Genomic DNA, 114403 nt, shown 5'->3' with positions numbered 1-114403 from the left:
GGTCCGGTCGACCGGTTCCCGGGTCCCCCCGCGCATCCGCTCCCGGCGTTCGGGACGGCCGGCGGCTGGGCCGCGGCCGTTCCGCCGTCGCCTGCCGCCCCGATCCGGCAGCGATCCTCCTGGAGGCCGTCCCGTGCAGACCCGTACCCTCAGCGGCACGGCGGCGGCCGTGCCGCCGCTGACCGTCCCGCCGCACCATCCGGGGGCGGCGGACGGCACGCCGAACGGTGACTCCGCCGGCTCCGCCGCCGCGGCCGAGGACTCCGAACCCCCGCCGGGCGAGGCCCCGCCCGGCGACGCGCCGCCCGGCGGCACCGCGCCGGAGAGCCCGGCCGGACCCGAGGGCATCCGGCCCGGCGACCCCGCCGTCCCGGACGCCGTCCCGGACGCCGGGCCCCCGCCCCGTCTCGCCCGGCAGGCGGAGGGCGCCGCCCGTTCCGGCTCCTCCTCCGACCTCTCCGGCCCCTCCTCCGACCTCTTCCGCCAGTATCTGCGCGAGATCGGCCGGATCCCGCTCCTCTCGGCCGCCGAGGAGGTCGAACTCGCGACCCGCGTGGAGGCCGGCCTCTTCGCCGAGGACAAGCTGAGCCGGTTCCCCGACCTCGACTCCCGGCTGGCCGGCGAACTGGACCAGCTCGTGGTGCTCGGCCGGATGGCGAAACGCCGGCTGATCGAGGCCAATCTGCGGCTCGTCGTCTCCGTCGCCAAACGCTACGTCGGGCGCGGGCTGACCATGCTCGACCTCGTCCAGGAGGGCAACCTCGGCCTCATCCGCGCCGTCGAGAAGTTCGACTACGCCCGCGGGTACAAGTTCTCCACCTACGCCACCTGGTGGATACGGCAGGCCATGTCGCGGGCGCTCGCCGACCAGGCGCGCACCATCCGGGTCCCCGTCCACGTCGTCGAGCTGATCAACCGCGTCATCCGGATCCAGCGCCGGGTCCTCCAGGAGCGCGGTTACGAGCCGTCGGCCGAAGAGATCGCCGCCCATCTCGGCCTCACCCCGGAGCGCGTGGACGAGGTGCTCCGCCTCGCCCAGGAGCCGGTCTCCCTGCACGCGCCGGTCGGCGAGGAGGACGACGTGGCCTTCGGCGACCTCATCGAGGACGGCGACGCCGCGTCCCCCGTCGAGTCCGCCGCCTTCCTGCTGCTCCGTGAACACCTCGACCACGTGCTCTCCACCCTCGGCGAACGGGAGCGCAGGGTCGTCCAGTTGCGCTACGGACTGGTGGACGGCCGGCCGCGCACGCTCGAGGAGATCGGGCAGATCTTCGGCGTGACCCGGGAGCGCATCCGGCAGATCGAGTCCAAGACCCTCGGCAGACTCCGCGAGCACAACTTCGCCGACCAGCTCCGCGGCTACCTCGACTGAGCCCCGGCAGCCCGCCCGCCCGGCCGGCCTGCCGCGCCGCGCCGCCTCCCCCGCGGCCCCCCGCCCGGCGCCGGTGGTCAACGACTCCGCAACAACCCGCCGCCGCCCTTGGCCCGCGGGCAGCGGTGGTGTGGGGTGAGGTCATGAGACGCGGAAACACCCCTGCTTGCGCCCTCGTGGCCGGCGCCGTCCTGATATCGCTCGTGGCCTGCGGTGGGGGGACCGCCGAGCCGGCGCGCCCGTCGGGGGGTTCCTCCGGCGGCGCGGGGGAGAAGGGGGACCCGGTGGCCACTCCCACCGCCTCCCGCCCGCCCGCCGAGGGCAAGGGCTCCGAGGACCCGGACGACATCAACGGCGACGGCCACCGCGACCTGCTCATCCCGGTGGGCGGCGAGGGGCCAGGGGAGCGGACACCGCGCCGGCTGGCCGTCGTCTTCGGCTCGGCCGAGGGCCCGGACCCCGCCACGCGGACCGTCCACGACCGCGCGAGCCTGGTGCCGCCCCCGGCGGAACCGGAGCGGGCGCCCCTGAACGAGATCGGCCCGGCCCAGGTCACCACCGCCGACCTGGACGGCGACGGCTACCCCGACTTCGTCACCCGGTACGGCGAGCCCCTGACGTGGGAGGAGGCACAGCGGGACACCGGCGGCCACGCCCAGCGCTCCGCCCTTGCGGTGAGCTGGGGCGGACCGGCGGGGCCGGCCGGTCCGCGCGACGGCACCCCGCCGACCACCGTCCGCCCGGCGGGGAACGCGGGCGCCGGCGGTCTCGACGCGGCGGTGCGCGGCGACTTCGACGGCGACGGCCACCACGACCTCGCGGCGCTGCGGCAGGACGGCACGGCGGTGGTCCTCCTCTACGGCCCCTTCTCCCGCTCCGGCGTCCCGGCGCGCACCGACACCCGTCCGGGCACCCGGGACGCGCGCCGGCTGATCGCGGACGACATCGACCCCACGGGCAAGCCCCGCGCCACCGGTCTGCTGGTGCACCGGGGCAGTGACGGCGAGCAGACCGGCGGTCTCTTCTACGCGGCGCGCCGGGGCAGCGGCCCGGCCGCCTCCGGCAGGGAAGTGCGCAAGGGCAACGCGGTGGCCTTCGGCGACTTCGACGGGGACGGCCTCCGCGATCTGGCCATCGGCGACGACGGCAGCCGCAACGACGAGCCCGGTTACCGCACCGAGGCACCCGAGGTGCACGCCTCCCTCGGGGTCTACCCCGGCACCGGCAGCCCTCCGCGCACCGTGAAACTCCCGGAGACCCGGAAACCGTACGGGCCGGGCGGCTACAGCGCGGCCGACCCGGACGGCGACGGCCGGGACGCGCTGCTGGTCGCCACCGACGACGGGGCCCTGCTGATCGACCTGCCCGACGGCGAGGGCGGCGGGGACGGCGGCGACGAGCGGCGCACGGAGGTGCTGCGCCTCGGCCCCGCCCGGGTGCCGGGTGAGCCGGCCGCGAAGGGCGGCAAGGACGGCAAGAGCGGCAAGGCCGGGAAGAGCCGCAAGGTGCCGGCCGGGCAGCGGGCGGCACGCCCGTACGGTGCCGCCGACTTCGACGGCGACGGCCGGGACGAACTCGTCCTGAACTGGGCGGCCCACAGCCTCTTCCGCTTCTACGGCGAGGACCCCACGCACTGGTGGATCACTCGGGGGACCGGCCCCGGGAACATGACGGCCTTCACGACCACGCCGTTCCTGGACGGCGACGGCGGGTGAGGAAACCGGGGCCGGATCGGACGGCCGGGACGGGGCAGGCGGGAGGGGCAATCCGGACCGGGGCAGGCGGAGCCGCGCACGGCGCCCGCCCGCGCCCCCGGAACCCGGCCCGGACCCCGTCCCGCCCTCAGTCCACCTCCGCGACCGCCTCCGCGAACTGCGCCGCGTACAGCCGCGCGTAGGCGCCGCCCGCCGCCAGCAGGCTCTCGTGCGTGCCCTGTTCGACGATCGCACCCGACTCCATGACGAGGATGACGTCGGCGTCGCGGATCGTGGACAGCCGGTGCGCGATGACGAAGCTGGTCCGCCCCGCGCTGAGCCCCGCCATGGCGTGCTGGATCAGCACCTCGGTGCGGGTGTCGACGGAGCTCGTCGCCTCGTCCAGCACCAGGATCACCGGATCGGAGAGGAACGCCCGTGCGATGGTCAGGAGCTGCTTCTCGCCCGCGCTGACGCCCGTGCCGTCGTCGTCGATCACGGTGTCGTAGCCGTCGGGCAGCGTGCGGACGAAGCGGTCCGCGTGCGCGGCCCGCGCCGCCTCCTCGATCCGCTCCCGGCTCACCGCCCCCGGATCGGCCGCCCCGTAGGCGATGTTCTCCGCGATGGTGCCGCCGAACAGCCAGGTGTCCTGGAGGACCATGCCGATCCGTGAGCGCAGCTCCTCGCGCGGCAGCGCGGCGATGTCCGTGCCGTCCAGGGTGATCCGGCCGCCCGTCACCTCGTAGAAGCGCATCAGCAGATTGACCAGGGTGGTTTTGCCGGCACCGGTCGGGCCGACGATCGCCACGGTCTGGCCGGGCTCCACGGCCACCGACAGATCCTCGATGAGCGGCTTCTCCGGCTGGTAGCGGAACGAGACGTGCTCCAGGGCGACCCGGCCGCCGCGGCCCGCGGGCCGCCCGGGACCCGCTGGGGACGAGGACGGGGACGAGGAGGGGGACGGCGACGGCCCGTCCGGCCGCTGCTCCTCCTCGTCCAGCAGCCCGAAGACGCGTTCGGCCGAGGCGACCCCGGACTGCAGCAGATTGGCCATGCTCGCCACCTGCGTCAGCGGCTGGCTGAACTGCCGCGAGTACTGGATGAACGCCTGCACGTCGCCGAGCGACAGCGCGCCCGACGCCACCCGCAGCCCGCCGACGACCGCCACCAGCACATAGCTCAGATTGCCGATGAACATCATCGCGGGCTGGATGATCCCGCTGATGAACTGCGCCCGGAACCCGGAGCGGTACAGCGCCTCGTTCTGCTCGCGGAACGCCTCCGCCGACTCCCGCTGCCGCCCGAAGACCTTCACCAGGGCGTGCCCGGTGTACATCTCCTCGATGTGCGCGTTGAGCTGCCCGGTCGTCTTCCACTGCGCCACGAACTGCGGCTGGGCCCGCTTGCCGACGGCCGTCGCGACCACCACGGACACCGGCACGGTGACCAGCGCGACCAGCGCCAGCAGGGGCGACACCCAGAACATCATCACCAGCACCCCGACCACCGTCAGCAGCGAGTTGAGGAGCTGGCTCATGGTCTGCTGGAGCGTCTGCGCGATGTTGTCGATGTCGTTGGTGGCCCGGCTCAGCACCTCGCCGCGCGGCTGCCGGTCGAAGTACGCCAGCGGCAGCCGGGACAGCTTCGCCCGCACGTCCTCCCGCAGCCGGTAGACCGTGCGGTTGATGGCGAGGGCGGCCAGCCGGCCCTGGACGAGCATGAAGAGACCGGCGGCCCCGTAGATCGCCAGGGCGGTCAGCAGGACGGCGCCCACCGCGCCGAAGTCGATGCCCTGCCCGGGGGTGAAGTCCATCGCGGAGAGCATGTCGGCGATGTTGTCGTCGCCCGCGCGGCGCGCGCTCTCCACCACCTCGTCCTTGGCGGCGCCCTCCGGGGTCTGCCGGCCGACGACCCCGGCGAACACCAGGTCGGTGGCCCGGCCCAGCCAGAGCGGCCCGATCACGGAGAGCGTGATGGAGACCGCGCTCATCGCCAGCACGCCGTACAGCACCGCCCGGTCGGGGCGCAGCCGGCCGAGCAGCCGCCGTCCGGAGCCCTTGAAGTCCATGGAGCGCTCGACCGGTCCGCCCATCATCCGCCCGGCCGGGCCGGGCAGCGGCGCGGGGGAGCGGCGGGCCGGGGTCTGCTGCGCGGTCACGCCGCGGCCTCCTCTTCGGTGAGCTGGGAGAGCACGATCTCCCGGTAGGTGGCGTTGCCGGCCATGAGTTCGCGGTGCGTGCCGGTGCCGGCGACGCGGCCCTCGTCGAGGACGACGATGCGGTCGGCGTCGCGGATGGTGCTCACGCGCTGCGCGACGATCAGCACCGTCGCCTCGGCCGTCTCCCGGGCCAGGGCGGCCCGCAGCGCCGCGTCCGTGGCGTAGTCGAGGGCGGAGAAGGAGTCGTCGAAGAGGTAGATCTCCGGGCGCCGCACCAGGGCGCGGGCGATGGCCAGCCGCTGCCGCTGCCCGCCGGAGACGTTGGAGCCGCCCTGCGCGATCGGCGCGTCCAGGCCCGAGCCGGTCCCGCCCTCCGCCGCCTCGGTGCCCAGCCGTTCGACGAACTCCCGTGCCTGGGCGACCTCCAGGGCGTGCCACAGCTCCTCGTCGGTCGCCTCCGGATTGCCGTAGCGGAGGTTGGAGGCCACCGTGCCGGAGAAGAGATACGGCCTCTGCGGCACCAGCCCGACCGTCTCGGCCAGCAGCGCCGGGTCCAGCCGCCCGACGTTCACGCCGCCGACCAGGACCTCGCCCTCGGTGGTGTCGATCAGCCGGGGTATGAGGTGCAGCAGCGTGCTCTTGCCGCTGCCGGTGGAGCCGATCACGGCCGTCGTCTCCCCGGGCCGGGCGGTCAGGGTGACGTCCCGCAGCACCGCGTCCTCGGCGCCGGGGTAGCTGAAGCCCGCGCCGCGCAGCTCCAGCGTGCCGTGCCGGCTCAGGACGCGCACCGGGTCGGCGGGCGGGACGACGCCCGGCTCGGTGTTCAGCACCTCCTGGATGCGCTCGGCGCAGACCTCGGCGCGCGGCACCATCATGAACATGAAGGTGGCCATCATCACCGACATCAGGATCTGCATCAGATAGGAGAGGAAGGCGGTCAGCGCACCGATCTGCATGCCGCCGCTGTCGATCCGGTGGGCGCCGAACCACAGCACGGCCACTCCGGCGACGTTCACCACCGTCATCACCAGCGGGAACATCAGGGCGAGCAGCCGGCCCGTGCTCAGCGAGACGTCGGTCAGCTCGGCGTTGGCCCGTTCGAAGCGCAGCCGCTCGTAGTCGTCCTTGACGAAGGCGCGGATGACGCGGATACCGGTGATCTGCTCCCGCAGCACCCGGTTGACGGTGTCCAGTCGCTCCTGCACCAGACGGAACAGCGGGCGCAGCAGCCGCACGACCGCGGTCACCGCGACGCCCAGGACGGGCACCACGGCCACCAGCAGAGCGGACAGCGGCACGTCCTGGCCGAGCGCCATCACGATGCCACCGACGCCCATGATGGGCGCGGCGACCATCAGCGTGAACGACATCAGCACCAGCATCTGCACCTGCTGGACGTCGTTGGTGGTCCGGGTGATCAGCGAGGGCGCCCCGAAGTGGCCGACCTCGCGCGCGGAGAAGCTCTGCACCCGGTCGAACACGGCGGCCCGGACGTCCCGGCCGACGGCCATGGCGGTCCGGGCGGCGAAGAACACCGCGCCGATGGTGCACACGGCCTGGACCAGGGTGACCGCGAGCATGACGCCGCCGGTGCGCAGGATGTGCCCGGTGTCGCCCTTCACCACGCCGTTGTCGATGATGTCCGCGTTGAGCGCGGGCAGGTAGAGGGCCGCGAGCGTCTGGACGAACTGCAGCAGGACGATCAGCAGGACGGCTCGCCGGTACGGGGCGAGCCGGGAACGCACAAGTCGGAACAGCACGAGAGATCTCTCATCGGCGCGGGCGGGGGCGGAGTCGGTCGGGGGCGGGCCGGAACGGGGGGACAGGCGGGGGCGGAGGAGCGGAGAGCCGGACGGAAGTGGGTGCGTGGACGAAGGCCGGCCGCAGGCACACGCGGCCCGTGGCAGCCGATCGAAAACGCGTCGCAATCCTCCGTCATCCGGCCGCCGCGTGCGCTCGAATTTCGGCAAAGCCGGGCCGCTTACGCGCACGGCGGACACAGGCAACCATCCAGTGGCCCGGAACCGTCTTCCCCTGTGAGGCCCGCACCGGAGGAGGCATGCACTGAGCTGATTCTCCCTGTGACCCCGGACAGCCGGGAGACGGGGACGCCGGGTCCCCGGGAGAGCCTCCGCACCGTGTCCTGGCCGAGCCGGCCTCACACAGCGGCCGCCGCGCATCCGTCATGCCCGGCAAGCAGGTCCTCCATGGCGGAGCGCATGGTCTCGTCCTGGGTGAAGCCGCGCCAGCCGCCGCTGCTGCGGAACCGCTGATCACGGGACAGCGCATCGCCCAGAAGCCGGACCGCGGACCGGTCGGCACGGCGGGTCCGGGCCAGGTGGCGCACGGCGGGGAGCATGACCGGGTGGTACGAGCCCTCCGCCAGATCCCGCAGGACCGCCGTCAGCACCGGGACGGTGGTGTCGGTGTCGCCCGTGACGGCCCACAGGGCGTGAGCCGCCTCGACGCGTGTGCGGGGATGGCTGTCGGCGGTCAGCGTCCGGAGCCGGTCCGCGCAGCGGGCGGCGCGCGGGCCCAGGTCGGCGAGCAAGGACAGATCGGGGCGCCTGATGCCCGCCCCGGCGGCCGCCCCTCCGAGCGCTGCCACGGCCGGTCCGGCCTCGCCGCCGACCTTCCAATGAGCCCAGGCGCCAACGCCGGCGAAAGCCCCGCCGGCCCTCGACCGGGTCAGCAGCAGTTCTTGTGCCCGTTCCGACGCGACTCCGATCCCCGCCAGCGCCCGTGCGGCCGGGGCCCAGGTCCTGTCGTCCTCCAGAAGGCCGAGCAGCTGCGGAACCGCCGCCTCCGCGGCCGGGCCCCAGTCCGCGAGCACCTGGCAGAGTCCCCCCAGCACGTGATCGTCCGTGGCCGTTTCCAACTGTGCGACGATCGCCGGCACCAACGCTTCGGCATGGTCCGTCAGCGGGCCGAGGACCTCATGGAGCCCCGGGAGGACGGCGTAATGCCGGCCGGCGGTCACGGGATAGCCGCTGGAACCCCACGCGAAGCCCGGCCGCGCGCCGGCCATCGCCTCGATCAGGCCCGGTACGCAACGCGGATCGTTCATCCGGGCCAGCGCCCACAGCGCGCCCTCCGCGACGGTCTCCCCTTTCCGTGTGGCACGGGCGGCCGTGTCACCGAGCAGGGCGGCGGCCTCGTCGGCATGGGCCGCGGCGGCCGGGCCGAGGCAGGCCAGCAACTCGACCGCGCGGAACCGGACCTCGGGAGCGGGATCGTCCAGCCGTGCGCGGAGAGCGGGAAGAAGCGCGGCGGCCGGCGAACGCCACTCCGCGAGCAACCCGGCCGCCTGGCTCAGCGCGCCGATCCGCTGGTCTGCGTCGGGATGGTCCCGGAGCAGGCCGAGAGCAAAGGCGGGGGACGGTCCGGTGAACAGTGCCGCCGTCCAGTGGTGGACACCCCTGACGTCGGTTCCGACGGCGCTGGTGTGCCGCCACACCTCGACACTCGGGTCGCGGACCGCTTCCAGCAGAAGGCCCATCCGTCGGAGCGGCAGGTCTCGGTCGCCCGGGGCGAGCGCGTGCACGGCCGCGAGGCGCGTCTGCGCCTGCGGTGCGTCGAGTAGCCCGCGGAGAACCTCCCGGGCCTCGGTGGCCCACGGGCCGGACGGCTCGCGCCGCGCCGCCCGGCCGAGGGCGAGGACCAGGTCGAGGCGGGCCGGCTGATCGGTCTCCGTCCGCAGACACCGCAGAAGCACCGGCAGCACGAGTTCACCGGGACTGTCGCAGACCCCCAGGACGTCAGCCGTGTCCCGCCGGATGTCCGCGGCGGGATCGGTCAGCAGGGGGAGCACGTCCGGCAGGGTCCGCTCCCATGCCGGCTGCCAGCCGGGGTCCAGGAACCTCTCGGCGACCCGGCCGGCCTCGGACGCCAGACTCGACACCAGTTCCAGCGCCGCGCGACGCCCCGGGAGCAGAGCGTTCGGGCTCGCCGCCAGGCGCACCAGAAAGGGCAGCGCGGCCGTGGCCGCCGGGCAGATCCAGCCGCCCTGGTGGAAAAGGTGGTTGAGCAGCTCGGCTGCCGCGCTGTGGACGTCCTCCCGGTCCGGTCCCGCGCACCGGCGCAGCAGGACGGGCACGTCCTCGGCGGACCCGTAGTGGTGCTCCAGCGCGGCCCAGTCGACCTCGTCCAACCCCTGCCACATGTGCGCGACCGTATCGCCCGGCGCCCTGGCGACGAGATCGTGGTCTCACGGGGACGGCGGGACGCACCGTCACCCCGCACCGGAGCCCGGGCTCCCAAGCCGGAACAGCCGGACAAGAGGCAGGGAAGAAGAAGGCCACCGGGAGCACCCCGGAGACCGGGACCGCGCACCGCGCCGGTGCCGCGAACGGCCTCAGTACGCGGGCCCGGGCGTGGACGGCGGCCCCGACGGGCCGAAGGCTCCGGGGTACGTCTGTTCCCGCACCGCCGTGTACTGCTGCCGCACGGCCTGGCCGACGGCCAGCTCGTCGCCCGGGTCGAGCACTTCGGCCGCGGCGCCCTGCCAGCGCGGCGGCTCCTGCGGCGACAGCGCGCCCTGCGCCACGCCCAGCGCCCACGCCGCCTGCCGGGCCGCGCCCAGCGCCGCGTAGTCCGCCGGCTGCGGTATGACGACCTGCGCGCCGAGCAGCGCCGGGGCCGTCGCCTGCACGGCCGGGAGTCCGGCGGCGGAGCCGAGCAGGAACACCCGCCGCACCGGGACGCCCCGTCCGCGCAGCACGTCCAGCGCGTCGGAGATCCCGCAGAGCATCCCCTCGAACGCGGCGCGCGCCAGATGCTCCGGCTTCATGCTTTCCCGGCGCAGCCCGGACAGCGTGCCCGCGGTGTGCGGAAGATACGGCGTGCGCTCGCCCTCCAGATACGGCAGCAGCACCAGTCCGTGCGAGCCGGGCGTCGACTTGAGCGCCAGCTGCGACAGCCCTTCGGGGTCGGTGCCCAGCAGCTCGGCGGTGCCGCGCAGGACGCGGGCGGCGTTCGAGACGTGCACCACGGGGAGATGCATCCCCGTCGCGTCGGCGAAGGAGGTGATCGTGCCCGACGGGTCCACCAGCGCCTCGTGGTGGACGGCGAAGATCGACCCGGACGCGCCGAGCGACACCACCGCGTCTCCCGGGCCGACGCCCAGACCGAACGACGCGGCCATCGTCTCGCCCGTCCCGGCGGAGATCAGCAGCCCTTCGGGGGTGTAGCCGGCGGCCTCGGCCGGGCCCAGGACGTCCGGCAGTTCGACCTGCCGTCGGAGCGCCAGTTCGACGAGATCGGAGCGGTAGGCGCCGGTGGCCGCGGACCAGTAGCCGGTGCCGGAGGCGCCGCCCCGGTCGGTCGTCTTGCGCGGCGGCCGCCCCAGCAGCTGCCAGACCAGCCAGTCGTGCGGCTGGAGGATCGCGGCGGTCCGCTCGGCGGACTCCGGTTCGTTCCGCGCCAGCCAGCGCAGCTTCGCCACCGGCTGCGCCGCCTCCGGTACGGAGCCGACGGCCTCCGCCCACGCGGCGCGGCCGCCGAGCGCGTCCACCAGGTCGGCGGCCGCGGCCTGCGCGCGCTTGTCGTTGCCGAGCAGGGCCGGCCGGACGAGTTCGCCGGAGGCGTCCAGCGTGAGCAGGGTGTGCTGCTGGGCGGAGACCCCGATGGCCTGGACGCCTTCGAGTACGCCGCCGGCCGCCGCCTCACCCAGCGACACCAGCCAGGCCTGGGGATCGATCTCGGTCCGCTTCCCGCCCGCCCCGGCGTATCCGTCGCTGGGGTGCGGCGCGTACCCCTGTCTGATGACGGCACCGGTGCCGCTGTCGCAGACGACGATACGCGTGTAGTCGGACGAACTGTCCAATCCGGCAACGATCCCCATGGCTCCAGATGATGCCCTACCGCTCCGACGGCCACCTGTCGGCGCCACGGGACCCCGTCGGCCCCGGGCCACGGTCCGGCCCGCACCCATCACGCGCGGCGGCACGGGGCGGCGGACGGGAAGGCGGCACCGCCCGCGGCGCGGGCCGGGAGAGCGGGAGTACCGGAGAACGGGAAACGGGCGAACGAGGAGGAAGGGCCGGGCAACGGAAAGGCCGCCACCGCGCGAGGCGGAACACCCCGCCCCGCGCGGCAGCGGCCACCCCGGCGAGGGGTCAGGTGCCCCAGCCGTCCTCCACCGCCGAAGCCGCCGTCCCGCCGCGCTGCTCGCGCAGCGCGCGCACCCGCTCCGAGACCGGGCCCGGCAGGCGGTCGCCGAACTTGCTGTCGACCGTGACCGCCGCCTTGGAGGCGGCCTGGCGGCCGCTCTGGGCGGCGGACTCGGCCGCGTTGCGGACCGCCGGGTTCTGCGCCGCCTGCCGCACCATCTTGCGCAGCTGCTCGTAGCGCTCCCGACCGGCCCGGGAGCCGAGGACGTAACCGACGGCCAGTCCGGTCATGAACGTGAGCCGGTACCGCATGGCTTCCACCTTCCTTCGATGCGTACTGGGCGCCTGCCCCGGCCGCCGGGCGCTGATGCGAATACGGATTTCGGAGCACGCCCTGCCATGCGCTAATGTATTGCTCGCAGCGAGGGAACGCCCCCGGTGAGAACCGGCCGGGCGGTACCGAGCGGAGCAGTCCCCTGTAGCTCAATTGGCAGAGCAGCCGGCTGTTAACCGGCAGGTTACTGGTTCGAGTCCAGTCGGGGGAGCACAGTACGAGGGCCCCGGTTCGGGGCCCTTTTTCTTGCACCGTACGAGGGCCCCGGTTCGGGGCCCTTTTTCTTGCACCGTACGAGGGCGGGAACCGCTGCCCGGCGTAGATCGTCCTCACAGGCAGCCCAGCGCAGCCCGTACGGGCGGCAGATCGTATGAACGGCTATGCTGCGGCAGACGGCGCGCACAGATGTGCGCGACGCGCCGTGAGGGGCGGTAGCTCAGCCGGTTAGAGCAGCGGACTCATAATCCGTCGGTCGTGGGTTCGAGTCCCACCCGCCCCACTCGGCGAACCGGGGAGCCCCGCTCCCGCCCGGTTCCCGGTCCCGGGAGGGTCTCCTCCGGCGGCCGTGCCGTCGGCATCTGCTGGATGACTCTTGCGGTCGCTCTCGGCCCAGTGGGCGCAGTCCTCCCAGGCGTGGGACGTGAAGCCCGTCGACTCCCCGACTCCATCACCGAGGCGGGGGTCGGCAAGGCGCGGAATCGTACTCTGACCGACCCCGACGCGGAACGTGCGGAGAAGGCCTTCGAGCGGGGCCGGGCCCTTGGGTCCCCCGGGGTGTGCGGTGACCGACTTGGTGTGATGCGCCATCGTTGTACCGCTCCGGCAGCCCCAGGGGCGGGCGCCTCTTCTGCGCCCCCAGCCCCGCATGTTGGTGATGTATCTTGGCTATGTACATTATGGACTCCGGATGGCGGTGGTTGGTATGTCCGTTACGCAGATCGATCTTGATGATGAGGCGCTGGCCGAGGCCATGCGGCTCATGGGCGTCTCGACGAAGAAGGAGACCGTCAACGGGGCACTGCGGGACTATGTGGCGCGCATCAAGAGGCTCGAGGCCGCCGAGAAGCTGGCCGCGCGGGGTCAGCGGGGCGAGTTCGAGGCCGCGGCTGCGGCGCATGCCGCCGCGAAGCGCGCCCGTCGGGCAGCCTTCGAGTGATCACGTACCTCCTCGACACGTCAGCCCTGTGGCACCTCTTCCGTACGCCGGGGGCGTTGCGGCCCTGGGAAGGGCACATCGCCGCCGGCGTGTTCCACATCTGCGAGCCCACGAGGGCGGAGTTCCTCTACTCGGCCACAAGTCCGGCCCAGCGCGATGATCTGGCGGAAGAACTGGATGATCTCTGCCGGTTCTCGCCGGTTCCCAAGAACGCGTGGCGCTGGGTCGACGCCGCGCAATACAAGCTCACCCAACGGGGACAACACCGCTCCGCCGGGGCCATTGACCTTCTTGTGTGCGCGACCGCGGCCCATTACGGCCACACAGTGCTCCACGTGGACAACGACTTCGCCACGGTGGCGGCGGTTCTCAAGGAAGTGGAGCAGCGGGACGTACGCGCCTGAGCGCGCCTGTGTGGCGAGCGTATGGCGGCGGGCAGGCTCTCCCGCCGAACGGTCGTCGGCGATCCGGGCCGCTGGGACGGGGAGACCGGTGAACACGGGCGCCGGACGGCGCGCGGTGCTCAACCGGCCTTCGGCGCACCCGGGTTGGGGGTGTGGATCACCGCCCCATAGGATCCGGCGATGATCAGAAGAACATGGCCGGCGGCCGTGGTGTGCGGGGTGCTCGCCGCCCTGGCCGCCGGGCTCGTCCCGGCCGGTGCGGCGGCGGACGAACCAGCGGAGAAAGAAGCCCCCAAGGTCGAGCTGGTGCTCGACGTCAGCGGCTCCATGCGGACCCGTGACATCGACGGCCGGTCCCGTATGGCGGCGGCGAAAGAGGCGTTCGGCGAGGTGCTCGACGCGGTACCGGACGAGGTGCGGCTCGGCATCCGCACCCTCGGCGCCAACTATCCCGGCGACGACCGGCGCACCGGCTGCAAGGACACCGAGCAGCTCTACCCCGTCGGCCCGCTCGACCGGACCGAGGCGAAGACCGCGGTGGCCACGCTGGCGCCCACCGGCTGGACGCCGATCGGGCCCGCGCTGCTGAAGGCGGCCGACGACCTGGAGGGCGGTGACGCCAGCCGCCGGATCGTGCTCATCACCGACGGCGAGGACACCTGCGCCCCGCTCGACCCCTGCGAGGTCGCCCGCGAGCTCGCGGCCAAGGGCGTCGGCCTCACCATCGACACCCTCGGCCTGGTCCCCGACGCCAAGACCCGCCGGCAGCTCGTCTGCATAGCCGAGGCCACCGGCGGTACGTACACCTCCGTCCAGCACACGGAGGAGCTGTCCGGCCGGGTGAAGCAACTCGTGGACCGGGCGGCCGCCCCCGTCGTCACGCCCGTGCCGGCGGAGGGCGCGGACGCGTGCGCCAAGGCCCCCACGCTCGAACCCGGCCTCTACACCGACCGCGAGGAGTTCGGCGAGCACCGCTGGTACCGGGTGGAGGTGCCGGCCGGCCACGAGCTGCGCGCCTCGGTGAGCCTCGGTGCCGACCGGGCGGTCGACAACGACTACGGCGTGCTGCTGCGCGCCGAGACCGTGCACGGCAGGGAGATCGTCCGGGGCTCGGACGCGGGCGACGGTCGCACGGACGTCATCTCGGCCGGGCTGCGCTACCCCACGACCATCCCGGACGAGGAGGAGGCGGACACGGACGTCAAGCCGGCGAGCGAGACCGTCTGCCTGCGGGTCAGCAACTCCTTCTCCGCGCCGGCCTCGGTGCCGGCCACGCCGGGCCTCCCCCTCGAACTGACCGTCGACCTCGTGGACGCCCCGGACGAGGCGGCCGACCCGGCCGCCTTCGGCCTCGGCCGCGGCCTGTGGCTGCTGGGCGTGCTCGCGCTCACCGGTCTGGCCGCCGGTCTGCTGTGGGGCCTGGTCGCACGCCGCCGTACGGACTCCGGGAGGACCAGCTGATGCGGAGCACAGGAGCGCTGAGAACCGTGCGGGCCCTGACCGGTGCCGTACTGGCCGGAGCCGCCCTGCTCGCCGCGGCGGGGACGGCCGCGGCCGACGGCCCGTCCGCGAGCCCCGGCGCCGGCGGGGAGGACGGGGCGCCGGCCGCGGCGGGCACCACCTTCCGGCTGGCGACGGAGATCCGGCAGGGCGAGCGGGCCGCGGCCGAGGGATCGGCGGGTGACTACTTCTACTGGGTCTTCCCCGCCGACGCCGGGCAGCGGGTCACCGTGACGGCCACCGTGAAACTGCCCGAGTCCGCCGGACGGCAGGGTGCGTCCCGCTGGCGGATCGACGTCCACGACGGGCTCCGCCGCCGCCAGGCGTGCGTCCACGGCAGCCAGACCAGGTCGGTTCCGGCGGACGCCTCCTCGGTGGAACTGGCCTGCACCCTGCGGACCGTGCGGGCGTGGGCGGAACCCTGGAGCGACGCACCCCTGCCGGGCAGCTACTACGTCCGGCTGACGGTCGTCGATCTGCCGCAGCGGGACCTCGGACTGCCGGTGCGGGCGGAGATCGAGGCCGCCTCGGCCGACGCGGGCGGTGCGCACGCCGTGGACGGCACGCTCTCCGCCCCGCTCGTCCCGCTGACCGTCGCCGGTCCGCGGAACGAGGGCGGGGACGGGGACGCCTCGGAGGAGGAGCAGGGAGAACAGGGGGAGCGGGAGCGGGACGACACGGTCGCCGCCGGCGCGCCCGAGGACGGCTGGTCCTCCGGCTGGTGGACCGACCGCTGGCTCTGGACCGCCGCCGGTGGCCTGCTCGCGGCGTTCACCACCGCGGCCGGGTACTCCCTGGCCCGCGGCCCCGGCCGACGGCCGGGCACCCCGGCCTGACACCCGGTCCGGCCCGTACGGCGGGGGCGGCGGCGATGCCGCCGGCCGGTGCCGTACGGGCCGCGGGGGCGTGGCCCGCGCCGTCGTGGGCACTCGTGCGGGCGAGCGAGACGGGCGGGGCGGGGCAGCGCCCCGGCCGCGGTCGGACGAGCGGAGCGGACGGTGATGCGGGCATGAGCGGGACGAACGGAAGAGCGGGGAAGGCCGGCAAGGCCGGGCGCGGGCGGCGCGGGCGGGAGGAGGCGCTGGTCCGGGCCCTGCTGGAGGAGGAGGGGCGGACGTACGCCGAGGAGGCCGGCGTGCGGCTGAAGGACTCGCCCCAGCCGCTCTACCAGTTGCTGGTCCTGTCCCACCTGCTCTCGGCGCGGATCCGCGCGGATGTCGCGGTGGCCGCGGCCCGCGCGCTGTTCGACGACGGCCTGCGGACCCCGCGCCGGATGGCTGACGCGAGCTGGCAGGAGCGGGTGGACGCGCTGGGCAGGGGCCACTACCGGCGCTATGACGAGCGGACGGCCACCCAGCTCGGCGACGGCGCCGGTCTGCTGCTGGAGAAGTACCGCGGGGACCTGCGGCGGATGCGCGAGGAGGCGCGGCGGCGGGCGGACGGCGAGGGGGCGGAGGAGACGGCCGCCGAGCGGGAGCTGCTGCAGGAGGCTCCCGGCATCGGCCCGGCCGGGGCCGACATCTTCCTCCGCGAGGTGCAGGGCGTCTGGCCGGAGGTCCGGCCCCGTATCGACGGCAAGGCGCTGGACGGGGCGGCGCGCATCGGGCTGCCGGACTCGCCCGGGGCGCTCGCCCGGCTCGTCGACGAGGAGGACCTGCCGGGGCTCGCGGCCGGCCTGGTCCGCGTCGCGCTCCGCACGGACGCGGCCGAGCGGGTGCGGGAGGCCGCCGGGGTGTGATTCCCGCCACGAACCGGGCGTCGCGGGCAAACCGGGGCGGTCCGCCCGAATGTTACTTTCAGTTACGGGGGCCCGGGGTGGCGGGGCAGATGCAAGCCCTTCGCCCCGGCTCCGGTGGCGACCGGCCGTCACCGGCCGGCTGCGGACCGGTGGCCGTCACCGGTCGGTTGCGGCGGCCCGCGCCCGCCCGTGGAGGAGCCGGAGAACCGCGGAAGAACCGGCCGGGGCGCGACCGCTCCGGAGCCCCGGCCCTCCGGCGGACCGGGGAAACCGGTCCGGGCGCGGACGGCCCGGCGCGCGGGAGCGGCCGGCCCGGGGGGTGACGATGCGAGAACCGGCCCCGGGCCGCGGAGGCGGGCCGGGGCCGGTTCCGGTCGGGGAAGGGCCGGTCGGGCCGGCGGTGGCCGGGGCGCGGTCAGGCACCCAGCCGGCCACCGGTCAGCCGGGCGAGCGGGCCGCGCCTGCGCGCGGCACGCCGGCGCGAGACGAGCACACTCGCACCGGCCACCGCGGCGGCACCGGCGCCGGCCGCTCCGGCCGCGATCGCCTTGCGGGCCTTGACGGCGAGCCAGGCGGTACCGGCCACGGCCGCGGCCTTCTTGGGCACCCCGGCCATGACCTGCCCGGTGGCCTGGGCCTTCTCGGAGGTCATCTGCGCGGTCTTCGTGGCCAGGCCGCCGACCGCGGTCTTCGCCGCGGCGGCCTTCGCGGCAGCGGCCTTGGCGGCGGGGGAGTCGGCCATCTTCACCATGCCGTTGGCGCCGGAGCGGGCCTTCTCGCCCGTCTTGTCGGTCGCCCGCCCGGCGTTGTCCCGGGCGGCCTTGCCCGCCTTCTCCGTGCTCGTCGCGGCGGTCCGCGCACCGTTCGCGGCGTTCGTGGCCTGCGTCCCCGCCTTCTCCGTCGTGGTCGCCGCGGCGGACTTGGCGCCTCCCGCCCGTCCGTCGGCGTTCGCCTTCTTGCCGTTCTGGTTGGATACGTCCTTGTTCTCAGCCATGGCCTCCGCCTTACCGCTACTCAGAGCGACAAACGCACCGTCGTCACGAGACCTCCGCGGCCGGGTGTCATGAGATCCGGGAAGAAGGGCAGGAGTCCGGGTGTGTAGTACGAATGGGCCGGGGTAGACGCCCCTTCACCCCCGGATGGAACGAGCACGACGAGCATGGAGGCCACTATGGACACCACGGCAAGCACGGTTTCGATGGCGGTCTCGGAGATCGAGAACGAACTCGGCGCCGCGGCGACCGTGGGAGAGCTGCCCTGGATCGAGGACCCGACCAAGGTCGCGCCCCAGGACGCCCGGGAGCTGTCCAGGCTCTTCTTCGACCGGCTCGCCGAGCTGGAAGAGGGAACCCACGAGTACCAGTACGCGCGCAACTCGCTCATCGAGCTGAACCTCTCGCTGGTCCGGTTCGCGGCCCGCCGCTTCCGCAACCGCTCGGACGAGATGGAGGACATCGTCCAGGTCGGCACCATCGGACTGATCAAGGCGATCGACCGGTTCGACCTGAGCCGCGAGGTGGAGTTCACCACCTTCGCCGTGCCCTACATCGTCGGCGAGATCAAGCGTTTCTTCCGCGACACCAGCTGGTCCGTGCACGTTCCGCGCCGGCTGCAGGAGCTGCGGATCGAGCTGGCCAAGGCCAATGACGAGCTGTCGCAGCGGCTGGACCGCTCCCCGACCCCCGATGAGCTGGCCAAGCACCTCAACCGGAGTGTCGAAGAGGTGCTCGAGGGCATCGTCGCGAGCAACGGCTACGCCGCCGGCTCGCTGGACATGCCGGTCGAGGACGGCGGAGAGAACTCCCGCGGCAACACCCTGGCCGACCTGCTCGGCGACGTGGACCCCGCGCTGGAGACCATCGAGAACCTGCACGCCCTGAAGCCGCTGCTGGAGAACCTGGGCGAGCGCGACCGCACCATTCTGGAGCTGCGCTTCGGCCAGGAGATGACGCAGTCGGAGATCGGCGCCGAGCTGGGCATCTCGCAGATGCACGTCTCGCGGCTGCTCTCCCGCACGCTCCGTGAGCTGCGCGCCGGGCTCGTCCCGCACCAGGCGTGAACCGGGCGGCTCCCGCCGCCCCTTGGTGAAGCCTCCCGGGCTTCCCGCACTCTTCCCGGCTGTGCCGACCGGATCGATCCGGTCGGCACAGCCGTTTTTGTGCGCCACATCAGCCCGCGGCGGCCTTGCGTCCTGGAACCCGCCTTTCCCCCGTTCCCCGGGGAACGGCTCTGCCGTTCCGGTGAAGACCTCGGAGAAGACGGCGCAGGCGTGGGAGGCGTCGCAGGCTTCGGAGCGGAAGGAGACGCGAAAGGAGACCGGGAGACTGAGGGAGAAAAAAAGACTGAGAGAGGCGAAAGAAAGAGGGGCCGACCGGAATTCCGGTCGGCCCCTGAGCCAATCCCCTGATTCTTCTCAGCCGAGGTGGACCCCGGTTCTACCAGCGGTACCAGCGGCCTCGCTTGCCGCCCGCGCCCGCGGGCCGGACGAAGAAGCCGACGAGCCAGAGAACCAGCACGATGACCGCGATCCACCACAGTGCTTCGAGTGCGAATCCCGCCCCGAAAAGGATCAGGGCCAGGAGCAGAACGAGTAGAAGCGGAACCATGTTTATCAACCTCCATGGAAGCTTGTGCCCGCGAGGTTCCCGTACACACGGCCGCTTTCCCGTTAGTTTTCCGGATTCCGGGGAATCCTGCGAGGCCGTCACCGGTGATCGGTCACCGATTCACCGGCGTCCCGTCCCCGCCGGAATGCCGGGGACGGGACGCGCGCGGAACTCAGCTCTCCCGGTCGTCCGAGGGCGCCCGTACGATCACGACCGTGCACGGTGCGTGATGGGTGACGTGCTGGCTCACCGAACCGAGCAGCGCGCCCTTGAAGCCGCCCAGTCCGCGGCTGCCGACCACCAGGAGCGACGCGCCCCGCGCCGCCTCCAGGAGCACCTGCACCGGTCCGCCCGCCTGCGTGAGCGCGCGGACGCGTACCGGCGGTTCCTTCCCGACCGTCTCCTCGATGGTGGTGAGCAGGGTCTGCTGCGCGCTCTCCTCCAGGGTGGCGTCGGTGGGGGCGGCCGGCGGCATCATCCCGCCCCAGGTGACATAGCCGGGCCACTCCCAGGACATGATGGCGTCGACTTCGGCGCCGGTGAGCTCGGCCTGCCGTACGGCCCAGCGCAGGGCCTCCCGGGAGGGCTCCGAGCCGTCCACTCCGACCACGATCCGGTTTTCCGTCCGGTCCGCCACTGGCTGCCTCCTGGGCTCTGGGTGTCACATCTGTCCGTCTTATTCCATCCGGCCGTTCAGCGGCCGTCCACACCGACCCGCCGCCCGGCCGGACCGGGCCGGTCCCCGGCGAGGAAGCCGGTGAGGGCCGAGACGAATCCGGGGTCGCGGACGGCGGTGAGGTGGTCTCCGGGGACGGTGTGCAGCCGGGCGCCCGGTATGGCGTCCGCCAGCACCGCCGGCCGTACGGCCAGCGGGTCCTCGTCTCCGGCGATCACCAGAGTAGAGGCCGTGATCGCGCTCAGCGGCAGCGCTGCCCGGTGGACGGCGGCGGCGTGGGCGGCGAGGGCCGCGCGGTCCGCGCCGACCGCGTCCGCCAGAGCGCGGAAGCCGGCGGCCTCCGCCGGCACGGTGGACGGATCCTCCGCGGTGAGCGCGGCGATCACCGAACCCGGCGGCAGGGCCCGGGTGTCCAGACCGCCGACCTCCACGACACCGGCCCCCACGCCGCCCACCACCAGACGGGTCACGCGCTCGTCCTCGACGGCCGCGAGCAGGGAGACGACGGCGCCCATCGAGTAGCCGGCGAGGTGGACCCGGTCGGCGCCCAGGACGTCGAACAGCTGGCGGAGGTCGCGGGCCATCGCGGCCTCGCCGTAGGCGGCCGGGTCGTGCGGCTTGCCGGACCGCCCGTGGCCGCGGGCGTCGAGGCCCACGACGCGGTGGCCCCGGGCGGTGAGCGCGCCGGCGATGCCCGGTGCCACCCAGTTGACGAAGGTGTCGGCGACGAAGCCGTGGTGCAGCACCACGGGCGGGGTGCCCGGGGTGGCGGTGTCCGTCCCGTAGACGTGGTAGGTGAGCGGTGTGCCGTCTGCGGCCGTGAACCGGTGGGCGGTTCCGCGCGGGTGCTCCTCCGGGCCTGCCGGTCCTGCGCTGCCCGGCGGTGCCTGCTGTGTCATCCCGTTGTCCCGTCGTGTCGGTGTCCGGGGCCGCCGGCCCGACGGCCCCGCGGGGCCGCGTGGGCGGCTGTGCGGACGCGGTCGTGGACTGTGCCCGGCCCGGTGTGCCGCCGGGCGGCGGTCCGGGGCGCCCGACACGGTCGGGGCGCCGGCCGAGCCGACCGTAACCGGGTGCGGCGCGGCGCGGCGAGTGCCTTGTGCCGGAGCACAGCCCGGAGTTGACCGTTCTGGACGGCGGCCCAGAGGGCGGGCGGGCCGTCGTCCGTTCCCCGGCGCGGAGGGGGCGCCGGTCGGGCCACCGGACGGGACGCCGAGCGGCCGGTGGCGGATCAGGGGCGCTCGCCGGGCCCGGCACGCCCTCGCTGTGGGCGCGCACAACGGGGCGCGTACCGCTGCTGGGAGCCCGCCCCGATCTCGTTCCCGGCCATGGACCGCCGTTCCGGGCCCGTGGTGTCGTGGCGGCCCGATCCGGCCATACGAGGAGGGCCCTTGCGTGCCTGGCAGGTCCACGAACCGGGGGAACCCGTCGCCGCGCTGAGTCTGGAGGACGTCGACGATCCGGTGCCGGGCCCCGGCCGGATCCTCGTCCGGGTGCTCGCGGCGGCGGTCAACTTCCCCGACGCCCTGCTGTGCCGCGGGCAGTACCAGCTCAAGCCGCCACTGCCGTTCACGCCCGGCCTGGAGGTCTGCGGTGAGGTGATCGGGACCGGTGAGGGCGTGACCACCCCGGCCGTCGGTGAACGGGTCATCGGGCTGTCCGCGCTGCCGCACGGCGCCTTCGCCGAACGGACGCTCATGGAGGCCGACTCCGCCCTCCCCGCCCCGGCCGCCCTCGACGACACGGCGGCCGCGGCCTTCTACATCAGTTACCAGACCGGCTGGTTCGGGCTGCACCGGCGGGCCGCGCTGCAGCCGGGGGAGACGCTGCTGGTGCACGCCGCGGCGGGCGGTGTGGGCAGCGCCGCCGTCCAGCTCGGCAAGGCGGCCGGGGCCACCGTCATCGGGGTCGTGGGCGGCCCCGAGAAAGCCGGACTCGCCCGCGAGCTGGGCGCGGACGTGGTGGTGGACCGGCACCGCGAGGACTTCGCCGACGTCGCCCTGGAGGTCACCGCCGGGCGCGGCGCGGACGTCGTCTACGACCCGGTGGGCGGCACCGCGTACAGCGGTTCGGCGCGCTGCATGGCCTTCGAGGGGCGGATCGTGGTGGTGGGCTTCGCCAGCGGCGTCGTCCCCCGGCCGAACCTCAGCCGGGCCCTGCTTGGCAACTACACCATCCTGGGTCTGCACTGGGGCCTGTACGCCCGGCGCAGCCGCCCCGAAGTGCTGCGGGCGCACCGGGAACTGACGGCGCTCGCCGACCGGGGCGTGGTGTCCCCGCTGCTCGGGGAACGGCTGCGGCTGCCGGAGGTCGCGGACGGTCTGCAGCGGCTCGCGGACGGGACGACGGCGGGTCGGGCGGTGATGCTGCCGGACTGACGGGAGTCACGGGCCGCGCGGTGAGGGGCCGCGCGCCGACGGGCCGCGGCACCACGGGGCCGCGGGGCGAGGGGACGGACCGGGCCCTGGCCCGAGTGCCCCCGGGGGAGGCCCCGCCCGGACCGCCGCGCCGGAGGCCGCCCTGTGGGAGGACGGCGGCCGGCGACGGACGCCCGGAGGGGCGGGCGCGAGCGGGAGAGCGGACGAACGACCCTCCGGTCCAGGGGGGTTGTACACCGGGGGATCCACACCGGGGGGATTCACACGAGGAGTTCCTGATGAGATCGGTGGACCAACAGCACGGCGGCAGGGCACCGGCACCGGGGCGACCGCCGCGTCGCCTGTACGGACGGCAAGCCGAACTCCGGGCCCTGGGCGCCCTCCTGGAAGCGGCGCACAGAGGCGCGGGCGGGGCCCTGCTGCTCGTGGGCGAGCCGGGGCTCGGCCGCAGCGCCCTGCTGGAGCGGGCGGCGGCGCACGCCTCGGGGGCGGCGACGCGGTCCGCTCCGGGCCTCACGCCGGGCCTCACGCCGGGGCATGCGCCGAGGCATGCGCCGGGGCACGCCCCCAGGCCTACGGCCACGGTGGTACTCCGTATCCGTGCGGTGGCCGCGGAGCGGCACATCCCCTACAGCGGCCTGCACGCCCTGCTGACCCCGGCACCGGCCCGGCTGCCCGCGACCACACCGCGCACCGCGCCACTGGCCGAGGCCCTGCGCCTCGCCCGGCCGGCCGGGCCCGGGAATGCGCCCGTCCCCGACACGGCCGCGGCGCGGGAGGCGGCGGCCGCCGGATGTGACGCGGTGACCGCCCGGGACACAGCGGCCGGGCGCCGTACGGCAGTTGCCCGGGACACGGCGGGGGCTGCGGCCGGACTCCCCGGCACGGAGTGCGCGGGTGACGCCGGCTTCCGGCGGCGTGCGGCGGCCCGTCGCGACGGGGGCCCGGCCCCGGCGGGCGGCGCCCCTGCCCCGGCCCCGTGCGCCGGACGGCCGGGCGCGGCCGAGCCGTGCCCCGCCGCGCCGCCGGAGACGACGACCGAAGCGCCCGGGACACACGATCTCGGGCTCCCCGCCGACCGGCCGGCCGGCCCACGCGCGGACGCCGGCACGGGCACCGACGGCAGCGCGGACGGCGGCACGGGCGCGGACAGCGGTGCGGGCTCCGGCGCGGACACGGGCGCCGCAGCGGACGAGGGAGTCGGCTCCGGTACCGGCGCCGTGGCGGACGCGTTCCTCGTCCGGCTCGGTGAGCTGGCGCGCCGCGGACCGGTCCTCGTCTGCGTCGACGACGCCCATCTGCTCGACCCCGGCTCACGCGCCGTCCTGGGCTTCGCCGCGCGCCGCCTCGACGGAGGCCCGCCCGTGGCTCTGCTGCTGAGCGTTCCGCAAGGTCACGCCGGAGAGGCGGAGTTCGCCGGGATACCGGTCCGGACCCTGGCACCGCTGACCGAGCCCGACGCCCTGGCCCTGCTCGACGACCTGCTGCCCGGTGACGCCGCGCCGGCCGTACGGGAGGCGCTGCTGCACGAGGGCTGCGGCAACCCCAGTCTCCTCACCGACCTGGTGGCCGGACTGACTCCCGCCCAGCTGACCGGGGCCGCTCCGCTGCCGGAGCCGCTGCCCGCCGACGGCCCGCTGCTGCGCGACGGCGCCGCGCGGCTCCGGGCCCTGCCGCCCGACACCCGGCTGCTGCTCCTGCTGGCCGCGGCCGCGCACGCGTGCGCGGGCACGGCGGACGGCATCGGCGCCGATCTGCTGCTGAGCGTCGCGATCCGGGCCGGGCTGGCCGGGGCAGGACTGGAGCCCGCCGAGGCGGCCGGTGTCGTACGGACCGAGGGGGACCGCGTCCGCTTTGCCCATCCGACGCTGCGCCGCGCCGCCTTCGACAGCGAACCGCTCGCTCGGCGCCGCGCCGCGCACGCGCTGCTCGCCGAGGTGCTGGACGCGCGCGGCGAGGCGTACCGGCTGCGGGCCCTGCGGCACCGCGCGGCCGCCACCGAGCGGCCGGACCCGGAACTGGCCGACCGGCTCGCCGCCGCGGCGGCCGCCGCCCCGGGCGCGTCCCACGCCCACGGTGAACTGGCCGCCGCACTGGCCAGGGCCGCGGAACTCACCGTCTCCACCGACGCCCGGGTCGGCCGGCTCGCCGCCGCCGCCGAGCACGCCTGGCTCTCGGGACGGCCGCACCGGGCGCGCTCCCTGCTCGCGGCGGGCCGTGAACTGCCCGCCCGGGAGGCCGTACGGGGACGGGCCGAACTGGTGCGCGGCATCCTCGAATTGCGCGACGGCGTCGTCACGGACGCCCGCGAGGTCCTGCTGCACGCGGCCCGTCTGCTGGAACCACACGACGGGCCGGCCGCACGCCAGGCCCTGCTGCACGCGGCGGAGGCCGCCTGGGCGGACGGCGATGTGACCGGCTACCTCTCCGACATCGGCCGGGCCACGGCCCTGACCACCTCGGGCCGCACGGCCGCCGGTGACGACGACGGCGACGGCGAGGGTGACGGCGCCCGTGCCGACGGCGAAGGCGGCCTTGGCGACGGCCTCGGCAGCGGCGGTGCCGTCATCGGCCGTGCGGGAAGGGTGGCCGGCCCGGCGGCCGGTGACAGGGGTGCGTCGGCGGTGGCGTCCGGGCGTGGACCGGATCCGTACGGTCCGGCCGGGAGCGCTCTGCTCGACGCCTACTGCGCGGGCATGCGCGCGGTGATGAGCGGCCGGTTCACCGACGGGACGGAACCGCTGCGCCGGGTGATCACGCTGGGCCGGGGCGCCGAGGACTACGAGAGCCTCATCCGCGCCGGAGTGGCGGCCCTGGTGCTCGGCGAGGTCGTCGCCGCCTGTGAGATCAACACCCGTGCCCTGGCCCTCGCCCGCGTCCGGGGACTCGACACCCTGGTACCGCAGGCCCTGGAGCACCTAGTCTACGCGGAGCTGCGAGCCGGCCGCCACACCCGCGCCCACGCCCACGCCCTGGAAGGGCTGAAGGCCGCGAGCCGGGCGGGCCAGCGGAACTGCGCCGCGCACCACCACGCGGCCCTGGCCATGGCCGCTGCCGTCCGCGGTGACGCCGCCGCCTGCGAGGAGCACGCGCGGGCGGTGGGCGAGAACGCGGGGCCGCACGGCCTCGGAGTGGCCGCCACGCTGGCCGCGTGGTCGCTGGCCCGCGCGGACCTCGGCCGGGGCCTGCCCCGCGAGGCCCTGGTGCGGCTGCGCCCGCTCGTGGGCACCGGCCCCGGGCGCGGGCATCTCGCGCTCCGCATGCTCGCCGCGCCGGATCTGGTCGAGGCCGCGGTGCTGGCGGGGGAGCCGGAGGCGGCGCGGGCCGTGCTGCCGGAGTTCGAGATCTGGACCGCGCACACGGCCGACCCGCTGGCTCCCGCCCAGCTCGCCCGCTGCCGCGCGCTGCTGGCCGTGGACCACGCGGCGGCGGGCGAGCCCGGCAGCACCGCGCGTCGCGCGGTCCCGGCGGGCGCCCCGGCGGGCGGGGAGGCAGGGGTGTTCGGCTCCGTCGGCTGGGCGAGGGCCGGTGCCGTGAGGACGACAGGGGTGGCCGGGACGGCCGGGACCGGGAACGGCTGTCCGGTGGCCGGGGCCGACGCCCTCTTCGCCCGGGCCCTGGAACTGCACGACCTGGCCGACGGCGATTTCGAGCGGGCCCGTACCCAGCTGCTGCGCGGCAAGATGCTCCGCCGCAAGCGCCGCCCGGGTGCGGCCCGGGATCATCTGCGCGACGCCCTCGTGGCCTTCGAACGGTGCGGTGCCGGAGCCTGGGCCGACCAGACACGGGCCGAGCTGCGGGCCACCGGCGAGGCCGGCCGGGCCGCCGAGGCCCCCGCCGTCGCCGGGCTCCTCACCCCGCAGCAATTGCGGATCGCGCGCTGCGTGGCAGAAGGGGCGACCAACCGGGAGGTGGCGCTCCGGCTGTCCGTGAGCCCGCGCACCGTGGACCACCATCTGCGCAATGTGTTCGCCGCGCTCGGCATCAGGTCCCGGGTGGAACTGCCCCGGCTGCTCGCCGCGGCCGGGCCGGGAGCCGGAACCGCGGCCGGACCGGGAGCCGGTACTCCGGCGTCCGGAGCGGGCTTCGCGGCGCGGCCGGAAGCGGTGGCACGGCCGTGACCGGAGCCGCTCCCGGGAGACGGGCCGGCGGCCGGGGCGTCGAGGTGGGGGTCGCGGGAGCGGGCTTCGCGGCGGGGCCGGGAGCGGTGCGGCTGTGATCGGCGCCGCTCCCGGGGGACGGGCCGGTGGCCGGGGCGTCGAGGCGGGGGTCGCGGGAGCGGGCTTCGTGGCGCGGTCGGGAGCGGTGCGGCTGTGATCGGAGTCGTCCCCGGGGGGACGGGCCGGCGGCCCGGGCTCCGAGGCGAAGCCGGCCGGGCCGGGCCCAGCGGCGCGGTCCGAGGCGGTTGCACGGCCGTGACCGGAAACGTATCCGGGAGGACGGGCCCGCGGCCCCGGCGCCGGGGCGGCGCCGGCCCGGCCGGCGGCCGGCTCCGCCGCAGCTCACAGGGGTGGGGCAGGGGTGGGGCCGGGCCGGTCCGTACCGCTGCCACGGAGCGCGGCGGCCTCGCGGCCGGGCCGCAATGCGGACACGGTTGCCGCCACGGGTATGGACGAATGACCGACCGGACGGTATGTCCTTGGAGTAAGAGGACGCACCACCCCGGAAACACCACCGGGGGCGCGCCGCCGGCAACGGCACGCCCCCGCCCAGGCCCCCGCACCCGTGGAGGACCGAGATGCACCCAGTCGTACGGGCCCGAGTGCGGGCCCTGCCGGGACTGCCCGCGGCCGACGAGCCGGTCCGGTCCCGGGCGAGCGCCGAAGCGGTCACCGTGCTGCACCGGGCCGCCCGTGTGCTCATCGACCAGCTCCCCCTGCTGACCGACCGTGTCGTCGCCCTGCTCCGTGAGCAGGAACCCGCCTACCGCGCCCCCACCACGGACCCGGACGAGCTGTGGCAGGAGGTGCACGGCTCCCTCCGGCACAACGTCGGCTCCCTGCTGCGCCCCAAGGAGTCCCGCGAGTCGGCCCGCCAGTGCTCGTGGCGGATCGGGGCCGAGCGCGCCGAGCAGGGCATGCCGCTCGACGCGGTGCTGCACGCCTTCCGGCTGGGCGGCTCCGTCGTCTGGCAGGGCCTCGTCGAGGCGGCGGGCGAACGCAACCCGGACGACGCGCACCTCCTCGTCCATGTGGCCGCCGACGTGTGGAACTTCGTCGACGAGCACTGCGGACTGGTGTCGGACGCCTACCGCCAGGTCGAACGCGAGCTGACCTGGCGCCGCGAGAACCGCCACCGGCTGATGACCGGGGCCCTGCTCGACGGCACCACCCGCATCTCCGACCTGCCCGAGGTGGCCGCAGCCCTCGGCCTCCCCGAGGACGGCCGGTACGCCGTCGTCGTGGTCACCGGCGGCCGGCGGGCCGCGTACGGGGGAGGGGAGCCGCCGTCCGTCCCGGACGGGATGCGCGTCGTCTGGCACACCGGGGCCGACGCCGACCACGGCATCGTCCTCCTCGGTGACGGCGGCCCGGCCGGGCTCGCCGCCCGGATCAAACCGCCCCCGGGCGGCCGGGCCGGAATCAGCTCCGCGGTCGAGGGCCTCGCCGCCGTGGGGGACGCGCGCAGACTGGCCGCCAACGCGCTGCGCTGCGCCGCCGGTGACGGCGATGTGGCGGTGCTGGAGGAGCATCTGCCCGCCGCGCTGGTCATCTCCTCCCCGGAGCTCGGGGCCGCGCTCACCGACCGCGTCCTGGGGCCCGTCCTCGGACTGGAGCCCTCCGACCGGGACATCATGCTGGACACGCTGACCGTGTGGCTGTCCGCCGAGGGCTCGGCCGTGCGCGCCGCGGCCCGGCTGTTCTGCCACCGCAACACGGTCCTCAACCGGCTGCGCCGCTACGAGCAGCTCACCGGAAGCTCCCTCGCCAGCCCGCAGGACGTGGTCGAACTGTCCCTGGCCCTGACGGCCCGCCGCCTGCTCCGGGTCTGAGACCCGCCCGTTCCGGCGTCGTGGCCCCGGGCTCCGCCGGGGGCTCCGCCGCCGGCACCTCCGCGACCCGGTGCCCCGCTGTCCGGCGCTCGCCCGGCGACGCTCGTTGTCCGCTCGCCCGGTGGGCCCGCCAGGGAATGCGGCCGGGCCACGGCCCGCCACCCGCCACCCCGGTGCCCGGCCCGCCCCGTCCGGCACACCGGCGGCCCGCGCGGTGGCCCCGTACAGCGGCCCGCACAGCCGTTCCGTAACCGCGCGGTGGCGCAAGGTGTGACGGGGCACAGTCCGTGCGCGGCGGGCTTGGGCCCGGTCACCGAGGTGCGGTCACCGCCTGTACGACCGCCGGACGCGCTGCTGTCGTGACGCGGGTGACTTCCGCCTCCGCCATCCTCGACGCCGGAACGCTGGCCTATGTGATCTTCTCGGCCTGCGTCGCCATTTCGTTCCTCCTCTGCGTGCTCGCGGCCACCGACACCGACGAACCCGCCCAGTTCTACACGGGCAGCGGCAGCATGAGCCCCGCGCAGAACGGGCTGGCCATCGCCGGTGACTACATCTCCGCCGCCACCGTGCTCACCACCACCGGGGCGATCGCCCTCACCGGCGCCGACGGCCTGCTCAGCGCCGCAGCCACCGTGCTCTCGCTCTACCTGCTGAAGCTGCGGCTGGCCGAGCCGCTGGCCGAGGGGCCGCGGCACTACACGCTCGGCGACATCCTGGCCCGGAGGCTGCGGGAGCGGCCCTCGCGGATCGCCATCGCGCTGATCACGCTGATCGTCACCTTCCCGATCCTGCTGGTGCAGCTCGCCGCCGCCGGAACGATGATGAGCACCCTGCTCAACCTGCCCGGCGAGGCCGCCACCACCATCAGCACGGTCTTCGTCGGCCTGCTCATGGTCGGCTACGTCGCCTTCGGCGGGATGCGCGGCACCGGGCTCGTCCAGATCCTGAAGATCGTGGTGGTGACCCTGGTGACCACCGCGCTCGCCGCGATGGTCCTGCACCGCTTCGGCTGGAACCCGTTCCGGCTGATGACCGCCGCCGCCCGCAACAGCGGCGCCGGGGACGCCTACTGGACGACCGGTACCCAGTTCGGCGACTCCCTCCGGGGCCGGGTGGAACTGCTCAGCCTGGACCTCACCCTCGTTCTCGGCGTGGCCTGCATGCCGCACGTGATGATGCGGCTCTACACCCACCGCGGGGCGGAGGCCGCGCGCAAGTCCATGCGGTGGGCCGTCGGCACCGTCGCCGGATTCCTGGTGACCATCGTGGTGCTCGGCTTCGGCGCCGCCGCCCTGGTCGGCGGGAAGGAGCTGTACCGGCAGGACCACACCGGCGGCACCGCCCTCCTCGCGCTCACCCGGGTGCTGGACAGCGGGGCGCGCGCCGCCGACCAGAGCCTGCTCTTCGCCGTCGTGGCCTGCGCCGTCTTCGTGACCGTCCTCGCCGCCGTCGTCGGCATCACCCTCGCCGCGGCCACCACCGTCGCCCACGACCTCATCGCCCGGACCGCGTTCCGGGGCCGGCTGTCCCGCGGCCGCGAGGTCCGGTACGCGCGCTGGGCCGTCCTCGGCGTCGGCACCACGGCGGTGCTGCTGGCGATCCCCGCCCAGGGCTGGAACGCCCATGTGCTGATCGTCTACACCTTCGGCGTCGCCGCCTCCGCGCTGCTGCCGACCCTCCTCTACACGTTCTTCTGGCGCGGCTTCACCACCGGCGGCATGTACGCCTGCCTCTACGGCACGACGGCGCTGCTGACCGTGCTGACCGTCTTCTGCCCCGGCGTCTCCGGGCTGCCGGTCTCGCTCTTCCCGGACCGCGACTTCGCGTGGTTCCCGCTCCAGACGCCCGGCATCGTCACCATCCCGGCCGGCTTCCTCCTCGGGTGGCTCGGCTCCGTCCTCTCCCGCCCCGAACCGCCGCGCGACGGCGACGGAGCGTCCGGCGAGGACGACGGCGACGGCGGCTACGGAGACGGGGGCGGCGGCACCACGGCCGGCCCCGCGGACGGCGGCTCCCGCACCGCCCCGGCCGACCGCTCCGGCGAGCGGCTTCCCTCCTGGCACCTCACGGAACGCCGCGGCCCGCTGGACTTCCCCCCTGGGCGGACGCACAACGCGCACGGGCGGCCCTTGGGAACGGGACCCGACCTGCCCGGCTGACCTGTACCCGCCTCCGGCGCCGTGTTGTCGTATCCGTCACTTCCCCCGAACCGCCCCCGCGCGGACCCCGAGGAGAATTCATGCCCGACCTCTCTCCCGAGGCCCTGCACATACAGGACCTCGACGTGTCCTACGGACAGTCCGTCCGCGCTCTGCGGGGCGTGACCCTCACCGTTCCCGCCGGCGGCGTCGTCGCCCTGCTCGGCGCCAACGGCGCCGGGAAGAGCACCCTGCTGCGCACGGTCTCCGGCACCCTGCGGATGCACCGCGGCGCGATCACCGCCGGCCGCGTGGAGTACGCGGGACGCGCGCTGAACGGCTCGGACCCGGTGACGGCCGTGCGGGCCGGAGTCGTCCAGGTGCCGGAGGGGCGCCGGGTCTTCGGCGCGCTGACCGTCGACGAGAACCTGCGCGCCGGCGGCCTCGGGCTGCACCGCTCCCGCCGCGACGGCGCCGCCCGCGACCGGGTCTTCGGGCTCTTCCCCCGCCTCGCCGAGCGCACGGGCCAGCGGGCCGGGCTGCTCTCCGGCGGCGAGCAGCAGATGCTCGCCATCGGCCGCGCCCTGATGGCCGCCCCCAAGCTGCTGCTCCTGGACGAGCCGTCGCTCGGCCTGGCACCGCAGATGGTGGCGCGGATCGGCGAGGTCATCACAGAGATCAACCGGCAGGGCACGTCCGTGCTCCTCGTCGAACAGAACGCGGCCATGGCGCTCGAACTCGCCTCGCACGCCTACGTGCTGGAGGTCGGTGAGGTCCGGCTCTCCGGACCCGCCGCCGAGCTGGCCCGCACCGACGAGGTGCGGCGGCTCTACCTCGGCGAGGAGACACCCCGGCAGGAGCCCGTCACGGCGGGCGCGGAGAAGGGCCGGTGAGCGGCATGACGCGGACGCGGTACGGCACGGGCACGGCGGCCGCCGGGAAGACCGACGGCTCCACCGGCGCCGAGGGCACGGTCACACCCCCGCTGCGCGTCGAGGACGTCACGGTGCGGTTCGCCGGACTGACCGCCCTGGACGGCGTCGGCTTCACCGTCGAGCCCGGCAGCATCCACGCCCTCATCGGGCCCAACGGCGCCGGCAAGTCGACCTGTTTCAACGTCCTCTCCGGCGTCTGCCGCCCGGCGAGCGGCAGCGTCCGCTTCGGCGAGCACGAGCTGACCCGGCTCCGGCCGCACAGGATCGCCGCCCTCGGCATCGCCCGCACCTTCCAGAACATCGTGATGACCGCCGGCACGGTCGCCGACAACCTCATGCTGGGACGCCACGTCCTCACCCGGGCCGGCTTCGCCGCGACCGCCCTGCGGCTGCCCTCGGCCGTGCGGGAGCAGCGGGTGCACCGGGAACGGGCCCGGGAGATCGCCGAACTCGTCGGCCTCGGGCGGCTGTTCGACACCCCGGTGGCCCTGCTCTCGTACGGGGACCGCAAGCGGGTCGAGATGGCGCGCGCCCTCTGCCTGGAGCCGCGGCTGCTGCTCCTCGACGAGCCGGTGGCCGGGATGAACGGCACCGAGCGGCTCCGCACCGCCGAGACCGTCCGGGCCGTACGGGAGGAACTCGGCCTGTCCGTGCTCATCGTCGAACACGACATGGGCCTGGTCATGCGGCTCGCCGACGCCGTGACGGTGCTCGACTTCGGCCGCCGCATCGCCGGCGGCACCCCCGACGAGGTCCGCCACGACCCCGCCGTGCTCCGGGCCTACCTCGGCACCGGAAAGGAAGAGGTCCCCGACCCCGACCCGGATCCCGACCCGGAGTCCGGGCCGGCTGCCGGCCCGGACTCACAGGAACGACAGGAAGAGGAGCACCCCGCATGAGCACGGCCGCGGAAATCGTGCTGAACGGGCTCGCCCTCGGCTCGGTGTACGCCCTGGTCTCCCTGGGCTTCGTCATCATCTTCAAGGCCTCCGCCGTCTTCAACTTCGGCCACGGATCGCTGCTGCTGCTCGGCGGCTACCTCACCGCCGTCCTGCACGAACACCTCGGCTTCGCCGCCGCGCTCGCCGTCGCCGTCATCGCCACGGCCGCCGTGGCCGCCGCCATCGAACGGCTGCTGCTGCGCAACACGGACCCGCACGCCGCGCACACCCTGACGATCATCACCATCGGTGTGGACATCGTCCTGATGACGGACCTGGCCCGCCGGATCGGCGGCGACCTGCTGAGCCTCGGCGACCCCTGGGGCAACGGCACCGTCGAGTTCGCGGGCGTCACCGTCGCGCAGAGCCGGCTGGCCTCGATCGCCGCCGCCGTCGTCGTCATCGGCGCCGTGTTCGCCGTCTTCCGCTTCACCTCCTGGGGCCTGTCGCTGCGCGCCGCCGCCGAGGACCGGGAGGCCGCCGCCCTCATGGGCATCCGCCTGGAACGCATCCGGATGCTCGCCTGGTGTCTCGCCGGGGCCCTGGCCGCGATCGCGGCGGTCTTCCTGACGGCCTTCCCGTCCCCCGGACTGGAGCGCACCACCGGGCACATCGCCCTGGCCGCCTTCCCGGCCGCCGTGCTCGGCGGCATGACCTCACCGACGGGCGCGCTGCTCGGCTCGCTGCTCATCGGCGTCACCGAGGCCCTCTGCGCCGGCTACCAGACGGAACTCTCCGCCCTGGGCTCCGGGTTCAGCGACGTCGCGCCGTACGCGGTGATGGTGCTGGTCCTCATGTTCCGCCCGACCGGGCTGCTCGGTACGAAGGAGACCGTCCGTGTCTGACCGCACCACCGACAAGCACGAAGCGACCGCCGCCGACCCCGTCGCCCCTGGCGAGCACGCCGAGTCCACCCCGGCGGAGACCGGCCCCCGCCCGCGCGCCGGCACCGTTACCGAGCCCGTGTCCGCGTCCGCGTCCGCGTCCGGGTCCGAGTCCGGGAGCGGACCCGCACCCGGCCCGGCCCGCGACGGCAGCGGCAGCGGTGACGGCGACGGTGCGGGTGACGGCCACGGCGAGGGCAAGGCCCCCGCGGCCGGCACCGCCCCGCCCCGCCGGCGGATCACCCCCGCCCGCGCCCTCCCCCTCGCCGCGGCCCTCCTCCTCTGCGCCCTCCCCTTCTACCTCGACGCCGCCTGGCTCCAGATCGGCCTGTTCGCCATGGCCGCCGCCATCGGCGCCATCGGCCTCAACCTGCTGACCGGCAGCACCGGCCAGCTCTCCCTGGGCCACGCCTTCTTCCTCGCCGTCGGCGCCTACGGCTACGCCTGGCTCGGCGGCGACCCCGGCCCCGGGCTCCCGCCGCTGCTCGCGCTCGTCCTCGCCGTCGCCCTGACCGGCGTCGCGGGCGGCCTGTTCAGTCCCATCGCCGGCCGGCTGCGCGGCATGTACCTGGGCGTGGCCACCCTCGCCCTGGTCTTCCTCGGCCACCACGTGATGCTCAACGCCGAGCCGGTCACCGGCGGCTTCAACGGCCGCTCCGTACCGCCCATGGAGATCCTCGGCTTCTCCTTCACGGGCAGCGATCCGTATCTGGCCGTGCTCGGCGTCCCCTTCGGCGCCACCGAGCGCCTCTGGTACCTGGCCCTGGCGCTGCTCGCCCTCGCCTGGTGGACCGCGCACAACCTGCTGCGCGGCCGCTCCGGCCGGGCGCTCACCGCCGTGCGCGACAGCGAGGTGGCCGCCGCCGTGCTGGGCGTGCCCGTGGCCCGCTACCGCTCCGGCGCCTTCATCGTCTCCTCGATGTACGCCGGTCTCGCCGGCGCGCTGATCGCTCTGATCTCCCAGACCGTGGTGCCCGACTACTTCGGTCTGGCGCTCTCCATCGACTATCTCGCCATGATCGTGATCGGCGGCCTCGGCTCGGTCGGAGGCGCCGCCGTCGGCGCGCTCTTCGTCAGCGCCCTGCCGCTGGTCATCGCCCGCTACGCCGATCAGCTACCGCTGATCGAAGCCCCTGGAGCCCCCGGAAACGCCGTCGGCCCCGCAGACGCCGCCCGCTACCTCTACGGCGCGGCCATCGTCCTCATCCTCCTCCGCGCCCCCGGCGGGCTGAGCGGCCTGCTGCACAGCGGCAAGCTCCGCCGCTTCCGTGCCGGCGTCCGTCCCCGCACCACCAACGAAACCCAGGAGCCCACCTCATGAAGCACAGCAAGAGAGCCGCCGTCGCGGCGGCGGTCGTCGCCCTGGCCCTCGCCGGGACCGGCTGCAGCACCAAGGCGCAGGAATCCGACGGCGGCAAGGCCGGCGCGGACGGGGTCAAGACCGGCCCGGGCGTCACCGAGAAGACCATCAAGCTGGCCGCGCTGACCGACCTCAGCGGTCCGTACGCCACCCTCGGCAAGAGCATCGTCCAGGCCCAGAAGATGTGGGCCGACGACGTGAACAAGAACGGTGGCATCTGCGACCGCAAGATCGAGATCGTGGTGAAGGACCACGGCTACGACGTGCAGAAGGCCCGCTCCGCCTACACCGAGGTCTCGCCCGACGTCCTCGCCCTGCCGCAGGTGATCGGCTCGCCGGTGGTCGCCGCGCTCAAGGACTCCGTCGCGAAGGACAAGATCCTCACCTTCCCGCAGGCCTGGGCCGCCTCCCTGCTCGGTGAGGACGCCATCCAGGTGATGGGCACCACCTACGACATCGACATGATCAACGCCGTGGACTTCCTCAGCCGCGAGGGCGGGGTGAAGAAGGGCGACAAGATCGGTCACGTCTTCTTCGAGGGCGACTACGGGCAGAGCGCCCTGGAGGGCGCCAAGGCCGCCGCGAAGGAGCGGGGCCTGACCGTCGTCGAGCAGAAGATCAAGCCGACCGACACCGATCTGTCGGCCCAGGTCTCCGCCCTGCGCGCGGCCAAGGTCAAGGCGGTCCTCATCAGCGCCGGACCCACCCAGACCGCCTCGCTCGTCGGCGTCTCCGCCGCCAAGGGCTTCACCGTCCCGGTCGTCACCAGTGCCCCGGGCTACGCCCCGCAGCTGCTGAAGACCCCGGCCGGCCCGGCCCTGGAGAAGATGCTGCACATCGTCAGCGCCACCCCGCCGGTCAGCCACGACCTGCCGGACCTGGAGAAGATGGTCGCCGACTACCAGAAGAAGTACCCGAAGGAGCTGGTCGACTCCGGCACCCTCTCCGGCTACAGCGCGGTCAATGTGCTCGACGCGGACCTGCGCGCGGCCTGCGAGGCCAAGGACCTCACCCGTGAGGGCCTGGTCAAGGCGCACCGCGCGCAGAGCGAGCACAAGGGCTTCGGCGTGACGCAGGACTTCAGCGACGCCTCGCAGCCCGCGACGTACGCCTCGTACATCTCCAAGCCGGACCCGAAGAAGACGGGCGGCTCGGTGCTCGTCGAGGACGTGCACGAACTGCCGGAGGCGCGGGAGTACTTCAAGAACCGCTCCTGACCCCGGCCCGGCGCGGCCCGGGCAGCACCGACACGGACGGCGGTCCGCACGGTCCCTCACCCCGGGGGAGCCGTGCGGACCGCCGTCCGCGTGTGCTCTGCGCCGTCAGCCGCGGGCCGGGCCCGTCCACCCGTGACGCGCCGGGGCGGCCGGTCCGCCCGGTGCGTCTGCCGGCCCGCCGTCCCGCGCCCCGCACCACCGCGCCGCATCCAGCGCCTCGTACAGCCCCCGCGCCCAGGGTTGCGGGCCCGCCACGCGCCTCTCCGCCGCGATGACCGGCGCCGTACGGAAATGCCGTACAGAATCGGGGAGTTCACCCGGAAGCGTTGCCTCCGCGGAGCCGCTTCGGGAAGACTGCGGTGCGTGACTGCCGGGTCGGCCATGGGCCACACACGAGTGAGGCGCCCGGCCGCGAGGTGAGACCGGGGCGGGCCAGGGGCCCGCCGCCCGCTCCCGCCCGGCGGCCGCCGCGCACCAGCGCACACCGCGTAGGACGAGCGCATACCGCCTGCGAGCGCATGCCACGTTCCGCGCCCGCCGAGCACCGGCGTCGGTACGCGCGTTCCGCGCCGCCGCCCGCTTCTCCGCACCGTCCGAACGGTGCGCCCTCCCGCCCTTCGAGCGCCCCGCCGTGCCGCACGGCGGCCGCGCCCTCGCCGGGAGGCCCCGCCGCCTGCCCGTACGGCCGGGCGGCCTCCACCGCTCACTCTTCACCACCCACACGAACTCACCCGGCGCGTTCGCCCCGCCCGCCGGCGCCGGACGCACACCGATGCGTCCCGCCCGCCGACGGCCCGGCCCGGACGCCCGCCGGAGAACCGGAGACACACCACAGCATGCCGAACGACTTCAACCAGCGGATCATCGAGGAGTTCCGCGCCAACGGCGGCCGCGTCGGCGGCCCGTTCGAGGGCGCCCGGCTCATCCTGCTGACCACCACCGGCGCACGGACCGGCAAGCCGCACACCACCCCGCTGGGCTGCCTGCCCGACGGCGAGCGCACGCTGGTCATCGCCTCGGCCGGCGGCTCGCCGAAGCACCCGGACTGGTACCGCAACGTGCTGGCGCAGCCCCGCGTCACCGTCGAGGACGGCGTCTTCACCTACGAAGCGGAGGCGGCCGTCCTGGAGGGCGCCGAACGGGACCGGCTCTTCGCCCGGGCCGCCGAGGCCGAACCGGGCTGGGCCGACTACCAGGCCCGGGCGGGACGCACCCTGCCGGTCGTCGCCCTGACCGCCGTCCCCGGTCCGCCGCGCACGAAGGCGTCCTCCATGGGCGCGGCCCTCAAGCTCATCCACGACGCGTTCCGCCGTGAACTCGCCGTGATCCGCGAGGAGCTGGCCGGCTCGGGGCCCGGCGCCCTCGGCGCACAGCTCCGCGTCAACTGCCTGACGTTCTGCCAGAACCTGCACGGCCACCACACCAAGGAGGACGCCGGGATGCTCCCGGCCATCGCCGCGCAGCAGCCGGAGCTGGCCCCGGTGGTGGAGCGTCTGCACCGGGAACACGAGCGGATCGCGGCGCTCCTGGAAGCCCTCCGGGGTCTCGTCTCCGCCGGGGACACGGACCCGGCGGCGCTCCTCCCCGAGTTCGACCGCCTCACCGCGGAACTCGAAGGCCATCTGGACTACGAGGAGGAGCACTTGATCCCCGTCCTCGACGCCGTGCCCGCCTGACCCGGCACCCCGGGCCACCGGCCGCCCGGCCCGCCGGGGGAGCGGCTGTGCCGCCCGCTCGCCCGGCGCCCGGCCGGGCCGGGCCCTCAGCCCTCCGAAGCCTGCGAAGCCGCCGAAGCCGCCGAAGCCGCCGGACCGGCGGGCGGCAGGGCTGTCAGGGCCAGGACGGCCAGGTCGTCGCGCAGCCGCTCGCCCCACCAGTGGTGGGCGTCGTCCATCAGGGCCGCGGTGATGTGGTCGGCGGGGCGGGCGGTGCCGGGCGGGGGCGCGTGCTTGGCGACGACGGCGGCGAGGTCCTCGGGCTCCCGCTGGTGGTACGACCCGGCGCCCTCGGTGAAGCCGTCGGTGTAGAGGACGAGGGTGTCGCCCGGCAGCAGGTCGGTCTCCGTCACCGGGTGGTGCACCCGGCCGAGGGCGCCCAGCAGCGGGCCGTGCACGTCGAGGACGGTCGTGCCGCCGTTCGCCCGGCGCAGCAGCGGGGCGGGGTGGCCCGCCGAGGCGAGGTGGAGGCGGGTGGGCGTCACGGTGGTGTCGACGACGACGTAGGCGAGGGTGCAGAAGGGGGTCTTCTGGCGGCGCAGCGCCCGGTCGACGAGGTCGAGGACGTGCGCCGGGTCCGGGGTGTGCTGGGCCGCGGCCCACAGGGTGTGCCGCACCAGACCGGTGATGGCGGCCGCGGCCGGCCCCTTGCCGCAGACGTCGCCGAGCACCAGGACGTGCCGGCCGTCGCCCGCGGTGAAGGCGTCGTAGAAGTCGCCGCCGATGTGCAGTCCGCTGCCGTGGGGGTGGTAGCGGGCGGCGAGGTCGAATCCGGGCAGCGCCGGCAGGCTGGGCGGCAGCAGCGGGTGTTCCAGCGCTTCGGTGGTGGCGCGCAGCCGGTGCAGCAGGCGGTCCTGCTGGATGCCCACGGCCATCTGGTCGGCGATCCCCTCCAGGGTGCCAGAGGCGGCGGAGGACAGCGGGACGGAGCTGCCGACGGCGAGGACGCCCAGCAACTCCCCGCCGGAGACCAGGGGATAGCCCACGCAGACGGTGGAGTCCTCGCCGGGGACCTCGTCGCGGGCCGGGCGGCGCCCGGCGGCGACGCGTTCCATCAGCTCCCGGCGGACCCGGACGTGCGCCGGGGTCGGGCCGTCGGCCGGACCGTCGGCGCACACCGTATGGTCCAGCCCGTCACCGGGCATCCGTACCGCCCAGACGCAGGCGAAGACGGCCGACAGCCGGTGCACCGCCGCCTGGACGCTGCGCTCCAGCCGGTCCGGCAGCGGGCCGGGTGCGGTCATGGCCGCGGCGACCTCGGCGCTGAGCAGGGCGTGACTCGTCCGCTCGGCGAGCTGGCGCTGGGCGCGCAGCCGGTCGGTGATGTCCTCCACGAGCAGCAGCCGGCGCTCCCGCCCCTCGGGGTCGAGGACCCGCTGCGGGGCCAGCCGCAGCGCCTGCGTCGTCCCGTCCGGGCGGAGCCGTTCGAAGACGGCGCCCGGGTCACCGGCCGGATCGCCGCCCGGGCCGTCGCCCGTACCGCCGCCGTGCCCTCCGCCGGACGAGGCCAGATGCTCCTCCAGCGGCGCGCGGACGGACTCCGGGAACAGGCCGGTGAGCGGCCGGCCGAGGGACTCGGGCTCGCCGAGGCCGAGGATGTCGGCCGCCTTGTTGTTCCAGGCGGCCAGGGCCCCGGCGGCGTCCAGCATCAGCGCGCCGACCGGCGCCTGGGTGAGGAACTCGCCGAACAGGTGGTCCCCGAGCTGCCGGCTGATCGCCGTGCCGGCGCCGAGGCGGTACTGGGCCGCGGCCCGCACCGTCGCGTAGGTGCGGTGCCGGCCGAGCGCCGTCATCATCTCGCGGGCCACCCCGGGCAACCGGTCCGCCTGTGAGTCGGGGAGGTGGCGCGCCCGGTCGGCGGCGAACAGCAGGGGCAGCGCGGCCAGTTCGCCCTCGGTGGCGGGCGTGGAGACGGCGATCACCACGAGGTCCGCGGGGTGCGGGCGCACGGCGTGGACGAGGCCGAACGGAGCCGGCAGCTCCCGGCCGAGCACCACCAGGGTGGGGCGGCGCTCGCCCCGCACCCCCCGGGTGTGGTCCACGAGCTGTTCCGGCGGGACGAAGAGCACGTCGGCTCCGGGCCCGAGCGCCGCCTGCAGGGCCGACACGGCGCCGGGGAGCACGCCGACGAGGAGGACGCGGGGCCTGTCCGGGGGCACCGTCATCCCTCCAGCAGTGGTTCGTCGAGCAGGGCGCGGCCCGTCCAGATGCGCAGCACATCGGTGGCCGGGGACATCACATGGGCCGCGCGGGCGTCGCGCAGCATCCGGTGCAGGGCCGAGTCCTGGCCGTAGCCGATGCCGCCCACCAGGGTCAGAGCGTCGTTGACCACGCGCTCCGCCGCCTCGGCGACCTCCGCCTTGGCGGACGCCAGCCCCATCAGCGCCTCCGCGCCGCCGGCCTCCGCCTCCACGGCCGCGTGGAAGATCAGCCGCCGGGTGCGCTCCACCCGCGCCCACATCGAGCCGAGCTTGTGCTGGACGACCGGCTGCGAGGCCAGGGCCCGGTCGGAGTGGGCGTGCCGGCGCCGCAGCAGATGGGCGCGGGCCTCCTCCAGGGCGGCGGCCGCGACGCCCAGGTAGGTGCCGGCCATGGCCATCAGGAAGTACGGGGCGATGACGTTGAAGACGTACCAGATCTGGTCGCCCTCCTCGCCGAGGAGGCAGGACTGCGGGATGTCCGTGCCGCGCAGCTCCAGGGAGCGCGAGGAGTTGCCGCGCATGCCGAACCCCCGCCAGGGCTCTCCCCACACCTGCCCCGGCGCGTCGGCGTCGAGCACCGTGCAGGAGAACAGGCCCGGCGGGATGCCGGGATCGGCCGCCACCGCGGAGAGCACGTAGGAGTCCGCGTGCGCGGCGTTGGTGACGAAACTCTTGGTGCCGGTCAGCCGCAGCCGGCCGGGACGGCTGTGCTCCATCCGCGTCTGCGGCAGCCAGAACTCACCGCCGGTGGCCGGCTCGGACAGCGCGAGCGTCGTCAGATGCTCCCCGGCGGCGATCGGCCGCAGATACCGCTCCTGCTGGTCCGGGGTGGCCTTGGCGGCGATCACCGCGGATCCGGCCAGATGCATCCCGAAGCAGATGGACGTCGAGGCGCAGGCCCGGCCCGTCACCTCGCCGACCTGCGCCACGGCCAGCAGGCCGTGCCCCATCCCGCCGAACCGCTCGGGCACCACCAGCCCGCCCAGCCGCTTCCGCAGCGCGGCCATGCCCTCCCGCGGCCACTCCTGCCCGGCGTCGACCGCCGCCGCCCTCGGGGCCAGCACCTCGTCCGCGGCCTCGCGTGCCAGGGCCACTACCTTGCCCAGCTCGATCCGCGCCACCGCTGCACCGCTTCCTTCGTACGGAACCCGGTCGAAGGTCATCGGCGGGTGATTCCGGCTGTCGAACCACCGACTGTCCGCCGTGTGCCGCCGCGGAGTCAAATCGCACGGGAGGGCGAGCCTCCGCGGCGGCCGCAACGGCCGCTTCCGGGCCCGCTCAGTGCTCCGGCAGGCGCTGGAGCAGGCCCCAGGTGAACTCCGCGATCACCCGGCGCCGTTCACCCGTCGTCCCGTCGGGGGCCGTGAACGCCAGCCGCCAGCGGGTCGGGGCCGAGCCCTCCATGGGCGTGACCGGGGCGAAGGCGCGGGCCACCTCGTCGACCGTGCAGCTCCAGGGACGCAGATCACCGAGCGTACGGAGGACGGGGCCGGGGGCGCCCGGGGCGCGGACAAGCCACTCGTTCCACACCTGCCCGCCCGGCGCCGCCAGCACCTCGAACCGCAGATCGGGCCAGAGCGGCACCGGCCAGCGCAGGGCCTCGCACTCCAGATCGCCGATCCGGCGCGGGGCGCGGGACTCCGGCGGGCCGAGCACCGAGCGGTAGCGCGCCAGGGCGCCGCGGGCGCGGGGCGAGCGCACCATCGCCTGCCAGCGGCGGTTGGCCTCGCGCATCACGGCCCGGCTCTCGCCCAGCTCCCGCAGGGCGTCCTCGACGAGGCCGGGCTGGTGGTCGGCCATCCGCCGGAGCAGCACGAGCTGGAACATCCGGGGGCCGAACCGCGGCGGGGGAGGGGCGTCACCGGGGACCACGGGCTCGCCGGGCTCGCCGGGCCCGGTGGCGTCGCCGGGGTGCCCGGGGCTGTCGCCGGGCCCGGTGGCGCCGGGGGATGGTTCGGGGCGGCTCATGGCTCCATCGTCGCGCAGGACCGGGACACCGAGCGGCCGGCCGGGGTCCGGTGGGGCGGCACCGCCGCCGTCTCGCCCGGCGCACGGGCCGTGCGAGCGCCCGCCGCACACAGGAGGCCCGGAGAGCCGCGAGGACGCCACGACGGCGCACGACAGCGCGCAGCGGTGCGCGACGCGCACAGCGATGCAGGGCGGTGACCGATGGCGACCGACGGCGACGATCAGGCATATTGCCGCCCGAACCCCCCGCGGTTAGGCTGATGTTCGCCATACCGGTCAACGGCCGGAGTTTCGAACGCCGATGCCGGTGGAAGCGCCGGTGGAGCGACTGCCGGAAGTAGGTGAGTGAGCGGCCATGGGACGCCTCGTACCCGCCGTGACCCGAGCCCTGGACATCCTGGAGCTCTTCCTCGAAGGAGACGGTACGCTCTCCGCCCCCGAGATCACGCGCAAGCTGCAACTGCCGCGCACCACCGTGCACGAGCTGGTCACCACCCTCGCCGCCCGCAACTACCTCGTGGCCGTCCCCGGCCAGCCCGGCCGCTACCGGCTCGGCGTCCGCCCGTACCAGCTCGGCAGCCGCTACGCCGAGCAGCTCGACCTCGCCGCCGAGGGCCTGCAGGTGGCCCGGGGCGTGGCCGAGACCTGCGACGAGACCGTGCACGTCGCGATCCTGGAGGGCACCGACGTCATCTACATCGCGAAGGTGGACAGCACCCACGCCGTCCGCATGGTCTCCGCCGCCGGCCGCCGGCTCCCCGCCCACTGCACCTCCGTCGGCAAGATGCTGCTCGCCTCGCTCTCCCCGGCCGAGCTGGAGAACCTCTTCCCCGACGGCAGCACGCTGACCGCGATGACGGACAACAGCATCACCTCGCCCGCCGCGCTGCGCCGCCAGCTCGCCGCGATCCGGGAGAGCGGGATCGCCGTGGAGCACCGGGAGTCCAACCCGGACGTGAGCTGCGTGGCCGCGCCGGTGCGGGACTCGGCCGGCACGGTCGTCGCGGCGCTCTCCATCTCCGTACCGATGATCCGCTGGAGCGAGGAGCGCCACGCGGAGCTGGCGGAGCTCGCCGCCAAGGGCGCGGCCGAACTGTCGGGCCGCCTCGGCTACCGTGGCCGCTCATGAGCACAGCGACTCCCGGCCGCACGGCCCGGCTCCCGCGCCCGGAGGTGGCCGTCCGCGCGACCGCCGAACTCGGCGAGGGGCCGACCTGGGACCCGGCGACGGGCCGGCTGATCTGGATCGACATCCTCTCCTCCCGCGTCCACGGCTACGACCCGGCCACCGGCCGCCGCACGGTCTTCACCACCGAACAGCACGTCGGCGCGGTGAAGCCGCGCGCGGGCGGCGGCCTGGTGCTCAACCTCCGCGACGGCGTGGCCCTGCTCTCCCCGGAGGGCGCCTTCTCCTGGCTGCACCACGACCCGGTGCCGAACCGCCGGGGCAACGACGCGGCCGTCGCGCCGGACGGCTCGCTCTGGGCGGGCACCATGACGTACGACGAGACGCCCGGCGGCGGCAGCCTCACCCGCATCGCTCCCGACGGCACGGCGGTGGAGGTGCTGCCGGACCCCACCGTCAGCAACGGCACCGGCTGGAGCCCGGACGGACGGCTGATGTACTACGCCGACTCCCCGACCCGCCGCGTCGACGTCTTCGACGTCGACGGCCAGGGCATCCGGGGCCGCCGCACCCTCGCGGAGATCGAGGAGGGCGCGGGCTACCCGGACGGGCTGTGTGTGGACGCCGAGGGCTGCGTATGGGTGGCCCTGTGGGACGGCGGCGCGATCCGCCGCTACACCCCCGACGGCCGCCTGGACCGCACCCTTCCGCTCCCCGTCCGCCGCCCCACGGCCTGCGCTTTCGGCGGCCCGGACCTCACGGACCTGTACATCACCACGGCCCGCGTCGGCCACCGCCCCCACCCCTTGTCCGGCTCCCTCCTCGTCCTCCCGAACGCGGGCCGGGGCCTCCCGCAACCGCCGTTCGCGGGCTGACGGGGGCTTCGGCGGGAGCGGTGGGCTCCCGGAGCGTGGCGGACGGCTGCGCGGCACGTATGTCCGAGAGCTCACCCCGGGGTGGGGGAAGCCGGTGTCAGCAGGTGGGAGCGCCCGTATGCTGGCGACGTACCGCCCGTCGAGGTCACACCGCGACTGCCGGTCGGACGAGGAGGTGAAAGGGATGAGCGTCGCCATCGATCACACCGGGCCCTGGACCGTCGCCGACGTCCTGGCTCTGCCCGAAGACCGCGCCACCCGCTACGAGCTGCTGGGGGAGTCCCTCGTGATGTCCCCCGCGCCCGGCATCCGCCACCAGCGGGCCTCGTTCCGCCTCCACGCCGCCCTGGACACGGCGGCCCGAGCGGCCGAGGCGCCGGTCGAAGTGCTGGAGGCCATCAACGTCATCCTGCCGTCGGGTCTGGTGGTGCCCGACCTGGTGGTGACCGACGCCGGCGCGACCGCCGAGGACGGCGTCAGCGTCGAGGCCGATGCCGTGCGGCTCGTGGTCGAGTTGGTCTCTCCGGGCAACCGCACCGTGGACCGCAAGTTCAAGCCGATGCTCTACGCCGAGGCCGCGATCCCGCACTTCTGGCGACTCGAGTTCGACCCGGCCCCCATGCTCGTCGTGTACGAACTGACGGGCGGCCGCTACACGGAGCGGGCGACCGCTCCCGCGGGCACGACCACCCACCTGGACGCCCCGTTCCCCTTCGCCATCGACCCGGCCGACCTCCCCCGGCAGTAGGGCGCTGACGAGCCGTTTGCCATCGCCGGACAGCAGGCCACGCCGGTGCACCCACGCGCGCCCAGAACGGACGCCGGGGCTGGGCCGGTCCGCTTGTGGTCCGCCCCCGACCCTTCCGGCATCGTCCGTGACCACGACATGGAGGCAGGCCGGTGAACCACACCCAGTGGAAGACCTGGCGGACCAGGAAGCTGCTGGAGGAAACAGTCGAAGAATCCCCCGCCTACGTCGAAGCCGGCCATGCGTTCGCGCTGGGGCAGGCGGTCTACGACCGGCGGAGCGAACTCGGCTGGTCCCAGGCAGAGTTGGCCCGGCGTGCAGGAATGATCCAGTCGCAGGTCTCCGGCATGGAGGGCGGCGACTCCGTACCGCCCCGGCCGCTGCTGAGCCGCCTCGCCAAGGCGCTGGGCGCGCCGCTCGGGCACGAGTGGGGTGCTGGTGGAGACCGGCCCCTATAGCACCAACCTTCCGCCTCCGGACCGACTCCCGGCAAAATCCCGCAGCTCACATGCCGCCGTGCAAGGATCGCGCACGGCTTGATCAGGAGCGACGGGGGCGGGAAGACGATGGATCAGCTGGGCCCCGACGACCCCGTACGCATCGGGCCGTACCGTCTGCTGTCACGGCTTGGCGCGGGCGGCATGGGCCGGGTGTATCTCGCCCGTGCGGGGGAGGGCGGGGCGGACGCGGCCACTGTGGCGGTGAAGCTGGTCCGCATGGATGTCCCGGACTCCGCCACACAGGAGGCATTCCGGCGGCGCTTCGCCCGCGAGGTGGCCGCCGCGCGCCGTGTGAGCGGCGAGTGGACCGCACGCGTCCTGGACGCCGACACCGATGCCGACGTGCCATGGGTGGCCACGGAATACGTACCGGGCCCCACGCTCCGGGCTGTCGTGCGGGGCGACTTCGGTCCGCTCCCCTCCGCCTCGGCGCACGTCCTCGCCAACCGGCTGGCGCTCGCCCTGGACGCCATCCACGATGCCGGACTCGTGCACCGGGACCTCAAGCCGTCCAACATCCTGCTCACCGTCGACAGCCCCCGCGTCATCGACTTCGGCATCGCCCGCGCCGTGGACGCGTCCCTGGACAGCACTATCACCCGCACCGGCTCCGTCGTCGGGACACCGGAGTTCATGTCCCCGGAGCAGGCCAGGGGTGAGCGCGTCACCACCGCCTCCGACATCTTCTCGCTGGGCAGCGTGCTCGCGTACGCCGCCACCGGGCGCTCTCCCTTCCAGGGCGATGGCCGCGGAGCCCACGCGCTCATGTTCCGTATCGCCTACGAGGAGCCGGAACTGACCGGCTTGCCCGAGGCGATCAGGGAGCTCGTACAGCACTGCCTGGCCAAGGACCCGCACGACCGGCCGACCATCCCGGAGATCCTGGACGACACCCGCCGGGCCCCGGCCGGCGCCTGGCTGCCGGCAGATCTGCTGATCCGTCTCGACCGGATGGCCGCACGCCCTCTGCCGGAGGTCCCGCACTCGGCGGACTCATCGCCACCCCGGTCCGGCTGCGAGCACGACTTCCCGGACTTCCCGGACTTGCCGCAGGCGACCGCGCCGGCCCGCCGCCGTGATCCGCTCGACGCTCCGGAGGCGGGTATCACCCCGCCGGCGATCCGGCGGACTCCGCCCACGCGGTCGGTGCTCGTTCGGCGGAGGCTCGCGGCAACGCTGGTGACGGTGGCCGGTGTGCTGTCGTTGGCCATCGCGGGGACGGTGGCGGGGACAGCCTTGGGGGACTGGGACGGCAATGCGGCGGGCGCCTTGGAAGGAGAGGCCCGGTCAACCCCGAGGAGCGGAAACGCAATCCTTGACCGGGGAGGCGGGTGGTGGGTCAACCTGAGGACAACATACGCGGGCCGGAAGCCGTTCCTCCTGCATCTCACACTGCAGCGCCGCAAGGCCTCCACCTACATCACGGTCACCGCGAACGTCGTCTGCATGGGCTCGTTCGGCGAAGTCCAGCCTGCCAAGGCGCACCTGCGACTTGCGCGTCCCACAATCCAGAAGACCTTGCCCGAAGGACTACCGGAGGGGAGCTGTCCCCGGCTCGAGCCTTTACGTGTCAGCGCAGGGACCACGCAAGAAACGTTGTCCTGGCATCACTCCGACAATGGATACGTCAGGCTTGCGAAAGCTTCCCCGGTCGGTGACCGCATCGCGGAAGACTTCGTCGGCACCCGTCAAGCAGAGGGCTGGGCCGTGACCGTACACACCGGGATCACCGGCTCGGCCGCCGTCACCGGCACCGGCGACTTCTCGGGACGGCACTGTGAATGGTCGGCGGTGGTCCTCTTTGCCGAGTCCAAGTACCTGCAGACCTCTCCGGCCAGTATCGACCCGGGCCGGTCCGATCCCGGCTGCAAGGCTCCCCGGGGCCCGCTGTCCTACCCTCCGCATCACACGCTGCGGCTCACCGAAGCTGACGGGCACAAGGAACTGAGCAGGTCGGGGGGACGCCCTGCTTGACGGTCGGCCTCGAAGCGAAGCCCGCTCCCACCCTGCCGCCGCTCCCGGCACACGCACAGGACAGAGCACTGACTGGCCAGGGCCTTTTCACCTGCACTGCGGCGTGCGGGTCTCGACAGGCTCCGCGCCCCCGGTACGCAGGCCGTCGCCGCTGAGCCACTCCGCCAGCAATGCGTAGTCCAGCAGCCGCCTGACCCGCCTCTTCCGGGGTGAGGCGATTGCTCCAGCCACACGGGACCGCGCAGCCCTGCGGGGAACTGCGATGAGGGTCCTGTCGCGTCGCCGCCGGCCTCACCCCCGTGCGTTGAGGCGGGCGGCCTGGCGGGTGAGGTGGTCGCGTTCGGCGAGGTTGGGGGCCTGGCGGGACGCCTCGGCGTACAGCCGTGCCGCCGTCGGCAGGTCCCCGTCGCGCTCGTGGAGGTACGCCGCCACCGCGGTGTAGCGGGGGATGGGCTGTCCCCTGCCCGGCGAGCCCGGAGTCTTCGACGATCTCGAAGAGTTCGGGGAGCCCGGGGAGCCCGGGAGGCCCGGAGCGGAGGCGTCCAGTGCCGCGAGGGCCGCCAGGCCGGCGCGCGGGCCGTCGGCCTCGCCGACGGCCACCGCCCGGTTGAGCCGGACGACCGGGCTGTCGGTCAGGCGCACCAGCTCGTCGTACCACTCGACGATCTGCACCCAGTCCGTCTCCCCGGCCGTGGGCGCATCGGCGTGGAGGGCGGCGATGGCGGCCTGGGCCTGGTACTCGCCCAGCCGGTCGCGGGCGAGGGCCGCCTGCAGGATGCCGATGCCCTCGGCGATGGTCGCGGTGTCCCAGCGGCCGCGGTCCTGTTCGGCGAGCGGTACCAGGCTGCCGTCGGGCGCGGTCCGGGCGGCGCGCCGGGCGTGGTGGAGCAGCATGAGGGCGAGCAGCCCCGCCACCTCGGGATGGTCGATCACGGCGGCGAGCTGCCGGGTGAGGCGGATGGCCTCGGCGGCGAGGTCGACGTCGCCGGAGTAGCCCTCGTTGAAGACGAGGTAGAGGACGCGCAGCACGGTGGCGACGTCGCCGGGCCGGTCGAACCGCACGCCGGAGACGGTGCGCTTGGCCCGGCTGATGCGCTGCGCCATGGTCGCCTCGGGCACCAGGTAGGCCCGGGCGATCTGCCGGGTGGTGAGCCCGCCGACGGCGCGCAGGGTGAGCGCGACGGCCGAGGACGGTGTCAGCGACGGGTGGGCGCACAGGAAGTAGAGCTGGAGCGTGTCGTCCGCCGCGGGCGCGGGGCCGGGCGCCGGCTCCTGGTCGAGGAGGTCCTCGCGCCGGCGGCGGGCGGCCTCCGCCCGGGTCGCGTCGAGGAACCGGCGCCAGGCCACGGTGACCAGCCAGCCCTTGAGGTCCCGCACGGCCCCGCCCCCGGCCGAAGAGCTGGGGGAGGGGCCGTGCGGCCGGGTGCGGAGCGCCTCGACCAGCGCGTCCTGCACGGCGTCCTCGGCCGCCGCGAAGCCGGCTCCGCGGCGGACGAGGATCGTGATCACGCCGGGTATGAGGCTCCGGAGGAGCTTCTCGTCCACTTCGGAGGTCACTCCGTGATGGTGGGCGGCGCGGTCAGGAACGGGCGCAGCTCCAGCCACTCGTGGATCGGCTTGCCGCCCTCGCCGGGGGCGGCCGACAGTTCCCCGGCCAGCTCGACGGCGCGGTCGTAGCTGTCGACGTCGATCACCATCCAGCCGGCGATGAGGTCCTTGGTCTCGGCGAACGGGCCGTCGGTGACCGGCGGGCGGCCCTCGCCGTCGTACCGGACCCACGCCCCTTCGGGGGCGAGCGCCTGGCCGTCGACGAACTCGCCGGTCTTCTCCAGCCGGTCCGCGAAGTCCTGCATGTACCGCATGTGGGCCGAGATCTCCTCCTGGGTCCACTGGTCCATGGGCACGTCGTTGACCGGGGCCGGAGCGCCTCGGTAGTGCTTCAGCAGCAGGTACTTGGCCATGATGTCTCTCCTCGGTGCCGGCGCGGCCCCTTCTGGCCGCTTTCACTACGGGGACGGAGCCGGTCCCGGGTTCTCGACATCACCGGCCGATTTTTTTCTGAGCCGTGCGGACGAGCCCGGAAGAGCCGGCCGCTGCCGATCCTGAAAGGTCCCGCCCCGCCCCGCGCCCACGCCACGCCGGGGACCCGGACGGCGGGGCCGTCACCGGGCCCGCTGACGGCCCCCGCCCAGGGACCTCCGCCCGCCGCGGACCCGCCGCGCGACGGCGTGCGACGCGCCGACGGCCGCCGCGGCGAGCGCCAGGCCCCGCACCGCGTCGGACGCTCGTGTGGGCCGGAGCACTCCCGCCCGGCGGAGCCTGCCGCGGCCCCAGAGGCCGAAGCCGTTGAGAGTGCTCTGGTAGAAGGCCGAGCGGCCGCCGGTGCGGTACCCGTCGGCGGCAGCGGCGGTGATCAGCACGCCCATGGCGGCGACGGCCGTCGCGAACTCTCGCTCATCGATGGTCTCGAGGCGCCGCCACAGCCGTTCCGGAACCTGCGGAAGCCGCTTCCGCAGTTCCGGCACCCGGGCGCGGAGCCGGCGCGGCGTGACGGCCACCTCCTCCGCGTCGTGCAGAACCCACGCCGCCAACAACCCCAATGTCACTGCGACGTCCGCCCGTTGGACCTCTCCGGCGTTCTCATGCCCTGTCATGGGACGGAAGTCTCACACGGCCCGTGTTCCGCCAGGCCCCGTCAGGGCTCCAGGCCCAGCATGCGTAGGGGTCCGTCAGCTTGCTGAGGGACCAGGTCAGGAGCACTCTTCGCGTTTCTGATCACCCACCGGACGCCCTGCTGCGTGAAAGCGCGAGGCCAGGGAGTGCGTAAACCATAAATGCGGAGGATTTGTGATTAAGCGTTGAAGCTCACGCCTGTTGGTCAAGTACGGGCAATCATCGAGAACATGAAGAAGCCTTTTACTGTCGCCTGCATCATCCTGGCCACCATCGCCTTAGCCTCACCTGTCGAGGCAGCCCCCAGGGAGACCCCGGCACTGGCATGCTCGCTGGGCACGGTCGATCTCAAGAACCCCCCACTCGGCTACCCCATCGAGAAGATCGAAGAGGTGGCAAAGCGACTGGGGCTGGCGGGAATGCCCACCGGCCTCGGCCTGGGCTGCGACAAGGCCGTACGGACCACCCCGTACACCGGCATCTACCCCTACCCCATGAACGGCCCGGTCGTGCTCCGTGCCAGCGAAACCGCTCGGACCCAGCTGTACTGCACCAACTCGGTCGCCGTTTTCGGCAAGATCCTCGACACCGTGCCGGTGGAGACGCTCGTGGTGATCGGATCGGGCTGCGTCAAGGAAGCGAACCCGATCATCGTTTAGCAAGCGTCCGCGCCCGGGATCAGAGATGTCACCAGGCGTCGCCGCCAGCTCAAAGGCAGTATGGCGAGGGCCCGGCCAGATGGCCGGGCCCCGTTCGTTCCTCGTCGGTCCCGGAATCCCAGCTCGGGCACCAGGCGCCGTAGGCTTGTCGCCGCTGCTCAAAAGCTCGGTCCACGGCGAGACAAGAAGCAGCTCCGCGCTGCTCTCACCGCAGCCGTCGGGCTCGTAGACCAGGACGCCGAAGCCGTGGCCGAGGTACCGAACCTGCGCGTCTTCCGGCGGACGCTGCGGGACGCACGGGTGCAGCCACGAGAGCGTCGCGCTCAACTCCGGGCCTCCCGACCGCTGGTCATGCTCTTGGAGCGGACGAACCCGACGAGCCGGTCTTCATCAAGAGGCGGGGCCATCCGCGCTGTGTGTACAACGCGAGGAATCCCCCCGGTCGCGTGCTCATCGTGGGCAGCGCCGTAATTGCGGTCGGGGGCATGTGCCACCTCTTCGACAGCTCGTAGTGGAGCGAGGGCGAGATCGGGGACGCCGTTCACGTTGCCGCTGAACGCCTGGAAGCCCAGCCACAGGTCCTGCGGGGACACATCGGCTACGAGGACCCGCATGCGCCGCACTACGTCATCGCCCCCCTTCGGGCGGGCGCTGCAGCCGGTCTTCGAGAGTGGAAGTGGAGATCCGGGGATTCCTGCTCGGGTTCCCGGACCCGTCAGGGCTCCACGCCCAGCATCCGTCGCAGGAGGTCGCGGAGGAGGGTGCGCTGGTCGGCCGTGAGGGCGGCTAGGGGCTCGCGGGCGAAGTCGAGGGAGTCGCGGAGGCGGCGGGCGGTGGCGCGGCCCTCGGCGGTGGTGGCGGCCAGCTTGACGCGGCGGTCGTCCGGGTCGGGGCGCCGCTCGACGAGGCCGCGGGCCTCCAGGCGGTCGACGATGCCGGTGACGTTGGACGGCTCGCACTTCAGCCGCTGCGCGATCCGGCGCATCGGCAGCGGTTCCAGGGAGAGAAGGCCCAGCAGTCGCGCCTGCGCGCCCGTGAGGTGGTGCTCGGCCGCCGCGTCCTCGTACTCCTCGTGGTAACGGGCCACGACGGCGGCGATGAGCTCGACGACCTCAAGGGTCAGGGGGTCCGTGGTGCGTGGGGCTGGGGCTGGGTCCATGGAACCAGGGTAACGATTTACTTGACAATCTGAAATATTTGGCAGCATGGTTGTTTCAGGTAATGAAATATTTGCCGCGTGCAGCGTGGCCCGAGGAGGAACGCCCCCCATGCCGGAACAGCCCGAGCAGCCCGCACAGTCCGCGCAGCCTGAGCAGCCCGTATCGTCCGGACTGCCGCAGACCGGCCGCGCCTGGCATCTCGTCGCCCGGCCGACCGGCACGCCGGTCCCGGAGGACTTCGCCCTGCGGGAGATCCCCGTCGCGGAGCCCGGCCCCGGCGAGATCCTCGTCCGCAATCTGCATCTGTCGGTCGACCCGTACATGCGCGGCCGCATGAACGACGTCAAGTCGTATGTCCCGCCCTTCCGGCTGGACGCGCCCATGGACGGCGGCGCCGTCGGCGAGGTCCTCGCCTCGCGGGCGGACGGCTTCGCCGTGGGCGACCACGTGCTGCACGGGCTCGGCTGGCGCGAGTACGCCGTCGTGAAGGCTGAGCACGCCACCGCGGTGGACCCGGCGCTCGCCCCGCTCTCCGCCTACCTCGGTGTGCTCGGGATGCCGGGCCTCACCGCCTACGCCGGGCTGCTGGAGGTCGCCTCCTTCCGCGAGGGCGACGCGGTCTTCGTCTCCGGCGCGGCGGGTGCCGTCGGCAGCCTCGTCGGCCAGATCGCCCGGCTGAAGGGCGCCTCCCGCGTCATCGGCAGCGCCGGCTCGGACGAGAAGGTGCGGGCCCTCACCGAGGAGCACGGCTTCCACGCCGCGTTCAACTACAAGAACGGCCCGGTGGCGGAGCAGCTCAGGGAAGCGGCGCCGGACGGCATCGACGTCTACTTCGACAACGTCGGCGGCGAGCACCTGGAGGCGGCGATCGGCTCCCTCAACGTCCACGGCCGCGTCACGGTCTGCGGAATGATCTCCCAGTACAACGCCACCGAGCCCTCGCCCGCCCCGCGCAACCTCGCCCTGGTCATCGGCAAGCGGCTCCGCGTGCAGGGGATGCTCGTGAGCGACCACCAGGCGCTGCAGCCGCGGTTCGTCGAAGAGGTGAGCGGCTGGATCCGGTCCGGCGACCTCACCTACCGCGAGACCGTCGTGCACGGCATCGACCACGCCGCCGACGCCTTCCTGGGCATGCTGCGCGGCGAGAACACCGGAAAGATGATCGTCAGCCTCGACGGCTGACATCCTTCCCTCCGCCCTTCCCTCTGCCCCCCACGCACCATCCCCCGCGTACCGCCGAGCGCATGGCCTCGGCCGGTTGACACACCGCCGGCCGCGGCGGCGCCGGTGCGCGGCAGCACCGTCCGAGAGCGCACACCGTGTGCGCACCACAGGAGGATTCACATGTCCGTCCAGTCCGTTGACGTTCTGTACACCGCGATAGCCACCGCCGAGGGCGGCCGAGACGGCCGGGTCGCCTCCGACGACGGCAAGCTCGACGTGGTCGTCAACCCGCCCAAGGAGCTGGGCGGCAGCGGTGCCGGCACCAACCCCGAGCAGCTCTTCGCCGCCGGGTTCAGCGCCTGCTTCCAGAGCGCGCTGGGCGTGGTGGCCCGGCAGCGGAAGGCCGACATCACCGGCTCGCGGGTCACGGCGAAGGTCGGCATCGGCAAGACCGAGGCGGGCGGCTTCGGCCTGGAGGTCGAGCTGGCCGTCTCCATCCCCGGCGCGGACGAGGCGACGGTCCGCGAACTGACCGAGGCCGCGCACCAGGTGTGCCCCTACTCCAACGCCACCCGCGGCAACATCAAGGTCGACCTGAGCGTCGTCGCCTGAGACCCGGCCGAGTGACGGCCGGGCATGCTCACCGCCCGGGGTGACCGCCGCCCGGCCACCTCGCCCCGTTGCCGCCGTACGGGCCGGGCCCGTCGCGGTCCGGGTCCGGCATCCCGCCGCCCGGGCCCCCGGTACCGCCGTCGCGTACCGCCGTGCGGCCCCGCCCCCGTCCCCGTCCCCGCTCCCGTTCCACGGGCGGGGCCGGGGGCGGCGCGGGGCCCGGATAGGCTTCCGTCCATGCGTGATCTCGGGGCGGGTTTCGGTTACTTGGTCAAAGGGCAGCGCTGGGTGGGCCGGCGCGGCAGCCGGATGAGGACGGGGCTGCTGCTGCCCCCGCTCATCACCCTGGCGCTGTACGCGGCGGCGCTGGTCGCCCTCGGCTTCTGGGCCGGCGACATCACCGCCTGGGCCACCCCGTTCGCCGACGACTGGGACTCGCCCTGGCAGGGCCTGCTTCGCGGCACCCTCACCGCGCTGCTCTTCGTCGGCGGGCTGTTCTTCGCCGTGGTGACGTTCGCCGCGGTGACCCTCCTCGTCGGTCAGCCGTTCTACGAGAACCTGGCCGAGCAGGTGGACGAGTCCGAGGGCGGCGCCCCGGCCGGGCCGGAACTGCCGCTCTGGCGTGAGCTGCTGATCTCGGCCTGGGACAGCCTGCGGGTGCTCTTCTGGGCCGCCCTCTTCGGGGTGTCCCTGTTCGTGTTGGGCTTCGTGCCCGTCGTCGGGCAGACCGTCGTCCCCGTCGTCGGCCTCTGCGTCTCCGGGTTCTTCCTCGCCGTCGAGCTGGCCGGTGTGGCGCTCGTGCGCCGCGGGGTGCCGCTCAAGGAGCGGTTCCGCCTGCTGCGCGGGCGGTTGATGCTCACCCTCGGTTTCGGTGTGCCGCTGGCGCTGGCCTTCCTCGTCCCGTTCGTCGCCGTCTTCCTGATGCCGGGCGCGGTGGCGGGGGCGACCCTCCTCGCCCGCGAGCTGGTGCTGCCGGTGGCGGAGCCGCCGGGTGCCGGTGACGGGGGCGGGTACGGGACGCCGGGTACGGCGGACGCGGCCGGGCCCGGGCCCGCGGCCTCGCCGTGGCCCCCGGCAGCGCCGCCCGCGCCGCCGGCCGGCTGAGCGCGGGACCGGAGGGCCGGAGAGGCCGGGGGTCTCGGACAGGGACAGGAGCGGGAGCGGAGCGCGCGCCGGCTACGGCGCACGCGAACGGGTCCAGGCCCGTGGCGCCGCCGTTGCCCCCGGCCGGCTGAGCCGGGAGCCCGGGAGCCCGGGAGCCCGGGAGCACGGGAGGCCGGGAGGCTGGGAGGCCGAGCCCGGTTCTGCTCCCGGTTCCCGGGGCGGAGCCTCAGCTCCCTGGCCCGTGCGAGCCGAACTTGCGTCCGGGCCTGCCCACGTTGGCGGTGAAGGCCCGGACGTCCCCGCGCATGCCCCGGGCGCGCAGCAGGGCCTGCTGCTCGATCATCAGTCCGTCGACGTTCTCCGTGTACCGGCCGCGATCGCGCCGGAGTAGCACGACCGTGCACCACACCGCGACGCCGACCAGGCCGGCCAGAAGCCAGATGAACCCGCCCATGCTTTCCCTCTCCCCGTTCGCACACCGTGGCGCGACGCTCGGCGGCGCCCCGGCGGGCCGGGCACCGTGGCCCGCCCACCGTCAAAAATACGGTGAACGGCGCGAGTTCGGCAGAGGTCGCGCGGCCTGACGCACCGAGACCGTTCCGGTCGGGGCCTTCTCCCTCGCCGGGCCGGGGCGTGCGGCACGGAACGGAACGGCACGGAACCGCTGCCGGCAGCGGCCCGAATCGGCCGCCGACGTGCGCGCAGCATGCGGGCCGCACCCCCCACCGCACCCCCTTCCACCCCATCTCCCGCGCTGGGGAGCCGAGTTGGCGCGCCGCCGACATCGCCGTATCTCTGCGCGAAGCGTTGACGGGGCATTCTTTCGAATCTATCTTGCCGTTCGAAGTTACGGGCGCCATTCGACATGTCGAACATATCGGGTGGCGTCAGCCCTCCTCGCACGCCCTGAGCATCCCGAAGACGTAGGGATACCCGCCTCTCATGCAGCAGAGTTCACGAACTTCACGGAGCCGCAGAAGCGTGCTCACCGGCCTCGGTGCCCTCGCCGCGGCCGGCACCCTGGGGACCGTCTCCACCGGCTGCGCGGCCCCCTCGGCCGCCGGAGCCGACCGCACCCGCCTCCGTTTCTGGCATCTCTTCGGCGGGGGTGACGGCGTCAACATGCAGACCATGCTGGACGCCTACCGCGCCGAGCACCCCCGCATCGGACTGGAGTCCGCCACCCTCCAGTGGGGGGCGCCGTACTACACCAAACTCGGCATGGCCGGGGCCGGCGGACGCGCTCCCGAGGTGGCCGCCCTCCACCTCACCCGCCTCCCCGGCTTCGCCCCCGGCCGCCTCCTCGACCCCTTCGACCTGGACCTCCTCGCCGAACACGGCGTCCGCCCCACGGACTTCCCCGAGCACATCTGGCGCCGCGGGACCGTGGACGGCGAGCAGTACGCCGTCCCGCTCGACACCCACCCCCTGGTGCTCTTCTACAACACCGAGATCTGCAAGAAGACCGGACTGCTGGGGGACGACGGCAAGCTCCGGCCGATCAGCGGCGCCCGGGAGTTCACCGAGGTCCTGCGCGCCGTCAAGAAGACCACCGGCGGCCCCGCCATCGCCATGGAGACCATGGGCGCCGACACCGTCGGCCCGTGGCGGCTCTTCGCCGCCTTCTACTCCCAGACCGGCGGCACCGTCCTCGACGACACCGGTACCCGGATCACCATCGACGACGCCAAGGCCCTGCGGGTCCTGGAGTGGATGCGCTCCCTCGTCGACGAGGGGCTGGCCATCCGCCGGGTCGACTACCAGGGCGGCGTCGGCGCCTTCAACACCCGGCGGACCGCCTTCCTCATCAACGGCGAGTGGGAGGTCAGCACCTTCCTCACCACGAAGATCCCCTTCTCCATGACCCGGATACCGGACCTCTTCGGCCGGGCCTCCACCTTCGCCGACTGCCACACCTTCGTCCTCCCGCACCAGGCCGGCCGCGGCGGCGCGAGCAACGAGGCCGCCCACGCCTTCGTCGCCTGGTTGCTCAAACACACCGTGGAGTGGGCCAAGGGCGGCCACGTCCCCGCCTATCTGCCCACCCTGGAGAAACCCGAGTACCTGGAACTCACACCGCAGTCCGAGTACCGCTCCGTGCTGGACGACGTGGCGCTCGACCCGCCCGCCTGGTTCGCCGGCTCCGCCTCCTCCATGCAGATCGAGCTCGGCGCCGTCTTCTCCGGCGTGCTCACCGGCTCCCGCAGCCCGCGTAACGGCCTCGCCGAGGCGAAGAGACGCCTGCGGAAACTCCTCGACACCCCGAACCCCTTCGGAGGCGCGGCATGACCACCACCTCCGCCGTACCGCCCGCCGCGCCCGCCGCCGGGGCCCGGGCCGGGACCACGGGCTCCGTACGCTCCGTCCGCCACAAGTGGACCGAGCACGGGCTGCTCTTCACCGCGCCGTTCCTGATCGTCTACGCCCTCTTCCTGGTCTGGCCGCTGCTCTACGGCATCAAGATGAGCCTCGGCGACGACAACATCGCCGGCACCGAGTCGGAGTTCGTCGGGCTGGACAACTACGCCGAGGCGCTGACCGACCCGAACGTCTGGTCCTCCCTCTGGAACACCCTCTGGTTCACCGCCCTCAGCACCGTCCCGCTCGTCGTGCTGGGACTCGTCCTCGCGCTGCTGGCCCACGAGCTGCGGGTGGTGCAGTGGCTGTGGCGGCTCTCCTGGTTCGCGCCCTTCCTGCTGCCCTCGGGCGTCGTCTGCCTGCTCTGGCTGTGGATGATCTACCCGTCCGACTTCGGCCTGGCCGACCTGCTGCTGGGCGCCGCCGGGCTCGACCCGGACATCGGCTGGCTCAGCGACACCCGCTACGCGATGCTCTCCATCGTCCTCACCACCGTGTGGTGGACGGTCGGCTTCAACTTCCTGCTCTACCTGGCCGGACTCCAGTCCATCCCGCAACACCTCTACGAGGCCGCCGAGATCGACGGCGCCGGCCCCTGGCACCGGCTGTGGCACATCACCCTGCCGAGCCTGCGCCGCACCACCTTCGTCGTGCTGGTGCTCCAGCTGCTGGCCTCGCTCAAGATCTTCGACCAGGTCTACATCATGACCGGCGGCGGGCCCGACGAGTCCACCCGGCCGATCCTCCAGTACGTCTACCAGGCCGGCTTCACCGGCTACCGGATCGGCTACGCCTCCGCCGTCTCCTACGTCTTCTTCGCCCTGATCGTCGTCGTCTCGCTGGTCCAGCTGCGGCTGTCCCGGCGCGCCAGTGAGGAGAGTGACCGGTGAGCGCAACCGCCGTGGACGGCACCACCGTGGCCGGTGCCCCCGTGCCGGGCGGCGCCGCCGCGCCCGGGACCGGCGGGGGCCGCACGCCCCGCTGGACGCGTGGCCGGATCGCCCTGCTCGCCCTGGCCGTGCTGCTCGCCGTCGCCTGGCTGCTGCCCCTCGCCTGGGCCGTGGCCACCTCCCTCAAACCGGCGAGCGAGACGACGAAGACCACACTGGAGTGGGTGGGCTCCACCATCACCTTCGAGGCCTACGGCGAGGTGTGGGCGTCCGGCGACCTGGCCCGCTGGATGGTCAACTCCGCCTACATCGCGGTGATGACGACCCTGCTGACGGTCACCACCTGCGCGATGGCCGCCTACGGCTTCGCCCGCACCGAGTTCCGCGGCCGCCGCGTCCTCTACGGGCTCGTGCTCGCCGGGATCATGGTGCCGCCGCAGGTGCTCATCGCCCCGCTCTTCGCCGAGATGGTGCGGCTGCGGCTCGTCGACACCTACTGGGGCGTGATCCTGCCGCAGGTCGCCGTGCCCGCCATGGTCTTCATCCTGGTGAAGTTCTTCGAGGGCGTGCCGCGCGAACTGGAGGAGGCCGCCTTCTGCGACGGCGCCGGGCGCTGGCGGGTGTTCTGGCAGATCGTGCTGCCGCTCTCCCGGCCCGTCCTCGCCGCCGTCGCGATCTTCACCTTCATCTCCACCTGGAACAACTTCCTCTGGCCGTTCCTGGTGACCACCGATCCGGCCGGGATGACGCTGCCCGTCGGCCTCGTCAACGTCCAGTCCACGTACGGCGTGCGCTACGCCCAGGTGATGGCCTCCCTCGTCATCGCCGGGCTGCCGCTGCTCGTCGTCTTCGCGATCTTCCAGCGCCAGATCGTCCGCGGCGTCGCCCACACGGGCCTCGCCGGCCAGTAGCCCGGGTCCGGACCGGGGGCCCGCGGCGGCTCCCGGTCCGGACCGGCCCACGCGCAACGCCACGCATCCCGTACGCGCGACGCACCGCGCACCGCGCACCGCACTCCGCACCGCGCGGGGCATCCGCGTACGACCCGCCCTCCCGTATCCCCACGCCCCCGTAACGGAAGGACACCCCCCATGCGTCGCCGACGCGCACTGCTCACCGCCCTGCCCGCGGCCCTGCTGCTCGCCCTGCTGCCCTCCGGCGCCACCGCCTACCCCAACCCCGGGCTGGTCACCGGCGATGTCGTCGTCCACGACCCGACGATGGTCAAGACCACCGACGGACGGTACGTCCTCTACTCCACGCACGGCGGCCTGGAGGCCCGCGTCTCCACCGACCGCACCCACTTCACCCGCGCCGGATCGGCCTTCACGACCCTGCCGTCCTGGTGGTCGGACTACTCCTCCGAGCGGGACCCCTGGGCGCCCGACATCTCGTACCACGACGGCGCCTACTGGATGTACTACGCCGTCTCCTCCTTCGGCTCCAACCACTCCGCGATCGGGCTGGCCAAGAGCTCCACCGGCCTCCCCGGAAGCTGGAGCGACCGCGGCATCGTCTACCGGACGAGCACGAGCGACAACCACAACGCCATCGACCCCAACCTCTTCGTGGACGACGACGGCACCTGGTGGCTGAGCTTCGGCTCGTACTGGACCGGCATCAAGATGATCCGCCTCGACCCCGCCACCGGGAACCGGCACAGCGACCGCACCGTGCACAGCCTCGCCACCCGGCCCGACGCGCCGCACGCCGTGGAGGCCCCGCAGATCGTCAAACGGGGCGGCTTCTACTACCTGTTCGCCTCCTACGACCGGTGCTGCGCCGGCACCGACTCCACGTACAAGATCAAGGCGGGCCGGGCGAGCAGCCCGACCGGGCCGTACACCGACCGCGGCGGGGTACGGATGATGGACGGCGGCGGCACACCGGTGCTGGAGACCCACGGGCGCTACATCGGACCCGGCGGGCAGTCCGTCCTGAAGGACAGCGACGGGCATGTGCTCGTCTACCACTACTACGACCGCGACGACAACGGCACACCCAAGCTCGGCATCAACCTGCTGGGCTGGAGCGGCGGCTGGCCCAGCGCGTACTGACCCCCGGCCGGGCCCGGCACCGCACCCGGCACGCGGGCCCGGCCCTCGTACCGCCGTACCCCCGTCCCCCCGCTTCCCGCCTCCCGTCCCCGGACCGAAAGGCCTCCATGACCGCCCGCACCGCCCGCACCGCCCGCATCACCCTTGACCCCGACTTCACCGTCGGCGACGTCAACCCCCGCCTCTTCGGCTCCTTCGTCGAGCACTTGGGCCGCTGCGTCTACACGGGCGTGTACGAACCCGGCCACCCCGCCGCCGACGAGGCGGGCCTCCGCACCGACGTCCTCGAACTGGTCCGCGAACTCGGGGTGACCGCCATCCGCTACCCCGGCGGGAACTTCGTCTCCGGCTACAAGTGGGAGGACGGCACCGGCCCGGCGGAGGACCGGCCGCGCCGCCTCGACCTCGCCTGGCGCTCCACCGAGACCAACCGCTTCGGCCTCGCCGAGTACATGGACTTCGTCGCGAAGGCCGGCGGCGAGCCCATGATGGCCGTCAACCTCGGCACCCGCGGCGTCGCCGAGGCCGTCGAACTCCTGGAGTACGCCAACCACCCCGGCGGCACCGAACTCTCCGAGCGCCGCATCGCGCACGGGGCGAAGGACCCGTACGGCATCCGCCTCTGGTGTCTCGGCAACGAGATGGACGGCCCCTGGCAGACCGGCCACAAGACGGCGGAGGAGTACGGCCGGCTGGCCGCCGAGACCGCCCGCGCGATGCGGCAGATCGACCCGGACCTGGAGCTGGTCGCCTGCGGCAGCTCCGGCCAGTACATGCCGACCTTCGCCGCCTGGGAGGCCACCGTCCTGGCGGAGTGCTACGACCTCGTCGACCACATCTCCCTGCACGCCTACTACGAGGAGAAGGACGGCGACCGGGACTCCTTCCTCGCCTCCGCCGTCGACATGGAGTCCTTCATCGAGAACGTGATCGCCACCTGCGACCACGTCGGCGCCCGGCTCAAGTCGAAGAAGCGCATCAACCTCTCCTTCGACGAGTGGAACGTCTGGTACCTCTCCCGCTTCCAGGAGGAGGCCGAGCGGAACCCGGGCACCTGGGAGGAGGCGCCGCGGCTGCTGGAGGACAACTACAGCGTCACCGACGCCGTCGTCTTCGGCTCACTGCTCATCGCGCTGCTCCGGCACGCGGACCGGGTGACCGTCGCCTGCCTCGCCCAGCTCGTCAACGTCATCGCCCCGATCCTCACCGAACCCGGCGGCCCCGCCTGGCGGCAGACCACCTTCTATCCCTTCGCTCAAGCGTCGCGGTACGGGCGCGGCCGGGTCCTGACGGTCGACCCGGTCGGGCCGGTGCAGAAGACCGCGCGCTACGGAGAGGTTCCGTTGCTGCACGCCACGGCCGTACAGGACGAGGAGACGGGCGCGGTCACCGTCTTCGCCGTCAACCGCAGCCAGACCGAACCCCTGCCGCTGAAGGTCGTGCTGCAAGGCCTGGCGCTCGAACGGGTCGCCGAGCACAGCGTGCTGGCCGACGCCGACCCGGAGGCCCGCAACACCCTGGCCGACCCGGAGCGCGTCACCCCGCACGCGGCGGAGGGCACCACCCTGGTGGACGGCGCGCTGCGCACGGTGCTGGAGCCCCTGTCCTGGAACGTCATCCGCCTGGTCTGACGGAGCCGACCGAACCGGAGCGGACCGAACCGGAGCGGACCGAACCGGACCGGACCGGCCGGGGCCGGACAGACCCCGGCCGCTCCGGCACCGCCCACACACGTGCCCAACGGCTGTACGCCGAACAGCCGTTGGGCACTCCCTCCGGTACGGGGCCCGCGCCCACCGGGCAGTACGCCCCACTCCGTACGGCTCCGTTCCACCGGCACACCGCACCACCGGACGGACCCGCCCACCGATCCGCAGCCCTCACCCGTATCGGAAGGGATCTCCGTGCTCCGCTCCCCTCCCGCCTTCTACGTTCCGTGACGCGATTCACACCATCGGTAGTGGCAATGCGGTTGCGGTGTCCCTCTCCCAGGGGAGAGGAGAGGCATGGAGCCCCACACCTACGCCCTGTGCTGTCCGCCGCAGGTCACCGTCCCGAAGATCGCCCGGGACTTCGTGACGAGTGTCCTGCGCTCGCTGGACCTGCGGCACATCACCGACAGCGCGGCTCTGTGCACCTCCGAACTGGTCACGAACTCCTATGTGCACACCGACAAGGGCGGCGGCTCCGGTTCTGGAATCGGCTCCCTGCTGTGGCTGGTGGTCGAGCCGACCCTCGTGAGGATCAGCGTCTACGACGCCAACCCGTCCGCACCCGCCCCGCGCAGCGCCCGGGCGGACGACGAGGGCGGCCGCGGCCTCGCCCTGGTCGCCGCCCTCGCCGATGCCTGGGGCCATGTACGGGGCGGCCCGCCCGGCCTGGGCGACCGCCGGGGCAAGGGCGTCTGGTGCGAACTGGGCACCGCCCGGGCATAGCCCGCCGGGCCGTGCGCGGATCAGCCCTCCGGACCCTGCCCCGGCCCTGGCCGCGCGCAGCAGGCAGAGGACCCGGCCCGGCCTGCGGTAGCTTGACAACGTGACAGTCCAGACGATCCAAGAGGTCCGTCTCACCGCGTTCAAGAGTTTCCGTGACGAAGTGCTTCCGCTCGCGCCGCTCACCGTCCTGATCGGCCGGAACAGCAGCGGCAAGTCCAATGCTCTCGACGGCCTGGAAGTCCTGTCCCGTCTGGCGCGGGGCGAGGACGTCGTCGAGGCGCTGGAGAGCCGTCGCGGCGAGTCCGGGCCGGTGCGGGGCGGGCTGGCCGGCTGTGTGCCGCACGGCTCGGATCACTTCACTCTCGGCTGCACCGTGCGGCGGGAGGAGTCGGGCGAGCGGTGGCTGGTCGATCTCGACGTCACGGTCCAGGTGGAGCCGGAGGTCCGGATCGTCTCCGAGCGCATCACCGGCCCGACGCACCGCGGCCGGAAGGCCGTACTGGAGATGACCGAACCGGGCGGGCCCGGCCCCGTAGTGGCGACCGTGCACAACGGCAAGCCGGGCCGGAACCCCCGGATGATGTTCCGCGCGTCAAGACTCCTCACCTCACAGGTCCCCGGCCGCCTGGTCGGCGAGACCACGGGCGAACAGGACACCCTGTGGTGCGCCGAGACGGTGCTCTCGGCGCTCACGGGGGTCTTTCATCTCGACCCGGTGCCGCACCTCATGCGCCAGTACGTGCCGGCGCGCGACGTGCATCTGCGGCGCACGGCGGAGAATCTGTCCGCCGCGGTGGGAGACCTCCAACGCCGGGAGCCGGGCCTGTTCCAGCGGCTGGTGGAACTGCTGCGGGGCCTGACCGATCACGACATCGAGAAACTGGCGGTCACCAGGTCCGAACTGGGCGATGTGATGCTGGCCCTGGACGAGGGACGATTCGGGCTCACCCCGGCCAGGGAGATGAGCGACGGCATGCTGCGCTTCCTGGCGGTGGCCACCTCACTGCTCACCGGTGGCAGCGGCCTCGACCTGGGGTCTCGGCTCCCGGAGCAGACCGAGCGCTCCCTGATGCTGGTGATCGAGGAACTGGAGAACGGACTGCACCCCTCGCAGGCTTCCGAGGTACTGCAACTGGTCCGCCAGGCCAGCGCCGAGAACAGCACCCAGGTCCTGATCACCACACACAGCCCGGCTCTGCTCACGGCCCTCGACAGCGCCGACCACGAAGGCGTCGTCGTCTGCACGCGCGACCGGGAGACCGGCACCAGCCGCCTCGGCCGGCTCACGGAACTGGAGGGCTATCCGGCGGCCATGGCGGCCGGAACCCTCGGCGAGGTGGTGACGCAGGGCCGGCTGGAGCAGCGGGACCGCGGCGACCGCGACTACACCGAGTTCGACCGGCTGCTCGGAATCGGGTGAAACGTGGCGCGCAGAGTCGAGTTCGTCGACACCTCCGTCCTCTGCAACCTCCTCGGGGTCCCCGGCAAGTGCCAGGACCGGGAGCAGGTGGCCCAGGACTTGCGCCGCAAGCGCGAGGCCCGGAACTGCACGCTGCTGCTCCCGGTGACAGCGGTGATCGAGACCGGGAACCACATCGCTCAGTTACCGGACGGCAAGGCGCGCCGGGCCTGCGCCGAGCGCTTCGCCGCGGTCCTCCGGACGGTGGTGGACGGCACGGCACCCTGGGCGCTGAACGAGGTCGAGTGGAACGCCGCTCACCTGGAGACCCTGCTCGCGGGAGGACGGACGGGCAGCAGCCTGATCGAGCACGCCTGCAACCGTCTGGGCTGCGGCGATCTCAACATCCTCGTCGAGCGCGACCGGTACCTGGCCCGGACCTCGGGAATCGAGGCCGGGGTGTGGACGCTCGACGCACTTCTCGCGTCCTACGCCTGACGGTACGGCGGCGGAGCGGACCCGGGCCCTGAACCCCGCAGGGCGGGCTGGACCCGGGTCCGCTCCATGTGCCCGCGTCAGTGCGGCCGGCTTCTGCGTCCGCGAGCAGCCGGACCGTCGAACTCCCCGGCCTTGACCCCGCGCAGCAGAGCGCCGAGCACGGTGCGGCGGAGAGTGAGAACCGCACCCGGGTGATCGCTCTCGCGAAGGGCGACGACGGCGGGCCCGGCAGCGGCGAGTTCGACGCACTCGCCCTCCTCCTGCGAGTAGGACGACTTCTGCCAGATGGTCTTCTCGGCCAACGGATGATCCTTCACAGCTCGCCCACGACGGACTGGATGAAGGCGCGCGACTCGGTCTCCCCGAGCGCCGCCGCGTGGATGGCATCGAAGAGCGTCCGGTACTTCCGCAGTTGCGGCTCGGTGTGGAGCAGCCCCATGCCGTGCGCGGCGTCGACCTGCACGCTGTCGAGCTGCGGTACGGGCCCGCAGGCGTAGAGCATCGCGTGCCCGGACCCGATGTGCGCCTCGGAGGCGAAGGGGATCACGCGCAGGCTGATGTACGGCTGATCGCTCAGGCTCAGCAGGGTCTTCAACTGCTCGCGCACCACCGCGCGGCCGCCGAAGCGCATGCGCAGCGCGGCCTCGTGGATGACCACCTCGTAGGGGGACGTGCGGTGCCGGCTCAGGACGGACTGCCGCTCCATGCGGTGCGCGACGCGGGCCTCCAGCTCCGTCTTGGGCAGCGGGGGCAGGGCGGCGCCGAAGATGGTGCGGGCGTACGCCTCGGTCTGTAACAGGCCGGGGATGTGGGTGATCTGGATGGTGCGGAGCCGGGTCGCGTGGTGCTCCAGCTCGGAGAGGTCCAGCAGCGGGGCGGGCAGCACGCCCCGGTACGCCTCCCACCAGCCCTGGCCGCGCTGTTCGTAGGTGATGGCCACGAGGGCGTCGATGAGCGCGCTGTCGCCGCAGGAGTAGAACGCCGCGAGCCGCCGCAGCCGCTCCTCGCTGACCCCCAGCCGCCCTGCCTCGATATGGCTGACCTTGGCGGGGTCCACCCCCAGAAGTTTCGCGGTGTCGCGGGCCGTGACCCCCGCGGCCTCGCGCATCTTCCGCAACTCGGCGCCCAGCCGCTCCTGACGAGCTGTCGGCGCGCTTCTCAGCGACATGGCGTCCCCTCGTGGCTCGTGTGTCGCATGTGACGCAACACCTTTTCACGAACCGGAGGAGGCGAGGGACGTGGAGGGACCAGGTTGCAGTGGGGCCATGTTGCCCCCGGCGGCGGTGCCGGGGAGGCAGCCGCCCGGCCATGGTGCTCCGGGGGCGCCCGGACCGCTGCTGACCGGCATGGCGGAGGCCCGGTCGGTGGTGACCGGCAGCAGATCCCTGCGGTACTCGCCGGCTTGGGCCATGTGGTGCCGCACCGCGCCGATCCAGCGTCCAGCGTTCACCGACACGTCCGAGTAGAGATCCGCGAACATCTCGGCGATCTCGCCGTACTCGCGACCGTTCCGGGCGCTGTACAGAAACTCGGTGCGCTGCGGATAGCAGGACGCCATGGCTCCGGCGTCGACCGCGTCTCACCGGGTGCGCTTCTCCGCCTGGTGCAGAGCCTCGGCGTCCTCGACAGCTCCCCACTCCCGCGCCCGCTCGAAGTGGCGACTGATGCGGGCCGCCCGCTCCTGCTGCTCGACGTAGAAGTGGAGCGCGAGGTTCACCGCTTCCTTCTTCGTCCTCGCCTTCGAGAGCGCCATGACCCGCCGCAGGGCGTCGTCATCAATGTCGATTTGCGCAAGGGACACACCGCACCTCCGCCCATGTTGGTGATGTACATCGAAGTACAGATGAGCAGTCTTCCGCCCGCGAGCAGAGGCAGCTGCGCACAACGCCTGCCTCTGCACACAGCGAGCCCGCTCGCGGAACCGGCAACGGCCCGAGCCTCCGTCTCACCCCGCGTCGGGGGGCAGGACGCAGGCTGCATCCGCTTCGCCGGTCCAGACAGCGCTCCCGCGCACCGCCGCCGCCCAGTACGGCACATCTTTCCCGCTGGCGCGGGGGTGTTCACGGCTGGTGCTGTTTTACGGGGGGATGGCCGCAGGAAGCTGCAGGAAACCGATGGCCGGCTTCCAGCGGGGAGGTGACCGGGAAGAGCAGGGTGACGATCAGGAACGCAGTGGTCGCGCCGACCTCGCCTCGGTCGAGTGTCGACCGTACACGGGGCATGGTCACCCCGGCCGAGTGACGACGAAGGGACATTCGCCACCCTCCAAGCCCGGCTGGGAATACGGTTTTGAAGGTCCGGCGGAACGGAGGGCGCAATGACCGAGCACACCGACACCCACATCGGCGCGCGAGTGCGCGATGTTCGCAAGCGGCGCGGTTTGACGCAACGTGAGCTGGCCGGTTCGTCCGGCGTTTCCCTGTCCCTCATCCGAAAACTGGAGCAGGGCGAAGTGGCCGGCACGAGGATGGAAACGGCGCGGCTGCTGGCCGTCGCGCTCCGGGTCCCCACGGCGCGGCTCCTGCGGCGAGACGCCGACCCGGCGGACGCCGCCACAACGGACCAGTGGTCGCCGGTACGGGCTGCGCTTCTGGCCCCGCCCGCCGACACCCTGGACGAAGAGCCCACCACAGCAGGCGTTTCCAGGGCTCTCGCCGTAGCCGAACCGCTCTTCGCCACCGTGAATTTGAGCGGCCTGGCGACCGTGGTTCCTCCGCTGATCCGGGACGCCGACGCACTGACCGGCACCGACCGCCGGACCCGCGCCGTACAGGTCCGAGTGCTCCAACTCGCCGGGTGGCTGCTGACGCAGACACGGCAGTACGAGGGCGCGGCCGCAGCCCTCGACCGTGCGCTGGACATGGCCCCGGACCGGCTGGACGGTGCCGCCACGGTCAGCACCATGGCCTGGCTCATGCTCCGCCAGGGCCGGTTGGAGGAGGCGCGGAAACTGTCCGTGCGGTGGGCGGACGAGACAGAGCCCCGCATGTCCCGCGCCACCCCGGCCGAACTCGCCGCATGGGGTTGGATGCTGCTGCGCACGGGCGCGGCAGCGGTGCGGGACAACCGCCCCGGGGAGGCGGCGGACGCACTGCGGCTGGCCCGGGCCGCGGCGGCCGCGCTGGGCCGGGATGACGTCGCCGAGGTGGACCGCATGCGCCGGTTCGGGCCGCTGCGGGTGCAGCAGTACGCGGTCGAGCACGCCGCTGTCCAGGGCCGGCCGGAGACGGTCCTCCGCCTGGCGGCGAGGATGCCGGCGGATATACCGCCGAGCAGCAGCCACGCCCGGCACCGGCTCGATGTCGCGGATGCTCATGCGCGGCTGAGGCAGCACGAAGAGGCGATGCGGATTCTGCAGGAGCTCCGCGCGGAACGACCGGAGTGGCTGCGGCAGCAGCGGTACGCGCGCGACATCACCAGCCGGATCATCGGTCGCCGGAGGACGCTGACAACGGAGATGCGGGAACTCGCCGACGCGATCGGTGTCCCCGTGTGACGCGGGCCCTTGGCCCCGGTGCCTGGTACATCCACCCAGCCCCGAGAGAAAGTGCCATGGTGGCGGGCACGGCGCATTCCTACTCTCGGTGATGTATCGATCACTGAGAGACCGGGAGTGCCGACGTGTCCACCACCGATCGCAGTGCCCCGTCCGGCACGCCACCCGTGTCCGCGCTGGAGTGGATCCGCCGTGCGGGTGGCAGTCCCGGGCAGGCGGCCGTCGCGTGGCTGGCGGACGAGCTCGTCACGGTGCCGGTGGGGGTCGCCTGGGACGTCGTCCGGCTGCCGGCCGCCGAGGGGTGGCGGACCGTGCAGATCCTGCAGAACCTCGGGGAGGTCGGTCCCGTCCTGCTCGGCCCGAAGGGCGTCGAGGTGATGGTGCCGGTGGGCGCGGTCGATGGCTGGGACCTGCCCGGCGCCCGGGTGCTGGCCCGGGCCGAGCAGGTCGATGTGCCTCACCCGCGCGTGGTCGCGCCGCACACCCGGCACCGGCGCACGTGGATCGTTCCACCGACTGCCGAGCCCGCCGTGCTGACGGACGCCGATGCCCTGTACGGGGCCTACGCGGCGGCCCTCGCCACCGGAGGGTCCGCCCGGTGAGGCAGTGTGCGCGGTGCGGTCACCTCGGTCAACTGGTGCGGGTCGGCGCGCGGGACGGTGCTGCCACCGGGGCCGTTGTGTACGCCTGTCCCGGCCACGTCGCGGAGTTTCCGCCGCTCCCCGGAGCGGATCCGATCGGTCTGATCGAGTCGGTCGCGCGGGCCCGCCGGGACCGGGACGCGGCCGGGCGGTGAGGCTGCGATGGTGCGCGTGGCACGAGCTGCTCGCTCCGGACACCGTGCCGGTCCGGGGCGTCGAGGCGGGGCTCGGTGCGGGGTGCCGGTGGTATGCCTGCCGCCGCTGTGTCACCGATCTGGGGCTGGTTCCGCTGAACGAGCGCGCTGAGTCCGGCTCGACTCATCCCGCTCCGGGCCTCCGCCTCGCCCCCATGAGGCGGAGGCCCGGGCCGGGTGGTCAGCGGGCCGAGAAGGAGTGGACCGTCTCCGAGCGGTAGGTCTCGCCGGGGCGGAGGACCGTGGACGGGAACGACGGCTGGTTCGGGGAGTCCGGGAAGTGCTGGGTCTCCAGGCAGAAGCCGTCGCCCTGGCGGTAGACCCGGCCGGAGGTGCCGGCGTAGGTGGCGTCCAGGAAGTTGCCGGTGTAGAGCTGCACGCCCGGCTCGGTGGTGGCGATCCGCATGGTGCGGCCCGAGCGCGGGTCGGTGACCGTCATCGCGTGGCGCGGGCGGCCGGTCTTGCCCTTGTCCAGCACGTAGTTGTGGTCGATGCCCCGGCCGTACAGCACCTGCTCGTGCCCCTCGCGGAGGTCCCGGCCGATCGGCTTCGCGCGGCGGAAGTCGAAGGGGGTGCCGGCCACGGGGAGGAGCTTGCCGGTGGGGATGAGCGAGGCGTCCACCGGGGTGATGCGGGAGGCGTCGAGCCGCAGTTCGTGGTCCAGGACGGTGCCGGTGCCCTCGCCGCCGAGGTTGAAGTACGTGTGGTTGGTGAGGTTGACGACCGTGGGGGCGTCCGTGGTCGCCTCGTAGACGATGCGGAAGTCCCCGCGGGAGGTCAGGATGTAGTCCACCCGCACCGTCAGCTCGCCCGGGTAGCCCATCTCGCCGTCCGGGCTGACCCGGGTGAGGGTCAGGCCCGCCTCGCCGTCCCGCGCGAAGGGCTCGATGTCCCAGACCCGCTTGTCGAAGCCCCGGTCGCCGCCGTGCAGGCTGTTCTCCCCGTCGTTGAGCGGGAGTTGGTACTCCTTGCCGTCGAGGGTGAAGCGGCCTTCGGCGATGCGGTTGCCGTAGCGGCCGATCAGCGCGCCGAAGAACGGGCTGTTCTCGGTGTACGAGGCGAGGTCCGCGAAGCCGAGGGAGACATTGGCCGTGCGGCCGTGCCGGTCGGGGATCTCCAGGGACTGGACGATCCCGCCGTACGACAGCACCCGCAGCCGGGTGCCGCCGCGGGCGAGGGTCCAGCGGTCGACCTTGGTGCCGTCCGGGAGGCTGCCGAAGCCCTCCCGGGTGGGGAGTCCCCGCCCCGCGGGTCCGGCCTCCCCCGCGATCCCGGCCCCGGCCCCGGCCTCGCCGCCGCTTGCGACTCCGGCCCGGTCCCGGGCCTGCGCCGCGCCTGGTGTCGTCATGCCTGCCGCCAATCCAGCGGCCGCAGCCGCTATCACCGTGCGTCTCGATGTCATGCCGTGCCGATCCTCTCAAAGGGGACAAGGGGACAAACGGGCAGAGGGTGCTCGGCCCCGGGGCGTGGCCCGGGGCCGTCCGCGGCCGGCTACGAACCGACCCGGCGCTTGTTCCAGACGTCGAAGCCGACGGCCGCGAGAAGCACCAGACCCTTGATGACCTGCTGGTAGTCCGAGCCGATGCCGACCAGGGACATACCGTTGTTGAGCACGCCGAGCACCAGGCCGCCGATGATGGCGCCGAGGACGGTGCCGACGCCGCCGGTGGCCGAGGCACCGCCGATGAAGGCGGCGGCGATGGCCTCCAGTTCGAAGTTGATACCGGCGTTGGGGGTGGCTGCGGTCAGCCGGGCCGCGTAGACGACTCCCGCCAGGGCCGCGAGGACCCCCATGTTCACGAAGACCAGGAAGGTGACGCGCTTGTCCTTGACGCCGGACAGCTTGGCCGCCGCCTGGTTGCCGCCGAGGGCGTAGACGTGCCGGCCGATGATCGCGTTGCGCATCACGAAGCCCAGGGCCATCAGCAGGCCCACGAGGATGAGCAGCACGACCGGTGTGCCGTGGTAGCTCGCCAGGGTCAGCGTGAAGGCCACGACCGCCGCCACCAGGGCGGTGCACTTGGCGACGAAGAGCCCCATCGGGATGACGTCCAGCTCGTACCGCTGCTGCTGGCGGCGGTCGCTCCACTCCCGCCACAGCACGAAGACGACCACGCCGAGGCCGATGAGCAGCGTCGCGTTGTGGTAGTTGGTGTCCGGGCCCAGCTCGGGGATGAAGCCGTTGCCCAGGGACTGGAAGCCGTCCGGGAAGGGCCGCAGGGTCTGGCCCTCCAGCAGGATCTGGGTGGCGCCGCGGAACAGCAGCATCCCGGCGAGGGTGACGATGAAGGACGGGATGCCGATATAGGCGATCCAGAAGCCCTGCCAGGCCCCGGCGGCGGCGCCGATGAGCAGGCAGAGCACCAGCGCGAGCACCCACGGCATGTCGTTCTTGATCATCATCACGCCCGCGGCGGAGCCCACGAAGGCGGCCAGCGAGCCGACGGACAGATCGATGTGGCCCGCGATGATCACGATCATCATGCCGATGGCCAGGATGAGGATGTAGCTGTTCTGCTGGACCAGGTTGGTGACGTTCTGCGGCTTCAGCAGGATGCCGTCCGTCCAGACCTGGAACAGCACGACGATCAGCGCCAGCGCGAGCAGCATCCCGTACTGCCGCATATTGGCGCGGACACCGCGCAGCAGCGCCGCGGCGAGTCCGGACCCGGCGCCGCCCCCGGCGCCCGGGCCGGAGCCCGGACCCGGCGCCGGTCCCTCGTCCTTGGTGATGGTCGTGGTGCTCATCGGGTCCGTCCCCTGTCCATGGTCATGTGGCGCATCAGCACTTCCTGGGTGGCCTCGGCCCGGGGGATCTCCCCGGTGAGCCGGCCGGCGGCCATCGTGTAGATCCGGTCGCACATCCCCAGCAGCTCCGGCAGCTCGGAGGAGATGAAGACCACGGCCTTGCCCTGGGCGGCGAGATCGTTGATGACCGTGTAGATCTCGTACTTCGCCCCCACGTCGATGCCGCGGGTGGGTTCGTCGAGGATCAGCACCTCGGGGCCCGCGAAGATCCATTTGCTGAGGACGACCTTCTGCTGGTTGCCGCCGCTCAGCCGGTTCACGGTCTCGAACACCGTGGGGGTCTTGATGTTCATCGACGCCCGAAACCGCTCGGCGACCCGGGCCTCCTCGTGCTCGCTGACGACACCGCGCCGGGCGACCTTGGGCAGCGAGGCGATGGAGATGTTGCGGGCCACGTCGTCACCGAGGTTGAGCCCGTAGGTCTTGCGGTCCTCGGTGACGTACGCGATGCCGTGCGCGACGGCTTCCGGCACGGTCCGCGTGGAGACCTCCTTGCCGTGCAGCAGGACCCGGCCCGCGGCGTGCCGCCCGTAGCTGCGCCCGAAGACGCTCATCGCCAGCTCGGTGCGGCCCGCGCCCATCAGCCCGGCGATGCCGACGATCTCGCCGCGCCGCACCTCCAGGGACACCCCGTCGACCACCTTCCGCTGCTGGTCGATGGGGTGGTGCACGGTCCAGTCCGCGATCCGCAGGGCCGTCTCCCCGGCGCCCGGGCCCGTGTAGTGGGTGCGCTCCGGGAAGCGGTGATCCAGGTCGCGGCCGACCATGCCGCGGATGATCCGCTCCTCGGAGACGGCCGGTTCCGCGTCGGCGGTCTCCCGGACGGTGAGGGTCTCGATGGTCCGGCCGTCCCGCAGGACGGTCACGGAGTCGGCGACCCGCCGGATCTCGTTCAGCTTGTGCGAGATGAGGATGCAGGAGATGCCCTGCGCCTTGAACTCCAGCAGCAGATCGAGGAGTTTGGCGCTGTCCGCGTCGTTGAGCGCGGCGGTGGGCTCGTCGAGGATGAGGAGCTTCACCTCCTTGGCGAGCGCCTTGGCGATCTCCACGAGCTGCTGCTTGCCCACGCCGATGTCGGCGATCCGGGTGTGCGGGGAGTCGGTGAGCCCGACCCGCCGCAGCAGCCGGCGGGCGTGCCCCAGGGTGTCGTTCCAGTTGATCACCCCGCGGGTGGCGTGCTCGTTGCCGAGGAAGATGTTCTCCGCGATGGAGAGATAGGGGACGAGGGCGAGCTCCTGGTGGATGATGACGATCCCGCGCCGCTCACTGGCCCGGATGTCCTTGAAGGCGCAGGGCTCGCCGCGGAAGACGATCTCGCCCTCGTAACCGCCGTGCGGGTGGACCCCGCTGAGGACCTTCATCAGGGTGGACTTCCCGGCGCCGTTCTCCCCGCAGATCGCGTGGATCTCCCCCTCGCGCACGGTGAGTTCGACGCCGGACAGGGCCTTGACGCCCGGGAACGTCTTGGTGATGGAGCGCATCTCGAGCACGGGGTGCCCGGGTGGCGCCGCCCCCGGGCCGCCCGCCGTGCCGGTGGCCGCTTGCATGATGACCGCCGTCCCTTACTTCAGCTCGGAGGCTTTGTAGTAGCCCTCGTCGACGAGCAGCTGGGTGTTGGACTTGTCGATGCTCACCGGCTGGAGGAGGTAGGCCGGCACGACCTTCTTGCCGTTGTCGTAGGTCTTGGTGTCGTTGACCTCCGGCTTGCCGCCGGTCAGCATCGCGTGGCCCATCTGGACGGTGGCCTTGGCCAGCTTCCGGGTGTCCTTGTAGATGGTCTGGGTCTGCTCACCCGCGATGATCGACTTCACGGAGGCCTTCTCGGCGTCCTGCCCGGTGATCACCGGGTACGGCTTGTCCTTGCTGCCGTAGCCCACGCTCTTGAGCGCGGAGAGGATGCCGATGGAGATCCCGTCGTACGGGGAGAGCACGGCGTCCAGCTCGGCCGAGGTGTAGGACTTGCTCAGCAGGTCGTCCATCCGGCGCTGCGCCGTGCCGCCGTCCCAGCGGAGGGTGGTGATCTGGTTGAGCTTGGTCTGCTTGGAGCGGACGACGAGCTTCTTGTCGTCGATGTACGGCTTCAGCACGCTCATCGCGCCGTTGAAGAAGAAGCGGGTGTTGTTGTCGTCGGGGGAGCCCGCGAACAGCTCGATGGTGAAGGGGCCCTTCTCGCCGCCCTCCTCCTTCAGCCCGAGCTTGTCGGCGATGTACGTGCCCTGCTGCACGCCGACCTTGAAGTTGTCGAACGTGGCGTAGTAGTCGACGTGTTCGGTGCCCATCAGCAGCCGGTCGTAGGCGATGACGGGGATGTTCGCCTCGGCCGCCCGGTCCAGCACATTGGTGAGCGCCGCGCTGTCGATCGCCGCGATGACGAGGAGGTCGTGCCCCTTGGCGATCATGTTCTCGATCTGGGCGACCTGCTCGTCGACGTCGTCGTTGCCGTACTGGAGGTCGGTCTTGTAGCCCTTGGCCCGGAACTGCTCGGCCATGTTCCGGCCGTCGGCTATCCAGCGCTCGGACGACTTGGTGGGCATGGCCAGGCCGATGGTGCCGCCCTTGGCGTCCTTCTTGCCGTCGTCGTCGACGCCGGTGGAGTCCTGGCCGCAGGCGCCGAGCGCGGAGGTGAGGAGAAGCGCCGCCGTCGCGGCGCCGAGGCCTCTGGTGATGCGCATGGTGGTGGTTCCTTCCGTGGTGGGGCGGGTGGGGCGGGGTGGGGCCGGGGTGTTCAGGAGTCCTGGTCGGCGGGGAAGCGCCGCAGCTTCCCCGGGAGGCGTGAGCCGAGGGGGGACATGCCGCCGTCCGCCCCGTGCCGCGCCAGCAGGTCCAGGACGAGCCGGCCGCGGCGCACCCGCTCCCGGGCGGTGTCGAGGGTGACGTCGCGCATGTGGGCCCCGTAGGGGTAGATGCCGGGCGCCTTGCTCAGCCCGAACTTGAGGTAGACGGGGGCGCCGCGGCGGATCAGCTCGCCGGTGTCGTACATCCGGACGTAGCCGCCGAGGTCGTCCGGTGCCTCGATGTAGAGGTCCATCGGCGCCCGGCCGGCCCGGCGGATCTCGGTGAGCTGGTCGAAGGAGAGATCCGAGGGGATGTTGATGGAGTCGGCGCCGAGCCGCTCCCACACCGCGTACGAGGCGGGGTTGACCGGGCCGACGAGCGCGGAGACCTTGAAGGTGGTCTCCGCCGGCAGGACGCCCCGCTCGCGCAGCCGGTGCAGCGTCCACAGCACGCCCTCGTCGGCGACGAGCAGGCAGGGCACGCCGAGTTCGGTGGCGCGGACGGCATCCTCCACGCAGCCGGCGAGCCCGTCGTGGCCGCGGGCGCGCAGACCGCCGCCGCGCGAGTCGGTGCGGGTGGCGGCGCCGATGTCCCAGGTGCCGCGCGGTCCGGTGAACAGGCAGAGCTCGATGTCCCGTTCGGCGCAGGCACCGGCCATCTCGGTGATCTCGTCGTCGGTGAGCATCCAGATGCCGCTGCCCTGGCTGATGCGGTGGATCGGTACGTCCAGCCGGGCGGACTCCTTGAGGACGGTCGCCAGCGCCTCGGGGCCCTCCACCGACGGCACCTCGGTACGCCAGGTGCCGCCGTCGGGGAAGGCGTGCGGGGAGGCGTCGGCCGGGTCGTCGGCGGGCACGGGCTCGCCGATCAGGGCGAGGGCGGCCGAGCCGGGACGGCGCGGCGCGGGACGGGTGCTGTCGGACACGGGACTCCTCTGTTCTGCGGGACGAATGGTGTTCGGTTGGCCGGTCGTCTCTCGGCCGGGACACCGCCGGTGGGGAGCCGGGGTGCCGGGGACCGGCCGGAGGGTGTCCGGTGCGGGGCCGGGAGCCGGGAGCCGGGACGGGAACGGGAGCGGGGCGGCGGGTCGGGACGGGAACGGGGTGGCGGCGAGAACGGGGACGGGGACGGGCCGGAAATGGAGCGGTGGCCGGAACGGGGCGGTGGCCCGAACGGTGCCGGGGCGGCGGCGGGGCTCCGGCCCGCGGGACCGGGGCCCGGAATCCCGGAGGCGGAATTCCAGGGCCGGGAGCGCGTGACCGGGACGCGGGATCCCGGATCCGGGGCACCCGGTCAGGGCCGCAGCAGCACCTTCCCGGCCCCGGGATCACCGCCGCCGACCAGCGCGACGGCCTCGGCGTACTCCTCCCATGCCAGCTCGTGGGTGATCAGCGGCGCCGGGTTCAGCAGCCCGCTCTCGAACGCCCGCACCGCGTACGCCCAGGCCGCCGGCGGGGCGCCGAACACCGTGTGCACGGTGATCTGGCGCATCGCCAGACCCAGCGGGTCGAGGCCCTCGGCGCCCGCCCCGGGCAGCCCGGTGAGCACCACCCGGCCGCCGCCCCGGGCGAGGGAGACCGCGCAGACCGCGCTGCGCGGCGCGCCCGCGGTCTCCACCACCAGGTCGTACCGGCCGGTGAGCGAGCCGAGCCCGTCCGGCGGGCGGACCTCGGTGGCGCCGAAGGGCACCGCCTGCTCGGCCCGGCCCGCCCGGGGCTCCACGACGAGCAGTTCGGCGGGGGAGACGGCGGCCAGGAACTGCACGGCCAGCAGGCCGAGGGTCCCCGCGCCGACGACCGCGATCCGCTCGGCGGGCCGCGCCGCCGCCGTCAGCGCCGCGGCGGCGACCACGGCGGCCGGCTCCAGCAGCGCCGCGGCCCGCAGATCGGCGTCGGGGCCGAGGACGTGCAGCAGCCGGGCGGGCAGGGTGAGGGTGTCCGCGAAGGCACCGGACCGGGTGAAGCCCGTCTCGTCGTAGCCGCCGGTGCACAGCGAGGTCTCGCCGGCCCGGCAGCGTTCGCAGGACTGGCAGTTGCGGAAGCCCTCGCCGACGGCCTTCCGGCCCACCAGGCCCGGGTCGACCCCCTCGCCGACCGCCTCCACCGTCCCGGACCACTCGTGGCCGGGCGTGACGGGGTAGCGGACGTAGCCGGGCGCGCGCGTGCCCTCGTACAGCTCGCGGTCGCTGCCGCACACCCCCGCCGCGTACACCCGGACCAGGGCCTCGCCCGGGCCGGGCGGCACGGGCTCCGCCGGGACGATCCGGTGCGCGCCGGGCCGCTCCAGCAGGACGGCGCGCCCGCCGCCCGTCATGACCGGCCCCCGGTGGGGTCGCGCTTCTCCCAGCCCTCGGCCCACAGGTCGAAGTGGGCGCGCTGCTGCGGGAACTCGGCCGCCGCGTCGGGATCGAACTCGACACCGAGGCCGGGCGCGTCGGGCAGGGTGAAGTAGCCGTCCACGACCTCGGGGGCGCCCTTCACCACCTTCTTGATCTCGGCGTCGGCGAAGTCGTTGAAGTGCTCCAGGATCTTGAAGTTGGGCGTGCAGCCGGCGAGTTGGAGCGAGGCGGCGGTGAGCACCGAGCCGCCCACGTTGTGCGGGGCGATCAGGACGTAGTGGGTCTCGGCGGTGGCGGCCAGCTTGCGGGTCTCCAGGATGCCGCCGAGGTGCCCGACGTCCGGCTGGATGATGTCGGCGGCCTGCGACTCGAAGAGCTCGCGGAACTCGATGCGGTCGTGGACGCGTTCACCGGTCGCGATGGGCAACGTTGTCTTCGCCGCCACTTTGGCGAGCGCCTTGAGGTTCTCCGGCGGTACCGGCTCCTCCAGCCAGGAGGGCTGGAACCGCTCCAGTTCCTTCGCCAGCCGGGAGGCCGTCGCCGGGCTGAACCGGCCGTGCATCTCGACCAGCAGCTCGGCCTCCGGCCCGATGGCGTCCCGTACGGCCTCGACGAGGGCGAGGGAGTGCAGGGTCTCGGTGTGGTCGAGCTCGAAGTGGCCGGTTCCGAACGGGTCCAGCTTCAGCGCCCGGTAGCCGCGGTCGACGACCCGGCGGGCGGCGGCGTGGAAGGCGTCGGGGGTGCGCTCGACGGTGTACCAGCCGTTGGCGTAGGCCTTCACCCGGTCGGTGACGCGGCCTCCGAGGAGCTGCCAGACCGGTACGCCCAGCGCCTTGCCCTTGATGTCCCAGCAGGCCATCTCCACACAGGCGATGCCGGACATGACGATCTCGCCGGCCCGCCCGTAGTCGCCGTACTTCATCCGGCGGACGAGATCCTCGATCGCGAACGGGTCGGCGCCGGCGAGGTGGTTGACCTCCGCCTCGCGCAGATAGCCGACGAGCGCGTCGGTCCGGCCGAGCATCCGCGTCTCGCCGACGCCGGTGATGCCCTCGTCGGTGTGGACGAGGACATAGGTCAGATTGCGCCACGGGGTTCCGACGACATGGGTGGTGATGCCGGTGATGCGCAAGGCCACTGCCCTTCCGGTTTCCGATGTTCGATATTTCGTCACACGTTCGAAATCCTGGCGTGACGGTAATGACGGGCCGGGAGCAGTGTCAATGGGCGCGCACCCGCGTCCTTCCCCGAACCGGGTGACGGCACCCCGCGCCGGGGGAGAAGGGCCGGTTTCCGTGTCCGTTGGGGCACGGCCCGCAGGCCCGGCGGGGGGACGGCGGCGACCGGATCCGGCCAGAGGGCGCCGGGCGGCGCGCCGACGGGTGATGCCGGCGGGGCGGGCCCGGGGCCCCTCCGGCGGCGGCCCCGGCGGTCTCCATGTCCCCGCCACTGCACGGCTGTTCGCCGGTCCCGCCCCCGGGGACCCGTACACCCCCTCGGGCGGTTCACGCCGGGGAACGCGGGACCGCCCCCGAGAGTGAAGCTTTTCGTGATATCCGGCCCGGACCGACGGTACGTCACCCCGGTGTCCCCGGCGCACGGTAGCTTTTCCCCGGGGCCACGGGCGCCGTGCCCCGTGGCGGGTTTCCCGGTCCTCCGATCGGGTCAGTGCGCCACCCGGCATCCGTACGTTCACGGCACGTCACATAGTGTCCCTTTTGCAGAGGATCGCTCCCGATGATGTTTACTGTTGGTAATCTCGGGGCCTGGTGCGGAAGTGATCTCTGGGGCAGACTGTCAAGTGCTGTTCCGGACGAGATCGGTACGGGCGCGAGGCCGCTGGAGAAGGCGCACCTCGTCCCACACTGGAGGTCCCGGTGACGACACGTGGAGTTCTGTACGTCCACTCCGCCCCGCGGGCGCTCTGCCCGCATGTCGAGTGGGCGGTCGCGGGCGTCCTCGGCGTGCGCGTCAGCCTCGACTGGATCAGGCAGCCGGCCGAACCGGGCACCTGGCGCGCCGAGTTCTCCTGGCAGGGCGAGCACGGCACCGCCTCCAAGCTGGCCTCCGCGCTGCGCGGCTGGCATCTGCTGCGCTACGAGGTGACCTCGGAGCCCTGCCCCGGCGCCGAGGGCGAGCGCTACAGCTCCACTCCCGGGCTCGGCATCTTCCACGCCGTCACCGGCATCCACGGCGACATCCTGATCCCCGAGGACCGGCTGCGGGCGGCGCTGGCCCGCTCGGCCCGCGGCGAGACGGCCCTGGAGGCGGAGATCGCCAAGCTCCTCGGCAAGCCCTGGGACGACGAACTCGAACCGTTCCGCTACGCCGGCGAGGGCGCCCCGGTCCGCTGGCTGCACCAGGTCGTCTGAGCCGCCGTCGGATTCACCGCGGACGCGCCGACGGGCCCGTCCGGAATCTGCCGACACCGGCGGCGCTGATCCGGGAATGCTGCGGTGGCCACCGCAAATCCCCGGGATCCTGCGCGGACGAGGCCGCCTACGGCGTCGGGTTCCCCGGCCCCGCCCCCAGGAGGGCGAGTGTGGCGGTCCGCAGCCACGCTGCCGCCTCCGTCACCGGCAGGCGGTCCGCCCGGACCTCGTCGCCTGCCGCGTGGCCGAGAGCGGTGACCGCGGCCACCAGCCAGGTGGCCGGTGGCGCGGGGTCGAATTCGCCCGACGCCTGACCTTTCTCGATCAGCCGGGTGAGCCTGGCTGCGACGGGCTCATGCCGGGCCAGGTCGGTGTCGGTACCGGCGCGGGTGTTTCCGGGCCGGAGGAGCACCGGGTTCCGTTCGAACAGGCGCCAGCCGATGTCCTGCAGCCGCAGTAGTGCGTCCAGGGCGGAGCCGCTCTCCTCCTCCGCCTCGTCCATCGCGGCCATGGCCTGGTCCGTGATCCGGTCGACGACCGCGTCGAGCAGCGCGTCGCGGCTGCCGAAGTGCGCGTACACGGTCTGGCGGGTGAGGCCGGCTGCGGCGGCGATGGCGGCTATACCGGCGTCGGGTCGCTCGGCCAGCAGTCGGACTGCGGCATCCAGCACCGCGACCCTGCTGCGCTCGGCATCGGCGCGACGGCGGGGCCGGACTCGCGGCGCATGGCCCGGGGCCTCGAAAGCGCTCAACTCTTACACCCTTGTCAGAAATGAAGGTCTCGTCATATCTTACGGCATGTAAGAGATCGTCGCGGGAGCGTAGCCCGCACGCATGGCAGGAGCATGGTGAAACCTCTCCACACGAAGCCTCCCGAGCAGTTCATCGCCGACTTCTTCACGACGTTCACCCACGCCGTGGTCCATGGCTCCGAGGATGCCTCCGACCTGATGTCCAGGTACTACACCCGCGACATCGTTCAAGTCGCCGACGGCGTGTCACTGGACTGGGATCGCCTCCTCGCCCACCTCCGCCCGGTGCGCAAGAACCTGCGCGAGTTCCGGTTCGAGGTGCACGAGGCGTTCAGGGACGGGGGCCGGATCGCGGCCCGCTTCACGATTCACGCCCGGATGCGCAAGGGCGGCCCGGTTTCCACCCGCGTCCACATGTTCGCGGAGTTCACCCCTGACGGCCTGATGCGACGATCTGAGCAACTCACCCGGGCCGTGACCCCCGCCGAACCCGGGGCGGGGGAGTGATCCGCGTGCGCGTCCGGCTCGTGCAGGGCCTCGCCCTGCTGTCCACCGGGGCCCTCGCCGGCGCATTCGGCTACGGGGCAGCCAACCTCGTCCCCACCTTCAACGCCGTACCGCTCGGCACGAGGCTGTCCTTCCACACCCAGTTGATGCAGATGAACGGCATCACCATGCAAGGCGCCATGGGCGTGTCGGTGCTCAGCGCCTTCGCGCTCGCTGCCATGACGCGTGGCGCCTCACGGCGGCTGGCCGGAGCGGCAGGGCTGCTGGCCCTGGCGTCCTTCCTGATCACCCGCCTCGGCAACGTCCCCATCAACGGCCGCATCAAGCAGTGGGCAGCGACCTCGGCGCCGGCCGATCACGCCGAAATCCTGGCTCGCTGGGAGGTGTTCAACTACGCACGCACAGGCGCCGCGTTCGCTGCCTTCGCGCTGCTGATCGCTCTCTCCCTGCGCGGTGTTGACGGTGGCCGGTTGCCGGGCGGTGACACCGGTACCATCCCCGAACACCACGTCGGCCTTCACGACCCCAACGGGTCGTGAAGGCCGACGTGGTGTTCAGCTCGATGATTCCCCAGTGCCGGAATCTCCCGGGCGGCCCTTCCGTGCTGCGGCGCTGCGGCGCTGCGGCGGTCCGTCAGACGGTCCGGAAGGCCAGCACGACGTTGTGGCCGCCGAAGCCGAAGGAGTTGTTCAGCGCCGCGATCGTCCCCTCGGGCAGCGGACGCGCCTCGCCGCGCACGACGTCGGCGTCCACCTCGGGGTCGAGGTTCCCGATGTTGATGGTCGGCGGGGCCGTCCGGTGGTACAGCGCCAGCACGGTGGCCACCGTCTCCACACCGCCCGCGCCGCCCAGCAGATGACCGGTCATCGACTTGGTGGCGGAGACCGCCATGTGGTCGACGTCGTCCCCGAAGACCTTCCGCAGCGCCTTGATCTCGGCGACATCGCCCAGCGGCGTGGAGGTCGCGTGCGCGTTGATGTGCGCGACCTCGGACGGCTTGAGGTCGGTGGAATCCAGCAGGTTCCGCAGGGCGTCCGCGATGCCGCGGCCCTCCGGCTCCGGCTGGGTGATGTGGTGACTGTCGGCGGAGATGCCCTGGCCGAGCACCTCGCAGTAGACCTTGGCGTTCCGCGCGGCGGCGTGCTCCGCGGACTCCAGGACGACGACGCCGGCGCCCTCGCCGAGCACGAAGCCGTTGCGGCTCGCGTCGTACGGGCGGGAGGCGCCCTGCGGGTCGTCGTTGTCCTTCGACATCGCCATCATGTTGCCGAACGCGGCGATCGGCAGCGGGTGGATGGCGGCCTCGGTGCCGCCCGCGACGACCACGTCGGCGCGGCCGGTGCGGATCATCTCGACCGCGTAGCCGATGGCCTCGGCGCCGGAGGCGCAGGCGCTGACCGGGGTGTGCACACCGGCGCGGGCGCCCACCTCCAGGCCCACGTTGGCCGAGGGGCTGTTCGGCATGAGCATGGGCACGGTGTGCGGGGAGACGCGGCGTACGCCCTTCTCCTTGAGCACGTCGTACTGGTCGAGCAGGGTGGTGACGCCGCCGATGCCGGAGGCGATCACCGCGCCGAGCCGCTCCGGGCGGACGGCGCCGGCGTTCTCCTCCGCGCCGGCCGCGCCGGTGAAACCGGCGTCGGCCCAGGCCTCACGGGCGGCGATCAGCGCGAACTGGGCCGAGCGGTCCAGCTTGCGGGCCACCGGCCGGGGCAGGATCTCGGAGGGGTCCACGGCCGCCGAGGCGGCGATGCGGACGGGGAGGTCGGCGAAGCGCTCGTCCTCCAGGGCCGCCACACCGGAGCGTCCGGCGAGCAGGCCTTCCCACGTCGAAGCGCTGTCGCCACCCAGCGGTGTGGTTGCTCCGATACCGGTGACGACCACGGTGCGATTGGTCGAGTTCACAGGAATGTTCTCCACGAGTAGAGGGGTGCGGACCGCCACCGCCGGGGTGGCGACGAACGCTTGAGCTCAGGCCTGGTGCTTGAGGATGTAGTCCGCGGCGTCGCCGACGGTCTTCAGGTTCTTGACGTCGTCGTCCGGAATCTTGACGTCGAAGCGCTCCTCGGCGGCGACGACGACCTCGACCATGGACAGCGAGTCGACGTCCAGGTCGTCGGTGAAGGACTTGTCCAGCTGGACGTCCTCGGTGGGGATACCGGCGATCTCGTTGACGATCTCCGCGAGACCGGCGACGATCTCTTCCTGCGTGGCGGCCATGATGGCGCTCTCCATTCGATGTGTTTCGGTGGTGCTTTCCGGATGAAAACAGGACGCGTGGTGACCGGCTGCCCGTAACCGCGCGTTTCGTGCCTAGGGGAGAGTAACGACCGTGGCGGCGTAGACGAGACCCGCCCCGAAGCCGATGACGAGCGCGGTGTCCCCGCTCTTCGCCTGCCCCGTCGCCAGCAGCCGCTCCATCGCGAGCGGAATCGACGCTGCCGAGGTGTTGCCGGTGGTCTCGATGTCACGGGCGACCGTGACGTGCTCCGGCAGCTTGAGGGTCTTCACCATCGAGTCGATGATCCGCATATTGGCCTGGTGCGGAATGAAGACGTCCAGGTCGGCCGGGGTGATCCCGGCCGCTTCCAGGGCCTGCTGGGCCACCTTCGCCATCTCGAACACCGCCCACCGGAAGACCGCCTGGCCCTCCTGGGTGATGGCGGGGTAGCGGATGTCGGAGACGTCCGTGCGGCCGCGGTAGGCGTCCCAGGGCACGGTCTGCTTGATGGTCTCGGACTTGTCGCCCTCGGAACCCCAGACGCTCGGGCCGATGCCCGGCTCCTCGGCGGGGCCGACGACCACGGCGCCCGCGCCGTCGCCGAACAGGAAGGCCGTGGCGCGGTCCTCCAGGTCCGTGAGGTCCGACAGCCGCTCCACGCCGATGACGAGGACGTACTCCGCGCTGCCCTCGGTGACCATGCCCTTGGCGAGCGTCAGGCCGTAACCGAAGCCCGCGCAGCCCGCGTTGAGGTCGAACGCGGCGGGCCGGCCCGCGCCCACCCGGTGGGCGATCTCGGTGGCCACGGCCGGGGTCTGCTTGAAGTGCGAGACGGTGGCGACGATGACGCCGCCGATCTGCTCCGGGACGATCCCGGCGTCGGCGATGGCCTTGCCCGCCGCCTCGACCGACATCTCCGCGACGGTCTCCTCGGGCCCCGCCCAGTGCCGGTGGCTGATGCCCGAACGGGAGCGGATCCACTCGTCGGAGGAGTCGATGTGCTGCAGGATCTCCTCGTTCGGCACCACCCGCGTCGGGCGGTAGCCGCCGACGCCGAGGATGCGCGCGTACGGGGCACCCCGGCTCGGCTTGATCTTCGCGGTCATGCTTCTTCGGCTCCTATTCCGCGGCAGAGCGGGCGGGCGCCGCGTGCTCGGCGATGAGCTCGCGGGCGGCGTCGAGGTCGGCCGGGCTCTTGAGCGCCAGGGTCTTCACCCCGGGCAGCGCCCGCTTCGCCAGCCCGGTGAGGGTGCCGGCGGGGGAGACCTCGAGCAGCGCGGTGACGCCCAGCTCCTGGAACGTCTCCATGCACAGATCCCAGCGGACCGGGTTGGAGACCTGGTTGACCAGGCGCTCCACGGCGTCCCGCCCGGAGGCGACGGCCCGGCCGTCCTTGTTCGAGAGGTAGGGAACGCGCGGGTCGGAGACGGTCAGGTCCTTGACCGCGGCTTCCAGCTTCGCGACCGCCGGCGCCATGTGGCGGGTGTGGAACGCGCCGGCCACCTTGAGCGGCATGACGCGCGCCTTCTCCGGCTTCTCCGCGGAGAGCGAGGCGAGTTGCTCCGCCGTGCCCGCGGCGACGATCTGCCCGGCGCCGTTGATGTTGGCCGGGGTCAGTCCGAGCTTCTCCAGATGCGCCAGCACCTGCTCCGGGTCGCCGCCGAGCACGGCGGACATGCCGGTCTCGGTGACGGCGGCGGCCTCGGCCATGGCCAGGCCGCGCTTGCGCACCAGGGCGACGGCGTCCTGGTCGCTCAGCACTCCGGCGAGCGCGGCCGCGGTCAGCTCACCGACGCTGTGCCCTGCGACGGCGCCGACCCGGGCCGGGATCTCCGCCCCGGGGTCGTCGAACAGCGCGTACGCGGAGACCAGCCCGGCGGCCACCAGCAGCGGCTGGGCCACCGCGGTGTCACGGATGGTCTCGGCGTCGGCCTCGGTCCCGTAGTGCACCAGGTCCAGGCCGGAGACGGCCGACCACTCCGCGAGGCGTCCGGAGACGCCGGGGAGGTCGAGCCAGGGGGTCAGGAAGCCGGGCGTCTGAGCGCCTTGGCCGGGAGCGACGAGTACGAGCACTCTCACACTCTCTCGTGACGGTGGTCCCCGCCGCCCGTGGGGACAGGGACCAAGAACGGACAGGGGAATTGTTGGTATCCAACAAAGGCCTAGGGCTGCGATCCCGCGTCGGCGAGACGGCCCAGGATGAGCGCGATGCGCAGGGTGAACGCGGAGCGCACATCGGACGGTGACCAGCCGGTGACGTCCGTCACACGTCGGAGCCGGTAGCGCACGGTGTTGGGGTGGACGAAGAGCATCCGCGCGGCGCCCTCCAGACTGCTGGCCTGTTCCAGATAGACGCTCAGCGTTTCCAGCAGCGCCGACCCGGCTTCCTCCAGCGGTCTGTAGATCTCCTCCACCAACTGCCGCCGTGCGGCGGCGTCCCCGGCCATCGCGCGCTCCGGCAGCACATCGTCCGCGAGGACGGGCCGCGGCGCGTCGGGCCAGGCGGCGCACGCCCGCAGACCGGCCGCGGCGGCCGCCGCCGAGCGGGTCGCGGACAGCAGGTCGCCGACGACGGGACCGGCGACCACCGGGCCCGCCGCGAACGGCCCGATCAGATCCCGGGCGGTGCGCAGCGGATCGGCGCTGCCGCCGGCGACGACCACCAGCCGGCTGCCCAGCACTCCGGTCAGCACCTGGAGTTTCGCGTGGCGCGCGGCCCGCCGGATCGCCTCCACGGTCAGCTCGCTGTCGCCGTCGGGCGCCGTGCCCAGCACGACGCAGACGTGCTCCGGGGAGTTCCAGCCCAGCGCGGCGGCCCGGGAGAGCGCGCCCTCGTCGGCCTCCCCGGAGAGCACCGCGTTGACGACGAGGGACTCCAGCCGGGCGTCCCACGCGCCGCGCGCCTCCGCGGCCTGGGCGTACACCTGGGCGGTGGCGAAGGCGATCTCGCGGGCGTAGACGAGCAGGGCCTCGCGCAGGGCGCTCTCGTCGCCGGGGGCGGCGACCTCGTCGATCGCCGACTCCATGACCTCGATGGTCGTGCGCACCATCTCCACGGTCTGCCGGAGCGTGATGGCCCGGGTCAGCTCGCGCGGCGCGGTGCCGAAGACGTCCGTGCTGATGGCCTGGGGCGCCTCGGGATGCCGGAACCACTCGGTGAAGGCCGCGATACCGGCCTGCGCGACGAGGCCGATCCAGGACCGGTTCTCCGGCGGCATCGCGCGGTACCACGGCAGCGTCTCGTCCATGCGGGCGATCGCGTCCGCGGCGAGCGAGCCGGAGGACTTCTCCAGCCGGAGCAGGGTCGCGGCGTGCGGATGGCGGGCGGGGTCGGAAGGCGCGCTGTGAGGTTCGGGCACGGAACCAGCCTGCCTCATCGTGCGGCCATTCGGGGCCGGGGGTCCGGAGAGCGGGACCGGGGGACGGGGTCCGGGGCGGGTTCGGGGACCGGCCCGGGGCAGGGGTGCCCCGCCGTCTTCCGGGGTACCGGGCGGGCGTTCGGCGGGTGTCCGGCCGTGTCCGGAGCGCCCCGGGTTGTGCCGCCGGAGCCGGCTCCCACCGCCGCCGCCTCTGCCGTCGCCGCGGGCGTCGTGGCTCGCCCCGGCTCTGACGACCGTCGCACCAACCACAACCGCCACAACCGTCACAGCCGTCACGCCCGTCTCGGGCCGCCCCCGTCGCGCCCGGGCGCGACGCGTCCTCTACGGTGTGATCATGAACGAGGTCTGGCGGGCGGGCGCACGGTTCCGGGGCGGGGACGCGGGCGCCGGGATCGAAACCCTGCACGCGTTCTCCTTCGGCCGGTTCTACGACCCGGACAATCTCTCCTTCGGCGCGCTGATCGCCTGCAACGAGGAACGGCTCGCGCCCGGCGCGGGCTTCGCCTCCCACCCGCACCGCGACACCGAGATCGTCACCTGGGTCGTGGAGGGCGAGCTGACGCACCGTGACTCGGCGGGGAACACCACCGTGGTGCGCCCCGGCGACGTCCAGCGGCTCGGCGCCGGCAGCGGGGTGCGGCACGAGGAGCGCAACGAGGGCGAACTGCCCCTCGTCTTCGTCCAGATGTGGCTGAGCCCGCGCGAGCCCGGCGGCGAACCGGAGTACGAGATCGTGCGCGGCATCGCCGACCGCACCCCCCTCGCCGTCGACCGGGCGGAGGCGGACCTGCACATCCGCCGCCCGGACGCCGGGGCGCGGGTCGTCCTGCCGGACGCGCGGCTGCTCTACGCTCACGTGGTGCGCGGAACGGTCCGGCTCGCCGTGGCGGGCACCCCCGGCACGGGCGTCCCGGAGACCGGCGCCGACGCGGACGGCGAGCTGCTGGGCCCCGGCGACGCGGCCCGGATCAGGGACTGCCGGGGCCGCTTCCTCGTCGCCGAGGAACCCTCCGAACTCCTGCTCTGGGAACTCCCGTAGCAGAACTTCCGCAGCACCGGCCTCCGGGAGAGACCGCCGGAGCGGCCCCTCCCGAGGCCCCGGAATCAGGGCAGGTCGACGAACGGGGCGAGGAAGTCGCGTGCCGCCGGGGTGTCGAGGCGGTAGGCGACGTTGGTCGCGTAGCACACGGCGTCGCCGGTGATGGTGGTCCCCACCAGGGTCCGCTTGCCGTCGATCTCCGCGAAGTTGGGGCCGCCGGAGTCGCCGTAGCAGGCGCCGCCGTTGCCCTGCGGCGCCGTCATCGCCAGCCGGATCCAGGTGTGGTCGAGGGCGTTGAAGGAGAGCGGGGCCTTCATCCGGACTCCGCCGCCGGGGTGCGTGTGGCCGCCGGGTGCCCGCAGAGCCTCCTGGGTGCCGTAACCGGCCACCGTGAAGCCGGTGTCCTTCAGTCCGCGCGGGCCGAGTTCACCGAGTTGCCCGGCCGCGGGGAGCGTGGCCGGGGTGAAGTCCCAGCGCTCCCGCATCTTCTCCGCCGGGAGTTCGATCACGGAGATGTCGTGGGTGTCCGACTGCGGGCCCGGGTACTCCGGGTGGTTGTGGGCCTCGCCCCGTACGGCGACCTCCGCGGCGACGGCGGCGGGGTCGTCCGGGTGCCGGGCCGCCGCGTCGTCCAGCGCGGACTGGACGTCCTGGTCGAGCGAGACGTGGAAGCGGACGTTGTCCGGCCAGTCGGTGGTGCAGTGCGCGGCGGTGAGGAAGGTGTTCTCGTCGACCATCGTGCCGGAGCAGACCCAGTCCACCCGGTCGGGGGTCGCCGGGTCGCCGTCGTTGTCCCAGGTGGCCACGAGGGCGCCGACCTCGGTGCGCTCGGGCGCGGGGGTGGAGTTGTACGAGCTGATGGCCGCGGCCGGCAGGGTCGCCGCCAGTGCCAGGCCGACGGTGGCCGACGCCACGGCCATCGACTTCGCCAGGGTGGAGCGGGTGGAGCGCGGTTGGGTGGTGGCCCGCAAGATAAGCCCCTTCGCTGATGTGTCCGGCGGGTGCCGTGCGCCTGGCCGGCGACACGGAACGAACGAACGGACGTTCGGCTGTTCTGCTGCTCTCAGCGCCGGCGGGCCGCGGAACATCACAGGGCCCGGGGTCAGCCCGTCCGGCCGCCCAGTTCGGCGAGGACCGCGTCGGTGAACGGGGGCCAGGCGTCGATGGCCCACTGGCCGAAGTCCCGGTCGGTGAGGACGACACAGGCGGCGCCCGTGGCACCGGTGGTACCAGCGCCGCCGGCGTCCGGGTCGACCCAGACGAAGGTGCCGGTCTGGCCGAAGTGCCCGAAGGTGCGGGGCGAGGATGAACTCCCCGTCCAGTGCGGGGACTTGCCGTCCCGGATTTCGAAGCCCAGCCCCCAGTCGCAGGGGCGCTGGTGGCCGTAGCCGGGCACCACGCCGTCCAGCCCCGGGAAGACCACCTGGGTCGCGGCGGCCACGGTCTGCGGGTGCAGCAGCCGCGGGGCCTGTACCTCGGCGGCGAACCGGGCCAGGTCGGCGGCGGTGGAGACGCCGTCCTTCGCCGGGGAGCCCGGCAGATCGGTGGCGGTCATGCCGAGCGGTTCCAGCACCGCCTGCCGCAGATAGTCGGGGAAGGCGATCCCGGTGGCCTCGGCGATGTGGTCGCCCAGGGCCTCGAAGCCCGCGTTGGAGTAGATGCGGCGCTCGCCGGGGGCCGCCATCGCCCTCGGCTGGTCGAAGGCGAGTCCGGAGGCGTGGGCCAGCAGATGGCGGACCGTGGAGCCCTCGGGCCCGGCGGGCTCGTCGAGTTCGACGGCGCCCTCCTCGTACGCGACGAGCACGGCGTAGGCGGCCAGCGGCTTGGTGACCGAGGCCAGCCGGAAGCGGTGCTCCTGCGGGCCGTGCGACCCGGCGAGGCTGCCGTCGGCCCGCACGACCGCGGCCGCGGCGGTGGGAACCGGCCAGTTCTCGATCATCCGCAGACTTTCCATGGCGGGGAGCCTAACCGGCGCCCGGGCGGCTCATGCGCCCGGCCGGGGCCGCTCGCGCCGCCGGGTGATCGGGGGCGGGTACAGAGGGCCGTCGCGGGTACACGGTCCGGACCCGCCGGGAATGGCCGGAAAGGAATGCCCGGCCGCTTGCCTAGAGCGCACTCCAAGCTCATAACGTGAGCGGCGGTGTCCGGTGAGCCGCGAATCAGGAGGGCGGTTGGCGATGAGCGTGGTGGAGAGTGCGCCCGTACGGCGGGACCTGTGCGCGTCGGCGCTCCCGGAGCATCCGCGCCCGGCCGGGCAGGACGCGTACACCATCAGCGAGGTCTCGGCCTGGACCGGCCTGACCGCGCACACCCTGCGCTGGTACGAGCGCATCGGCCTGATGCCGGACGTGCACCGCTCGCACACCGGCCAGCGCCGCTACACCGACCGCGACCTCGACTGGCTGAGCTTCGTCGGCAAACTGCGGCTGACGGGGATGCCGGTCGCGGACATGGTCCGCTACGCCGAGATGGTCCGCGCGGGCGACCACACCTACGCCGGGCGCCGGGAGCTGCTGACGGCCCACCGGGAGGACGTCCGCCTGAGGATCGCCGAACTCCAGGACACCCTGGACGTGCTCGACTACAAGATCGACCTCTACACGGGAGGACCCGGCACCGGATGAACCAGCACACGAGCAGCGACGGGGAACGCATCGCCCGCACCCACCTCGGCACCGGCGGCCCCGAGGTGGGCGTGCAGGGCCTCGGCTGCATGGGCATGAGCTTCGCCTACGGGCCCACCGACGAGGCCGAGGCCCGCGCCACCCTCGAACGCGCCCTGGAACTGGGCGTCACCCTCTACGACACCGCCGACATGTACGGCATGGGGGAGAACGAGCGGTTCCTCGCCCCGTTCGCGGCGGCCCACCGGGACGAGATCACCCTCGCCACCAAGTTCGGCATCGTGCTCGACCCGGACGACCCGTCCAAGCGTGGCATCCGCAACGACCGCGCGTACATCCGGCAGTGCGCCGAGGCCAGCCTGCGCCGGCTCGGCGTGGACGTCCTCGACCTGTACTACATGCACCGCCGGGACGTGAACGTGCCCATCGAGGAGACCGTCGGCGCCATGGCCGAACTGGTCGAGGAGGGCAAGGTCCGCCGGCTCGGGCTGAGCGAGGTCACGGGCGACGAGCTGCGCGCCGCGCACGCCGAACACCCCATCGCCGCCGTGCAGTCGGAGTGGTCCCTGTTCAGCCGGGACGTGGAGCGCACGGCGGTGCCGGCGGCCGCGGAGCTCGGGGTGGCCTTCGTCCCGTACTCGCCGCTCGGCCGTGGCTTCCTGACCGGGGCGTTCACCGACGCCGGGAGGGAGCTGACCGAGGACGACTTCCGCCGGACGATGCCCCGCTTCACCGGCGAGAACGCCGAGGCCAACGCGGCGCTGCTGGAGCCGGTGCGGAAGGTCGCCGGGGCACACGGGATCACCCTCGGCCAGACCGCGCTGGCCTGGGTGCACCAGCAGGCGGAGCGGTACCCCGGGCTGAGCGTCGTCCCGATCCCCGGCACCCGCAGGCGCTCCCGCGTGGAGGAGAACACCGCCGCCACCCGCGTCCGTCTGACGGACGAGGACCTGGCCCTGCTCGCCCCCATCGCCGGCCGCGTGGCGGGCGGCCGCTATCCCAACATGGCCTTCACCTCGGCGGGCCGCGAGTAGCCGGGCCCGCCGGACGCGGCGACGGAGGCGGCCGGGGTACGGACGCCCGGCCACCTGCGCGGCGGCTCCAGGCTTTCGGGTGCGCTCGGGTCAGCGGCGGATGACGCCGAGGTCGGTGGCGGTGGCGACGGCGGCGGTGCGTGAGTCGACGCCGAGCTTGGCGTAGACGCGGGCCAGGTGGGACTTGACCGTTCCCTCGGTGAGGTGAAGCCGGTCCGCGATGGCCTGGTTGGACAGGCCGTCGGCGACGAGAGCGAGGACTTCGGTCTCGCGCCGGGTCAGGGCGGCGCCTGGCGCGCGCAACCGGATCATCAGCCGGTCGGCGACCGTGGGCGCCAGCGTGGTGCGTCCGGCGGCCGCGGTGCGTACGGCGGCGGCCAGGTCCTCGGGCGGGGCGTCCTTGAGGAGGTAGCCGGTGGCGCCGGCTTCGATGGCGGGCAAAGTGTCGGCGTCGGAGTCGTAGGTGGTGACGACCAGCACGCGGGGGGCTCCCGGCCGGGCGGTGATCCGGGCGGTGGCTTCGGCGCCGCCCATGCCTTTGCCGAACTGCAGATCCATCAGCACGACATCGATATCTCCCTCGGCGGCGCGGGCGACGGCGTCCTCGGCGGTGGCGGCCTCGGCCGTGACGACGAGGCCGGGTTCGGTTTCCAGCACGGCGCGCAGCCCGGCCCGTACGACGGGGTGGTCGTCGGCCAGAAGCAGGCGGACGGGGGTCTCGGTCACGGGCGGGCCTCGGGCTCGGTCTCGGTTGGCGGGGTGAGGGGTACCCGCGCGGCCAGGGTGGTGCCCCGGCCGGGGGTGGAGTCGACGGTGAGGGTGCCTCCGAGGGCTTGGGCGCGAGCGCGCATGGCGGCGAGCCCGAACCCGCCGGCCTCGGGGGCGGCCGGACGGGCGGGGTCGAAGCCGCGTCCGTCGTCGGCGATGTCGAGGGCGACGTGGTCGCCGAGGTAGCCGAGGGTGACTTCAGCGGTGGTGGCCTCGGCGTGGTGGACGGTGTTGGCAAGGGCGGACTGCGCGATGCGCAGCAGCGCGACCTCGTGCGTGGTGGCGAGCGGGGCGGGGGCGCCGGTGAGGTGGAAGCGTGCGGTGAGCCGGTGCCGGGCGGATGTGGTGGTGCACAGACGTTCCAGGGCTTCGGCCAGGGTGGTGCCTTCCAGCGCGGGCGGGGTCAGGGCGGCGACGAAGCGGCGGGCCTCGGCGAGGCTGTCGACGGCGGCTTGCCGCGCCTGGCCGACGTGGCGGGTGGCGTTCTGTGGCGCCTGGGGCAGGGCACGTTCGGCGGCACGCAGCAGCAACTGGATGCTGGAGAGGCCCTGCGCGAGGGTGTCGTGGATCTCGCGGGCCAGGCGGTCGCGTTCGGCCAGCACGCCGGCGGTGTGCTGGGCGGCGGCCAGATCGGTGCGTGTGGCGGTGAGCTCCTCGATCAGTCTGCGGCGGTGTTCGCTCTCCCGGTACAGAGCCTGGTACCCCCACACCACCGCGACGGCCACGGCTGCGCCGAGCGCCGGGCCGATGGCCATGGCGGGGCTGAAGGAGTGCTGGTGGGCGGCGAAGCCCGCGATGGCGGCGGCGGCCGTGACGGTCACGGCCGCCAGTCCGGCACGGCGGGACAGCAAGTGCAGCTGGAGGAAATACAGCGGGAAGGCCGCCCACACGGCGTCGGGGGACAGGGCGAGCAACACCAGCCACACCACGCCCACGGCGGCCAGCCAGAGCGCGGCGGCCCGCCGCGAGCGGCGTACGCCCGGCAGCATGGGCCCGACCGCGTACACCAGGCCGCAAGCGCCTGCCGCGGTGACGATCAATCCGGCATGGGGCCGGTCGCCGGTCACGGCCCGGCCGGCAGCCAGGGCGAGCAGGCCGATGACCAGCAGATGCAGGGACCAGGCCAAGGCCCGGGTGGTCGGGGTCAGCGCGGGGGCAACGGTGTTCACAGTGCGTCCCAGGCTACGGAGGCCGGCGCCCCGCGGCCTCCATCGAAAGTGAGAACCCGTGTGCCGTCTTCCGGCCCGCGAAGTGCCGTCCTGCGCCGGACGCGCACACGGCGGGCCGGCCGCGATGGTGGAGCCACACCGCTTCCGCCGCCGGAAAGGACAGACCACGGCCGTGTTCGTCGCCTGGAGAGACCTGAAGTTCGCCAAGGGGCGCTTCGCCCTGATGGGAACCGTCGTCGTACTGATCACCCTGCTGGTCGGACTGCTGTCCGGGCTGACGGCCGGACTGGGCCGGCAGAACATCTCCGCGATCACGGGACTGCCCGCCGACAAGATCGCGTTCCAGGCTCCCGGCGGCGGTCAGGACCTGTCGTACTCCAACTCGACCGTCAGGGAGCGGCAGTGGCGGCAGTGGTCCGAGGCGCCCGGCGTCGAGAGCGCGGAACCGCTGGGGATCACCACCACGAAGGCCACCGCCGGGGACCGGAGCACCGGGGTCTCGGCCTTCGGCGTCGAGCCCGGCTCCCGCCTCGCCCCGGACAGCGACAAGATCAGTGGCAGCGCGGTGGTGCTGTCCACCGCGGCCGCCGAGGTCCTCGGCGTGAGGCCCGGCGACTCCCTGACGCTGGCAGGCCGGCGGTTGAAGGTGGCCGCCATCAAGGGCGACGCCCACTACAGCCACACTCCGGTCGTCTGGACCAGCCTGCGCATCTGGCGGAAGTCCGCGCCGCCCACCGGCGGCGGCCAGGGCCCGACCGCCACCGTCATCGCCCTGAACACCACCTCCGAGGCCGATACCGAGGCCACGGACCAGCAGGCCGGTACCAGGACGGTCTCCATCGGCGACTCGCTGTCCGCGATCGGCTCCTACACCTCCGAAAACGGCTCCCTGCAACTGATGCGCGGCTTCCTGTTCGCCATCTCCGCCCTCGTCATCGGGGCCTTCTTCACCGTCTGGACCATCCAGCGCAGCGGCGACATCGCCGTTCTCAAGGCCCTGGGCGCCTCCACCACCACCCTCCTCAAGGACGCCCTCGGCCAGGCCGTCGTCCTGCTCGCCGGCGGCACCCTGCTCGGCACCGGCATCGCCGCCGCCGTGGGAGCGCTCGTGGCCGGCTCCGCCGTGCCGTTCCTCCTCACGCCCACCACCGTCCTGCTCCCGGCCGCCGTGATGATCCTCCTCGGCGTTCTCGGAGCAGCCCTGTCCATCCGCCGCATCACCTCCGTCGACCCGCTGACCGCCCTGGGGAGCGCCCGATGAGCCTGAACCTGACCGGCATCACCCTCACCTACCCCGACGGCGACACCCGCCTGACCGCCCTCGACCGGGTCAGCCTCGATGTGCCCCGAGGCAGCCTGACCGCCGTCGTCGGACCCTCCGGCTCCGGCAAGTCCAGCCTGCTGGCCGTCGCCGCCACCCTCACCGCCCCCGACACCGGCACCGTCACGGTCGACGGCACCCCCACCACCGGCATGACCCGCAGCGCACTGACCGAGCTGCGCCGCCACAAGATCGGCATCGTCTTCCAGCAGCCCAACCTGCTGCCCTCCCTCACCGCCGCCGAACAACTCCAGGTCATGGCCCGGATCGACGGCCGCGGGCCCCGCACCGCCCGGAACCGGGCCATGGAGCTCCTCGAAGCCGTCGGCCTGACCGACCAGGCCGGCCGCCGCCCCCACCAGCTCTCCGGCGGCCAGCGCCAGCGCGTCAACATCGCCCGCGCTCTGATGAACGACCCCACCGTCCTCCTCGTCGACGAGCCCACCAGCGCCCTCGACCACGAGCGCGGCGCCGCCGTCATCGACCTCATCACCCGCCTCACCCACCAGCGGGCCACCGCCACCGTCCTGGTCACCCACGACCGCACCCACCTCACCGCCGCCGACCGGATCGCCGAAGTCCACGACGGGCGCCTGCGCCTCCTCACCGCACCCCGCTGATCACCCGCTGCCGGCTCCCGCTGGGTGAGGCCCGCGGCTTCCCGGCAGGCGGCGAGCCGCCTGCCGGCCGGAGGCGGCAAGGGCCGCCGACCCGGGTGAGGAACCGAGCGCCCGGGGCGTGCGGTCCGACCACCGGCACCGCAAGTGGTGACCGTCGGCATCGGCACGTTCCCGGCCGCGGCCGGCTGACCGCGGGGTCGGCGGCGCCCGGGGTCTCCCGGGGCGCCGTCGGCCCGGTCGCAGGTCGGACTCACCGGCCGGGCCGACGCCCGGCCGGGCCCACGGCCGGCCGGGTCACAGCTCCGCGAGCAGCTCCGCCTTCTTCGAGGTGAACTCGTCGTCCGTGAGCAGCCCCGAGTCGTGCAGCGCCCCGAGGTGGCGTATGCGGTCGGCGACGTCGGCCGGGTCCGGGCGGGCCTGCGCCGGGGCCCCGGCGGTGAGGACAGGGACGGCGGTGCGGCGCCCCGGGCCGCCGGGGCAGTCCGGGCGGGCCGGTTCGGCGGCCTTGACGGCCTCCAGCACCGAGGCCGCGAACGGCAGCGACTCGTGCACGAGCCCGTAGCCGAGCCCGAAGACCACCGCCGCCGGGTCCTGGTCGGCGTCGCCCGGCGCCGCGCGCTCCGCGCCCCGGCGCAGCAGCCGCAGATGGCCGTCGAAGACCTCCGGGGAGCGCCATTCGACGCCCTCCAGCTCGCCCACCGGGAACGTCTGGTCCCCGGCCTTCCACTTGGTGGAGGAGGCGCCGGTCCAGAACCAGCGGAAGGTGACGTTCCGGCCGTCGAAGGCGGCCTTGCCGTCGTACGCCTTGAAGCTGAGCGGCGGCGGAGGGGCGGCGACCAGATGGCAGGAGGCGGGGTCGGCGGCGTCCGGGCCGAGGGCGGAGCGCACCTCGTCCGCGTAGTACTCGGCGAGGAGTTCGCGCTCGGCGGGCAGCACCAGCCGGTAGGGGTCCGAGCCCTCCTTGAGCTGCCCGCCCGCCGCGTCCATCAGCGGGTCGGCGCCCGGCCGGGGCACGGCCCGCAGCACCACCGTTCCCTTTCTGCCGGGAGCCAGCTCCACGGCCGACAGCGCCTCGTACGGGACGCGTCGCTCGCCGAGCACGTGGAAGAGTCTCGGCGTGCGGATCCCCCGTTCGAAGCGGATGAGCACGGAGTCCGTGTCGAACTCCCAGACGGTGTGAAAACCGGCCAGCACATCACCCATACGGGCCATCGTATGCGGCGTGGCACCGTCCGTCCTCCCTGCGTCCCCTCCGGCGCGCCCTCCGCTCCCCGGCCCGGTGGCGGCGCGTGCCGTGCGCCGGGCGTGCGACGGGGTCTCAGTCCGTCGTGGGCGGAGGAGCGGACCGGGCCACCACCCGGGCGAGGACGAGTGCCACGAGGGTCGGCCCGCCCAGCGCCGCCGCCGTACCGGGGTATCCGCCGAGCGCGAGCCCCACGCCCCCGAGCCCGGCCCCGAGGAAGACGCCGAAGCTCATACCGGCGGCGTTGACGCCCAGCGCCGTGCCCCGCAGGGAGCCGCAGCGGTGGACGAGGAGTGTGGTGACGCAGGCCGCCACCGTCGCGTGTCCCGCGCCGACCAGCGCCGTCAGCGGAAGGGCGAGGAACAGCGACTCCGCGAAGAAGACGCCGACCAGGGCGGACAGCGCCACCAGCAGGGCCAGCGCCATCAGGTGTTCGCCGGAGATCCTCGTCCGCTGTGCACTCAGCAGCCGGCCGGCGAACAGGTTCCCGAGGAAGAACGACGTGCCGCTGAGCGTCCACACGATCGCGAAGGTCTCGGGCGCCAGGCCGAAGCGTTCGTCGTAGAAGGCGGCGAGGTAGGCGAGATAGCCCATGAAGGCAGCCGTCCGCAGCATGGCGACCAGCAGCAGCGGGATCACTCCGGGCAGGGCTCCCAGCAGCCGGAACGACTCCAGGTATCCCGGCTTCTCCACCCGGTCCGCCGGCGTGGCGGCCGCACCGTCCGCGGCGTGGCGACGGCGGCCCCGGAGGAGGAAATACAGGGCCAGCAGGGACGAGATCGCGGCGATGGCCCACAGGTCGCCCTGCCAGCCCCACAGCAGGGCCGGCAGGGCGACGAGCGGCGCCGCGAGGAGGGCCGTCAGTGACTGCGTGGCGGTGATCAGGGTCGCCGCGCGGCCCGCGGCGGCGTCGTTGTCGAAGCGGTCGGCGGCGGCCGCCGTGAGCGCCGGGTTCAGTACCGCCGTGCCGGCGCCGACGAGCAGGCAGAAGGCCGCCAGCATCAGGAAGTCACCGCTCGCGCCCAGCGCGGCGGAGACGGCCAGGACGGCGAGTCCGCACGCGGCCGCCCATTCCCTGCGCACGCGGTCGATCAGCGGTGCCAGCGCGGTGCCCACGGCCAGGGCCGCGAGCCCGCCGAGGCCCCGCAGCTGGCCGAGCGCGGCGACGCCGCCGTCGGCCGCGTGTGCGATGGGCACGAGGAAGGTGCTGTAGACGGTGAAGGGCACCAGCCCGACGGCCGAGGCGAGCATGAACGGCCAGAGGAGGCGGGTCATCCTCAGATCGCCCGGTACGGCTCCGTCACCCGGTACGGCTCCGTCACCCGGTACGCCTCCGCCGTCCGTCACAGCCCGCCCCATGGCCGTGCCGGCGGCCTCGGCGGGAGCCCCGGGGGAGGCCGCCGTGCCCTGGGTCTCGCGGCTCATGCCCGCACCGCCCGGTACCGGTACAGCGCGGTGGCGTCGGCGCTGAACTGGGAGAAGGGGAAGGGTTCGGCGGACAGCGCGGTCACGCCGGCGCCCAGGAAGGCGCGCGCGACGGCGCTGCCGGTCTGGGCGTACACCACCAGAGGGAGTCCCTGCTCGCGGCAGTGTCCGAGGATCTCGTCGAAGCTGCCGTTGCCGAGGGTCATGCCGGTGGCGACCACGGCGTCCGCCCCGGCGAGCACCTGCTTCATGTCGTCGGTGACCGGGTCGCCCCAGTTGGTGGTGCGCAGATTGAAGTCGCAGGGGAGCGGGACACCGCCCTGCTCGCGTATCGCGGCGACGAGCGGGTTGACGACGCCGATGAGGGCGACCTTCGCCCCGGGCGCGATGTCGAGGAGCCCGGCGACGGCCGCGTCCCTGGCCCGCGCGCGCTCCTCCGGCGTTCCGGTGGGCAGGGTGACGGTCTCGGCGTTCACGGCGCCGCGGTGCGGCTGTACCCGTCCGAGGTAGGCGTCGAGCGCGGCGATGCGCACCGGCGCCGAGTCGTGCCGGATGAGCGTGTCGAGGGTGTGCCCGGAGGCGTCGGCGCAGAAGCCGGGGGCGACCTCGCCCGCTTCGAAGGCGCAGGCGCCGAAGGCGTCGCCGGACCTCATCAGCAGGTAGCTGTTGCGGTAGGTGACCCGGCCGCCGGCGAGCCGGGTGGTGTGGTGGAGCCAGAAGACGCTGGTGACGGTCAGTTCCCGGGGAGGCGGGCCGAAGGCGCCGTCGAGGACGGCCTGCCGGAGTTCGGATACGGAGGACGGCTGTGAGGGAGGCATGGCGGTTCCTTCTCGGGGGTGTTGACGAAAGGGAGGGAGGTCAGGGAAGGCCGGCGAGCCGCTCCGCCCGGTGGGGGAGCGCCGGGAGCCCGGGGTGCCCGGCGGGTGCCGGCGGCCAGTCCATCGCCGACCACGGGTGTTTCAGCTCGTCCCGCGCCGTGATCTCATGGGGCCGCATCGATCCGAGGCCCACGGCGTCGCGGTGGTGGGCGTAGGCGCTGTCCACGTACCGGTGCCCGGTGTCGGCGGCGAGGAAGACGTACGTCCTGTCGGTGTGGCGCTCCCGCTCCCACAGCGTGGCGAGATACGCGGCTCCTGCCGACAGGCCGGCGAAGATGCCGCTGGCACGCAGGAGTTCGACGGCTCCGGACATGGCGTAGTCGAAGTTCACCCAGTGGATGCGGTCGTACAGCTCGTGCCGGACGTTCCGGAACGGGATGGAGCTGCCGATACCGGCGATGATCATGTCCGGGTCGGAGACGTGCTCGGCGCCGAAGGTGACGCTGCCGAACGGCTGCACACCGATGAGCCGCACGTCCCGGCCCGCCTCGCGCAGGCAGGTGGCGATGGCGCCGGTGGACGCCCCGGTGCCCACGCCCCCGACGAGCGACAACGGGCTTTCCGGGACCGCCTTGCGGATGAGGTCGGCGACGTCTCGGTACCCCAGGTAATGGATGGCATCGTGGTACTGCCGCATCCAGTGGTAGTGCGGGTTCTCGCGCAGCAGTTCCGCGATCCGCTCGACGCGCAGGTTCTGGTCCAGGCGCAGGTTCCGGGAGGGCCGGACCTGCTCCAGCGTGGCGCCGAGGATCTCCAGCTGGACACGGAGGGTGCGGTCGACCGTTGTCGAGCCGACGATGTGGCAGTTGAGGCCGTAGCGGTGGCAGGCCAGGGCGAGCGCGTGGGCGTAGATGCCGCTGGAGCTGTCGACGAGGGTGTCACCGGGCACGACCTGTCCGCTCTCCAGCAGGTGGCGTACGGCGCCGAGAGCCGAGTACAGCTTCATCGTCTCGAAGCGCAGGCAGATCGCGCCCGGCGGCACGGTCACGACGTCCGGTTCCTTGACGGCCTCGGCTATGTGCTCATGCATGGCTTGTCCTCCTGGTCAGGCGGCGTCGTGGAGCGCGAGCAGCATCCATCATATTGAAAACGATTGTCAACATCGTCTGATGCCCACTCAGTTGGTGCGGCGGGAGCGTCGCATCGAAGAGATAGCAGTGATTATCGTTTTCATGTAGCCTCCTCGCGTTGTCCCGCCGGACCGGAGTCCGCGGGGAACCGCGCGACGTGCCCAACGGACCGCTTCCGCGCAGCCGATGGGGTGCCGGTGCCCGCCCGGACGGACGCCCCGCGCCTGACGAGTACGTTCCGTTCGACCTGGAAGGCCCAGTTCTGTGTCACCGCCAACGATCTCCGCTGCGCCTCCGGCGAGCAGCGGCGCCGATACGCCGGCCGGCGCGGCACCCCTCGGACCCGCCGCGGGGGTGAAGGGCCGGCTCGCCTCCCGTAAGGGCCTGATGCTCGCCTGCGCCGTTCTGTTCGCCGTGCTCCTCGCCTCGGTCGTGGTGGCCATCGGCCTGGGAGCCGCCGTGATCACGCCGGGGGAGACCGCCCGCTATCTGTGGGCGGCTGTCAGCGGCGGCCGCATCGCCGCGGACGAGGTGACCACGTACCAGATCATCTGGCAGATCCGCACCCCGCGGGTGCTGCTCGCGGCGCTCGTGGGCGCCGGGCTGAGCGCGATCGGCGTGGCCATCCAGGCCATGGTGCGCAATGCGCTCGCCGACCCCTTCGTGCTGGGCGTCTCCTCGGGCGCGTCCGTCGGAGCCGTCGCGGTCACGGTCACCGGAGGGCTGGCGGCGCTGGGCGTCTACGCCGTGTCGGCCGGCGCCTTCATCGGGGCCCTGGCCGCGTCGCTCCTGGTGTACGCCGCCTCTGTCAGCCGCGGCGCGCTCTCCCCGCTGCGTCTCGTTCTGACGGGCGTGGCCATGTCGCTGGGCTTCCAGGCGGTGATGAGCCTGATCATCTACTTCGCGCCGGACAGCGAGGCGGCCGGCATGGTCCTGTACTGGACGATGGGCAGCTTCGGTGCCGCGAACTGGGGCGCGCTCCCGCTCGTGTCCGCGGTCGTCCTTCTGGGCCTGGTCGTGCTGTACCGGTACGGCCGGGCGCTGGACGTACTGGCCCTCGGGGACGAGACCGCCGCGAGCCTGGGCATCAGCCCCGACCGGCACCGCAAGGCCCTGCTCGTCCTGGCCTCGCTCGTGACGGGGGTGATGGTCGCCGTCAGCGGCGCCATCGCCTTCGTCGGACTGGTCATGCCCCACGTGGTGCGCATGGTCGCCGGCGCCACCCATGCCCGCGTGCTGGCCGTGGCGCCACTGGCCGGAGCGATCTTCATGGTGTGGGTCGACCTGGTGTCCCGGACGCTGGTGGCCCCGCGCGAGCTGCCCCTGGGCGTCGTGACCGCCCTCGTCGGGGTGCCGGTGTTCATCACCCTGATGCGCCGCAGGGGCTACCTGTTCGGAGGCCGGTGAGATGGACCTCCGACTTGACGGGCTCTCGGTGGTCACCGACGGCAAGAGCCTGGTGCGTGACCTGTCCCTGGACGTGGGGAGTGGCCAGGTCGTGGGCCTGGTCGGCCCGAACGGCAGTGGCAAGTCCACCGCCCTCAGGTGCGTGTACCGCGCACTCCGCCCCAGCTCCGGAACCGTCCGGGTGGGCGAGCGGCAGCTCTCTTGCCTGACGATGCGCCAATCCGCGCGGATCATCGCGGCCATGACCCAGGACGGCGCCGTCGACCTCGACTTCACGGTCGAAGAGGTCATCGCACTCGGACGCGCGCCGCACCTTCAGGGCAACCGGGCGCTCAGCCGCCGGGAACGGGAGCTCTGCGAAGGCGCGATGGACCGGCTCGGCATCCGCCACCTCGCCCGGCGCGGAGTCCTGACGCTCTCGGGCGGGGAACGCCAGCGGGTCCTGCTGGCCCGGGCGCTCGTCCAGGAGCCGGAGATCCTGGTGCTCGACGAGCCGACCAACCACCTCGATGTACGCCACCAGGTCGAACTGCTCTCGCTGCTGCGCGCCTCGGGACTCACCGTCCTCGTCGTGCTGCACGACCTCAATCTCGCCGCGGCCGCCTGCGACCGCCTCGGCGTTCTCCGCGAAGGCCGCCTGGTCGCCACCGGCACGCCCGGGGACGTCCTCACCACGGAACTCGTGGGCGAGGTGTTCGGCGTCAAGGCCAGCATCGTGCCCCACCCACTGACAGATGACCCGCAGTTGTTGTACGCGCTCCATCCCTCCCGGTGAAAGGCACCACCAGATCATGACCACGTCTCCATCTCCCCGCTCGGCGCGGCAGCGCACCGTCCTCGGCTCCGCGCTGGCGGCCGCACTGCTGCTCAGCGGCTGCGGCGCCGAAGTGGCATCGGACGACAAGGCCGAAGCCCCTGAGAAGGTCACCGTCAAGAGGTGCGGTGAGCCGGTCGAGTACACGGTCCCCGAGCGCGCCGTGGCGTACGAGGGCGGAAGCGCCGACAAGCTGTTCAGCCTCGGCTTGGCCGACCATGTGTACGGCTACGTGATGCCGCCGGCGAACCCGCCGGTGGAGGAGTCACCGTGGGCGGACGACTACGCCGAGGTGAAGATGCTCAGCGACGATCTCCTCAACAAGGAAGTCGTGGTCGAGGCCAAGTCCGATCTCGTGGTGGCCGGCTGGAACTCGGGCTTCAAGGACGAGCGGGGCATCACCCCGGAGATCCTGGACAAGCTCGGGATCCAGAGCTTCATGCACAGCGAGAGCTGCTTCAACTACCCCGAGCACCCGGAGAAGCTCACCCCGTTCGAAGCCCTCTACACCGATCTCGAGCGGCTGGGCAAGATCTTCCGGGTCGAGGACAAGGCGGACGAGGTCGTCGGCGGGCTGAAGAAGCGGGTGGAGGCCGTGAAGGCGAAGGCGCCCCAGGGCGATCCGCTCCCGGTCTTCCTCTACGACTCGGGCACCGACCAGCCCTTCACCGCGGGCAACCAGGTCCCGCCCAACGACATCATCAGGACCGCCGGCGGCAGGAACGTCTTCGACGGCCTCGACGAGCGGTGGACGCAGGTCAACTGGGAGGCCGTCGCCGAGGCGGAGCCGGACGTCATCATGATCCTCGACTACGGGGACCTGCCCGCCGAGAAGAAGATCGACTTCCTGAAGAAGTCCCCCCACACGAAGGGGCTGCCCGCCGTCAAGAAGAACAACTTCTTCATCCTGGACTACAACGAGGGCGTCAGCGGGCCGCGCAACATCGACGGCCTGGAGAAGTTCGCGCAATACCTGAGTGAGCTTCAGGACTGACCGGACCGGAGTGAGCCGGGGCCGTGCCGGATCCGCACGTCCCCGGCGCTCCGGGCCGGCTACCGGGCCGCGTCACAGCGTTCGGTGACCGGGGGACGACGCGGGCCGCCCGCAGCCCGTCCCCCGGCCGGGCGGGCAGCTCACGGCGGCGAGGTCGCCCACGCCGACCCGGGCGAAGTTCGCCAGGCTGGCGGTGCCCGGGACGAAGTAGCCGGCGTGGCCGGTGGCTCCCGCGGCGGAGAGCAGCCGGGCGCCGAACGCCGGTGAGACCGGGTCCACACCGTGGCCGAGGGCGCCGAACTCCAGATTCGGTACGTCCTCGATCCAGTCGTCGGCGTCCCGGGTGGCCCAGATCCGGGCCCGCCCGCCGAGGTCCGCGACCCGTTCGGCCCGCATACCGGGGCTGCCCGCGACCGCTATGTCGGTGACCCGGGGCGGCAGGGAGCGGGCGGCGACACCGCAGACCACGGAGCCGTAGCTGTGGCAGAACAGCGCGACGCTCGACGACCCGGGCAGCGCCCGGACCAGCGACCGCAGCGTGACGGCGCCCGCCGCGGCGAGCCGGCCCGCGGCGGCGTCCACGCCGACGCCCGCGGGGCTTGTGTAGTCGGCCCAGGCGATGACGGCGGTACGGACCCGGGGCGCGGCCGCCCGCTCGGCGCGGTGCAGCGCCCGCGCCATGCCGGCCGGGGCCGAGAACGTCCGCCGGGTGCGCTCGAAGGTGAGCAGATGGGTGTCGACGCCGGGCACCACGACCGAGACCCGCTGGGCCGCGTCCAGGTCACCGAAGACCTCCGCGACCCGGCCGGGGCCGGTGGGGTCGAAGGCGAGGATCTGCCGGTTCCCGTCCAGCAGTGAGCCGTAGCGCTGCATCCGGCGGGCCACCTGCTCCCGGCCGAGCTCGGTGAGCCGGTCGTCGTGGAGCCGGGCCCGCTCGGCCGCGATCGCCTGCCGGAGCGCGGTGCGGTTGGCGCGGTAGCGCAGGGCCGCCGGGGCGCCGTTCAGATTGCCGACGACCAGCGCGTGGCGCCGCGCGAGCCGCCGGCGCTGCTCCTCGCCGAGCGACCGGAAGAAGGCCCTGACGGCCGCCGGGGAGGCTTCGGGGCGGGGGAGTCTCCGGCCGTCGACCGTCGCGCGGTTCCAGGCGGCCTGCGCGGCGGCGCGGACGCCCGGCTGCGGACGGTGGGTGCGGATCGCGGTCCAGCCGGTGGTGGCCAGGAGTATCAGCACCAGGCCCAGGACGAGCGCCGCCCGCGAGGCGGGGGAGCCGCTGAACCAGGAGGCGGGGGAGGAGCCGAGCTCAGACAAGGAAGACACTGCGCCACACCCTAGGAGACCGGCGCTGCCGAATCGTTATCCGGCGGGAGACCGTGAGTCATTTCACGTTTGAGGCCGGGCATAGCGGTCGCAAGGGATGGCCGGGTCCGGGCGGACACCGGGGCCGATACCGGATGAATGCCGAGGTGGGGGCCGGGGTGAGGGCTGTGGGGTGAGGGCTGTGGGGTGAGGCCGGGGCGGCGGCACGGGCCGTCGCCGCGGGGTGCCGGCCCGGGGGCGGGCCCTCGGCGGAGCCGGTCTCAGTCCGCCGGCGGGTGCCGCCGTTCCAGGGCCAGCGCGGGCCCGATCGCGTCGAGGTGGCACTCGGTGAGCCGGCGCAGCGCCCCGGCGCTCGCGTCCGGTCCCGCTCCCCAGAGCCGGCCGGTCATCCGCATCACGCCGGTGAAGGCGGCGACGAGCACCCGCGGCCGGACGTCGGTGGCCGGGTCCACTCCGGCCCGGCGGGCGATGTCCCGGACGAGCTGGTCCTCCAGCTCCGCCGAGCGGCACATCGCGGCGGCGAGCAGGGCCGGCGTCGACTCGATGACCTGGTACATCCGCATGTGCAGCCCGGGCTCCACGGCCTCGCCGACGGCCTCCCCGAAGGTCTCCCAGGTGACGGAGACGGCCCGGCGCAGCGCGGTCAGCGGCGGCTCGCCGTCCGGGCGGGCGCCGAAGGCGTCGAGAAAGTGTTCCTCGACGAGATCGTGGACGGAGAACGCGACCGCCTCCTTGCCGGCGAAGTAGCGGAAGAAGGTCCGCTGGGAGACCCCGGCGGCCTCGGCGATCTCGTCGACCGTCGTCTCCTCGTAGCCGCGGGTGGTGAAGAGTTCCAGGGCCGAGCGGATCAGCGCGTCGCGGGTCTGTCTCTTCTTGCGCTCGCGCAGCCCGCCCGGTGCCGCTCCCTCGGGGTGCGCACGTGCCACCTTCGGGCCGCCTCTCGTTCGGTTCCGCCATCGTTTCCCCTGCTCAGGGCCGACGTGAGTAGCGTGACAGTTACCGGCCCGGGAATCGGTTTGTCAACTGTCAGTCGCTGTCATAATCTCCGGCCATGACGTCTCAGACCACCGTCGCCGACGCGGCGCCGGACCTTCCCGAGCCCGGACCCCGCAAGGGTCTGCGGGGGCACCCCTGGCTCACTCTTCTCTCCGTCGCGATCGGCGTGATGATGGTCGCCCTCGACGGCACGATCGTCGCGATCGCCAACCCGGCGATCCAGCAGGACCTCGGGGCCTCGCTCGCCGACGTCCAGTGGATAACCAACGGCTATCTGCTCGCCCTCGCCGTCTCCCTCATCACGGCGGGCAAGCTCGGCGACCGCTTCGGCCACCGGCAGACCTTCCTGATCGGCATCGCCGGCTTCGCCCTCGCCTCGGCCGCGATCGGCCTCTCCACGAGCGTGCCGCTGGTGGTCGGTTTCCGGGTCCTCCAGGGCCTCTTCGGCGCGCTGCTCATGCCCGCCGCGCTGGGCCTGCTGCGGGCCACCTTCCCGGCCGAGAAGCTCAACATGGCCATCGGTATCTGGGGCATGGTCATCGGCGCCTCCACCGCGGGCGGCCCGATCGTCGGCGGGCTGCTCGTGGAGCACGTCAGCTGGCAGTCGGTCTTCTTCATCAATGTGCCGGTGGGCATCGCCGCCCTCCTCATGGGCCTGCTGATCCTCCGGGACCACCGCGCCGAGAACGCCCCGCGCTCCTTCGACATCCCCGGCATCGTGCTGCTGTCGGCCGCGATGTTCTTCCTCATCTGGGCGCTCATCAAGGCCCCCGCCTGGGGCTGGGGCGACGGGCTCACCCTGGGCTTCCTGACCGCCGCGGTGGCCACCTTCGCGGCGTTCGCCGTCTGGGAGAGGAAGGTCCGCGAACCGCTGATCCCGCTGGGGATGTTCCGCTCCGTGCCGCTGTCCGCCGGCACGATCCTCATGGTGCTGATGGCCTTCGCCTTCATGGGCGGGATCTTCTTCGTCACCTTCTACCTGCAGAACGTGCACGGGATGAGCCCCGTCGACAGCGGGCTTCACCTGCTGCCGCTCACCGGCATGATGATCGTGTCCTCGCCGGTCGCCGGCGCGCTCATCACCAAGGTCGGCCCGCGTGTGCCGCTGGTCGGCGGCATGGTGTTCACGGCCGCCGCCATGTTCGGCATGTCCACCCTGGAGACGGACACCGGCAGCGGCGTCATGTCGCTGTGGTTCGTCCTGCTGGGCCTCGGCCTGGCGCCGGTCATGGTCGGCGCGACCGAGGTCATCGTCGGCAACGCCCCGCTGGAGCTGTCCGGTGTGGCCGGCGGTCTGCAGCAGGCCGCGATGCAGGTCGGCGGCAGCCTCGGCACGGCCGTGCTCGGCGCGACCATGGCCGCCCGGGTCGACGACCAGCTGCCCGGCAACTGGGCGGAGGCCCAGCTGCCGCCGGTCACCCCGGAGCAGATGGCGAAGATGACCGAGGCCGTGGAGGTGGGCATGCCGCCGCTCACCAAGGAGACACCGCCGCAGGTCGCCGAGATCATCACCGGCGTCACCCACGAGACGTTCGTGTCCGGCATGGGCTTCTCGTTCACCGTCGCGGGCGGGGTCGCGGTCCTCGCCGTCGTGGTCGCCCTCTTCACCAACCGGGGCGTCAACGGCGGGGCCGGTGCCGGGGGCGCGCACATCTGAGGCGACGGGGCGGCCGGGTCCGTGTCCGTCCGCCGGCCGGTCGGCCGGGCAGCCCCCAGGCGGTCCGGTACCCGGCAGGCGGGCCCGGACAGTGGCCCGGAACCGTAGTCCGGAAGAGTCAACTCCGCTTACCGACAGCCCCGTTGGGTCTCCCCGGCGGGGCTGTCCCCCGTCCGGGTGGCATCGCCCGGAGACCCTTGGCGGCGGAGGGGCCGGCCGGAGAGGCTCGTCGTGGAAGCGCCGCCGGGCATCCGCCCGCCGGCCGGCTGTGTGCTCGCGCCCCGGCGGCGCGGCACCTCACGGGGGAGTGCTCCTTGATGCGCCATGTCCTGACGACCGCTGTCCTTATCGCCACCGCGGCGGTCGCCGCCCTGCTCCCGGCGGCCCTGCCCGCCGCCGCAGCGGCCGTCGCCGCACCGGCCGTCGCCGGGGCGTCCTCGACCGCGCCCGGGGTACCTGCGGCACCGGTCGGGCCGCCCGCACCCGCGGCACCGGTCACGGGGCCCGCCGAGCGGGCCGCCGGGCCCGCGCCCTCCCGGGGCTCCTGCCCGTCCGGGGCGTTCTGCCTCTGGGACCGCCACGGCTACGGCGGCACCCGCACCGCCCACGAACTCTCCGGCACCGACATCGAGAGCTGTATCCCGCTGCCCGCCGGCGCCTCGGCCGGCTCACTGGCCAACCGCACCGGCCGGCCCGTCACCACGTACCAGAGCGTGGAGTGCGGGGAGACGGGCGAGTTCGACACCTATCCGGGCGGCGGCACCTGGGTGCCCGACTCCCCGTACCGCGTGCGGGCGTTCAAGATCTGGGAGAACTGACGCCCGGCCCGCCGCCGTTCCGCCCGGCCGGCTCCGGGACGGCGGCGCGGCCCTCCCCGGCCGCCGCGAGCTCCGCGCGCAGCGCCCGGACCTCGGCGGTGAGCTCCTCAATGGCCGCCGTCTGCCGCTGCTCCTCGGCGTTCTCGCGGTCGAACTGGGCGATGAACCAGGCGGCGATGTTCGCGGTGACCACACCGAGCAGCGCGATACCGGACAGCATCAGCCCGACCGCCAGCACCCTGCCCAGCCCGGTGGTCGGGGCCAGATCGCCGTAGCCGACCGTGGTCATCGTGGTGAACGACCACCACACCGCGTCGCCGAACGTCCTGATGGTGCCCTCGGGGGAGTTCCGCTCGACCTCCAGGACGGCCAGCGAGCCGAACAGCAGCAGCCCTGCGCAGGACCCGGCCACATAGGTGGTGAGCCGGATCTGGGCGGTGGCCGCGGCCAGCCGGGCCCGCTGCCCTGCCAGCAGCAGCCCGGAGACCAGCCGCAGCAGCCGCAGCGGCTGGAGGAGCGGAAGGGCCACGGCGAGGACCGCCAGCGGGTTCTCGCGCACGAACCGCAGCTTCCTCGGCGACAGATACAGCCGGACCCCGAGATCCACGGCGAAGGCCGCCCACACGCCCCACTCCACGGCCCGGCAGACCTCCCGCACCCAGGGGCCGCTGTCCGGCACCACGATCGGCACGGCGTAGGCGGCCGCGAACAGCAGGGACAGCGCCAGCAGCGGCCCCTGGGTACGGCGCTCCCAGCGCTCCCTCTTGCGCAGGTCGGACGGCGTTTCGCTCATGGTGTGAATCGTATGGGAGTGCGAGGGAAGACGGAGAGCAGCCCGAATTCGACAACCCTTGGAGGGCGAGATGGCGGGCATGGGACACAGCAGTACGCGCAGGCACCCCCGTGAGAGCGGCCGGATGTGGTCGCGGAGCGGGCCGGATCGCGCGTCACTGGGCATCATCGGCCTCGTCTGCGCGATCGCCGGGTTCTTCGTCCTGGGCATCGTGCTCGGACCGGCGGCGATCGTGGCCGGCTGGCTGTCGATGGGCCGCCGCTGGGACTTCCGCGGTGCCTCGGTACCGGCACTGGTCGCGGTGGTCCTCGGTGCCATCGACACGGTGATGGCCGTCCTCCTGCTGGCCGGGGCCGGCGGCGCCGGCGGCGGCGTCTTCTGACCGGGCGGCCGTGGACGGCGCCCGGTCAACGGAGGACGTGACACGAAGAGCCGGGCCCGGGCGCTGAGAAGCGCTCCGGGCCCGGCTCTTCGTCCTGCGCCGCGTGCCGTTCCGGCGGCTGCCGGACTACGCCGTCACGCGGTCACACCGCTGCACGTCACGCGGTCAGGCGTCGCCGCCCGCCGTGCCCGGGTGGGCCGCCGTCGGGTCCAGCAGCTGGTAGCGGTCGATCGCCTGCTTCAGCACGGAGCGGTCCACCTTCCCGTCCCGCGCCAGCTCGGTGAGGACGGCCACCACGACCGACTGCGCGTCGATGTGGAAGAAGCGCCGGGCCGCGCCGCGGGTGTCCGCGAAGCCGAAGCCGTCCGCGCCCAGCGACTGGTACGTCCCCGGCACCCAGCGGGCGATCTGGTCCGGAACCGCCCGCATCCAGTCGGACACGGCCACCTTCGGGCCCTCGGCGTCCGCCAGCTTGGTGGTGACGTACGGGACGCGCTGCTCCTCCTCGGGGTGGAGCAGATTGTGCTGCTCCACCGCCACGGCTTCCTTCCGCAGCTCGTTCCAGGACGTGGCCGACCAAACGTCCGCCCGGACGTCCCACTCCTCGGCGAGGATGCGCTGCGCCTCCAGGGCCCACGGCACCGCGACACCGGACGCCATGATCTGCGCCGGGATCATGCCCCGCTCGCCCTGCTTGAGGCGGTAGAGGCCCTTGAGGATGCCCTCGACGTCCACGTTCTCCGGCTCGGCCGGGTGCTGGATCGGCTCGTTGTAGACGGTGAGGTAGTAGAAGACGTCCTCACTGTTCTCGCCGTACATCCGGCGCAGACCGTCCTGGACGATGTGCGTGATCTCGTACGCGTACGCCGGGTCGTAGGACACCACGGCCGGGTTGGTGGAGGCCAGCAGCTGGGAGTGGCCGTCCGCGTGCTGCAGGCCCTCACCGGTCAGCGTGGTGCGGCCGGCGGTGGCGCCGAGCACGAAGCCGCGGGAGAGCTGGTCGGCCATCTGCCAGAACTGGTCGCCGGTCCGCTGGAAACCGAACATCGAGTAGAAGACGTAGACCGGAATCAGCGGCTCGCCGTGCGTGGCGTAGGCCGAGCCGGCCGCGATCAGCGAGGCCGTGCAGCCCGCCTCGGTGATGCCGTCGTGCAGCATCTGACCGGTGGGCGACTCCTTGTAGGAGAGCAGCAGTTCGCGGTCCACGGACTCGTACTGCTGACCCAGCGGGTTGTAGATCTTCGCCGACGGGAAGAGCGAGTCCATGCCGAAGGTGCGGTACTCGTCGGGGGCGATCGGCACGAAGCGCTTGCCGATCTCCTTGTCCCGCATGAGGTCCTTGAGCAGCCGGACGAAGGCCATGGTGGTGGCGATCTGCTGCTGGCCGGTGCCCTTCTTCAGGGTCGCGTAGGTCTTGTCCCCGGGCAGCACCAGCGGCTTCGACCGCACCACGCGGGTCGGCACATAGCCGCCCAGCGCCTTGCGGCGGTCGTGCATGTACTGGATCTCCTCGGAGTCCGGCCCCGGGTGGTAGTACGGCGGGGCGCCGGACTCCAGCTCCTTGTCCGGGATCGGCAGGTGCAGCCGGTCGCGGAACATCTTCAGGTCGTCGACCGTCAGCTTCTTCATCTGGTGGGTCGCGTTGCGGCCCTCGAAATTGGGGCCGAGCGTCCAGCCCTTGACGGTCTGGGCGAGGATCACCGTCGGCTGGCCCTTGTGCTCCTTGGCCGCCTTGTACGCCGCGTAGATCTTCTTGTGGTCGTGGCCGCCGCGTCCCAGGTGCAGGATCTGGTCGTCGGTCATGTTCTCGACCATCTTGCGCAGCCGGTGGTCGTCACCGAAGAAGTGCTCGCGGATGTACGCGCCGGTCTCGGTGGCGTACGTCTGGAACTGGCCGTCGGGGGTGGTGTTCAGCTTGTTGACCAGGATGCCGTCCCGGTCCTGGGCCAGCAGCGGGTCCCAGGTGCGGTCCCAGACCAGCTTGATGACGTTCCAGCCGGCGCCGCGGAACTGCGACTCCAGCTCCTGGATGATCTTGCCGTTGCCGCGCACCGGGCCGTCGAGCCGCTGCAGGTTGCAGTTCACCACGAAGGTGAGGTTGTCCAGGCCCTCGCGGGCGGCGATGGAGAGCTGGCCGATCGACTCGGGCTCATCCATCTCGCCGTCGCCGAGGTAGGCCCAGACGTGGGAGTTCGAGGTGTCGGCGATGCCGCGCGCCTCCATGTAGCGGTTCATCCGCGCCTGGAAGATGGCGCCGAGCGGGCCGAGGCCCATGGAGACCGTGGGGAACTCCCAGAAGTCCGGCATCGACCGCGGGTGCGGGTAGCTGGAGAGGCCGTGGGGGGCCTTGGACTTCTCCTGGCGGAAGCCGTCGAGCTGCGCCTCGGAGAGGCGGTCCAGCATGAAGGCGCGGGCGTAGACACCGGGGGAGGCGTGGCCCTGGAAGAAGATCTGGTCGCCGCCGTCGCCGGCGTCCTTGCCGCGGAAGAAGTGGTTGAAGCCCACGTCGTAGAGGGACGCCGAGGAGGCGAAGGTGGCGATGTGGCCGCCGACGCCGATGCCCGGGCGCTGGGCGCGGGAGACCATGACGGCCGCGTTCCAGCGGGTCGCGTTCAGGATCTTGCGCTCGATCTCCTCGTTGCCGGGGAAGAACGGCTCGTTCTTGGTCGCGATGGTGTTGACGTAGTCCGTGCTGCGCATCTCGGGGACGGCGACGCGTTTGGCGCGTGCCCGCTCGATGAGGCGGAGCATCAGGTAACGGGCGCGTTCCCGGCCTCGCTCATCGACGGCTGCGTCGAGGGAGTCGAGCCATTCCTGGGTCTCCTCGGGATCGAAGTCCGGGACCTGGCTGGGAAGACCGCCAATGATGATCGGGTTGCGATCGGATGCGGAAGCCACGCTGTTCCTTCGCTTTTCGTTCGTGCCGTGCACGTCATGGATTCGTGCTCTGCTGGTGTCGCGCCGCCTCCATCGTGGACCGCAGAGGCGAAAACGTCATCTCTACTGATCGGTAATAACCACGGTACTGCGCGGTAACCGCCACTCTGTGAGACAACGGGGGGTTCCGGCCGACTTGGGTGGCTCGGCCGACCGCAACCCTACGCCTCACCGGAGCGCCGGCCGGATGCCGGTCCGCTCCCCGGACGGCCCCGTGGGCGGGGCCTTGACGTGTACCCCCGAAATGCGCCGGAAATGCCGGGCTGCGACCATGGCCGGGGAGTGCGTCTTGCGGCGACAAGTCAACGTTTGGGCGGGATAAGGGGCCAGGTACTTGCGCGATCCGCCCGGCCCGTGTGGACTACGCCCAAGCCTCGCGTGCGCGTGGGGTGGAAGAACACTCGAAACACGACAGGAGGCAATCCGTGAGCGCGACCGCGGACCACGCGGAGGAGCGGACCAACCCTGCCGCCAGGCTGGGTTTCCAGCCCGGACAGGTGGTCCAGGAGCTCGGTTACGACGACGACACCGAGCAGGATCTGCGTGCGGCCATCGAGGAACTGACCGGCACGGAGCTCGTCGACGAGGACTACGACGACGTGGCCGACGCCGTGGTGCTGTGGTTCCGAGAGGACGACGGCGACCTGACGGACGCGCTGGTGGACGCCACCACCATGATCGACGCGGGTGCCCCGATCTGGCTGCTGACGCCGAAGACCGGCCGCGACGGCTACGTCGAGGCCAGTGAGATCGGCGAAGCCGCTTCCACCGCCGGGCTGGCGCAGACCAGCAGCGTCAACGCCGGCAAGGACTGGGCGGGCAGCCGTCTGGTCACGCCCAAGGCGGCCCGCTCCGGCAAGCGGTAACCGGCCCCCGGCCCCGAGCCGTACCGCAAGAGTCCGTGTGCCCCCGTGGTGATCCACCGCGGGGGCACACGGCGTCCCGGTCCTCCTCTTCCTCCTGCCCCCGCCCCTTGCGCAAGCCGCCCGGCGCGGGTGGCACCCGGCCCCGGGCACGGAGAGGAGCGGCGCAGTGGAAGACTGGGGCACGACCGGTAACCACGACGAGAGGGACGCGCACCCCATGGCGATCGATGTCGGCACCAAGGCCCCTGACTTCGAGCTGAAGAACCAGCACGGCGAACTCGTGAGGCTCTCGGACTTCCGCGGGGAGAAGAACGTCGTCCTCCTCTTCTACCCCTTCGCCTTCACCGGCGTCTGCACGGGCGAGCTCTGCGCCCTGCGCGACGAGCTGCCCCAGTTCGTCAACGATGACGTCCAGCTGCTCGCGGTCTCCAACGACTCCCCGTTCTCGCTGCGGGTCTTCGCCGAGCAGGAGGGCCTGGAGTACCCGCTGCTCTCCGACTTCTGGCCGCACGGCGAGGCCTCGCGCGCCTACGGCGTCTTCGACGAGGAGAAGGGCTGCGCGGTGCGCGGCACCTTCATCATCGACAAGGAGGGCACGGTCCGCTGGACCGTCGTCAACGGCCTGCCGGACGCGCGAGACCTGAACGACTACGCCAAGGCCCTCGGCGCGCTCTGACGGCTCCGCGTACGGACGGTGACCCCGGGGGAACGGACGGGCTGCGAAGCCTGTCCCCCGGGGTGGCCGCTCACTAGGATCGATCCCGTTGATCCGATGTCATCGCACGACGGGGGCGGGGCGGTCTTCCTCCCGCCCCTCGTATCCAGGGGAGGACTTGTGGGAGTCAGTCTCAGCAAGGGCGGGAACGTCTCTCTGAGCAAGGAGGCGCCGGGCCTGACCGCGGTCACCGTCGGTCTCGGCTGGGACGTCCGTACCACCACCGGCACCGACTTCGACCTCGACGCCAGCGCGCTGCTGACGAACGCGGAGGGCAAGGTCGTCTCCGACCAGCACTTCGTCTTCTTCAACAACCTCAAGAGCCCCGACGGCTCCGTCGAGCACACCGGTGACAACCTCACCGGCGAGGGGGAGGGCGACGACGAGGCCATCAAGGTCAACCTCGCCGCGGTGCCCGCGGATGTCGCCAAGATCGTGTTCCCGGTCTCGATCTACGAGGCCGAGAGCCGCCAGCAGAGCTTCGGCCAGGTGCGGAACGCCTTCATCCGCGTGGTGAACCAGGCCGACAACAACGAGCTGGCCCGCTACGACCTGACCGAGGACGCCTCGACGGAGACCGCCATGGTCTTCGGCGAGCTGTACCGGCACGGCTCGGAGTGGAAGTTCCGGGCCATCGGCCAGGGCTACGCCTCCGGTCTGCGCGGCATCGCACAGGACTTCGGCGTCAACGTCTGAGCACCGCGTCAACGTCTGAGAACCGAGTCGCCCGGCGCCGCGTCTCCCGTCACGCGGAGGCGCGGCGCCGGGCGCGGCCGGGACACCACCGGGGTGGCCGGCCGGACGGGCAGGGCCGCAGGGCCGCAAGGCAATACGAGGGGGAGGAACAGATCATGGGTGTCACGCTCGCCAAGGGAGGAAACGTCTCCCTGTCCAAGGCCGCACCGAATCTCACCCAGGTCCTGGTGGGCCTCGGCTGGGACGCACGGTCCACCACGGGAGCACCGTTCGACCTCGACGCCAGCGCACTGCTCTGCCGCGACGGGCGGGTGCTGGGGGATGAGTATTTCGTCTTCTACAACAACCTCAAGAGCCCGGAGGGCTCGGTCGAGCACACCGGCGACAACCTCACCGGCGAGGGCGACGGCGACGACGAGTCCCTGCTGCTCGACCTGAGCAAGGTCCCGGCGCAGGTCGACAAGATCGTGTTCCCGGTCTCGATCCATGACGCCGATGTCCGGGGGCAGACCTTCGGGCAGGTCAGCAATGCCTTCATCCGGGTGGTCAACCAGGCGGACGGCTCCGAGCTGGCCCGGTACGACCTCAGCGAGGACGCGTCCGGCGAAACCGCGATGATCTTCGGCGAGGTGTACCGGTACGGCGGTGAGTGGAAGTTCCGGGCGGTCGGACAGGGGTACGCGTCCGGGTTGCGGGGGATCGCTCTAGACTTCGGGGTCAACGTTTCGTAAAGCCGCGCACTGCGCGCGGGGGACCCGTACTCACGATTGGGTAGCCAGTGCTCCTGAAAACTTTCGGCTGGTCCTTCGGCGTCACCGCCGCGGGACTGGCCGCCGCAGCCTATTTCTGGGGGTGGCAGGGGTTCGCCGTGGTGGCGATCCTGTCGGTCCTGGAGATCTCGCTGTCGTTTGACAACGCGGTGGTCAACGCCGGTGTGCTGAAGAAGATGAACGCCTTCTGGCAGAAGATCTTCCTTACCATCGGCATTCTGATCGCCGTCTTCGGTATGCGACTGGTCTTCCCGGTCGTGATCGTCGCCATCACGGCCAAGGTCGGGCCGATCGAGGCCGTGGAACTGGCCATGCGCGACCCCGACCAGTACGAGATGCTGGTCACCGACGCCCACCCGGCCATCGCCGCCTTCGGTGGCATGTTCCTGTTGATGATCTTTCTCAACTTCCTCTTCGACGAGAAAGAGCACCACTGGCTGCCCTGGGTGGAGAAGCCGCTCAGCCGGCTGGGCAAGGTGGACGGCCTCGCCGTCTGCATCGCGCTGATCGTCCTGCTCGTCACCGCCGCGACCATCGCCACCGAGGCCGCGCAGCACGGCGGCACCTATGTCGACAAGTCGGCGACCGTGCTCCTCTCCGGCGTCGCGGGCCTGATCACGTATCTCATCGTGGGCGGGCTCTCCGGCTACTTCGAGGACAAGCTGGAGGAGGACGAGGAGCACGACGAGGAGGTCAAGGAGCAGGCCCGGCGCGAGGGCAAGGACCCGTCCATGGTCGGCCTCGCCGGCAAGGCCGCGTTCTTCATGTTCCTCTACCTCGAGGTCCTGGACGCCTCCTTCTCCTTCGACGGCGTCATCGGCGCCTTCGCCATCACCAACCACATCTTCTGGATGGCGC

General features: G+C 73.0%; 102 protein-coding genes and 2 tRNA genes (1 of these 104 running past the window's edge). 58 read left to right on the top strand and 46 right to left on the bottom strand.

The genetic code is table 11. The features are described from left to right. The first annotated feature begins 133 nt into the window (after nt 1-133). The gene (locus IF83_RS0118620; protein WP_244177119.1) at nt 134-1372 is read left to right on the top strand and encodes an RNA polymerase sigma factor; all 1239 of its coding nucleotides are present in this window, start codon (nt 134-136) and stop codon (nt 1370-1372) included. Nucleotides 1373-1656: 284 nt separating this feature from the next. Further along, nucleotides 1657-3087 carry a VCBS repeat-containing protein gene (locus IF83_RS0118615; protein WP_051722932.1) on the top strand — a complete coding sequence of 477 codons (1431 nt, stop codon included), beginning with the start codon at nt 1657-1659 and terminating at the stop codon, nt 3085-3087. A 127-nt stretch (nt 3088-3214) separates the two neighbouring features. Here IF83_RS0118615 and IF83_RS0118610 read toward each other — a convergent pair whose 3' ends face one another. The 5 genes from IF83_RS0118610 to IF83_RS0118590 all read right to left on the bottom strand — a co-directional run bounded on the left by IF83_RS0118610 (nt 3215) and on the right by IF83_RS0118590 (nt 11646). Then, a complete protein-coding gene (locus IF83_RS0118610; protein ID WP_030545529.1) occupies nt 3215-5182 on the bottom strand; it encodes an ABC transporter ATP-binding protein in 1968 nt (655 codons plus the stop codon). 38 nt (nt 5183-5220) lie between these two features. Beyond that, a complete protein-coding gene (locus tag IF83_RS0118605) occupies nt 5221-6984 on the bottom strand; it encodes an ABC transporter ATP-binding protein (protein WP_030545528.1) in 1764 nt (587 codons plus the stop codon). 398 nt (nt 6985-7382) lie between these two features. Next, nucleotides 7383-9386, bottom strand: a complete 2004-nt coding sequence (locus IF83_RS0118600; RefSeq protein WP_037680378.1) for a hypothetical protein — start codon at nt 9384-9386, stop codon at nt 7383-7385. A gap of 192 nt (nt 9387-9578) precedes the next feature. After that, the gene (locus IF83_RS0118595; RefSeq protein ID WP_030545523.1) at nt 9579-11066 is read right to left on the bottom strand and encodes an FGGY family carbohydrate kinase; all 1488 of its coding nucleotides are present in this window, start codon (nt 11064-11066) and stop codon (nt 9579-9581) included. A gap of 274 nt (nt 11067-11340) precedes the next feature. After that, nucleotides 11341-11646 (bottom strand): hypothetical protein, encoded by a 306-nt coding sequence (locus IF83_RS0118590; RefSeq protein WP_030545521.1) that lies wholly within the window; start codon nt 11644-11646, stop codon nt 11341-11343. 160 nt (nt 11647-11806) lie between these two features. On the opposite strand from IF83_RS0118590, the gene IF83_RS0118585 reads away from it, so the two are divergent. From IF83_RS0118585 to IF83_RS0118555, 7 genes are all read left to right on the top strand, one after another. Continuing rightward, nucleotides 11807-11879, top strand: a tRNA-Asn gene (locus IF83_RS0118585). Between the two features lie 214 nt (nt 11880-12093). Beyond that, nucleotides 12094-12167 (top strand) — tRNA-Ile (locus tag IF83_RS0118580). A 423-nt stretch (nt 12168-12590) separates the two neighbouring features. Further along, nucleotides 12591-12824 (top strand): type II toxin-antitoxin system VapB family antitoxin, encoded by a 234-nt coding sequence (locus IF83_RS0118575; RefSeq protein ID WP_030545519.1) that lies wholly within the window; start codon nt 12591-12593, stop codon nt 12822-12824. Then, nucleotides 12821-13228, top strand: coding sequence for a PIN domain nuclease (locus IF83_RS0118570; protein WP_030545517.1), 408 nt, complete (start codon nt 12821-12823; stop codon nt 13226-13228). The genes IF83_RS0118575 and IF83_RS0118570 overlap by 4 nt, the downstream gene beginning before the upstream one ends. Nucleotides 13229-13408: 180 nt before the next feature. Next, nucleotides 13409-14689, top strand: a complete 1281-nt coding sequence (locus IF83_RS0118565; protein WP_030545515.1) for a VWA domain-containing protein — start codon at nt 13409-13411, stop codon at nt 14687-14689. After that, entirely contained in the window at nt 14689-15564 is an 876-nt protein-coding gene (locus IF83_RS0118560) for a hypothetical protein (RefSeq protein ID WP_030545513.1), read from the top strand. The genes IF83_RS0118565 and IF83_RS0118560 overlap by 1 nt, the downstream gene beginning before the upstream one ends. A gap of 173 nt (nt 15565-15737) precedes the next feature. Continuing rightward, the gene (locus IF83_RS0118555) at nt 15738-16466 is read left to right on the top strand and encodes a hypothetical protein (protein WP_051722902.1); all 729 of its coding nucleotides are present in this window, start codon (nt 15738-15740) and stop codon (nt 16464-16466) included. A gap of 415 nt (nt 16467-16881) precedes the next feature. On the opposite strand, the gene IF83_RS0118550 is transcribed toward IF83_RS0118555, so the two are convergent. Continuing rightward, nucleotides 16882-17460: a hypothetical protein gene (locus IF83_RS0118550; protein WP_051722901.1), complete on the bottom strand. Its 579-nt coding sequence runs from the start codon at nt 17458-17460 to the stop codon at nt 16882-16884. Between the two features lie 204 nt (nt 17461-17664). Here IF83_RS0118550 and IF83_RS0118545 point away from each other — a divergent pair, with 204 nt between their 5' ends. After that, nucleotides 17665-18525, top strand: a complete 861-nt coding sequence (locus IF83_RS0118545; protein WP_051722900.1) for a SigB/SigF/SigG family RNA polymerase sigma factor — start codon at nt 17665-17667, stop codon at nt 18523-18525. A 376-nt stretch (nt 18526-18901) separates the two neighbouring features. On the opposite strand, the gene IF83_RS0118540 is transcribed toward IF83_RS0118545, so the two are convergent. From IF83_RS0118540 to IF83_RS0118530, 3 genes are all read right to left on the bottom strand, one after another. Beyond that, the gene (locus IF83_RS0118540) at nt 18902-19072 is read right to left on the bottom strand and encodes a DUF5670 family protein (protein WP_030545505.1); all 171 of its coding nucleotides are present in this window, start codon (nt 19070-19072) and stop codon (nt 18902-18904) included. A 172-nt stretch (nt 19073-19244) separates the two neighbouring features. Continuing rightward, a complete protein-coding gene (locus tag IF83_RS0118535) occupies nt 19245-19709 on the bottom strand; it encodes a universal stress protein (RefSeq protein WP_030545503.1) in 465 nt (154 codons plus the stop codon). Nucleotides 19710-19765: 56 nt separating this feature from the next. Next, entirely contained in the window at nt 19766-20647 is an 882-nt protein-coding gene (locus IF83_RS0118530) for an alpha/beta fold hydrolase (protein WP_078843591.1), read from the bottom strand. Between the two features lie 489 nt (nt 20648-21136). Here IF83_RS0118530 and IF83_RS0118525 point away from each other — a divergent pair, with 489 nt between their 5' ends. From IF83_RS0118525 to IF83_RS0118475, 10 genes are all read left to right on the top strand, one after another. Then, nucleotides 21137-22123 (top strand): NADPH:quinone oxidoreductase family protein, encoded by a 987-nt coding sequence (locus IF83_RS0118525; protein ID WP_030545499.1) that lies wholly within the window; start codon nt 21137-21139, stop codon nt 22121-22123. 278 nt (nt 22124-22401) lie between these two features. Continuing rightward, nucleotides 22402-26244 (top strand): helix-turn-helix transcriptional regulator, encoded by a 3843-nt coding sequence (locus IF83_RS33235; RefSeq protein ID WP_107046801.1) that lies wholly within the window; start codon nt 22402-22404, stop codon nt 26242-26244. 617 nt (nt 26245-26861) lie between these two features. Further along, nucleotides 26862-28115 carry a PucR family transcriptional regulator gene (locus tag IF83_RS0118510; RefSeq protein WP_030545494.1) on the top strand — a complete coding sequence of 418 codons (1254 nt, stop codon included), beginning with the start codon at nt 26862-26864 and terminating at the stop codon, nt 28113-28115. A gap of 368 nt (nt 28116-28483) precedes the next feature. Beyond that, the gene (locus IF83_RS0118505; RefSeq protein ID WP_158711064.1) at nt 28484-30277 is read left to right on the top strand and encodes a sodium/solute symporter; all 1794 of its coding nucleotides are present in this window, start codon (nt 28484-28486) and stop codon (nt 30275-30277) included. An 80-nt stretch (nt 30278-30357) separates the two neighbouring features. After that, on the top strand, nt 30358-31149 hold the full coding sequence (locus IF83_RS0118500; protein ID WP_030545489.1) for an ABC transporter ATP-binding protein: 792 nt from the start codon (nt 30358-30360) through the stop codon (nt 31147-31149). 5 nt (nt 31150-31154) lie between these two features. Continuing rightward, the gene (locus IF83_RS0118495; protein ID WP_078843613.1) at nt 31155-32090 is read left to right on the top strand and encodes an ABC transporter ATP-binding protein; all 936 of its coding nucleotides are present in this window, start codon (nt 31155-31157) and stop codon (nt 32088-32090) included. Continuing rightward, complete coding sequence (locus IF83_RS0118490) at nt 32087-32977, top strand: branched-chain amino acid ABC transporter permease (protein WP_030545486.1); 891 nt, start codon at nt 32087-32089, stop codon at nt 32975-32977. The genes IF83_RS0118495 and IF83_RS0118490 overlap by 4 nt, the downstream gene beginning before the upstream one ends. Nucleotides 32978-33254: 277 nt before the next feature. Continuing rightward, on the top strand, nt 33255-34337 hold the full coding sequence (locus tag IF83_RS0118485; protein ID WP_051722928.1) for a branched-chain amino acid ABC transporter permease: 1083 nt from the start codon (nt 33255-33257) through the stop codon (nt 34335-34337). Beyond that, nucleotides 34334-35593: an ABC transporter substrate-binding protein gene (locus IF83_RS0118480; protein WP_030545482.1), complete on the top strand. Its 1260-nt coding sequence runs from the start codon at nt 34334-34336 to the stop codon at nt 35591-35593. Before IF83_RS0118485 ends, IF83_RS0118480 begins: the two co-directional genes overlap by 4 nt. Before the next feature lie 836 nt (nt 35594-36429). Then, nucleotides 36430-37269: a nitroreductase/quinone reductase family protein gene (locus tag IF83_RS0118475; RefSeq protein ID WP_030545480.1), complete on the top strand. Its 840-nt coding sequence runs from the start codon at nt 36430-36432 to the stop codon at nt 37267-37269. Nucleotides 37270-37355: 86 nt separating this feature from the next. Here the strand turns inward: IF83_RS0118475 and IF83_RS31260 are convergent, their stop codons facing one another. The 3 genes from IF83_RS31260 to IF83_RS0118455 form a co-directional block, all read right to left on the bottom strand. Further along, nucleotides 37356-39473: a SpoIIE family protein phosphatase gene (locus IF83_RS31260; protein ID WP_078843590.1), complete on the bottom strand. Its 2118-nt coding sequence runs from the start codon at nt 39471-39473 to the stop codon at nt 37356-37358. Beyond that, nucleotides 39470-40672, bottom strand: a complete 1203-nt coding sequence (locus tag IF83_RS0118460) for an acyl-CoA dehydrogenase family protein (RefSeq protein ID WP_051722897.1) — start codon at nt 40670-40672, stop codon at nt 39470-39472. The genes IF83_RS31260 and IF83_RS0118460 overlap by 4 nt, the downstream gene beginning before the upstream one ends. Nucleotides 40673-40787: 115 nt before the next feature. Continuing rightward, a complete protein-coding gene (locus tag IF83_RS0118455) occupies nt 40788-41336 on the bottom strand; it encodes a hypothetical protein (protein ID WP_051722926.1) in 549 nt (182 codons plus the stop codon). 496 nt (nt 41337-41832) lie between these two features. On the opposite strand from IF83_RS0118455, the gene IF83_RS0118450 reads away from it, so the two are divergent. The 5 genes from IF83_RS0118450 (at nt 41833) to IF83_RS31255 (ending at nt 46700) form a co-directional block, all read left to right on the top strand. After that, entirely contained in the window at nt 41833-42606 is a 774-nt protein-coding gene (locus tag IF83_RS0118450; RefSeq protein WP_030545472.1) for an IclR family transcriptional regulator, read from the top strand. After that, complete coding sequence (locus IF83_RS0118445; RefSeq protein WP_037680375.1) at nt 42603-43478, top strand: SMP-30/gluconolactonase/LRE family protein; 876 nt, start codon at nt 42603-42605, stop codon at nt 43476-43478. The genes IF83_RS0118450 and IF83_RS0118445 overlap by 4 nt, the downstream gene beginning before the upstream one ends. A gap of 184 nt (nt 43479-43662) precedes the next feature. Then, the gene (locus IF83_RS0118440; RefSeq protein ID WP_030545468.1) at nt 43663-44226 is read left to right on the top strand and encodes a Uma2 family endonuclease; all 564 of its coding nucleotides are present in this window, start codon (nt 43663-43665) and stop codon (nt 44224-44226) included. Between the two features lie 152 nt (nt 44227-44378). Beyond that, nucleotides 44379-44684, top strand: coding sequence for a helix-turn-helix domain-containing protein (locus tag IF83_RS0118435; protein WP_051722896.1), 306 nt, complete (start codon nt 44379-44381; stop codon nt 44682-44684). Nucleotides 44685-44762: 78 nt separating this feature from the next. Further along, complete coding sequence (locus IF83_RS31255; RefSeq protein WP_051722895.1) at nt 44763-46700, top strand: serine/threonine-protein kinase; 1938 nt, start codon at nt 44763-44765, stop codon at nt 46698-46700. 291 nt (nt 46701-46991) lie between these two features. Here IF83_RS31255 and IF83_RS0118425 read toward each other — a convergent pair whose 3' ends face one another. From IF83_RS0118425 to IF83_RS0118415, 3 genes are all read right to left on the bottom strand, one after another. Further along, the gene (locus tag IF83_RS0118425; protein WP_030545457.1) at nt 46992-48245 is read right to left on the bottom strand and encodes an RNA polymerase sigma factor; all 1254 of its coding nucleotides are present in this window, start codon (nt 48243-48245) and stop codon (nt 46992-46994) included. Nucleotides 48246-48253: 8 nt separating this feature from the next. Then, entirely contained in the window at nt 48254-48661 is a 408-nt protein-coding gene (locus IF83_RS0118420; RefSeq protein WP_030545455.1) for a YciI family protein, read from the bottom strand. A 201-nt stretch (nt 48662-48862) separates the two neighbouring features. Continuing rightward, nucleotides 48863-49291 (bottom strand): HXXEE domain-containing protein, encoded by a 429-nt coding sequence (locus IF83_RS0118415; protein WP_394297343.1) that lies wholly within the window; start codon nt 49289-49291, stop codon nt 48863-48865. A gap of 267 nt (nt 49292-49558) precedes the next feature. Here IF83_RS0118415 and IF83_RS33785 point away from each other — a divergent pair, with 267 nt between their 5' ends. Next, nucleotides 49559-50032, top strand: coding sequence for a hypothetical protein (locus tag IF83_RS33785; protein ID WP_158711063.1), 474 nt, complete (start codon nt 49559-49561; stop codon nt 50030-50032). Nucleotides 50033-50747: 715 nt separating this feature from the next. Here the strand turns inward: IF83_RS33785 and IF83_RS0118400 are convergent. Then, complete coding sequence (locus IF83_RS0118400; protein ID WP_030545448.1) at nt 50748-51191, bottom strand: MarR family winged helix-turn-helix transcriptional regulator; 444 nt, start codon at nt 51189-51191, stop codon at nt 50748-50750. A gap of 109 nt (nt 51192-51300) precedes the next feature. On the opposite strand from IF83_RS0118400, the gene IF83_RS0118395 reads away from it, so the two are divergent. The 3 genes from IF83_RS0118395 (at nt 51301) to IF83_RS0118385 (ending at nt 54072) form a co-directional block, all read left to right on the top strand. Further along, the gene (locus tag IF83_RS0118395) at nt 51301-52374 is read left to right on the top strand and encodes an NADP-dependent oxidoreductase (protein WP_051722893.1); all 1074 of its coding nucleotides are present in this window, start codon (nt 51301-51303) and stop codon (nt 52372-52374) included. Between the two features lie 162 nt (nt 52375-52536). Beyond that, nucleotides 52537-52968, top strand: a complete 432-nt coding sequence (locus IF83_RS0118390; protein WP_030545444.1) for an organic hydroperoxide resistance protein — start codon at nt 52537-52539, stop codon at nt 52966-52968. A 237-nt stretch (nt 52969-53205) separates the two neighbouring features. Further along, nucleotides 53206-54072, top strand: coding sequence for an EI24 domain-containing protein (locus tag IF83_RS0118385; protein WP_030545442.1), 867 nt, complete (start codon nt 53206-53208; stop codon nt 54070-54072). A gap of 226 nt (nt 54073-54298) precedes the next feature. On the opposite strand, the gene IF83_RS30375 is transcribed toward IF83_RS0118385, so the two are convergent. After that, nucleotides 54299-54526, bottom strand: a complete 228-nt coding sequence (locus IF83_RS30375) for a hypothetical protein (RefSeq protein WP_037680372.1) — start codon at nt 54524-54526, stop codon at nt 54299-54301. Between the two features lie 488 nt (nt 54527-55014). Here IF83_RS30375 and IF83_RS0118375 point away from each other — a divergent pair, with 488 nt between their 5' ends. The 8 genes from IF83_RS0118375 (at nt 55015) to IF83_RS0118340 (ending at nt 63709) form a co-directional block, all read left to right on the top strand. Continuing rightward, entirely contained in the window at nt 55015-56361 is a 1347-nt protein-coding gene (locus IF83_RS0118375) for an extracellular solute-binding protein (protein ID WP_030545440.1), read from the top strand. Further along, complete coding sequence (locus IF83_RS0118370) at nt 56358-57320, top strand: carbohydrate ABC transporter permease (protein WP_030545438.1); 963 nt, start codon at nt 56358-56360, stop codon at nt 57318-57320. Before IF83_RS0118375 ends, IF83_RS0118370 begins: the two co-directional genes overlap by 4 nt. Nucleotides 57321-57331: 11 nt before the next feature. After that, on the top strand, nt 57332-58231 hold the full coding sequence (locus IF83_RS0118365; protein ID WP_030545436.1) for a carbohydrate ABC transporter permease: 900 nt from the start codon (nt 57332-57334) through the stop codon (nt 58229-58231). Nucleotides 58232-58411: 180 nt separating this feature from the next. Continuing rightward, the gene (locus tag IF83_RS0118360; protein ID WP_030545434.1) at nt 58412-59377 is read left to right on the top strand and encodes an arabinan endo-1,5-alpha-L-arabinosidase; all 966 of its coding nucleotides are present in this window, start codon (nt 58412-58414) and stop codon (nt 59375-59377) included. Nucleotides 59378-59484: 107 nt separating this feature from the next. After that, on the top strand, nt 59485-61008 hold the full coding sequence (gene arfA, locus IF83_RS0118355; protein ID WP_030545431.1) for an arabinosylfuranosidase ArfA: 1524 nt from the start codon (nt 59485-59487) through the stop codon (nt 61006-61008). 375 nt (nt 61009-61383) lie between these two features. Further along, entirely contained in the window at nt 61384-61812 is a 429-nt protein-coding gene (locus tag IF83_RS0118350) for an ATP-binding protein (RefSeq protein WP_037680370.1), read from the top strand. Between the two features lie 100 nt (nt 61813-61912). Then, on the top strand, nt 61913-63232 hold the full coding sequence (locus IF83_RS0118345; RefSeq protein ID WP_030545427.1) for an AAA family ATPase: 1320 nt from the start codon (nt 61913-61915) through the stop codon (nt 63230-63232). A 3-nt stretch (nt 63233-63235) separates the two neighbouring features. Continuing rightward, complete coding sequence (locus IF83_RS0118340) at nt 63236-63709, top strand: hypothetical protein (protein ID WP_030545425.1); 474 nt, start codon at nt 63236-63238, stop codon at nt 63707-63709. Between the two features lie 77 nt (nt 63710-63786). On the opposite strand, the gene IF83_RS0118335 is transcribed toward IF83_RS0118340, so the two are convergent. From IF83_RS0118335 to IF83_RS0118320, 4 genes are read right to left on the bottom strand one after another with little or no spacing between them, the layout of a single operon-like run. Continuing rightward, nucleotides 63787-64011, bottom strand: a complete 225-nt coding sequence (locus tag IF83_RS0118335; RefSeq protein WP_037680368.1) for a DUF397 domain-containing protein — start codon at nt 64009-64011, stop codon at nt 63787-63789. An 11-nt stretch (nt 64012-64022) separates the two neighbouring features. Then, nucleotides 64023-64877 carry a helix-turn-helix domain-containing protein gene (locus IF83_RS0118330; RefSeq protein ID WP_030545421.1) on the bottom strand — a complete coding sequence of 285 codons (855 nt, stop codon included), beginning with the start codon at nt 64875-64877 and terminating at the stop codon, nt 64023-64025. A gap of 45 nt (nt 64878-64922) precedes the next feature. Further along, nucleotides 64923-65267 (bottom strand): PIN domain-containing protein, encoded by a 345-nt coding sequence (locus IF83_RS34860; RefSeq protein WP_244177118.1) that lies wholly within the window; start codon nt 65265-65267, stop codon nt 64923-64925. A gap of 21 nt (nt 65268-65288) precedes the next feature. Continuing rightward, nucleotides 65289-65510, bottom strand: coding sequence for a type II toxin-antitoxin system VapB family antitoxin (locus IF83_RS0118320; RefSeq protein WP_030545417.1), 222 nt, complete (start codon nt 65508-65510; stop codon nt 65289-65291). 516 nt (nt 65511-66026) lie between these two features. On the opposite strand from IF83_RS0118320, the gene IF83_RS0118315 reads away from it, so the two are divergent. Beyond that, nucleotides 66027-67205 (top strand): helix-turn-helix domain-containing protein, encoded by a 1179-nt coding sequence (locus IF83_RS0118315; protein WP_030545415.1) that lies wholly within the window; start codon nt 66027-66029, stop codon nt 67203-67205. A gap of 125 nt (nt 67206-67330) precedes the next feature. Beyond that, nucleotides 67331-67807, top strand: a complete 477-nt coding sequence (locus tag IF83_RS0118310) for a hypothetical protein (protein ID WP_244177117.1) — start codon at nt 67331-67333, stop codon at nt 67805-67807. A 414-nt stretch (nt 67808-68221) separates the two neighbouring features. On the opposite strand, the gene IF83_RS0118300 is transcribed toward IF83_RS0118310, so the two are convergent. The 7 genes from IF83_RS0118300 to IF83_RS0118270 all read right to left on the bottom strand — a co-directional run bounded on the left by IF83_RS0118300 (nt 68222) and on the right by IF83_RS0118270 (nt 77093). Next, nucleotides 68222-69388, bottom strand: a complete 1167-nt coding sequence (locus IF83_RS0118300; protein WP_244177116.1) for an aldose epimerase family protein — start codon at nt 69386-69388, stop codon at nt 68222-68224. A gap of 143 nt (nt 69389-69531) precedes the next feature. Next, entirely contained in the window at nt 69532-70788 is a 1257-nt protein-coding gene (gene mmsB, locus IF83_RS0118295; RefSeq protein WP_030545409.1) for a multiple monosaccharide ABC transporter permease, read from the bottom strand. Then, nucleotides 70785-72395, bottom strand: a complete 1611-nt coding sequence (gene mmsA / locus IF83_RS0118290) for a multiple monosaccharide ABC transporter ATP-binding protein (RefSeq protein WP_051722892.1) — start codon at nt 72393-72395, stop codon at nt 70785-70787. Before mmsA ends, mmsB begins: the two co-directional genes overlap by 4 nt. 15 nt (nt 72396-72410) lie before the next feature. Then, the gene (gene chvE, locus IF83_RS0118285) at nt 72411-73520 is read right to left on the bottom strand and encodes a multiple monosaccharide ABC transporter substrate-binding protein (RefSeq protein ID WP_030545405.1); all 1110 of its coding nucleotides are present in this window, start codon (nt 73518-73520) and stop codon (nt 72411-72413) included. Nucleotides 73521-73573: 53 nt separating this feature from the next. Next, nucleotides 73574-74548, bottom strand: coding sequence for a hypothetical protein (locus tag IF83_RS0118280; RefSeq protein ID WP_030545403.1), 975 nt, complete (start codon nt 74546-74548; stop codon nt 73574-73576). Nucleotides 74549-74916: 368 nt separating this feature from the next. After that, entirely contained in the window at nt 74917-75936 is a 1020-nt protein-coding gene (locus IF83_RS0118275) for a zinc-dependent alcohol dehydrogenase (protein ID WP_030545402.1), read from the bottom strand. After that, entirely contained in the window at nt 75933-77093 is a 1161-nt protein-coding gene (locus IF83_RS0118270; RefSeq protein WP_030545400.1) for a mandelate racemase/muconate lactonizing enzyme family protein, read from the bottom strand. The genes IF83_RS0118275 and IF83_RS0118270 overlap by 4 nt, the downstream gene beginning before the upstream one ends. A 745-nt stretch (nt 77094-77838) precedes the next feature. On the opposite strand from IF83_RS0118270, the gene IF83_RS0118265 reads away from it, so the two are divergent. Then, nucleotides 77839-78333, top strand: coding sequence for a DUF3145 domain-containing protein (locus IF83_RS0118265; protein WP_030545398.1), 495 nt, complete (start codon nt 77839-77841; stop codon nt 78331-78333). Nucleotides 78334-78460: 127 nt separating this feature from the next. On the opposite strand, the gene IF83_RS0118260 is transcribed toward IF83_RS0118265, so the two are convergent. Next, on the bottom strand, nt 78461-79003 hold the full coding sequence (locus tag IF83_RS0118260; RefSeq protein WP_051722891.1) for a TetR/AcrR family transcriptional regulator: 543 nt from the start codon (nt 79001-79003) through the stop codon (nt 78461-78463). Nucleotides 79004-79177: 174 nt separating this feature from the next. On the opposite strand from IF83_RS0118260, the gene IF83_RS0118255 reads away from it, so the two are divergent. Together IF83_RS0118255 and IF83_RS0118250 are read left to right on the top strand one after the other, a co-directional pair. Beyond that, nucleotides 79178-79591, top strand: coding sequence for a nuclear transport factor 2 family protein (locus IF83_RS0118255; RefSeq protein WP_030545393.1), 414 nt, complete (start codon nt 79178-79180; stop codon nt 79589-79591). Nucleotides 79592-79596: 5 nt separating this feature from the next. Further along, nucleotides 79597-80130 (top strand): anthrone oxygenase family protein, encoded by a 534-nt coding sequence (locus tag IF83_RS0118250; protein WP_078843588.1) that lies wholly within the window; start codon nt 79597-79599, stop codon nt 80128-80130. Between the two features lie 94 nt (nt 80131-80224). Here IF83_RS0118250 and fabF read toward each other — a convergent pair whose 3' ends face one another. From fabF to IF83_RS0118225, 5 genes are all read right to left on the bottom strand, one after another. After that, nucleotides 80225-81496 (bottom strand): beta-ketoacyl-ACP synthase II, encoded by a 1272-nt coding sequence (gene fabF / locus IF83_RS0118245; protein WP_030545389.1) that lies wholly within the window; start codon nt 81494-81496, stop codon nt 80225-80227. A 66-nt stretch (nt 81497-81562) separates the two neighbouring features. Then, nucleotides 81563-81811: an acyl carrier protein gene (locus IF83_RS0118240; protein WP_030545387.1), complete on the bottom strand. Its 249-nt coding sequence runs from the start codon at nt 81809-81811 to the stop codon at nt 81563-81565. A 93-nt stretch (nt 81812-81904) separates the two neighbouring features. Further along, nucleotides 81905-82918, bottom strand: a complete 1014-nt coding sequence (locus tag IF83_RS0118235; protein WP_030545385.1) for a ketoacyl-ACP synthase III — start codon at nt 82916-82918, stop codon at nt 81905-81907. Nucleotides 82919-82931: 13 nt separating this feature from the next. Next, nucleotides 82932-83885, bottom strand: a complete 954-nt coding sequence (locus IF83_RS0118230) for an ACP S-malonyltransferase (RefSeq protein WP_030545383.1) — start codon at nt 83883-83885, stop codon at nt 82932-82934. 89 nt (nt 83886-83974) lie between these two features. After that, complete coding sequence (locus IF83_RS0118225) at nt 83975-85189, bottom strand: PucR family transcriptional regulator (RefSeq protein ID WP_394297340.1); 1215 nt, start codon at nt 85187-85189, stop codon at nt 83975-83977. A 337-nt stretch (nt 85190-85526) separates the two neighbouring features. On the opposite strand from IF83_RS0118225, the gene IF83_RS0118220 reads away from it, so the two are divergent. After that, on the top strand, nt 85527-86231 hold the full coding sequence (locus IF83_RS0118220; protein WP_030545378.1) for a pirin family protein: 705 nt from the start codon (nt 85527-85529) through the stop codon (nt 86229-86231). Nucleotides 86232-86296: 65 nt separating this feature from the next. On the opposite strand, the gene IF83_RS0118215 is transcribed toward IF83_RS0118220, so the two are convergent. After that, nucleotides 86297-87202 (bottom strand): trypsin-like serine protease, encoded by a 906-nt coding sequence (locus IF83_RS0118215; protein WP_244177115.1) that lies wholly within the window; start codon nt 87200-87202, stop codon nt 86297-86299. Between the two features lie 131 nt (nt 87203-87333). Next, nucleotides 87334-88185, bottom strand: a complete 852-nt coding sequence (locus tag IF83_RS0118210) for a serine hydrolase domain-containing protein (RefSeq protein ID WP_030545374.1) — start codon at nt 88183-88185, stop codon at nt 87334-87336. A gap of 223 nt (nt 88186-88408) precedes the next feature. Between IF83_RS0118210 and IF83_RS0118205 the strand changes: the two genes are divergently transcribed. Next, nucleotides 88409-88855, top strand: a complete 447-nt coding sequence (locus IF83_RS0118205) for a MerR family transcriptional regulator (RefSeq protein ID WP_030545373.1) — start codon at nt 88409-88411, stop codon at nt 88853-88855. Then, a complete protein-coding gene (locus tag IF83_RS0118200) occupies nt 88852-89889 on the top strand; it encodes an aldo/keto reductase (protein ID WP_030545369.1) in 1038 nt (345 codons plus the stop codon). The genes IF83_RS0118205 and IF83_RS0118200 overlap by 4 nt, the downstream gene beginning before the upstream one ends. Before the next feature lie 90 nt (nt 89890-89979). Here IF83_RS0118200 and IF83_RS0118195 read toward each other — a convergent pair whose 3' ends face one another. Both IF83_RS0118195 and IF83_RS0118190 read right to left on the bottom strand, forming a co-directional pair. Further along, nucleotides 89980-90615 carry a response regulator gene (locus tag IF83_RS0118195; RefSeq protein WP_030545368.1) on the bottom strand — a complete coding sequence of 212 codons (636 nt, stop codon included), beginning with the start codon at nt 90613-90615 and terminating at the stop codon, nt 89980-89982. Then, nucleotides 90612-91826, bottom strand: a complete 1215-nt coding sequence (locus IF83_RS0118190; RefSeq protein ID WP_030545366.1) for a sensor histidine kinase — start codon at nt 91824-91826, stop codon at nt 90612-90614. The genes IF83_RS0118195 and IF83_RS0118190 overlap by 4 nt, the downstream gene beginning before the upstream one ends. Before the next feature lie 172 nt (nt 91827-91998). On the opposite strand from IF83_RS0118190, the gene IF83_RS0118185 reads away from it, so the two are divergent. After that, a complete protein-coding gene (locus IF83_RS0118185) occupies nt 91999-93087 on the top strand; it encodes an ABC transporter permease (protein ID WP_030545364.1) in 1089 nt (362 codons plus the stop codon). Further along, complete coding sequence (locus IF83_RS0118180) at nt 93084-93767, top strand: ABC transporter ATP-binding protein (protein ID WP_030545362.1); 684 nt, start codon at nt 93084-93086, stop codon at nt 93765-93767. Before IF83_RS0118185 ends, IF83_RS0118180 begins: the two co-directional genes overlap by 4 nt. Before the next feature lie 294 nt (nt 93768-94061). Here the strand turns inward: IF83_RS0118180 and IF83_RS0118175 are convergent, their stop codons facing one another. The 4 genes from IF83_RS0118175 to IF83_RS0118160 all read right to left on the bottom strand — a co-directional run bounded on the left by IF83_RS0118175 (nt 94062) and on the right by IF83_RS0118160 (nt 98343). Beyond that, a complete protein-coding gene (locus tag IF83_RS0118175; RefSeq protein WP_030545360.1) occupies nt 94062-94970 on the bottom strand; it encodes a DUF4429 domain-containing protein in 909 nt (302 codons plus the stop codon). A gap of 115 nt (nt 94971-95085) precedes the next feature. Continuing rightward, nucleotides 95086-96435, bottom strand: coding sequence for an MFS transporter (locus IF83_RS0118170; RefSeq protein ID WP_244177114.1), 1350 nt, complete (start codon nt 96433-96435; stop codon nt 95086-95088). Next, nucleotides 96432-97253, bottom strand: a complete 822-nt coding sequence (locus IF83_RS0118165; protein WP_030545356.1) for a Rossmann-like domain-containing protein — start codon at nt 97251-97253, stop codon at nt 96432-96434. The genes IF83_RS0118170 and IF83_RS0118165 overlap by 4 nt, the downstream gene beginning before the upstream one ends. Nucleotides 97254-97293: 40 nt before the next feature. Then, nucleotides 97294-98343, bottom strand: a complete 1050-nt coding sequence (locus IF83_RS0118160) for a pyridoxal-phosphate dependent enzyme (protein ID WP_051722890.1) — start codon at nt 98341-98343, stop codon at nt 97294-97296. Nucleotides 98344-98770: 427 nt separating this feature from the next. Here IF83_RS0118160 and IF83_RS0118155 point away from each other — a divergent pair, with 427 nt between their 5' ends. Genes IF83_RS0118155 through IF83_RS0118145 form a run of 3 tightly spaced genes read left to right on the top strand, consistent with a single transcriptional unit; the run spans nt 98771 to nt 101598 of the window. Continuing rightward, complete coding sequence (locus IF83_RS0118155; RefSeq protein WP_030545352.1) at nt 98771-99790, top strand: FecCD family ABC transporter permease; 1020 nt, start codon at nt 98771-98773, stop codon at nt 99788-99790. A 1-nt stretch (nt 99791) separates the two neighbouring features. Then, a complete protein-coding gene (locus tag IF83_RS0118150) occupies nt 99792-100565 on the top strand; it encodes an ABC transporter ATP-binding protein (protein ID WP_030545351.1) in 774 nt (257 codons plus the stop codon). Between the two features lie 16 nt (nt 100566-100581). Further along, the gene (locus IF83_RS0118145; RefSeq protein ID WP_030545349.1) at nt 100582-101598 is read left to right on the top strand and encodes an ABC transporter substrate-binding protein; all 1017 of its coding nucleotides are present in this window, start codon (nt 100582-100584) and stop codon (nt 101596-101598) included. A 72-nt stretch (nt 101599-101670) separates the two neighbouring features. Here the strand turns inward: IF83_RS0118145 and IF83_RS0118140 are convergent, their stop codons facing one another. Further along, complete coding sequence (locus tag IF83_RS0118140; RefSeq protein WP_208605896.1) at nt 101671-102915, bottom strand: alpha/beta hydrolase; 1245 nt, start codon at nt 102913-102915, stop codon at nt 101671-101673. 260 nt (nt 102916-103175) lie between these two features. After that, the gene (locus IF83_RS0118135; RefSeq protein ID WP_030545344.1) at nt 103176-103841 is read right to left on the bottom strand and encodes a TetR family transcriptional regulator; all 666 of its coding nucleotides are present in this window, start codon (nt 103839-103841) and stop codon (nt 103176-103178) included. A gap of 125 nt (nt 103842-103966) precedes the next feature. Between IF83_RS0118135 and IF83_RS0118130 the strand changes: the two genes are divergently transcribed. Together IF83_RS0118130 and IF83_RS0118125 are read left to right on the top strand one after the other, a co-directional pair. After that, on the top strand, nt 103967-105568 hold the full coding sequence (locus IF83_RS0118130; RefSeq protein ID WP_030545342.1) for an MFS transporter: 1602 nt from the start codon (nt 103967-103969) through the stop codon (nt 105566-105568). 317 nt (nt 105569-105885) lie between these two features. Next, entirely contained in the window at nt 105886-106386 is a 501-nt protein-coding gene (locus IF83_RS0118125; protein ID WP_078843586.1) for a peptidase inhibitor family I36 protein, read from the top strand. Here IF83_RS0118125 and IF83_RS0118120 read toward each other — a convergent pair. Beyond that, complete coding sequence (locus tag IF83_RS0118120) at nt 106367-107179, bottom strand: potassium channel family protein (RefSeq protein WP_037680365.1); 813 nt, start codon at nt 107177-107179, stop codon at nt 106367-106369. The two genes, IF83_RS0118125 and IF83_RS0118120, sit on opposite strands and share 20 nt — an antisense overlap. 70 nt (nt 107180-107249) lie before the next feature. Here IF83_RS0118120 and IF83_RS0118115 point away from each other — a divergent pair, with 70 nt between their 5' ends. Continuing rightward, on the top strand, nt 107250-107561 hold the full coding sequence (locus IF83_RS0118115) for a hypothetical protein (protein ID WP_030545652.1): 312 nt from the start codon (nt 107250-107252) through the stop codon (nt 107559-107561). A 165-nt stretch (nt 107562-107726) separates the two neighbouring features. On the opposite strand, the gene aceE is transcribed toward IF83_RS0118115, so the two are convergent. Continuing rightward, nucleotides 107727-110459 carry a pyruvate dehydrogenase (acetyl-transferring), homodimeric type gene (aceE, locus tag IF83_RS0118110; RefSeq protein ID WP_030545336.1) on the bottom strand — a complete coding sequence of 911 codons (2733 nt, stop codon included), beginning with the start codon at nt 110457-110459 and terminating at the stop codon, nt 107727-107729. 464 nt (nt 110460-110923) lie between these two features. Here aceE and IF83_RS0118105 point away from each other — a divergent pair, with 464 nt between their 5' ends. From IF83_RS0118105 to IF83_RS0118085, 5 genes are all read left to right on the top strand, one after another. Next, nucleotides 110924-111364, top strand: coding sequence for a DUF3052 domain-containing protein (locus IF83_RS0118105; protein ID WP_030545334.1), 441 nt, complete (start codon nt 110924-110926; stop codon nt 111362-111364). Nucleotides 111365-111581: 217 nt separating this feature from the next. Then, nucleotides 111582-112040: a peroxiredoxin gene (locus IF83_RS0118100; protein ID WP_030545332.1), complete on the top strand. Its 459-nt coding sequence runs from the start codon at nt 111582-111584 to the stop codon at nt 112038-112040. A gap of 159 nt (nt 112041-112199) precedes the next feature. Further along, complete coding sequence (locus IF83_RS0118095) at nt 112200-112775, top strand: TerD family protein (protein ID WP_030545331.1); 576 nt, start codon at nt 112200-112202, stop codon at nt 112773-112775. 155 nt (nt 112776-112930) lie between these two features. After that, nucleotides 112931-113506: a TerD family protein gene (locus IF83_RS0118090; protein ID WP_030545329.1), complete on the top strand. Its 576-nt coding sequence runs from the start codon at nt 112931-112933 to the stop codon at nt 113504-113506. Nucleotides 113507-113553: 47 nt separating this feature from the next. Then, nucleotides 113554-114403: the 5' portion of a DUF475 domain-containing protein gene (locus IF83_RS0118085; RefSeq protein WP_030545327.1), read on the top strand. It continues 284 nt past the right edge of the window; the window shows 850 of its 1134 coding nt (coding positions 1-850); it begins with the start codon at nt 113554-113556; its stop codon lies beyond the right edge, outside the window.

It is taken from the genome of Streptomyces albus subsp. albus, assembly GCF_000719865.1.
GTDB lineage: Bacteria > Actinomycetota > Actinomycetes > Streptomycetales > Streptomycetaceae > Streptomyces > Streptomyces albus_E.
The sequence above is the reverse complement of the archived record's forward strand: the minus strand, read 5'-3'. Positions and strand labels throughout refer to the sequence as shown.

Excerpts from the sequence above, each read along its gene's own strand:
- IF83_RS0118150 (WP_030545351.1), top strand. The coding sequence starts at position 99,792 with ATGGACCTCCGACTTGACGGGCTCTCGGTGGTCACCGACGGCAAGAGC.
- IF83_RS0118480 (WP_030545482.1), top strand. The coding sequence starts at position 34,334 with ATGAAGCACAGCAAGAGAGCCGCCGTCGCGGCGGCGGTCGTCGCCCTG.
- IF83_RS0118460 (WP_051722897.1), bottom strand. The coding sequence starts at position 40,672 with ATGACCTTCGACCGGGTTCCGTACGAAGGAAGCGGTGCAGCGGTGGCG.
- IF83_RS0118210 (WP_030545374.1), bottom strand. The coding sequence starts at position 88,185 with ATGGAAAGTCTGCGGATGATCGAGAACTGGCCGGTTCCCACCGCCGCG.
- IF83_RS0118390 (WP_030545444.1), top strand. The coding sequence starts at position 52,537 with ATGTCCGTCCAGTCCGTTGACGTTCTGTACACCGCGATAGCCACCGCC.
- IF83_RS0118180 (WP_030545362.1), top strand. The coding sequence starts at position 93,084 with ATGAGCCTGAACCTGACCGGCATCACCCTCACCTACCCCGACGGCGAC.
- IF83_RS0118360 (WP_030545434.1), top strand. The coding sequence starts at position 58,412 with ATGCGTCGCCGACGCGCACTGCTCACCGCCCTGCCCGCGGCCCTGCTG.
- IF83_RS0118200 (WP_030545369.1), top strand. The coding sequence starts at position 88,852 with ATGAACCAGCACACGAGCAGCGACGGGGAACGCATCGCCCGCACCCAC.
- arfA (WP_030545431.1), top strand. The coding sequence starts at position 59,485 with ATGACCGCCCGCACCGCCCGCACCGCCCGCATCACCCTTGACCCCGAC.
- IF83_RS0118560 (WP_030545513.1), top strand. The coding sequence starts at position 14,689 with ATGCGGAGCACAGGAGCGCTGAGAACCGTGCGGGCCCTGACCGGTGCC.
- IF83_RS0118170 (WP_244177114.1), bottom strand. The coding sequence starts at position 96,435 with ATGAGCCGCGAGACCCAGGGCACGGCGGCCTCCCCCGGGGCTCCCGCC.
- IF83_RS30375 (WP_037680372.1), bottom strand. The coding sequence starts at position 54,526 with ATGGGCGGGTTCATCTGGCTTCTGGCCGGCCTGGTCGGCGTCGCGGTG.
- IF83_RS0118590 (WP_030545521.1), bottom strand. The coding sequence starts at position 11,646 with ATGCGGTACCGGCTCACGTTCATGACCGGACTGGCCGTCGGTTACGTC.
- IF83_RS0118330 (WP_030545421.1), bottom strand. The coding sequence starts at position 64,877 with ATGTCGCTGAGAAGCGCGCCGACAGCTCGTCAGGAGCGGCTGGGCGCC.
- mmsA (WP_051722892.1), bottom strand. The coding sequence starts at position 72,395 with ATGCAAGCGGCCACCGGCACGGCGGGCGGCCCGGGGGCGGCGCCACCC.
- IF83_RS0118155 (WP_030545352.1), top strand. The coding sequence starts at position 98,771 with ATGCTCGCCTGCGCCGTTCTGTTCGCCGTGCTCCTCGCCTCGGTCGTG.
- IF83_RS0118255 (WP_030545393.1), top strand. The coding sequence starts at position 79,178 with ATGGTGAAACCTCTCCACACGAAGCCTCCCGAGCAGTTCATCGCCGAC.
- IF83_RS0118595 (WP_030545523.1), bottom strand. The coding sequence starts at position 11,066 with ATGGGGATCGTTGCCGGATTGGACAGTTCGTCCGACTACACGCGTATC.
- IF83_RS0118125 (WP_078843586.1), top strand. The coding sequence starts at position 105,886 with ATGCGCCATGTCCTGACGACCGCTGTCCTTATCGCCACCGCGGCGGTC.
- IF83_RS0118400 (WP_030545448.1), bottom strand. The coding sequence starts at position 51,191 with ATGGACCCAGCCCCAGCCCCACGCACCACGGACCCCCTGACCCTTGAG.
- IF83_RS0118225 (WP_394297340.1), bottom strand. The coding sequence starts at position 85,189 with ATGAGGCAGGCTGGTTCCGTGCCCGAACCTCACAGCGCGCCTTCCGAC.
- IF83_RS0118530 (WP_078843591.1), bottom strand. The coding sequence starts at position 20,647 with ATGACACAGCAGGCACCGCCGGGCAGCGCAGGACCGGCAGGCCCGGAG.
- IF83_RS0118120 (WP_037680365.1), bottom strand. The coding sequence starts at position 107,179 with ATGAGCGAAACGCCGTCCGACCTGCGCAAGAGGGAGCGCTGGGAGCGC.
- IF83_RS33235 (WP_107046801.1), top strand. The coding sequence starts at position 22,402 with ATGAGATCGGTGGACCAACAGCACGGCGGCAGGGCACCGGCACCGGGG.
- IF83_RS0118115 (WP_030545652.1), top strand. The coding sequence starts at position 107,250 with ATGGCGGGCATGGGACACAGCAGTACGCGCAGGCACCCCCGTGAGAGC.
- mmsB (WP_030545409.1), bottom strand. The coding sequence starts at position 70,788 with ATGAGCACCACGACCATCACCAAGGACGAGGGACCGGCGCCGGGTCCG.
- IF83_RS0118440 (WP_030545468.1), top strand. The coding sequence starts at position 43,663 with ATGAGCGTCGCCATCGATCACACCGGGCCCTGGACCGTCGCCGACGTC.
- IF83_RS0118550 (WP_051722901.1), bottom strand. The coding sequence starts at position 17,460 with ATGGCTGAGAACAAGGACGTATCCAACCAGAACGGCAAGAAGGCGAAC.
- IF83_RS0118490 (WP_030545486.1), top strand. The coding sequence starts at position 32,087 with ATGAGCACGGCCGCGGAAATCGTGCTGAACGGGCTCGCCCTCGGCTCG.
- IF83_RS0118300 (WP_244177116.1), bottom strand. The coding sequence starts at position 69,388 with ATGACGACACCAGGCGCGGCGCAGGCCCGGGACCGGGCCGGAGTCGCA.
- IF83_RS0118235 (WP_030545385.1), bottom strand. The coding sequence starts at position 82,918 with ATGACCGCGAAGATCAAGCCGAGCCGGGGTGCCCCGTACGCGCGCATC.
- IF83_RS0118090 (WP_030545329.1), top strand. The coding sequence starts at position 112,931 with ATGGGTGTCACGCTCGCCAAGGGAGGAAACGTCTCCCTGTCCAAGGCC.
- IF83_RS0118275 (WP_030545402.1), bottom strand. The coding sequence starts at position 75,936 with ATGACGGGCGGCGGGCGCGCCGTCCTGCTGGAGCGGCCCGGCGCGCAC.
- IF83_RS0118455 (WP_051722926.1), bottom strand. The coding sequence starts at position 41,336 with ATGTTCCAGCTCGTGCTGCTCCGGCGGATGGCCGACCACCAGCCCGGC.
- IF83_RS0118420 (WP_030545455.1), bottom strand. The coding sequence starts at position 48,661 with ATGGCCAAGTACCTGCTGCTGAAGCACTACCGAGGCGCTCCGGCCCCG.
- IF83_RS0118205 (WP_030545373.1), top strand. The coding sequence starts at position 88,409 with ATGAGCGTGGTGGAGAGTGCGCCCGTACGGCGGGACCTGTGCGCGTCG.
- IF83_RS0118600 (WP_037680378.1), bottom strand. The coding sequence starts at position 9,386 with ATGTGGCAGGGGTTGGACGAGGTCGACTGGGCCGCGCTGGAGCACCAC.
- IF83_RS0118510 (WP_030545494.1), top strand. The coding sequence starts at position 26,862 with ATGCACCCAGTCGTACGGGCCCGAGTGCGGGCCCTGCCGGGACTGCCC.
- IF83_RS0118240 (WP_030545387.1), bottom strand. The coding sequence starts at position 81,811 with ATGGCCGCCACGCAGGAAGAGATCGTCGCCGGTCTCGCGGAGATCGTC.
- IF83_RS0118540 (WP_030545505.1), bottom strand. The coding sequence starts at position 19,072 with ATGGTTCCGCTTCTACTCGTTCTGCTCCTGGCCCTGATCCTTTTCGGG.
- IF83_RS0118315 (WP_030545415.1), top strand. The coding sequence starts at position 66,027 with ATGACCGAGCACACCGACACCCACATCGGCGCGCGAGTGCGCGATGTT.
- IF83_RS0118475 (WP_030545480.1), top strand. The coding sequence starts at position 36,430 with ATGCCGAACGACTTCAACCAGCGGATCATCGAGGAGTTCCGCGCCAAC.
- IF83_RS0118175 (WP_030545360.1), bottom strand. The coding sequence starts at position 94,970 with ATGGGTGATGTGCTGGCCGGTTTTCACACCGTCTGGGAGTTCGACACG.
- IF83_RS0118375 (WP_030545440.1), top strand. The coding sequence starts at position 55,015 with ATGCAGCAGAGTTCACGAACTTCACGGAGCCGCAGAAGCGTGCTCACC.
- IF83_RS0118145 (WP_030545349.1), top strand. The coding sequence starts at position 100,582 with ATGACCACGTCTCCATCTCCCCGCTCGGCGCGGCAGCGCACCGTCCTC.
- IF83_RS0118445 (WP_037680375.1), top strand. The coding sequence starts at position 42,603 with ATGAGCACAGCGACTCCCGGCCGCACGGCCCGGCTCCCGCGCCCGGAG.
- IF83_RS0118165 (WP_030545356.1), bottom strand. The coding sequence starts at position 97,253 with ATGCCTCCCTCACAGCCGTCCTCCGTATCCGAACTCCGGCAGGCCGTC.
- IF83_RS0118160 (WP_051722890.1), bottom strand. The coding sequence starts at position 98,343 with ATGCATGAGCACATAGCCGAGGCCGTCAAGGAACCGGACGTCGTGACC.
- IF83_RS0118130 (WP_030545342.1), top strand. The coding sequence starts at position 103,967 with ATGACGTCTCAGACCACCGTCGCCGACGCGGCGCCGGACCTTCCCGAG.
- IF83_RS31260 (WP_078843590.1), bottom strand. The coding sequence starts at position 39,473 with ATGACGGTGCCCCCGGACAGGCCCCGCGTCCTCCTCGTCGGCGTGCTC.
- IF83_RS0118545 (WP_051722900.1), top strand. The coding sequence starts at position 17,665 with ATGGCGGTCTCGGAGATCGAGAACGAACTCGGCGCCGCGGCGACCGTG.
- IF83_RS0118100 (WP_030545332.1), top strand. The coding sequence starts at position 111,582 with ATGGCGATCGATGTCGGCACCAAGGCCCCTGACTTCGAGCTGAAGAAC.
- IF83_RS0118495 (WP_078843613.1), top strand. The coding sequence starts at position 31,155 with ATGACGCGGACGCGGTACGGCACGGGCACGGCGGCCGCCGGGAAGACC.
- IF83_RS0118565 (WP_030545515.1), top strand. The coding sequence starts at position 13,409 with ATGATCAGAAGAACATGGCCGGCGGCCGTGGTGTGCGGGGTGCTCGCC.
- IF83_RS0118450 (WP_030545472.1), top strand. The coding sequence starts at position 41,833 with ATGGGACGCCTCGTACCCGCCGTGACCCGAGCCCTGGACATCCTGGAG.
- IF83_RS0118575 (WP_030545519.1), top strand. The coding sequence starts at position 12,591 with ATGTCCGTTACGCAGATCGATCTTGATGATGAGGCGCTGGCCGAGGCC.
- IF83_RS0118350 (WP_037680370.1), top strand. The coding sequence starts at position 61,384 with ATGGAGCCCCACACCTACGCCCTGTGCTGTCCGCCGCAGGTCACCGTC.
- IF83_RS0118370 (WP_030545438.1), top strand. The coding sequence starts at position 56,358 with ATGACCACCACCTCCGCCGTACCGCCCGCCGCGCCCGCCGCCGGGGCC.
- IF83_RS0118395 (WP_051722893.1), top strand. The coding sequence starts at position 51,301 with ATGCCGGAACAGCCCGAGCAGCCCGCACAGTCCGCGCAGCCTGAGCAG.
- IF83_RS0118555 (WP_051722902.1), top strand. The coding sequence starts at position 15,738 with ATGAGCGGGACGAACGGAAGAGCGGGGAAGGCCGGCAAGGCCGGGCGC.
- chvE (WP_030545405.1), bottom strand. The coding sequence starts at position 73,520 with ATGCGCATCACCAGAGGCCTCGGCGCCGCGACGGCGGCGCTTCTCCTC.
- IF83_RS0118385 (WP_030545442.1), top strand. The coding sequence starts at position 53,206 with ATGCGTGATCTCGGGGCGGGTTTCGGTTACTTGGTCAAAGGGCAGCGC.
- IF83_RS34860 (WP_244177118.1), bottom strand. The coding sequence starts at position 65,267 with ATGGCGTCCTGCTATCCGCAGCGCACCGAGTTTCTGTACAGCGCCCGG.
- IF83_RS0118500 (WP_030545489.1), top strand. The coding sequence starts at position 30,358 with ATGCCCGACCTCTCTCCCGAGGCCCTGCACATACAGGACCTCGACGTG.
- IF83_RS0118220 (WP_030545378.1), top strand. The coding sequence starts at position 85,527 with ATGAACGAGGTCTGGCGGGCGGGCGCACGGTTCCGGGGCGGGGACGCG.